Origin of the sequence: Rhodococcus sp. 05-2255-1e, assembly GCF_002259025.1 — a bacterium.
GTDB lineage: Bacteria > Actinomycetota > Actinomycetes > Mycobacteriales > Mycobacteriaceae > Rhodococcoides > Rhodococcoides fascians.
In genome coordinates this window covers 401,129-514,670 of record NZ_NOZE01000009.1, presented here as the reverse complement: position 1 = coordinate 514,670, position 113,542 = coordinate 401,129, and the positions used below count along the sequence as shown (strand labels likewise).

Below are 113,542 nucleotides of genomic sequence, written 5' to 3'. Positions count from 1 at the left end.
CTCACCGGTGTACCCATCTCCACCCTGGGCCGCTGGGCTCCCGACGTGACAATGCTGTTCTGGCTCGTGCTGACGGAACTTGCCGTCATCGCCGTTGCTCTCGCTGTTCGCATTTTCCGTCAATGGACCACTGCACACGTCCGAACGGTGCAATGAGCGCTGCAGGGGTCCATTGACGCGAACGGGGGGCGGGGGCTTTTCGGCAGCCGGGAGCTGGGCTGGGCGGGGCAGGTGAAGATACGACAACGGGCGACCCTCCGAAGAGGATCGCCCGTTGGCGTGAACTGTGAAACTTACTCGCTGTCGCTGTCTCCGGCGGCCTTAGCCAGGTCGACCGGGACCTCGTCGGGGACGATGATGGCTTTCTTCTCACCGCGGAACGTGAACTTCGCGTCCTCGCCTGCGCCTTCGCCGTCCCAGTTCTCGACGTCGACCAGGATGATCTGGCCGGCTTCGATTTCGCCGAAGAGGATCTTCTCCGACAGCTGGTCCTCGATCTCGCGCTGGATGGTGCGACGCAGTGGCCGCGCACCCAGGACGGGGTCGAATCCGCGCTTGGCGAGCAGAGACTTCGCCTTCTCGGTGACCTCGATCGCCATGTCCTTGTTCTTGAGCGCACCTTCGACTCGGTTGAGCATGAGATCGACCATCTGGATGATCTCGTCCTTGGTGAGCTGGTGGAACACGACGATGTCGTCGATACGGTTCAGGAACTCGGGGCGGAAGTGCTTCTTCAGCTCGTCGTTGACCTTGAGCTTCATCCGCTCGTAGTTCGATCCGGTGCCTTCACCCGAGGAGAAGCCGAGGCCGACTGCCTTCGAGATGTCCGAGGTACCGAGGTTCGAGGTGAAGATCAGCACGGTGTTCTTGAAGTCGACCGTGCGTCCCTGGCCGTCGGTGAGACGGCCGTCTTCGAGCACCTGCAGGAGGGTGTTGTAGATCTCCTGGTGTGCCTTCTCGATCTCGTCGAACAGCACGACGGAGAACGGCTTGCGGCGGACCTTCTCGGTGAGCTGGCCACCCTCTTCGTAGCCGACGTATCCGGGAGGAGCACCGAACAGACGCGACGCGGTGAAGCGGTCGTGGAACTCGCCCATGTCGATCTGGATGAGCGCATCGTCCTCGCCGAAGAGGAAGTTCGCGAGTGCCTTCGACAGCTCGGTCTTACCGACACCGGACGGGCCGGCGAAGATGAACGAGCCCGACGGGCGCTTCGGGTCCTTCAGACCTGCACGGGTACGACGGATCGCCTTGGAGACGGCCTTGACTGCCTCGACCTGGCCGATGATCCGCTTGTGCAGCTCGTCTTCCATGCGGAGCAGACGCGTGGTCTCCTCCTCGGTGAGCTTGAAGACGGGGATGCCGGTCCAGTTTCCGAGGACCTCGGCGATCTGCTCGTCGTCGACCTCGGCGATGACGTCGAGGTCACCGGAGCGCCACTGCTTCTCCCGCTCGGCGCGCTGACCGACGAGGGTCTTCTCCTTGTCGCGCAGGTTCGCAGCCTTCTCGAAGTCCTGTGCGTCGATGGCCGATTCCTTCTCCCGACGCGCGTCGGCGATCTTGTCGTCGAACTCACGCAGGTCTGGCGGTGCGGTCATCCGGCGGATGCGCATCCGCGCGCCCGCCTCGTCGATGAGGTCGATTGCCTTGTCGGGCAAGAACCGATCGTTGATGTACCGGTCGGCCAGAGTGGCGGCAGCGACGAGTGCACCGTCGGTGATCGAGACGCGGTGGTGTGCCTCGTAGCGATCGCGCAGACCCTTGAGGATCTCGATGGTGTGCTCGACGGTCGGCTCGCCGACCTGGACGGGCTGGAAACGACGCTCGAGAGCGGCGTCCTTCTCGATGTACTTGCGGTACTCGTCGAGCGTGGTGGCACCGATGGTCTGCAGTTCGCCACGAGCCAGCTTCGGCTTGAGGATCGACGCTGCGTCGATGGCACCTTCGGCGGCACCTGCGCCGACGAGCGTGTGCAGCTCGTCGATGAACAGGATGATGTCGCCGCGGGTGTTGATCTCCTTGAGCACCTTCTTCAGGCGCTCCTCGAAGTCACCGCGGTAACGGCTGCCGGCCACGAGCGAGCCGAGGTCGAGGGTGTAGAGCTGCTTGTCCTTGAGCGTCTCGGGAACCTCGCCGTTGACGATGGCCTGAGCCAGGCCTTCGACGACTGCGGTCTTACCGACACCGGGCTCGCCGATGAGAACAGGGTTGTTCTTGGTACGACGCGACAGCACCTGCATGACGCGCTCGATTTCCTTCGCGCGACCGATGACCGGGTCGAGCTTGCCTTCGAGCGCGGCCTGGGTGAGGTTGCGTCCGAACTGGTCGAGAACCAGTGACGTCGACGGGGTGCCCGCCTCGCCGCGGCCGCTGCCGCTCTCGGACGGCTCCTTGCCCTGGTAGCCCGACAGCAGCTGAATGACCTGCTGACGCACGCGGTTGAGGTCGGCTCCGAGCTTGACCAGAACCTGAGCTGCGACGCCTTCGCCTTCGCGGATCAGGCCGAGCAGGATGTGCTCGGTGCCGATGTAGTTGTGGCCGAGCTGCAGTGCTTCACGCAGGCTGAGCTCGAGTACTTTCTTGGCGCGCGGAGTGAACGGAATGTGACCGGACGGAGCCTGCTGGCCCTGGCCGATGATTTCCTCTACCTGGCTGCGGACTCCTTCGAGGGAGATGCCCAGCGACTCGAGAGACTTTGCTGCAACACCTTCACCCTCGTGGATGAGGCCCAGCAGAATGTGCTCCGTGCCGATGTAGTTGTGGTTGAGCATCCGGGCTTCTTCTTGAGCCAGGACGACAACACGCCGCGCGCGATCGGTGAACCTCTCGAACATCGCTCTCCCTCACTTCTCGGTGGGTGGTAGCTCGCCCACCAGTTCTTCCAGCGCCGCAGTGTCCTGAACACTCGGTCGCTTGTGCATTCGAAGGTAAGACTGTGTCTCACTGTAGTTGGCCGACGCGACGAACGCCGACCCTCCACCCCTGAAATACTGCGTCTCCGGCAACGAGACGGACCGCCTCGTGTGCTTACTGTTCATAACGCAGGCACTTTGCAAAACGTTTCCCGATCGCTGTCCGCTGCTGGCGAACAGCTTTCTGGCCTCCGATCAGGCCTGCGACGGCTTGACGATCGGAAACAGGATCGTTTCTCGGATACCCAGCCCGGTCAACGCCATCAGCAGACGGTCGATTCCCATACCGGTTCCGGTGGTCGGCGGCATGCCCTGCTCCATGGCCGCGAGGAAGTCCTCGTCGAGCACCATCGCCTCGTCGTCGCCTGCGGCAGCCTGACGCGCCTGGTCCTCGAAGCGCTCGCGCTGGATGATCGGGTCGATCAGCTCCGAGTAGCCGGTTGCCAGCTCGAATCCGCGGACGTAGAGATCCCACTTCTCGGTGACGCCCGGCTTGCTGCGGTGCTGACGCGTCAACGGCGACGTCTCGACGGGGAAATCACGGACGAACGTCGGTTCGGTCAACGCGTCGCCCACCTGGTGTTCCCACAGTTCCTCGACGAGCTTGCCGTGGCCGTAGATCGAGACGCCGTCCTTGCGGGGGACGTCCAGCCCGACCTTGTCGGCGATCGCGAGCAGTTCGTCGACGGTGGTGTCAGGAGTGACGTCGAATCCGAGCGACTCCGACAACGACGGGTACATCTCGAGCGTCGTCCATTCGCCGCCGAGATCGTAGGAGGTGCCGTCGGGCAGGGTGACCACGGTGGATCCGAGTGCGGCCACCGCCACTTCCTGGACGAGTTCCCGCGTCATCTTCGCCGAGTCGTCGTACGTGCCGTAGGCCTCGTAGGTCTCGAGCATCGCGAACTCCGGCGAATGCGAGGAGTCGGCACCTTCGTTGCGGAAGTTGCGGTTGATCTCGAAGACCTTCTCGATGCCGCCGACGACGCAGCGCTTGAGGAACAGCTCCGGCGCTATGCGCAGGTACAGGTCCGTGTCCATCGCATTGGAGTGGGTGACGAACGGCCGGGCCGCGGCACCGCCGTGCAGCGTCTGCAGCATCGGGGTCTCGACCTCGAGGAAGCCGCGACGCTCGAGTGCGTTACGCAGTTCACGAACGACGGCGATGCGCTTGCGGGCGGTCTCTCGGGCCTCCGGACGCGTGATCAGATCCAGGTAGCGCTGCCGGATCCGCGTCTCTTCGCTGAGTTCCTTGTGCGCGACGGGCAAGGGCCGCAACGACTTCGATGCGATCTGCCACGCGTCGGCCATCACCGAGAGCTCACCGCGACGGGAGCTGATGACCTCGCCGTGGACGAACACGAAGTCGCCCAGGTCGACGTCGGCCTTCCACGCTGCGAGGTCGTCCTCGCCGACACCTGCCAGGCTGATCATGGCTTGGAGCTGGGTGCCGTCGCCCTCCTGCAGGGTGGCGAAGCACAGCTTGCCGGTGTTACGGACGAAGATCACGCGGCCGACGACCCCGACGATCAGGCCGGTCGTCGTGTCGGCGTCGAGCTCGGGGAACTGGGTGCGGATCTCGAGCAGCGAATGGGTCCGCGGAACCGACACCGGGTACGCCTCGACCCCGCGCTCGAGCAACGAAGCGCGCTTGGCGCGACGAATCCGTAGCTGCTCCGGGGTGTCGTCGGCCGGCTGGGTAGAAGCTGTATCACTCACGCGCACACACTTTACAGTCCGAGACTGTCGAGACGATCAGTGCGCTGCGACGGCCTCGGCCTCGCGAACGCAGTGCTTGGCCTGCGTCAACACCCCGAGCAGCCCGGCCGACTTCAGTGCCTGATAGCCGCCGACCAGATCGGTGGCCTTGTGCAGACCCAGCAGCTTGAGCGACGCGGCCGCGAGCGAGGAGGTGTAGCCCTCGGAGCAGATGACGATCCACTCGACGTCGTGGTCGGTGGCGATCGCCAGCCGCGCGTCACTGGTGGGATCGAGACGCCATTCGAGGACGTTGCGTTCGATGGCCAACGCACCGGGCAGGGTGCCCTCGACTGCGCGCTGCGCCTGCGGGCGAATGTCGACGACGACCGCGCCGCGGTCGACAGCGTCACGGAGCTCGAAGACGGTCATGCGATCGATGGTCTCGCGAGCGGATTCGAGCATTTCGACAATGGTCATCTCGTGGCCTTCTCGGGTTCGGCGGTGAGCTCGCTGCGGGTCCGGCGCAGCGTGGCGCGCTCGGTCACTTCGTAGTACGACATCGCCGTCAGCGGCGGTGAGTAGGCGTGCACGCTGAGGGTGGGCCCGGTCGTATTCGACGCCGGATCGTGCATCACGTCGTGCACCCATCCCAGCGGAAAGGCTGCCTGATCTCCCGCGTCGAGATGACGTTCCTTCAGTTCGGTTCCCGCCCAACGGTATTCGAGCAAGGAACCACTCAGGACGGTCAATGCACCGAGCGATCCCGCGTGATCGTGCAGTTCGGTGGATCGCTCGGGAACCCAGCTGATCAACCAGACGTCGAGATCGTCGTCGGAGTGCAGGCGAGTGGCCCAACGCTCGTCCGTGGGCCACTGTCCACCGCCGGGAAGCAGGTGGTCGAAACGCCCCTCGAGGACGTCCGATGCGCCCTGATCGGTGATGCGCAGCAGGTCGGGTGGACGTAGCCGCGTCGGCAACGTCGAGACCGACCGCGAGGTCGATCGGGGTCGGGAGGGTGCAGAAAATACAGGTGTGGAAAGCATGAAGCTCTACTCCAAGGGTGTGTAACGAACGAGGCAGCGGTCAGCCTCGACAACACTCCTGGGTGGCCATGCACGTCATCACGCCGACGATTCTGACACACGAACGCCCGACGCGCTACCCCGCTTCACCGAAACACTCAGCGTGGCCGCCGCTGAAACATTCAGCGTGGCCGCCGCTTTGCCATGTTGCGTTCGTAGACCAGTCGCAGACCCTCCAGCGTCAGGTCGGGTTCGTGATGCTCGATGGTCGTCGACTCGGGCAGGATCAGCGCAGCGATGTCTCCGGTACCGATGACCGCGACGTCGGTGCCTTTGACCTCCGGCACCTCACGTCTGATGCGTCCGACGAGCCCGTCCACCAGGCCGGCGAAACCGAAGATGGTGCCCGCCTGGATGCACTCGACGGTGTTCTTTCCCAGCACCGATCGCGGCCGCACCATCTCGACCTCACGCAGCGTCGCGGTGCGAGTCGACATGGCCGACGCCGAAATTTCGAGACCGGGCGCGATCGCTCCGCCGAGGAACTCGCCCTTGGCCGAGACGACGTCGACACACGTGGTGGTGCCGAAATCCACCACGATGCACGCCGAGTCGTACAGATCATGTGCGGCAAGGGTATTGACGATGCGATCGGCCCCGACCTCTTTGGGATTGTCGACCAGCAGCGGAACCCCGGTCCGCACACCGGGTTCGACCACCACGTGCACCACGTGATCCCAGTAGCGCACGAGCATCGTCCGCATCTCGCGCAGCACGGACGGCACCGTGGACAGAGCCGTCACCCCGGTGATCTGCTCGGCCTGTTCGCCCAACAACCCCCGCAACATGAACGCCAGCTCGTCGGCCGTCACATGGGGATCGGTGCGAATACGCCAGTCGCGCAGCAGTTTCGAGTGATCCCCGGTGCCGGTGAAGAGCCCGACCACCGTGCTGGTGTTGCGTACATCGATTGCGAGAAGCATCGAGTCAGACCAGCACGGAGTCGGCCCGCAGATCGCGCGGCGTGATCAGACCCGAACCGGCGGGCGCATGAGCCGGGTCGCTGCCGAGCTCGACCGGCCGGTTCTTGTCGTCGACGAACACCACCCGGGGTGCGTAGTCGGCAACCTCCTGCTCGTTCATGACCCCGTAGGCGATCAGGATGACCAGGTCACCCGGGTTCACCAGATGCGCTGCGGCCCCATTGATTCCGATCACACCACTGCCCCGCTCACCGGTGATCACGTAGGTCTCCAGCCGCGCACCGTTGTCGATGTCGACGATGGTGACCTGCTCGCCTTCGAGCAGATCGGCTGCTTCCATCAGCTCCTGATCGACGGTCACCGAGCCCACGTAGTGCAGATCGGCATGCGTGACGGTGGCGCGATGGATCTTGGACTTCATCATGGTACGAAACATCGTGTCACTCTCCACTTTTGGGATCGTCGGGGTATTCAAGAAAGCCCGTGCCGACGGCGACACCGACGTTGTCGATCAATCTCGTGGTACCCACCTTGGCCGCCACGAGCAGTCTGCCGTCCCCACGTTCGGGAGCCGGGCCGAGATGCGGGTCGCGCACTTCGAGGTAGTCGACCTGCACCAACGGCACCTGGTCGAGCACGGCACGCGCGGTGGCGATGATCGCCTCCGGACCACCGGCAGCGGCATGCGCCCCGGCCACGAGTGCAGCGGACAACGCCATTGCAGCGTCACGCTGTTCGGCATCGAGATACCTGTTGCGCGAGGACAGCGCCAGACCGTCCTGCTCGCGAACCGTCGGGACTCCGATGACCGCGACGTCGAAGTTCAGGTCTCGCACCATCTGCCGGATCAACGTCAGCTGCTGGTAGTCCTTCTCCCCGAAGTACGCCCGATGCGGAGCGGCTATCTGCAGCAGCTTGGCCACGACGGTGAGCATTCCCGCGAAATGCGTTGGCCTGCTGGCACCTTCGAGTTCACTACCGAGCGGACCGGGATGGACCGTGGTGCGCGGCCCGGACGGGTACATGTCGGACGCGGACGGCGCGAATACCAATTCCACGCCCTCGCCGCGGAGCAGTTCGACATCGGCGTCGAGGGTCCGCGGATAGGCGTCGAGGTCCTCCCCCACGCCGAACTGCAGTGGATTGACGAAAATCGACACGATCACGACCGCGCCGGTGAGCTTCGCCTGGCGCACCAACTGCAGGTGGCCGGCATGCAATGCGCCCATGGTCGGCACCAGAGCGACCTGCTTGCCGACGCCACGTAGGGCCTTGGACACCGACGTGATCACCGCGGGATCGTGGTGAACCGTCAACTGTCCCTTCGTGTAGCTGCCCGCGAGGGTCATCGCTTCCCTTCCAGAATCTCGATCAGATCGGCTGCGGCACCGATACGTTGGGCGGACCGCAGCGACAGCGCACGGTAACCGGCGGCGATCCGTGGATCGACGGCCTCGAGCACTTCGAGGTGTTTGCCGACAGCCGCGGTATCGCCTCGGGCCACCGGGCCGGTCAGTGCGGATTGTCCGTTGCGCAGCGCATTGTCCAGTGCAGCTTCGAGCAGCGGAGCCAGAACGCGCTCGGGCACACCACGTTCGGCATCGGATCCAGGAAAACCCGGACCGGCCAACGCAACTCGCAGTGCCTCGACCGCGTCGACGACCAACGTCACGAGGTGATTGCTGCCGTGAGCCAGCGCCGCGTGGTAGAGCGCCCGGTTGCTCTCGGGCACGTGCACCGGCTCGCCGCCGATCTCGAGGACGAGGGCTTGGGCTACCGCATAACCGATCTCGTCGCCCGCGGTGATGCCGAAGCACGCGGCCGTCATCCGGTCGGTGTCCTCGGGTCCGCCGCTGAATGTCATGGCCGGATGTATCGCCAACGGAACAGCGCCAAGGGCAGCCAACGGCTCCAGTACCGCGACGCCGTTCGCGCCGGAGGTGTGCGCCACCAACTTGCCCGGCGCGACCGCCCCGGTCGCGGCGAGACCGGCGACGATCGAGGCCAGTTCGTAGTCCGGTACCGCCAGAATCAGCAGTTCGGCCCGACGGGCAACCTCGTCGACAGGCAGAATCTGCGACTCGGGCAATCGATCGCGTACTCGCTCGATGGATGCGTCCGATACCGCGGCGGCACCGACGACAACGTGTCCGACGCGTTCGAGCGCCTCACCGAATGCCGTACCGACACGACCGGCGGAGACGACACCCACGGTCAAGCGAGCCGGAGACAGACCACCAGTGAACCCTGATGAGGTCACCGAAATTTTCCTCTCGTTCGTTCCAGTCCCGCTCGGCGGGTACCAGACGTCCTGCAGGGAACAATAGCGACAGCGGCACCGAAGGTGCCATGGGAAACCGGTGTGATCTGGTTCTCAGTCTGCGCGGCGGCGACGGCGACGAGTGCCTGCGTCGGTGGTCGTCGTGTCGGCCGAATCGCCGCCTGCCAGCCCGGCCATGATCTCGGCCACGGAACGGCCGTTGGAGTGCGCGCCGGACGCCTCCTCGGGGGATTCGGCGCGCCTGCGTCCGCGCCGCGGTGCATCCGCCGTCTCCTCGGCAGGCGTGTCGTCGACGCGGTCGGCTGCGAAGAACGCATCGGCCGAATCGCGCAGCGAGCGGCGAGACTCCGGGTACGTGGCCTCTTCCTGGGCCGATTCGGGCTCGGGGGCCTGCTGGGGCTGGGCCTCCTCGACAGGTTCGGCGTCCTCGACAGGTTCTGATTCGGCCGGTTCGGATTCGGCCGCGGGTCGACGCGTCTGCTCGAAGTTGTATGCGGTGAACGGCGAGGTAGGCGGGCTCACCCGCCCGGCCGGCCTCGGTGCCCCGTAGGGGCTGGACTTCGCGGCCGGCGGCTCGGTGCGGTCGTTCTGCCCGGCGTCGGTGACGTCGTCGGAACCCTCCGGTGCAGAACCCTGCTCGGCAGACGCGTCCTGTGCGTACCCGGAATCGGCTTCAGGTGCCGCGGTCGCGCGGGGCATTTCGTCCGGATTCTCGGGATAGACCACCGACGTCTCGGCGGTGACCGGCTCGTCGTAGGGCGTACCCACGCCGTTGAAGCCGGGGCCTGCGGGTCCGTTGCCGTTGCCGCCACCTCGTACGTACAACCCGGACGGTGCGGGCTGATAGCTGTCGTAGCCACGGCCACCGAGTTCCTGCATCCGCATCGCCTCGGCGCGTAGTGCGACCCGTTCGGTCGGTAGGTTGCCCTCGAACAGCACCTGCAGGTTCTGGCGCAGCGCGGCCAGTTCGTTACGCAGCGCAGCGACCTCGTCCGATTCCAACCGCGTCTCGTTGCGCACCCGGGCTTCGACGCTCATCTCGTACTCGCGTCGGGCCGAGATCTCGCGGGCGAGCTGCAGTTCGTAGACCGTCTGTAAGTCCTTGGCCTTGGTCTGATCCGCGGCCGCTTCCCTGCGGTACTTCGTCATCGCGAACGCACCGATCACCGCGGCCCACAGCGCCGAGAGCACCCCGACGCGCATCCACTGAACGCTTTCGCTGAACAACAACAGCACACTGGCGACGATGCCGAACACGACGAGCGCCGCGAGGAACAGCTGGCTCGCACTACGCCGCTTTCGGCGTCCCTTCTTGGCGCGAGTCTGATCTGTCATGTTCTCAAGGGTAACCGGCCTGTCGGTCGCATCTGGTCATCCCCGACCGATCACGTACACAACAAAGGTAACGATCGAGGGACGGATACGTTATCGGGAGCGCTCGTCGTCCCGATCTTCCGGGGTGCGGCAGCACTGCTCCAGCCACACCGCGGCGGCGACGACAGCAAGGCCCGCGACGAGGGCCACGATCGCTCCGGCTCGGTCCGCCGACGCCGCTCGCACCGTTGCCGCACGTGGCAATACGTACACCAGGAAGCCGACGCACACCCCCACCAGAGCGGTTCCCACCAGCAACGACGCCTTCGCCAACACCAGCGCCCGGAAGACCGTCAACGGATGCAGGTCGTGCAGACCGGTGCCCACTCGATGCTCGGCGATGCGATTGCGGACGATCACCGCGGTCACCACTTCCACCACCGCGACCAGATACAGCGACGCTCCGGCGTACACCGGGATCGGCGGAAACGAACCGTAGAAAACCCGCACCAGCAGCCACGTGCCCACTGCGGCGATCAGAAACAAACCCAAGACATCCCAGATCTTGGTGGGATTGGTCACCACAGTCGATCACCGTCGTCGTCGAGACGGACGACTCCCGCTCGCTCGTCCGTACTCAGACGCTCGAGCAGCTCGGATATCGGCACGTCCGCCCCGTCGACCCGAAGCGTGGCGTCGGGATCGACGTCCAGCCACGGCAGCAGCACGAACGCGCGCTCGTGTGCACGGGGATGGGGAAGAATCAGGCGCGGGTCGTCACTGATGACGTCGTCGCACACGATCACGTCGACGTCGAGGCTGCGGGGTCCCCAACGCTGCACTCGAACGCGGTCCGCTGCCTCCTCGAGTTGCTGCGCCAGACGCAACCAGTCCCACGGGCCGTAGGCATCGTCCTCGGCCACCACGATCGCGTTGAGGAAGTCCTGTTGCTCGACGCCACCCCACGGAGCAGATCGATGCACGGCCGAGCACGCCACCACGCGCGAACCCAATTCCGTTGTGACAGAACGCAAGTGGCTCATCGAGTCGCCGATGTTGCTGCCGATCGACAGCACTGCACGGCTCACTTTCGCTCCCGATAGGCCACCACGGCAACGTCGCCGAACGTCAGGGGAATGGGAGCCGACGGCTTGTGCAGCACCACCTCCACTGCGTCGACTCGGGAGTCGTAACCGAGCACCACCTCGGCGATCTCGGCGGAGACCGTCTCGATCAGGTCCCGGGACGGGCCCGCTACGACCGCCGCGGCATGTTCGGCCAGTTCGCCGTAATGCAGCGTGCGAGTCAGATCGTCGGTCTCGGCCGCGGGCGAGAGATCCATCCAGACGGTGATGTCGACGACGAAGTCCTGGCCGTCTCGCTTCTCGAAGTCGAAGACCCCGTGATTGCCGCGGACGGTCAGCCCGCGCAATTCGATGCGGTCACCGCGACGAGTCCCTGCAGCGGCACTGTTGATCTCGCTCATGCGCGACCACCCTGCCATGCCCGCACGACGGCGACCGCGTCGAGTGACGACCGGACGTCGTGCACCCGCACTCCCCACGCGCCGCCGGCGACGGCGAGGGCCGAGACGACGGCCGTCGCGATCTCCCGGCCGTCCGGTGGACGCGGTGAACCGTCGGGTTCGGCGAGGAGCGAGCCCAGAAAACGTTTGCGGGACGCACCCACCAGAACTGGGAAACCGGATTCCACCAGGGTGGGCAGTCCGCGCAGCAGCTGCCAGTTGTGCTCTGCGTTCTTGGCGAATCCGAGGCCCGGGTCCAGCACGATCCGCGACGCGTCGACCCCGGCGCTCACTGCGTGGTCGACCTGCTCGAGCAGTTCGCGGCGGACGTCGGCGACCACGTCGTCGTAGTGATCGGCCGGGCCGGTGTGCCGGAACGTCGAGTCGGCGGCCCGCCAGTGCATCAGGATCCACGGCAGCCCGCCTTGCGCGACCACGCCGGCCATCGCGGGGTCGGCTCGACCGCCCGAGACGTCGTTGACGATCGACACCCCGGCCTCGATCGCCGCAGCGGCGACGTGTGCGCGCATCGTGTCGACGCTGGTGCTCACGCCTTCGGCGGCCAACGCCGAGATGACCGGTACGACGCGCTGCGCCTCGACCGACGGGTCGACGCGGTCCGCCCCGGGGCGCGTGGACTCCCCGCCGACGTCGACGATGTCGACTCCCAGCCGATGCATTGCCAGACCGTGTTCGACGGCCGCGTCGACGTCGAGGTAGCGACCGCCGTCGGAGAACGAATCGGCCGTCACGTTGAGAACGCCCATGACGATGGGCGCAGCGGGAACGGAGCTCGCGAAAGTCATCGTGATCGGACCGGAACCGTCATTTCCGGAGGATCAGGTCCAAGGCTTCCGAACGCGATGCCGCGCTGGACTGCAGCAGACCCCGGACCGCAGACGTGGTGGTGCTGGCACCGGGCTTGCGGATACCGCGCATCGCCATGCACAGGTGCTCGGCCTCGATCACGACGATTGCGCCGCGTGGGTCGAGCTTGCGCATCAACGCGTCGGCGATTTGGCTGGTCAACCGCTCCTGCACCTGGGGACGCTTGGCGTACATGTCCACCACGCGGGCCAGCTTCGACAGACCGGTCACCTTGCCGCTCTTGCCGGGGATGTATCCCACGTGGGCGACGCCGTGGAACGAGACCAGGTGGTGCTCGCACGTGGAGTACATGGGGATGTCGCGAACCAGAACCAGTTCTTGATGGCCTTCGTCGAAGGTCGTGTTCAGCGCGGTGTCCGGATCGGTGTAGAGGCCGGCGAAGATCTCGCGGTAGGACCGGGCGACACGAGCCGGGGTATCGAGCAGGCCCGGGCGGTCGGGATCCTCACCGACGGCAATGAGCAACTCGCGTACCGCAGCCTCCGCGCGGGGCTGGTCGAACACCGCGCCCGTGGCATAGGCCACCGTCTCCGTGATTCCCTGCTGCGGGACGACGGATTGCACGGCTGCTGGGACTTCTGCCGAGTCGCCTGTCGACTCGTCGGTCCTGTTGACTGACACGAGAACGTACCTCCGGTTGGGCTCCGCGAATGTGGCAGCTGGGCGGGCGTGCTGCTCGGTGTGAACGGCTCGCCGACGAACAACAGCACGGGTTCGAAACGACGCACTGGGTCGACCGTCACGGTCGACCCAGTCAGCCTAATGATGGGACTAGCGGTGTGAGCCGCCCGGTCCTTCCCACCGTTGGGTGCGTGGGCCGGCGTCGCCGTCGTCGTTTCCGTGACGGTCGCCGTGCTCACCCTGCTGCGACTCCTCCGACGAACCATGAGCGGGTCGATCGTCTCCGGGCAGCGGGTAGTTGTGCGAGCTTTCCGGAACCTCCCACGTGGGAGTCGACTCCGGCGCGCCCTCGGAATTCTCGCCGTAGGGAGGCTCGTGCCGGGACGTGCGACCGTGCTCCCCGGCGTCCGGCCGGAACGGATCCGGCTGGTACTGCGGCGGCTGGTACGACTGCTGCGGTTGCTGCGGGTCGTACGACTGCTGCGGCTGGGGCGGCTGGTAGGACTGCGGCTGCTGATACGTCGGATGCTGACGGTAGCCCTGATCCGAGTCCTGTTCACGCGGAGGCTGGTACTGAGCCGGCGGCGTGGACGGGCCTTGGTAGCGCGGCACCTGGGGCTGATCGCGCGGCGGCCAGCCGGGTGCCGACCAGCCGGCGGGAGCGCCGTAATCGGGGCCCGAACCATTGGGACCCGATCGGGGCTCGGGCCGGCGATAGCCCTCGGAGTATCCGCTGCCCGTGGCCGGCCCGCCGTAGCTTCCGTTGGCAGGACCGCCGTTGGTAGCGCCGTTGTAGCCGCCACCGTTGGTAGCCCCGTTGTAGCCGCCGCCGTTGTTGCTACCGCCGTTGTTGCTACCGCCGTTGTAGTCGCCGGGGGCAGGCGCGCTTCGTCGACCGGCACCCGTGTTCGGTCCGAGCTCGCCGTTGCTGGGTGCGCCGTTGGTGGGTGCGCCGTTGTAACCGTTGCTGCCGTTCTGCTGCCCACCCTTGGTCAGCTGCGGCGACCCGGCGTAGCTGGGCTGCGGAAACTGTTGTGGCGGAAGCTGTTTCGGTGCCGGCGGCACCGGAGGCCACGGCTCGCCGCGTTCGGCTGCGAGTTCGCGAGGAGTCTTGACCGGCGGCTTGTCGGACGGCTTGCGGTCACCGAAGTCGTTGAACAGCGTGATGCGCGGACGCTTGGTGACGCTGTGAAAGATCTTCTCGAGGTCCTTGCGGGTCAGCGTCTCACGTTCGAGCAGCTCGGAGGCAAGGGTGTCGAGCAGGTCGCGGTACTCGTTGAGGATGGCCCACGCCTCGGTGTGCGCGGCTTCGATGAGCTTGCGCACCTCCTCGTCGATTTCGCGGGCGACCTCGTGCGAGAAGTCGGACTGCTGTCCCATCGAACGACCGAGGAACGGGTCGCCCTGTTCCTGTCCGTAGCGAACGGCACCGAGCTTGCTGCTCATGCCGTACTCGGTGACCATCGCGCGGGCGATCTTGGTGGCCTGGTCGATGTCCGAGGACGCTCCGGTGGTCGGCTCGTGGAACACGAGCTCTTCCGCGGCGCGTCCACCCATGGCCATCACCAGGCGTGCAATCATCTCCGACCGCGTCATCAGGCCCTTGTCGTCCTCGGGGACCGTCATCGCGTGGCCGCCGGTGCGACCGCGCGCGAGGATGGTCACCTTGTAGACGGGCTCGATGTCGGGCATCGCCCACGCCGCGAGCGTGTGTCCGCCTTCGTGGTACGCGGTGATCTTGCGCTCGTGCTCGCTGATGATGCGGCTCTTGCGGCGCGGACCACCGACGACGCGGTCGACGGATTCTTCGAGCGACGCCTCGGTGATGACGGTGCCGTTCTCACGAGCGGTGAGCAGTGCCGCTTCGTTGATGACGTTGGCCAGGTCTGCACCCGACATTCCGACGGTTCGCTTGGCCAGACCTTCGAGGTCGGCATCCTGCGCGACGGGCTTGCCGGCCGAGTGCACCTTCAGGATTGCTCGACGGCCGGCCAGGTCGGGGGCACCGACCGGGATCTGACGGTCGAAGCGGCCCGGACGCAGCAGGGCCGGGTCGAGGATGTCGGGTCGGTTGGTGGCGGCGATGAGGATGACACCGGTGCGCTCACCGAAGCCGTCCATTTCGACGAGCAGCTGGTTGAGCGTCTGCTCGCGCTCGTCATGTCCGCCGCCCATGCCTGCGCCGCGCTGGCGGCCGACGGCGTCGATCTCGTCGACGAAGATGATGCAGGGGCTGTTCTGCTTGGCCTGCTCGAACAGGTCGCGCACGCGGGATGCACCGACGCCGACGAACATCTCGACGAAGTCGGAGCCGGAGATGGTGAAGAACGGGACGCCCGCCTCGCCTGCGACGGCGCGCGCCAGCAGCGTCTTGCCGGTTCCGGGAGGGCCGTACAGCAGGACGCCGCGCGGAATCTTGGCACCGAGGGCCTGGTAGCGCGCCGGGTTCTGCAGGAAGTCCTTGATTTCGTAGAGCTCTTCGACGGCCTCGTCCGCGCCCGCAACATCGGCGAACGTGGTCTTCGGCATGTCCTTGGTCAGCTGCTTGGCCTTGGATTTGCCGAAGCCCATGACACCACCGCGGCCGCCACCCTGCATACGGCTCATCACGAAGATGATCACGCCGAGGATCAACACCATCGGGAGGATGAGCAGCAGGAACGAGCTGAACCAGCTCTCCTGGGTGACGGTGGTGTTGTAGCTGTTCAAGCCCTGCGAGTCGACCTTGTCGAAGATCTGCTCGGACGCCGAGTCCGGATACTTCGCAATGATCTGCTTCTCGTTCTCCGTGGCGTCGGAGGCCTCTTTGAGGGTCAGCCGAATCTGCTGCTCACGGTCGTCGATCTGCGCGGACTCGACATTGCGGTCGTCGAGCTGGGCGATCGCCACCGAGGTATCGACCGACGTCCAGTTCCGCGTGTCGTTACCGAAGTAGCTGAAGGCATAGATCACCAACAGAATGCCGAAAACGATGGCGAGATTTCGTATTACTGTCTTCCGATTCATACAGCTTCAGCCGACTCGGCCGTGTCCTTTCAGTCCGCTCCCGCGCGCTGGCTGCTCCCTGCCCGCCGGATACTCCAGGCTACCGCGAGACTCGGACATCGGACTCGCTCTTACCTGGCGCTCTGCGTCCACGCGCCTGTCGGCGTCGACGCTTCTTCCCCTCCAACGACTGCACTCCCCCGGCAGTTCCCCGTGTATCGCCGCACACTATCCGGATCGATGGACCATTGCATACGTCTCGGCGCGGCAATGGTCCATTGACGGACGGTCCAGCGCAGCGACACGGGCGGAACCGAAAGAACTCGGATCAGCTGTACACCTTCGGGTCCAGCAGACCGATGTACGGCAGATCGCGGTATCGCTCGTTGTAATCGAGGCCGTAGCCGACGACGAACTCGTTGGGGATGTCGAAGCCCACGTTCGCGACCTCGACGTCGACCTTGATCGCGTCGGGCTTACGCAGCAACGTCACCACCGACAGCGAGGCCGGCGACCGGGTCGCCAGGTTGCGCTTGAGCCAGCTCAGCGTCAGACCGGAGTCGATGATGTCCTCGACGATCAGCACGTGGCGTCCGGTGATGTCGCGGTCGAGGTCCTTCAGAATCCGGACGACGCCGGAGGACGACGTCGACGAGCCGTAGGAGCTCACCGCCATGAACTCGAGCTGCGCCGGGATGGGCAGGGCCCGCGCGAAGTCGGTCATGAACATGATCGCGCCCTTGAGAACGCCGACCAGCAGCAAGTCGCCTTCGGGAGCACCCTCGGGATATCGCTTGGCAATTTCCTCTGCGAGTTCCGCGGTCCGTGTTTTGATCTGTTCCTCGGAAATGAGAACCGATTCGATGTCGCCCTCGTACACGGGGTTTCCCTTCATTCGTTCTCCAGGCCGACGCTCAGCCTGCCATGCCGACGCGAGCACACCAACCTCGCCTCCGGCGTTCCCCCAGGCAGCGCAACTCCGCCCTGCCCGGTCCAGCGCACGACGAGCGCATCGACAGCCCGGATCTGACGGTCCGACAACGACGTCACACCCCGGCCGAGGAGCCAGCGACGCACCACTCGGCGGCGGATCGCAGGGTCGGACGACTGGATCGCCGAGACGTCCAACTCGCGGGTGTTCGTATCGACGACGGCCGCGGCGATGGCGTCGAGCGCACGGCCGTCGTCCTGCAGCTGCTCGGCCGTGCGGGCCAGAGCCGGAGCGACGCCCCCACCCAGCACGTCCTCGAGCAACGGCAGCACCTCGTGGCGTAGCCGCACCCGGGTGAAGTCCGGATCGAAATTGTGCGGATCCTCGAACGGTTCGAGTCCCAGCTCCGCGCACGCGGCCCGCGTCACAGCGCGTCGCACCCCGAGGAGCGGCCGACCCCACGGGTCGTCGAACGCTGCCATTCCGGCGATGGACCGCGGCCCCGAGCCGCGACCGAGGCCCAGCAGCACCGTCTCCGCCTGGTCGTCGAGAGTGTGCGCCACCAGTACCGAGGCAGCGCCGCGCGCGCGGTCCAATGCGTCGTACCGGGCTCGGCGAGCGGCAGCTTCCATCCCGCCCGAACCGGCCACGGTCACCGTCAGCACTCGGGCGTCGTCGACGCCCAGCAACCGGGCACGCTCGGCGGAAACGGCAGCCACCTCCGCGGATCCCGCCTGAAGCCCATGATCGACGATCAGCGCCGTCACGTTCGAAGCCTCGGCTGCCGTCGCCGCAGTGAGCGCCAGTGAATCCGCACCACCGGACAGCGCCACCGCTACCGGGCCGGGATGCGCCGCCAACCAACCCCGCACTGCACGCCGAACCTCCAGCAACGCCGGAGACTCGGGCAGCATGGGTCGTTCCGCAGGCTCAGCCAAGGACTCGCGCGACCCACGCATCCGGGTCCTCGATCTCCGACAGCAACGGCAGAGTGTCCGGCCCGGTCCACACCGTGTTGAAGCGTTCCATTCCCACCGAGCCGACGACGTGATCGACGAATGCCTTGCCGCGTACGTATTGCGCCATCTTCGCGTCCATCCCGAGCAGCGTGCGCACGACGCGTTGGACGGGGTTGACCTTGCGTTGGCGTCGCCGATCGAATGCGCGGCGGATCTGCACCACCGACGGCACGACGGCCGGTCCGACGGCGTCCATGACGTGGTCGGCGTGACCTTCGAGCAGTGTTCCGAGAACGAGGAGACGGTCGATCGCCTGCCGCTGCGGCTCGGGTTGGGTCGCGCGCAGCAGACCGATGATGCCTGCGTCCTCGGCGGATCCGGAGGGGTTCTTCCTGGCCTTCAGAGCGCCGCTCAGCCGAGTGAGGACATCGGACATCGGCTCGTCGGTGCCGTCGGAGAGCAATCCGACGTTGTCCCGCATGTACTGCCCGAGCCACGGCGCGGAGGAGAACTGCACTCGGTGGGTCACCTCGTGCAGGCATACCCAGAGCCGAAAATCGCTGGGTGAGACGCGAAGTGCACGTTCGACGGCGATCACGTTGGGTGCGACCAGCAGCAGGGTGCCGCTCTCACCGGTGAACGGATCGTACTGTCCCAGAATGGCACTGGACAGGAACGCGAGCATGGCACCGGCCTGCAACCCGGCGGGCTTGCCACCGAGCAGACCGGACGGGGGTGCCTCGTTCTCGTCCCCGGTGAGGTGCTTCATCGACGCAGCCGCCGCTGCGATCCATCCTGCTCGATCGACCACCTGGGCGTCGGGCACCGGCAGACCGTCGGCCAGACCGGTCGTCTCCCGCACCGGACCCTCGGCCCGAATCGACGCTGCGGCAAGCTCTTCCACGGCTGCGGCGGCGGTGTATCGCGAGGTGGCCGGTCCCGGGCGGGCCAATCTCGCTCCGGCCTTCGCGGCCACCGCCCAGTCGACTGCGCCGGCGAACCCGGACGTGGCGTCGTTGTCGTCGGCGGTTGCTGTTTCGGTGCTCATCGGCAACCACACATTCTCAGGGTCGATGCGACGGCATCGAGGGCGGGTCGACTGACATCGGGTGGCCGGTCGTTGGACATCAGGGCGAACGTCAGGATCCGACCGTCGACGTCGACGACGTATCCCGCCAGAGCGCTTGCAGCGGAGAGGGTTCCGGTCTTCGCTCGGACCCAGCCGGCACCGGTCCGATCCCCCGAGGCGTACCGATCGGACAGCGTTCCGGTGGCACCGGCGACCGGTAGGTAGTCGAGCATGGGCCGCAGTGCCGGTTGACCGCTCCCGGCTGCCGACGTCAGCACCTGATCGAGCAGGCGCGCGGGGATCCTGCCGTCGACCGACAGTCCGCTCGCGTCCTGCAACGCCAGACCGGCCATGTCGAAGCCGGCCGAGAACAGGGTCTGGCCGATGGACGCCACCGCCCCGGAAAAGCTTGCCGCCGTGTTCATCTCGAGCGAGAGTTCTCGGCCCACCGCTTCGGCGAGCACGTTGTCGGACCGATAGATCATCTGCTGCAGCCGATCTCGTAACGGGGCCGACTGCACCGATGCGATCTGATCGGCACCCTCCGCCGCCTTGCCCGTCGTCACCGCAGCGGGGTCGACGCCGAGTCCCGCGGCGAGGGCGCGGCCGGCATCGAGGGCAGGCATGGTGCTGCGCGGCGATTCGTCGACGAGGGGGTTCGAGCGGCCGCCGTCGAGCATGATCGGTTCGATCGGGGTGATGGATCCGGCGGCGATGTCGGCCGGGAACCAGCCCTGGGCCATCGTGTCGCCGGAGTAGATGGACGTGTCGACGCTGATGCTGCGCACTGCGGTTCCGCTGCGGCGGATCTGCTCCACCAGGTCGTCGATGCGTGCCGCTCCCGGATAGAACCCGGTCGTACCCACCGGCAGGGCGGTGAGCGTGGGGTCACCGCCGGCGATCAGCACGATGTTGCCCTCACCGCTGCCCTGGACCACCCGGGTCGCGACGCGGTGGTCGGACGGAAGCGCGAGCATCGCGGCCGCTGCCGTGAGCACCTTGGTCGTCGATGCGGGAGTCATGGGCGTGTCGGGATTCTGCGACCACAGGATCTGGCCGGTCTGCGCGTCGGCCACGGTTCCGGTGAAGGTGCCGAGCGCGGCGTCGTCCACCACGGGTGCGAGCGCGCCCGCGAGACCGGCTGCGCTCGGCACCGGGGCGGAGTCGGGGAACGCGGTGATCGACGGGTTCGGCAGCACCGTCTCGGGTGGGGGTGCGATCGCGGCGTCGGCACTCTCGGAGACCCTGGGCAGCACCAGAGCGGCGGTCGTGACGGCAAGGACCACGACGAACACCGCGCACAGCGTGAGGATCAACCGCTTCTTCCTGCGTCTGCGCCCCGCCATGGGACCGAGGAATCGCCGTGTCAGCCCCGCCACCGTTCCTCCGTCATTGCCGTGGTCGTACCCATGATCATCGAGTCAACAGTATCCTCGGGTCCGGTAGCCTTGCGCCGCCACCATAGAGACATTCGCAAACCACTCGAGCCCGCTCGGGCTCGAACCAAGACAGTGAGGACTGCACGTGTCGTTCGACGTCACCATCGAGATCCCCAAGGGGCAGCGCAACAAGTACGAGGTCGACCACGTCACCGGACGTGTTCGCCTCGACCGCTACCTCTACACCGCGATGGCGTATCCGGCCGACTACGGCTTCATCGAGAACACCCTGGGCGAGGACGGCGATCCTCTCGACGCGCTGGTGCTGCTGCCCGAGTCGGTGTACCCCGGTGTCATCGTCGAGGCCCGCCCGGTGGCCATGTTCAAGATGGTCGACGAAGCAGGCGGCGACGACAAGGTGCTGTGTGTGCCGGCCGGCGACACCCGCTGGGATCACATCCAGGATCTGAGCGACGTCTCGACCTTCGAGCTCGACGCGATCAAGCATTTCTTCGTCCATTACAAGGATCTCGAACCCAACAAGCACGTCACCGGTGCAGACTGGGTGGGTCGCGCAGAAGCCGAGGCCGAAATCGCTGCGTCCTTCAAGCGTTTGACGGACAATCCGGGTCACTGATCCTTTCGGCATCACAACACCTCGTTTCGGCCGTGAGCCGACGAACCACAGTTTGGGGAGACGTATGACCGACAGCACTTCCAACGGCACCGCCGGTGATCGGCGCAATCTGGAGTCGCGGCCGATATCGGACCCGACCCAGTTCCCCGATCTGCCGGTGACCGTCGTTCTCGACCGGATCCCGGTACCGATTCTGGCTGTCGATCCCACCGGTGCCATCGTGTTCGCGAACGAGGCCTTCGACGATCTGTTCGGACTCGACCGGACAGAACGAGAGGACTTCCACCTGCACGACATCTTCCCGGATCGAGCTCCGGAGGGCGTGAACGTCGCCGAGATGTTCCTGACCACCGTCGCCACCCGTGCGGACTCCCTCTGGCGGATGACCGACAAGACCGGCGACATCGTTCAGGTGCGGGCCAGCAAGTCGATTCTTCGGCGCACCGAGGACACCATCGTGCTCGTCGCGTTGGAGGATTTCACCGACCAGCTGTGGAACGACCCGAAGAGCGCTCTGCGCTGACACTTCGATGAGCGCTCTGCGCTGACGGTTCGAATCGTTCTCCCCAGAACGTTTCCCGGGAACGACCAACGGTGTACATCGGCATGTCAGGTGCCGGTGTACACCGTTGCTTTGTTTCCACCCGCGTGTTTCGACTCGTACATCGCTGCGTCGGCGTCGAGCAGTCCGTTGTGCATCAACTCGGCCGACTCGTAGGACGAATCGGCCGACCGCCACTGGCCGGCATCGAGTATCGCGACCCCGATGCTGACCGTCACCGGCACGTCGTCGCCTGGATCGTGCACCGCCTCGCGAATGTCGTCGGCCAGGTGTTTCGCGGAGTCGGCGTCGACTGGAACGGCAATCGTGAACTCTTCACCTCCGGTCCGCGCCACGCACGGACGTCTACCGGTGACAGCGCTCAGCCGCCGCGCTGTCCGGCGAAGAACCCGGTCACCCATCGCGTGGCCGAAGGTGTCGTTGACCCGCTTGAACTGGTCCAGATCGACCACCATCAACGCCACGGATTCAGTGTCGGCCAATCTGCCCAGCATCCGCTCGAGCCGCAGTTCCAGACCGCGCCGATTGAGCAGGCCCGTCAAGGAGTCGGTGTTGGCGAGGTCGAGCTGGCGTTGGATGACGGCGCGAAAGGCGAGCACCGAGTTGACCACGAGCACCGTGACGAGAGCGCGCGCGACGATCGAGGCCGGGTCGTCCGGGCGTTCGAGGACGGCCAGTACCGCGAGCAGCAGAATGACGGCGTTGACGAACGCCGTGTGAAATTTCAGTACGTTGCGGCGGGAGAAGTACGCGATGTAGGTGCCGATCACCGAGAACAGGGCAGCCCCGTACAGAGCCAGGTCCCGGTCCGCAAAGGTCAGCAGTAGCCCCGACACCCCCACGTCCGCATAGATCACGAACCATCCGGGCATGTGCGAGGCGTCCACCGACCGTAACCACCACCACGCTCCCACCGGCAGGGTGGAGAGCAGCACGATCGTGCAGATCAGCACGGCCGTCGTGCCCACCGGACCGTCGTCCGACAGCATGATGATCGCGCCGATCACGCCGAACGACGGGACGAGCACTGCGATACCCCTGGCCACGCGACGCTCGAGCCGGATCGAGCCCGATCGGGGTCCGATCTCGGACGACGGGGAGGGTAGGTCGTGATCGGTTGGCATCGCGTCCCCTCCGTCCGTTCCGAGCAGTCCGAGCATCCGGGTACGACGGCGTCGCTCCCCGGCCGTCGAGGCAGGGCTCGAGCGTACGAAACGACTCGACCGTCGGCACCGAGTTCTCGGAGTCCGAGGCTCAGACGTTACCCGGGCGTTGAGTGGGCAGGTCCGGTCTGATGGTCTCGTAATCGGTCAAGAATCGGTCCAGCAGTCCGACCAGCGTCGCCCGATCCTCCTCGGCCCATCCTTCGATGACTCGTCCGAGGTTCTCGGTACGGCGTTGCTGGATGGCGGCTGCAGCTTCCTCGCCGGACGGGGTGACGGCCAGAACGAATGCCCGCCCGTCACGTTCGTCGGGTACCCGAGCGACATGTCCTCGCTCGACCAGCTGGCCTACCTGCCTGCTGACCGTGGACGGGTCCGAGTTGACCATCGCGGCGAGCTCGCTGGACCGCATCGGTCCGTCGCGCAGCAGGCGGAACAGGCATACGTAGGCGGCACCGTCGACGCCGCCCGAGGACGAGATCTGCGCGATGTTGCGCTCCCGAATCCGCTGCAGCCGAACCAGCTGTGTACCCAGCTCTTCGGCGTATTCGACCACGTCAGCTACCGGTGAATTGGGCCGGACGCTTCTCGAACACCGAGGTGATGGCCTCGGTGAGATCGTGCGAGGCGAGGAAAGCCGCGTTCCAGGCCGCGACGAATCTCAGCGAGTCGTCGACGCTCGCCGACCGGGAATGGTCGAGGACGGTCTTGATGCCCTGCACCACCAGGGGCGGGTTCGCGGCAATGGCCGCGGCGCACTCACGGGCGGCCGCGAGGACGGCATCGTGGTCCTCGAACACGTCGTTGACCAGGCCGATCTTCTCGGCGCGCGCCGCGTCGATGTCCTTGCCGGTCAACGCGAGCTCACGCATGTGGCCGTCGCCGATGATCGCGGGGAGTCGAGCGAGAGATCCCATGTCGGCGACGATCGCGACACGCACCTCGCGGACGCTGAATTTCGCGTCGGCGCTGGCATATCGCACGTCGGCGGCGGTGATGAGGTCGACGCCGCCACCGATGCACCAACCCTGCACTGCGGCGACGACGGGCTTGCGGCAGTCCGCCACGGCGTTGACGGCCTTCTGCATCGTCTTGATGGTGTCGTGGAACGTGGTCCTGGGTCCGGCGAGTGCTTGGTCGGCCATCAGCGGCCCGAACGTTCCGGCCATGGCCGGCAGGTCGAGACCGTAGGTGAAGTTCCTTCCGGAGCCCGCGAGAACCACGGCCCGTACCTCGGGATCGGCATCGAGTCGGTCGAACAGTTCTGGGCATTCGCTCCAGAAATCAGGGCCCATGGCGTTGCCCTTGTTCGGCCCGAGAAGTGTCACGTGCGCGATGTGGTCTGCGATCTCCACAGAGAATGCGGTCCAGTTCCGTTCGGTCATGCTGCGAGCCTAGCGGCAGACGAAGCAGTACCCACAGGGCGTGTTACGCCGAGTAACGTCTGCGCTAAGAGCCTGCTCAGCTATGGCAATGGCCGACTCCGGTCCCCCATCATTCATGCATGTTGATGCATCAGGGGTTGGGTCTCGAGACATTCAACGATCTGCCGCGTCGCAAGGCGGTACACGCGCTCTACGAGTGCTGTTGCTCGGTTGCCTGGGCCTCACGTCTCGCCGACGGCCGCCCGTACCGGTCGCGGGACGAGTTGTTCACCGCGGCGGCCGCCGAGCTGAACGAGTTGTCCGACAACGTCATCGACGCCTTGGCCGCGACGCTGCCCGAGCCGAACAAGATGTGCACGGCCATGGACGCAGAATCACGTAGCGCCCTGGGCACCGCGGCGCGCGCGTACGAATCGAAATTCGGCTGGCGGTACGTCTCGAACCTGATGATGACTCCCGACGGTTTCGAACCCAGGGACGTGCTGATGGAGCTCGGCCACCGACTCGACAACGACGAACCGACCGAACGGCTGGTCATGCGCAGAGAGTTGATCGCGATCGATCACCGCCGCCTCGGCCGACTGTTGGGTCCCGAAGGCGGCTGGCCGCCGTACTGATATCGCGAGGTCAGCCGAAGAGGCCGACGACTCGGCCGATCAAGCCACCGGCGATCACGATTGCCAACAATGCCACCAGAACGATGACGACGATCGGCATCACTCGGCTGCGCTGCGGCGGTTCGTGGTTGGGCCCACCGACTGCTGTCTCGGCTGGAGGAGTATCGCCCGGCGTCACGCTACCGCCCGCTTCGAGGCCGGCAGTCTCATCGGGTTCTGGATTCTGAGCAGTCATGAACCCGGAGTACCCGGTAGCGCAGCCCTCAATCGAGCTGTGCTCTGGCTATCGCTCCGGCGAACAGTTCCGACACGGCATCGGCAATGACGGACCGGTCGATCTCCTCCGGATCCACCGAATGTTCCACGGCCAATCCGGAGATCAACGCAGCCAAGGACATCGCGAGGCGTCGAGCATCGAACGCCTCCCCCACACCCCACTGCACCGCCCGATCGGCGATGAGTCGTTCGAGCTCGGAGCGGAGGGCACGGCGGTCGGTGCGGTAACGCTCGGCAACCACCGGGTCACGGCCCGCAAGAATCCCGAATTCGACGGTCAGTAGTGGCCACCGCGGCTCGGCGACCACCCAGGACGCGATTTCGCCGCCGCCGGCTCCCGCAGCCGCCTGCGGGTCCAGGTCCGACACGTGAGCGAGTACTCGGGCGGCGAGATCGAGTGAGCGCTGTGCCAGCAGTTCGGCGAACAAACCTTGCTTGGAATCGAAGTTGGAGTACACGGCCCCCTTCGTGAAGCCGGCCCGATCGGCAATGTCGGTGAGCTTGGCCGCCGCGTATCCGCGCTCGGTGAACTCGTCGGCGGCTGCGGCGAGCAGTCTCTCTCGCACATCGGTGCGCTGCGGCCTGCGCTGTGGCTGTGTCGATCGCCACTCTTCTTGCTGCTCGGCATTCACGATACCTAGAGTATTGAATACCTCGGGTATCGACAAGGTCTTCGAGTCTCGACATGTTCAGGAGCACTTTTCATGCGCAAGATGTCACTACTCGCCGCCGCAGTGCTGGTGCTGCAACTCGGCTTCATCCTCAGCTACGTGTCGGCGTTTCATCAGCCGACTCCCCACGCGATTCCGATCGCCGTGGTGACCGAGGCCGGGCTTCCCGCCGGCCTGGACCAGCAGACCGCCGACCGCCTCGACGCCATCGACGGGGCACCGCTCGACGCGCGTACGGCAGCGGATACCGCCGAGGTTCGCACCCTGCTCCGCGATCGGGACATCCTCGGCGCCTACGTCGTCGGCTCGAGCGGCACCGACACACTGATCACCGCGAGCGCTGCCGGCAGCTCGGTGGCGACCGCCCTCGAATCGATCTTCACCGAGGTCGATGCCGCTCAGGGACGCCAATTCGTGGTGCGTGACGAGATCCCGGTCGGTGTGCACGACAACCGTGGGTTGTCCGGCTTCTACCTGTCGGTGGGCTGGGTCGTCGGCGGCTACCTCCTCGCTGCCGCCTTCGGTCTCCTCATCGGGGCACCGAAGACCCGACGCGAAACCTGTGTCCACGTCGGCATTCTCGCCGCGTACTCGATTGCCTCGGGCGCACTGGGAGCACTGCTGACCACCCACGTACTCGGAACCTTTGCCGGACACTGGTTTCCGCTCACCGTGCTGGGCACCGGGGTCGTCTTCGCCACCGGGCTGTTCACGATGGGTCTGCGAGCCCTGATCGGAGTGGCTGCGGTACCGGCGGCGATCGTGCTGTTCGTCATCCTCGGAAACCCCAGCGCTGGAGGCGCTTTCGGGGCCAACGTACTGCCGCATGTGTACGCGTCGATCGGTCGGTGGATCACCCCGGGCATCGGCACCGAAGGAGTGCGCAGCATCGTGTACTTCTCGGGTGCGGGGGTCGGGCAGCCGGCACTCGGACTCGGTCTCTACATCCTGATCGGTGTGCTGCTGATGGCTGCGGCAGCGGTTCTGCGCCGTCGTCGCAGCGCCGGTGAATCGATGCCGAGCCAGTAAAGTGGCATCCCATGACTGCCACCTTCCCTCTGCCGATGCCCGATCTCGCTGTCCGCACACTCGGTGGCGCAGTGGTGTGGGCGAACGACGAGACGTTCGCCGAGAAGGAAAATCTGATCACACCGGGCAAAGCCGACTACTCGACCGCGACGTTCGGGCACAAGGGGCAGATTTACGACGGGTGGGAGACGCGGCGCCGACGCGAGGCCGGCTACGACGAGGCGATCGTGCGACTCGGAGCTGCCGGTGTCGTGTCGGCCGTCATCGTCGACACGTCGTGGTTCACCGGCAACTACCCGCCGGAAATTTCGATCGAGGCCGCCGAGGTGACCGGATTCCCGTCACCGACCGAGCTGTACGACACCGAATGGACGACCATCGTCGCCCGTAGTGCCGTCGACGGCGACAGCGAGAACCGATTCGAGGTCGCGTCCGACGCCCGGTGGACGCACGTCAAGCTGTCCATCTACCCGGACGGCGGCGTCGCTCGGCTGCGAGTACTGGGCCGCGGCGTCCCGGACCCGAAGTTCCTCGCCGTCGGGCCCGTCGACCTGGCCGCGCTCGAGAACGGCGCATACGTCTCGGCCTGCTCCAACATGTTCTACAGCTCCCCCAACAATCTGCTGTTCCCCGGCCCGCCGCGCTCGATGGGCGAAGGCTGGGAGACCTCGCGTCGACGCAACGACGCCAACGACTGGGTGCAGGTGCAGCTCGCCGGCACGGGCCGAATCCGGCTGGCCGAGCTGGACACCAGTTGCTTCCTGGGCAACGCCCCCGGCGCGGCATCCCTGCAAGGGCGACTGGGCGACGGCGACTGGATCGAACTCTTGCCGCGAACGACACTGCAGCCCGACACTCGGCATCGCTTCGTTCTCGACCACGACACTCCGGTGTCGGAGGTGCGAATGGACATCTTCCCCGACGGGGGAATGGCGCGATTGAGACTGTTCGGTGATCTCGCGGGAGTGGAGCCTGCGGAATGACCCACTGAGGCAGAAGTGGAGCCTGCGGAATGACCCAGTTGGGCAAGCTGTCTGCGTAAACGGTCGTGTGGCAATAGGGTTGGGACATGTCCCGGCTACTTCATCCGAATGCAGCCCACGTTGCCGACACCCTGATTTCTCGTGGTCATCACGGGGTGGTGGTGAACAGTCCCGAGGGCACCCACACCGCCGCCGACGCCGCAGCTGCGTTGGGCGTCGAGGTGGGTGCGATCGTGAAGTCGATGGTGTTTCTGCTCGACGACGAGCCGGTGTTGCTCCTGGTGTCCGGGGCTCACAATGTTCATCTCGAGCACACCGGTGAGCGTCTCGGCGGCACGCTCGCCCGGGCCGATCTGCGTACCGCCAAGCACGCCACCGGCCAGCCGATCGGGGGAATCGCTCCGGTGGGCCATCCGACGAATTTGGATACGTTCGTCGATCAGGACCTTGCGGCCCACCCCGAACTGTGGGCCGCGGCCGGGCACATCGACACGATCTTCCGCTCGTCGTACACCGAGTTGCTGCGCATCACCGCAGGTCTGGCGATCGACGTCACCTGAGCTCGAACGACCTAGGAAGCAAGGGTCGGGGCGATTCGGGGTGCGCCGAGGATCGCGTCGACGACGTCGGTGTCGAGGCGGGTGCCGCGCGATTCGAGGAGCGGCAACACTCCCGCGACCAGGAACGTCGCCTGCCGCTCGATCTCGCCGTGCACCTGCAGCGTCACGCCGTCGGCGACGTCGGCCGCGGTGACGTCGGAGATCAAACTCGCCAGTCCCGACGGGGTACCGACGTAGCGGATGGACGACGGGCTTGCCGGCGCGTCGAGTGCGGCGAATTCCCGACGGGCCGTCCTGGCGTCGGCAGCGATGTAGATCTCGAGATCGAGGAAGACCGCGAGATTGTCGGCCGATTCACCGCGGTCGACGGCTTCCGCGTGCAACCGGGCGCGTTGCTGCTGAGCTTCCCGCAGGTCCGAGGCAACGATTCTGACGGTGTTCACCTCGGGCCCGACGGTCAGCTCGGTCCAGACGTCAGCGGATTCGATGGCTATGCGGGTGTGATTGTGCGACATGAGTGGTGGTCCTGATTCGTCGGTCGGGATGCGCATGCGGTCGGAGCGGAGCCGAACTCGAACACGACCCGGACGCAGTGCGGCACAGATCGACATACCTGTTGCACCAGTGGCGATTGCCACGCGACACGACACTCACGGTCATGACGCCATGCTAACTGCCTGTGGGGCTGCACGGGGATCCAACCCCGGCGGCCCCGTCGGCCAGGGCGGGGAAGGGACGAGGGTCCGGTACGGGGTTCCACCACCCGGCTTCTTCGGCGTAAGCCCATGTCGGCCCGGACTCGACGAACGCTGCCAACGCGTCGACGAGTCGGTCCACGTCGGCCGAGGAACTGCCGAGACCGATACTGGCCCGCACGGCACCGTCGGCATGACCGAGCCGGCGCAGCAGCGGGTGGGCGCAGAACTTTCCGTCGCGCACTCCGATGCCGTGTTCGGCCGACAGGTACGCCGCCACTTCACCGGGGTCGTGGCCGGCGACGGTGAAGGTGACGATGCCGACGACGTCGGGCGCGTCGGCCCACACCTGCAGCAGTTCGACACCCTTCAGTGCGGCCAACCCGTCCCGCAATCGGGTGGACAATTCCCGCTCGTGCGCCGTCGCGGCATCCTCGTCGAACGACGCGATGGCCTCGCACGCCGCCGCCAGCGCGGCGACTCCGAGCACGTTGGGCGTTCCCGCCTCGTGACGCTGCGGTGCGGGAGCCCAGTCGGTGTGCTCGATCGTCACACTGCGCACGGCACCGCCGCCGGCCAGGTGGGGCTCGCCCGCGTCGAGCCAATCACGGCTTCCCACAAGCACACCCGCGCCGAACGGAGCGTAGAGCTTGTGACCGGAGAACGCCAGATAGTCCACACCGAGTGCGGCGATGTCCACTCGACGGTGCGGAACGAGTTGTGCGCCGTCGACGACGATCCGGGCACCGTGGCGATGCGCGAGATCGGCCAGTTGCTCGATGGGGAGCACTTCGCCGGTGACGTTCGATGCACCCGTGATGGCCAGTAGCGCAGCAGGTTTCGCAGCCAGTTCGGCGTCGAGCCGGGCGAGCGTTTCGGCCAGCGTCGATGCTGCGACCACCACTCGGCGATTGCGCCACGGCAGGAGGTTGGCGTGGTGTTCGATATCGAGCACCACGGTATCCCCTGGCACGCACGCGGCCAACAGGTTGAGCGAATCGGTGGTGTTGCGTGTGAACACGACCACTGAATTCGGCTGTGCACCAACGAATTCAGCCACGGTCTCGCGCGCCTTCTCGTACGCCGCGGTGCACACCCGAGACGCGTAGCCGGCCCCGCGGTGCACGCTCGAATAGAACGGCAGCAACTCCGCGATCCGATCGGTCACTGCGGACAGCGCAGGCGCGCTGGCCGCGTAATCGAAATTGGCGTAGGTGCACGTGCTGCCGTGAACCAACGGAACCTGCAACTCCGTGCCGGAAACAGGGGCAAAAGGAGTGCAGGGACGGGAAAGTACAGACGTCATGACAGATCAAGCCCTCACGTTCGAGGGACCCGCAACGGAAGATATTCGTGAACGAGTCCGCGCTTGCCGCACCGATTGTTCGGTGTCAGCCTGGTCGTCACCCGGAGCACCCCACCGCGAAGGAGGGTTGCCGACCAGCAAGCCGGGGCTCGATGCTGGTACTCGTGACCGTGGTCAAGACACTGGCAAACCCGCCACGGTTTTGTCAAGCCGGGGATCGCTCCGACACAGCAGTAGGATTTCCGCGGTGGGAAGGCGCGCTCGTTCACCTGCTGGCAAACAGAACGTGAGATAACCAACGGCGCTGCTTTCCCCAGCACCACAAGAGTCATCTGCCAACGAACGAGAAGGACACCCGGTTGTCTGTGCACCAAGAGAACGATCTGCCGGGTTCGAGCACGGATATCGCACCTGCTCCGGCCGCGTTTCTCCGCTCGCCCCTTGCCCCGCCGGCCCGCACACTGATCGACGTACTGCAGGAGACCGCCGATCGCTTCCCGGATGCACCCGCGATCGACGACGGGACGGTGTCGGTCAGCTACGCCGAACTGCTGGACGACATCGCCGAGGGTGCCCAATGGCTCGCCGACGCCGGTGTCCGGCGCGGCGACCGCGTCGGCATCAGGATGCCGTCGGGGTCCTTCTCGCTCTATGTCGCGATTCTGTCGATCCTCGACGTCGGGGCTGCGTACGTACCCGTCGACGCCGACGATCCGGAAGAGCGCGCCGAACTGGTCTTCGGTGAGGCGCAGGTGACGGCCATCGTCACTGCGGGCGGAATCGCTGCCGGCACCGCGCCGAAACAGAATGCGCCCGAACTGGGTGCCGGTACTCCGGTGCCCGAGCTGCCCACACCCGAGGACGACGCGTGGGTGATCTTCACCTCGGGTTCGACCGGAACCCCCAAAGGTGTTGCAGTCAGCCACCGTAACGCCGCGGCATTCGTCGACGCCGAGGCCCGGATGTTCCTGCAGAAGGATCCGCTGGGACCAGGCGACCGAGTGCTCGCCGGCCTGTCGGTCGCGTTCGACGCCTCCTGCGAGGAGATGTGGCTGGCGTGGCGGCACGGCGCCTGCCTGGTACCCGCCCCGCGCTCCCTGGTGCGATCCGGCTTCGACCTCGGTCCGTGGCTCGTCTCCCGAGACATCAGCGTCGTCTCGACGGTCCCCACGCTGGCGTCACTGTGGCCCGCCGTGGCACTGGAAGCGGTGCGGCTGTTGATCTTCGGCGGCGAAGCATGCCCACCCGAGCTGGCCGAGCGGCTCGCCGTCGAAGGCCGGGAAGTCTGGAACACCTACGGCCCCACCGAGGCGACGGTTGTCGCGTGCGCGTCCATCATGGACGGTAAAGGTCCGGTCCGCATCGGATTACCGCTGGACGGTTGGGATCTGGCGGTCGTCGACGCCTCGGGCACTCCGGTGGCGGTCGGCGAAGTGGGCGAGCTCGTCATCGGCGGCGTCGGCCTCGCCCGGTATCTCGATCCGGCCAAGGACGCCGAGAAGTACGCGCCCATGCCCTCTCTCGGGTGGGACCGGGCGTATCGCAGCGGCGATCTGGTGAAGCTCGAGCTCGAAGGACTGCTGTTCCAGGGCCGCGCCGACGACCAGGTCAAGCTCGGCGGCCGACGCATCGAGCTGGGCGAGATAGACAATGCGCTGCAAGCACTTCCGGGCGTCGGCGGTGCGGCCGCGGCAGTCCGCAAGACCGCTGCGGGCAACTCGGTTCTGGTGGGATATCTCGCCAGTACCAATCCCGACTTCGACCTGGAGGCCGCGCGCGCCTTGTTGGCCGAGCAGTTGCCGTCGGCGCTCGTACCGCGGCTCGCGCTGGTCGACGAGATGCCCACACGTACCTCGGGCAAGGTCGACCGCAATGCGCTCCCGTGGCCGCTGCCCGGCATGGCGGGCGCGTCGGCGCTCGGAGGTACCGCGGGGTGGGTGGCCGAGTTGTGGACCAACATCCTCGGCGCTCAGGTCAACGACGAGAACGCCGACTTCTTCGCCAACGGCGGCGGATCACTGTCGGCCGCTCAGCTGGTGACGGCACTGCGCGAACGGTTCCCCGAGATCACCGTCGCGCAGCTCTACGATCACCCGCGGTTGGGTTCTCTGGCACAGTATCTGGACGACCTGAAGCCCGTCGTGGAGGCAATCCCCCGCGACGTGGCACCGACGTCCCGCACCGCGCAGTGGGCGCAGATTCTGGCGACCGTGCCGTTGACGACGCTGACCGGGTTGCAGTGGGTCACCTGGCTCGGCCTGCTGTTCAACGTCATGGCGTGGTTCGACGACGTGCCGTGGGCTCCGACGCTGTCGTGGTGGTGGATTCTTCTCGCGTTCGTCCTGTTCATCACCCCGGTCGGGCGCATGGCCATCTCGGTGATCGGCTCGCGGATACTGCTGGCGGGGTTGAAACCCGGCGCATATCGACGTGGCGGCAGTATGCACATAAGGCTCTGGGCGGCAACGAGATTGACCGATGCCAGTGGCGCGTCCAATCTGTCGGGTGCACCGTGGATGGTCTATTACGCGCGCGCTCTCGGCTCGAAGATCGGCAAGGGCGTCGACCTGCACACCCTGCCGCCCGTCACCGGCATGCTCGAACTCGGCGACGGTTGCTCCATCGAACCCGAGGTCGACCTGTCCGGTCATTGGATCGACGGCGACCTCGTCTACATCGGCGGCATCGAGATCGGTGCGGGTGCCACTGTCGGTGCCCGCTCCACGCTGCTGCCCGGCACCAAGGTCGGCAAGAACGCGGTGGTGACGGCCGGCTCCGCCGTCGTCGGACGAGTCAAGGCCGGCCAGATGTGGTCCGGCTCGCCCGCGCAGAAAGTGGGCAAGGCCGATCATCCGTGGCCGGCGGAGACCCCGCCGCGCGCCACCAAGTGGGTGTTCGCCTACGGCGTCGCGTCGCTGTTCCTCTCCGGCATGGCCCTGTTCTCCATCGGCGTCAGCCTGGTGCTGATGGGCTGGTGGATTCACACCGCGGACTCCGTGCTGGGGGCCTTCGAGCGCGGCTTGGTGATGCTGCCCGTCGCCACTCTGGTGTCGCTGGCGGTGTTCGCGCTGATCACCGTCGTCGCGGTCCGGTTGCTCGGCATCGGTCTCGTCGGCGGCTACCACCCCGTGCGCAGCCGCATCGGCTGGCAGGTGTGGGCCACCGAACGCCTGATGGATTCGGCGCGCACCTTCCTGTTCCCGCTCTACGCGTCGCTGCTGACACCGCATTGGCTCCGGTTGCTGGGCGCGAAGATCGGCAAGGACGTCGAGGCGTCGACAGTGCTGATGATTCCCAAGTTCACCACGGTCGCCGACGGCGCGTTCCTCGCCGACGACACCATGGTCGCGAGCTACGAACTCGGCGGCGGCTGGATGCACCTGGGCGACGCCAAGGTGGGCAAGCGGGCGTTCCTCGGAAACTCCGGCATGACGGGACCGGGGCGGACCGTCCCGAAGAACGGTCTCGTTGCGGTGCTGTCGGCAACTCCGGACAAGGCGAAGTCGGGCTCGTCATGGCTCGGTAGTCCACCGGTCCGGTTGCGCCGCGCGGCCGGCAGTGCCGACTCATCGCGCACGTTCGACCCGCCTCGGAAGTTGAAGATCGCCCGTTCACTCGTAGAGACGTGCCGGCTGATTCCCGTCGTCGTGACGTTCGGTATCGGGCTCGGCGTGTTGTTCGGACTGACCGCGATTGCCGACTCGATCGGCTACTGGCTCGCTGCCGCGCTCAGCGGTGTCGTGTTGCTCGTCGCCGGCTTCGTGGCTGCAGCTGTGTCGGCGGCCGCGAAGTGGCTGTGGGTCGGCCGGATCGGCAAGACCGATCATCCGCTGTGGAGTTCGTTCGTCTGGCGCAACGAGGTGGCCGACACGTTCGTCGAGACCGTCGCCGCACCGTGGTTCGCGCGCGCTGCCGAGGGCACCGCGGTGCTCAACATGTGGCTGCGGTGGCTCGGGGCGGACATCGGTCGAGGTGTGTGGTGCGAGACATACTGGCTCCCCGAGGCAGACCTCGTGACGTTGGCCGACGGTGCGACGGTGAACCGAGGGTGCGTTGTGCAGACGCACCTGTTCCATGATCGGATCATGTCCATGGACACCGTCGATCTCGGCAGAGGCGCAACCCTGGGACCGCACTGTGTCGCTTTGCCTGCATCGGGTATAGGTGATGGTGCGACGGTGGGGCCTGCCTCTCTGGTGATGCGCGGCGATACGGTTCCCGCGCATACTCGTTGGCAGGGCAATCCGATCGCGCCGTGGGCCAAGGGTGATCCCTTTCCGCGGATTCGCGACGACCGAAACGAGGGGTGATCTTCAATGCCGGACAGGCTCGTGGCACCGGTGTTCGACGTCGACTCCAGTGACAATCCGATCGATACGTATCTTCCGCAGAACGGCAATCGCGGCTATCGCGTCTCGCGCTACGAACTCGACCTCGAGTACAAGGTCGAGAGCAACCGATTGACGGGCAAGGCGAAGATCACCGCGGTCACCACGGCGACGGTCTCGAAATTCGCGTTGGATCTCGGCCCGGCGATGAACGTGTCGAAGGTGTCGGTCAACGGGTCACGTTCGGTGAAGTTCAGCCACCAGCGGGGCAAGCTGAAGATCACTCCCGCCAAGCCCATTGCGTCCGGAGCGGCACTGGTGGTCACGGTGGCGTACGGCGGAACACCCAAGCCCATCAACGGTTTCTGGGGTGAGGTCGGCTGGGAGGAGCTCACCGAGGGATCGATCGTCGCGAGTCAGCCGAACGGTGCCGCGTCGTGGTTTCCGTGTGACGACCACCCGGTGTCCAAAGCCAGCTACGGCATCACCATCACCACCGATTCGCCGTACTACGCGGTGGCCAACGGCACGTTGGTACGCAAGCAGACCCGGGCCAGCCGGACCACGTGGGTGTACGAGCAGCCCGAGCCGATGGCCAGCTATCTCGCGACCATCCAGATCGGGCCGTACGAGCATCGCGTCGTGAGCCCGGGACCGGTGCCGATGAACGCGATCACGCCCCCGCGGCTACGAGCACAGTTCGATCACGACTTCGGCCGTCAACCGCAAATGATGGACACCTTCGTACGGCTCTACGGCCCTTACCCTTTCGCGGCGTACACCGTGGTGGTGACCGACGACGATCTCGAAATCCCGGTCGAGGCGCAGGGCCTGTCCATCTTCGGTGCGAACCACTGTTCGGGTTCCCGGTACTACGAGCGCCTGGTTGCACACGAATTGGCGCACCAGTGGTTCGGCAATTCCCTCACCCTCGGCAAGTGGGCAGACATCTGGCTGCACGAAGGATTCGCCTGCTACTCGGAGTGGATCTGGGCCGAGAACTCCGGCGGCGCAACGGCTCACGACAAGGCCAAGCGAGCTCACACCATTCAGCGAGGGCTCGCGATGGATCTGCAGCTCACCGATCCCGGGCCCGCCCGCATCTTCGACGACCGCGTCTACAAGCGGGGCGCGCTGGCCTTGCACGCACTGCGACGCACCATCGGCGACGAACGATTCTTCGGCCTGATCCAGGAATGGACCTTTAAATACCGCTACTCCACCGTGGCGACCGCCGACTTCACCGACCTCGCCTCTCGCTTCGGTTGTCCCCGAACCCTGTGGGACGCATGGCTTGTGGACACGCAATTGCCGTCGTTGCCGTAGGTCCGGCGAGCAATCGGCTCCCCGGTTTCGGAAATGTGCCTCCGATCAGAGGCATATTTCCGAGTCTGGGGAGCCGATTGTCGTCAGCGATACCCGAGCGAGACCGCAAGGCCTGCCACGGCGTAGCCGTACAGCGCGACCGTCGCCGACGCCTGTCGCCAGAAGCCCGTCGGGAACGACGCCGCCCAGCGTCCCTTGCCGTCCAGTTTCAGATCGCAGGGGAAGTCGCTGATGACCATCGCTGAAGCCGGTTGTTTCGAGTGCGCGAGCACCACACCGGTGGTGAACGGCAGTCCCCGAACGAACAGGTGCCCGCGCACATCCCCCGCTCGATAGCGGACCGTGGATTCCGTCAACGGTCCTGTGTACCAACGCCGTTGGACGTTCCACCCGGTGGCGTGTGCGAGTCGGAGGTTGCGATCGCCGCGTAGTGCCGTGTCCACGGTCTCGACGTGTGCGATCACTCCCCAGCGCAGCATCGACACCCACGAGGCGATCCGTCGGTAGCGAAACACCAGAGCCCCGAACAGAACGATCGCGAACATGTACGGCACCAGCGCGGGATACTTCGACCAGCAGGCGGCAGGCATGATCACCGCGACGAGAAACCAGTACGCTTCGCGTCGATTCCAGACCGTGGCAGCAGCTACCAAAGCTGTCGGGGGCACCCGATACGGCGGGACCGTGCGCGAGGACTGCAACATGATGGCGCTGATCCTAGGGCCGAACCGGCCGACTCGCAGCGATCCGCTCGGTTCCGACCGGCGTGCGTCACGGCGCGGGGGTGACCTCAGGAGGTAGCGGCCGTGCCGTGTCGCTCAGCTCTCCTGGCTCGTACACATCGAAGGGGGCGTCCACAGACAGAGAACCGGCGCGCTCGAACTCGAAGGTCACAGGAATCGAAGTTCCCGGCGCGAGTTCTCCGTCGGTCAACTCGAGAGTCACGGTGAACGGCTGGTCGGTTCCGTCGTCTCCACCATCCAGGTTTTCCACCGGTTGGCCGGCCGCGATAGACGTCGCGGGTTCGATAACGAGTTGGTCGGCGGTGGCGTCGATAGTCACCGCAGACGCCGCGGAAGAAGTTATTCCAAGTAAGCGATCCGTCCCTGTCCCGGCAGTGTTCACCGCTGTGAACTCCAGGTTCGCGTTGCCGTACGCCGAGGCGGAACTGTCGGGCGTGGCACCGGTGAGCTCTGCTTGCACGGTGACGCTTTGCAACTCGATACTGCCGGCCTCCTCTGCTGCGCCGGTATCTTGCGCGATGACCGGGTCGTTCGAGCAGCCGGCCAGAGCGCCGACGGTAGCAAGAGCCGCACATGCAGCGATAATCGAATCGGAGCCGACACGACGACGCCGACGGGCGGGAGCACGTCCGTTCGTATTCATGCGCTGGGGGCTACCCCGAGCTGGGTCGGACCAAACGGGATGAGCACCTGCCCTCCCTCGTGCGCGTTGTGCGTCCCTCCAGGTACGCACAACGCGCACGACCCTAGGGCAGGTGAGCGGACGTCTTCGATCGCACCACCAGGCCACACAGTGCCGCCATCACCGCGCCGAATCCGAAGATGATCGGATACGTGACCACCCCTGGCCAGGTCTCGGTCAGCGCCGACAGCACAGCGGGCACCGCGAAGCCGAGATACGTCAGCGAATAGAACACAGCGGTGAGGCCGGCGAGATCGTCGGGGCCCGCAATGCGTTGCACCTCTTGCAGACCCGAAACCAGCGCCATGCCGTATCCGCAACCGAGCACCGCTGCCGCGATCAATGCCGCGGCGATGGTGAGCACCGACGCCGCCCACGCCGCGACAGCCATACCGACCACCAACAGAGACAGCGCAACCAGAGCGCCGCGCGCATTGGAGGGTGTGTCGATCCGACGCCCGACTGCCTGGATCGCGAAACCGGAGCCGAGGGCGATCACCGCCATCGCCGCGGACAGGGCGACGGGGTAACCGCCACCGGGCTCGTCGGCCAACGCGTCGGCCATCAGAGACGGCAGCACCGCATAGGCGACGCTTGCCGCACCGAAAACCCAGGGGGCCAAGGGCAACACGACAAACAGGAAGCGTCGATGCGACGCCGACGGAATTTTGAGATCGTCGACGAGACTCTTCCTCCCCGATGATGTTGCAGCGCTGCGTGTTTCGGGGACCGACAGCATGCCGACGAACGCGGCGATGCAGATCAGTACGTGCACGCTGTACGCGAGGTGCGTCGGCCAGGGTGCCCACTGCGCCAGCACACCGGCGACGCGGGCTCCCAGGGCGAAGCCCGCCGTCAACGACATCGCGGCGCGGCGCGCTCCGGCACCGGGCTTGGCGGTGGCGTCGCGACTGGAGAGTTCTTTGACCCAGCTACCGCCGACGGCCATACCGATTCCGAGCGCGATGCCGCTGAGCACTCGCCCGCCGAAGAGCATGTAGGCGTTGTCGGGTCCGAGGGCGATCAGAATGGACCCGGCCGCGGCAATTGCAGGCGCGGGCAACATGATCGGGCGTCGGCCGAGTCGATCGGACAACGGACCACAGATCAGCATCGCCGGAATGATGCCCAGAACGTACGCGAACAGGAACGTATCGACCACCACGGCAGAGAAGCCGTGGTCGAGTCGATACATCACCAAAAGCGGTGTGAATTCGTTGCCGCCCCAGGCGACGGCGAACATGCCGACGGCAACCAACAGCCAGCGTTTGGCCGTCGTCTGTCGGACGTCGTCGTCGATCATGGCCTCGGTCATCGTGTTCCCCCTCTGTCTGTGCGCAAGCCGTGCACCCTGAGCATGTGTTGTTCGACGGCTCGCTCGAATTCGTCTGCGTCCCCGGCTTCGATCAGGTCGGCGAGTCTGCGGTGGTCGTCGACGATGCGCGAGATCTGACCCGGATCACGGGTCAGGGATGCCGCGGTCATCCGCCGCTGTCGCTCGCGAAGTCCGTCGTAGAACGCGTCGAGCAACGGGTTCTTGCCGGCGCGGACGACGGTGCGATGGAAATCTGCGTCGGCGGCACTGAACTCCGCTGCGGTGCCGTCTGCTGCGAGCTTGTCCTGGATTCGCAGGTTGTCGCGTAGCGCCTCGACCACTCGTGCGCGGGCATCCGCATCGCCGACGAAGGCGCGAACACTGCCGGCCTCCACCAATCGCCTTGCGTCGACGACGCTCTCCGCCTCACCCACCGCGATGGGGACGACCAGCGCCCCCCGCTTGGGATACAGCCGCATCCATCCCTCGACCTGTAGGCGAAGGAACGCCTCGCGGACCGGTGTGCGGCTGATCTCGAGCCGCGTCGCGATCTCCCCTTCACTGACGAGCTCACCACCGGGAAGTTCCCCCGAAATGATGAGCTCCTTGACAGTCAGGTACGCCGTATCGGCTGCGGATCTTGTCTCGGACACAACATAGATACTAGATACGCCTCAGCAGTCCGCCAACTCGACCTGTCCCGACGGTCCACTCAACGTGACATTGACCGTCGAAAAGGCCACCACATGTCACATTGACTCCCCGAGGGGAGTCCAGAGGGGGAGGCAGCGGTCAGGGCACCCAGTGCCTGGCGGCGATGTCGTCGATCACCGGGTCTCCGTCGGGGGCTGCGTCCAGTGCTTCGAGGTCGTCGCGCAGTGCGTTCAGGCGGGGGTCGTCGCCCTCGGCCTGCTCGGCGGCCGTGCCTCCGTCGTCGGCGATCTGGGCGAGCAGCTTCGCCCGCACCCGATCTCGCAGTGAGTCGCTCATTCGTCGTCACCCTTCTTGAAGACGCGTCGGGCCGTGGGGATGAGCGCGATGAGCACGCCCAGCAGCACGATGATCGAGAAGATTTGCAGCAGCACAGCAGCCTCCTAGGGATGTCAGGTCGGGGCGAGGGCGGTGCCCCACGCAGTGTTGCGCACCACGGTGAACAAGACCAATAGGGCAACCCCGACGACGACGGTCGGGCGATTGGGACGAGGCAGCGTCAGTGGCGTCTGCGTCCATCGTGCTCGCAGCCACGCGGCCCAGACACCGATCGCGACGACACCGAGCACCACCGCCACGACGTTGCTCGACGCGGCAGCCACGATGTCTCCGCGAGTGAGGTCGCCGAAAGCCCTGGTCGCACCGCAACCCGGGCACCACAGTCCGGTCAGGGCGTGGAACGGGCACGGCAGGTAAGTCGAGGTTCGGGGATCGCGGACGTGCAGCAGCGCAGCACCGCCGACTGCGGCCAGGCCGACGCCGAGAGGTGCGGCGATGCCGCGCGTCCGGGTTGCCATGACTAGCAGTCCATCACGGTTCGACGATGATCGTCGCGGTCATGTCGGGGTGCGGGGTGCAGTGGTAGGTGTAGGTGCCCGCGGTGTCGAAGGTATGGGTGAACTGCCCCGACTGCATCAGTTCGCTGCGGAACGACTTGTCGTCGGCGACGACATTGTGTGCCATCGCGCGGTCGGCGAACACCCAGGTCACGGTCTCGCCCGCGGTGATCGTCAAGGTCTGCGGTGTGAACATCCGATCGGCGACGGTGACCTGGTTCTCGGCAGCGGGCTCGGCGGGTGCGGCCGGGGTGGTCGAGGTGGAGCAGGCAGTCGCGGCCAATGTGATCGACAGTGCCGCGAGCAATCCGAGTGCCTTCATGACGTCGACGGTACCGAAGCGGCTCGTTCTCTCCGATCCAGGAGGTAGGTCGCCGTCAGTGCGATCGAGCGGTCCTGGTCCTGTGCCAAGTCACGCAAAGCCTGCGTCGCCGCCGGACCCGGAATGCTGGCCAGCGCCTGGGTCACCCGTAGTCGTGCCGCGACCTCTTTCGGGCCGTCCATGAGGTCCGCGACCGTAGAGTCTTCGTAGCCGAGCTCACCGAGCACGTCCGCCGCGTCCACATCGTTCGTACCCTCGTGGACCATCTCGATCAGCACCGCAATCGCGTCGACGATTCCTCGGGCACCCAGTTCCAGCGCCGCGAGTCGTCGCACCTGCCCGTCCTCGTGACCCAGCGCCTCCCGCAGCACCTCGGTGGCGTCGGGATGCGGAATCTCGACGACGGTATCGACGGCGCGGCGACGCACCTCGGGATCCGGTGAGTCGAGGCCCTGCCGCAGCGCCGCGAGAGCGTCGCTCCCGGTCTGCGCGAGTGCCCATCGCAGCGCGCCGGCGACGTTGGTGGCGGGCTCGCGCAGCACCGCCTCGGCCAGAGCCTCGGCCGGGATGGGGCGATCTCCGACGGATGCCAACGCCGCAGACTGCCGTTTCCCCGCGCTCACCGAGTCCAGGTCTCCGAGCATGCCGATGACACCGAGGACGTCCTCCCAGTCCTCCGGTCGGGCGCTTCCGATGCGGCGCAACCGTGTCAGTAGCTCGCTATCTCCCGCGATGCGCTCTTCGGCTCGGGTAGCCAGCTCGTCGACGAGTCCCGTCGCCGCAAAACTCGGATCATCCAGTGCACGCCCGACGTCGTTGAGCGACAACCCGAGCGATCGGAGGGATTCGACGTGAAACAGACGACGAACGTCGGCCGGGGAGTATTCGCGGTAGCCGGTGCCAGTCCGCGAGGTCGGCTGCACGAGCCCGAGTCGGTCGTAGTGCCGAAGCATGCGCGCGCTGACTCCGGACCGCCGCGCCACCTCACCGATCAACATCTGCCTATTTCACCCCGTCGGGTCGGCTGCGCCAAGTACATCGACGCGCTGGGCCTCGAACAACGCAAATCCGCTGTCGGGGTCTCGCAGCAGCGACTCCGTCGCCAGCGCGTGCGCGCGAACAGCAACATCCTTGCTCGACGCGGCCTCGCGCACCATCGGCTCGATCACCGACCCGAGTACTACCAGTGCGCGGCTGAGGCTGCGCTGCAACTCCCGCCCGCCTCGCCCCAGCTGAGTGGACAGCGTCGTCGCCAACCACTGCTCGCTGCCGCCGGGGACCAGGACGACCGCCGCCCGCCACGCGCTTCGGGCCACCTCGTCGTCGGAGTCGGAGATGAGCGGCTCGGTGATCACCGGCCAGGCCGCCCGGTCCTTGACCTTCGACAACGTGTGCAACGCCTGGCTGCGAGCCTGCGCGCCGCCGGCACGCACTTCGTGCATCAGCCTGGGCACCGTCGATGCAGCGGGGAGACGAATCAGCGCCCACGTCAACATCTCTCGAACCTGAAAATCCGGTTCGACGGCACAGCGCTCGAGCAGCGCGTCGAGGGATTCTGGGTCCTTCGATATTCCGATGTCGAGCGCAGCCCGAAGCCGCACGGAAGAGTTCTGGTGCCGGAGTAATTCGATCATGGCCGTCAGCCAAGACCTTGTCACCGTGTGAAGGTCAAGCCCGGGTCAGGACGTCCGCGAGCGTCCGATTCATGATGTTCAGCGCCCGCACCGCGACCCGCACCGGGCCGGGCGAGTTCGCGCTGGTGAGCAACACATCCAACACCGTTGTGTCGGTGACCTTCTCGGGCTGGTCCACCCGCTTGCCTGCGATCGCGGCCTCCACGTGCCGGGCGGTCTCACGCACCAGCGCCGCAGCGTCGCGCAGGGCCTGGGCAGTATCGGCCGAGGGTGCCGTCTCCGGTTCGGCACGCGACGCCAGCACTCCGGCTCGCGCGAGTGCGTGGGCGGATCGGCCGCTGACGGTCAGCACCCGCAGTAATCGCTTCGCCCCTCGCCGGCTGCGGGTCGTCGGCCCGAGCACGAGCGGCTTCCCCGCCGTCACGACCTCCTTCAGCGCATTGTCGAGCGTGCGCGTCGACGCCACCAGGTCGGTGGCATTTCCCGGAGTGATCACCGATTCGACGCTGGTGTCGATCAGGGCGTCCAGTTGATCGAGATACGTATCGACATTGTCCACCAATGTCTTTCGCGTCCCGGTCGAGAAGATGAAATAGGCGGACGCAATACCGACGGCTCCGCCGACTGCAGTCTCGATGATCCGTAGTTCCAGAACCTCGATGCTGAACGTGCCGAGCAGCCCGTAGAGCATCGCGAGCAGAATGGTCACGAAGAACGACAGCAGCGCATACGCGACGGTCACCAGGTAGAACGCGAAGAACACACAGACGACGATGAGCACCAGCTGAACGGATTGGTGATTGCCGACGAGTGCCGCGATCACCACTCCCGCAAGCACTCCCGCCATCGTGCCGAGGATGCGTTGGCCGGCTCTGGTCAGAATCTCGCCGCGCGTCGACGCCCCGGTGAACACCAGGAACGCCGTCAGCACGGCCCAGTACCAGCGGTCCGGTGAGACCAGCTCCCCCAATACCGTTGCCGCGCTGGTCGCGACAGCAACCTGGATTGCCGCCTTGGTGCTGGGGTTCAGGCCGGCAGGCTCGCCCTTGTCCGCCGGCTCGACAGCAGCCTGTCGAGGGCTCGACGTGACAGCCACCGCATTGGTGGTGATGTGATGAATGGCGATGTGTGCCTGCACCGCTCGTTGCGCGGATACGGTCGCGATACCGGCGGGGGTCGACGGGTCGGCGCGCTCGGCCGCCGTGGCGGCCAACCGTCGGGCGGCCTTGAGTTGCTCGGCGGACGGGGCGTTCTGCAGGCACGATCCCAGTGCGGTGGTCGCTTGCCCCAGCGCGGTCGGCCACGGCTTGGCCGGATCGAGAGCCCACAGTGAGCTGACGAGTTGTTCGGTGGCGATCTGGGCGTCGAACACACGAAGCGACAGATCGGTACTCGTCACGCTGAGCAGTTGTCCCGCGTCGTGACGGTCGAGCCAGTCGTCGATCATCAGGGCGGTGTTTCCGAGCCGATCGAGCCTGCGCCGCAACAGTTCCAGATCACGGTCCTCACGCGCCGATGCCGCCGCGAGCACCGATTCCGATACCGCTCGCATGGCGTACAGCAGCCGCCGCACCTCCACGATCGGTCGGTCCGGAAAGACCACCGCCCGTACGAACAGAGCGATGAGCACTCCGCCGACGATCGCCGCGATCAGCATCGGCACTTGCCCCGGGGTCGCCTGAAGGAACAACGCGAAGAAGTACGAGATGAACGCGACCATGCCGAGCGCGGTGCCACGGGGTCCGAATCTGCGCACCCATACGGCCGCGAACAACACCGCGATGAATCCGACGTCGGCCACCGCGCCGAGCCGCGAGAGCAGCGCCGCGACCGTCACTGCCGCCGAGGCGGGCAGCACCATCAGGGCGGTGGTGACGAGCCGGCTGTGCTGGTCTTTGTCCTTGACCGACGCCGACGCCTGCATCGCCACCACGGTGCCGAGCATCGCCACGGTGACCGGCTGGCCGATGGCGCGAGTACCGAGCAGCAGGACCACCATCGCGAGCAACACCGTCAGCGTCGTCGCCGAGGCACCACGCAGCCGTAACTGCCCGGGATCCGACGCGTCGAGGATGCGGGCGAGGCGGTTCATTCCCCGATTCTGCGCTACGGCTCAGCCCCGTGCGGCCCGGATAGCGGGGGCCGACGAATGCGGTAGCAGCCTGTTCATGTCCGCCGGCGTGATCACGTCGACCGTCGCCGACTCGTCCAGCCGATAGGGCTGGGTGGAGATGATGCCGGCGAGGTGCTTGCGCAGGCGCGACATCTCGGCCCGCACGGTGATCGCGCGGCCGTCGTCGCCGAAGAGGTCGGCAGCCATCTGCGACGCGGTGCGTCCCTGCCGGTGGATAGCCAGCAGGTACAGAATCTCGGCGTGCCGGGGCGTCGGCTCGTGGGTCCACTCCCCCACCTCGCTGCGCACCTCCATACGAGGCCTCTGCGAATCGCGCAGGTCGATGCGAATCGTCGTCGTGTTACCGGACTCCGCGACGAACGAGTCCGCCGAGTCGCCAGGAGTGGAGCCGGCGGAACGACCATGAGAAGTGGGTCGCACCAGCCATCCACCGGGCAGGGGTTCGAAGTCGCACACCCCGAGGCTCGGCAGCCAGAAGCGTCCCGTCGCGAGGTCCTCGGGCAGCAGGATGCGATTGCGCAGTGCCACCGATTCGACGGCCGCGACCCACCCGTTCGCGTCGACGGCCAGCGCCGGGGACTGCAGGCGCGCCAGCATCGGTGCGGCCACCGAACGCAGTCGATCCAAGGTGGTTCGGTGAATCTCGCGCAGCTGCGATTCCGCCAACCTCGCCACGGCGTCGACCAGGGCGATGGTGGTGGGGTGCACCGTCTTGGCCGGCCCGCTGACGTCGATGGCGCCGAGCACCTGGCCGGTACGCGGATCGCGAATGGGCGCTCCGGCGCAGGTCCACGAATGATGGCTGCGCACATAGTGTTCGGCCGAGAAGATCTGCACAGCGCGGCGTGAGACCAATGCTGTCCCGATGGCATTGGTGCCCACCGAGTCCTCGGCCCAGTTGGCCCCTTCGACGAACCCGAGACCGTCGGCGCGGTCGAGCACCGACGTCGATCCGCTGCGCCACAGCACTCGACCGTTCCGATCGGCGACGACGAGAATGTTGTCGCCGTCCTGCACCACCGATTCCAGGCCACGGGCGAGGTCGTCCAGAATGTCGAACAACCCCGATTCCCGTCGACTGAACTCGAGATCGGACGCGTCCATCTGTCTCTCGGCAGGATTGCCCAGTTCCGGGTCGATACCGAGGGTCTGCAACCGCCGCCAGGAGTCACCGATGACCTCGCGGGGACGCGCGGGAGACTTCCCGCCGGTCATGGTCGCGTCGTACACGGCAGTGAGAATCTGCGCGTAGCGGCGCGGGTCTTCGCCGGCCGCCAGCGCAGGTTCAGGGCCTGTCGACTGCGTCATCGCTGTCAATTGTGCTCCAGCTCACAAAGCGGATTCATGCGGGGTCACCGGTAGACCAAACCACCATCGATCAACGGTGCCTGTCCGGTCATGTAGTCCGAGTCGGGTCCGGCGAGATACGAGACGAACGCGGCGACGTCCTCGGGAGTCTGCGCCCGACCGAGAGCGATACCGCCGACGAACTTGTCGTAGGTCTCCCCCTCGGCGGCACCGGTCAGCTCGGCGAAGCGCTTGTCGATGGTCACCCACATGTCGGTGCCGACAACGCCGGGGCAGTACGCGTTGACGGTGATGCCGTCCGAGGCGTACTCCTTGGCCGCAGCCTGGGTCAATGCCCGGACCGCGAATTTCGTTGCGCTGTAGACCCCGAGCATCGCGAACCCGTCGTGGCCTGCGATCGAGGAAGCGTTGATGATCTTGCCCTTCTGGCCGAGCGCCTTGAATGTGGCTGCCGCAGCTTGAATTCCCCAGAGCACACCGTCGACGTTGACGGCCCAGATCTTCTTCGTGTCTTCCGGGCGGACGTCGTCGAGCGGCGCGACCTGTGCGATTCCGGCATTGTTGACGATGACGTCGAAGCCGCCGAGCGCTTTATGGGTATGTTCGACGGCCGCGAACACTTGATCGCGATCACTGACGTCGGCGACGAATGTCGTTGCCTTCGAGCCTGTTCGACGCACCTCGTCGGCCACGCCGGCGATCTTGTCCTCGGCCAGGTCGACCAACGCGATGTCGTGCCCGTCGTTGGCCAACCGCAACGCGATCGCCCGTCCGATGCCCTGACCGGCCCCTGTCACCAGCACCGCGCTCATGCGGGTACACCCGTCGAGGGGTCGACCAGAACTTTCATCTTGGTGCCTGCGTGCAGCGCCTCGAATCCGTCGTCGATGACGCCGTCGAGCGTGATCTTGTCCACCCAGCCCGTCGTGTCGTAGTGGCCCTGGCTCATCAGGTCGATGACGGCCTCGTAGTCGGCGGAGGTGTAGCAGAGCGATCCCTGGATGCGGGATTCGTTCATGACGAGCTTCTGCAGCGGTGTGGTGAGCGGCTTTTCGTAGATCGCGACGCTGACGAGCGGTTTGCGAGCACCGATGCAGCCCAGCGCGGTCTCGACGGCCGGTTGCACACCGGCCGCGTCGTAGATGGCGTCGGCCCCGTTGCCGTCGGTCAGATCGGCGATGAACGCGGGCACGTCCACTGCCGTCGGGTCGAGGGTCTTGGCACCGAGCGCTTCGATCGAGGCGCGACGCGTCGGCGACGGTTCGACGACGTAGACGTTGTCGAGTCCCTTGCCGCGCAACGCGAACCACAGGCCGATGCCGATGGGGCCGGCTCCGAACACCATCGCGGTGTCCTCGGGCTTCGGATCCCCCAGTGTCGCAGCGTGATAGGCGACCGACATCGGTTCGACGAGGGCACCGAGTTCGAGGGAGACGTTGTCGGGTAGGGCGTGAATCATGTCCGTGGGGACCACGGTGTATTCGGCCATTCCGCCGTCGGACATCAGTCCGTGGAAACCGATCTGCGCGCAGATGTTGTAGTTACCTGCCCGGCAGGGTCCGCAGTGTCCACAGCGGTAGAGCGGTTCGATGGCCACGCGATCGCCGACCGAGATGCCGGTGACACCCGTGCCGAGCTCGGTGACCGTGCCCGAGAACTCGTGTCCGAGCACCAGGGGCATCTCCTGGCCGGTCAGTGGATGCGGCGAAGTGGGGATGAAGATCGGGCCGGCGTAGTACTCGTGTAGGTCGGTTCCGCAGATTCCGTTGAACCCGACCTTGACCTTGACCTGCCCCGCACCGGGATTCGGTTCGGGTACGTCGGTGATCTCCACCTTGTTCGGGCCGTAATACACAGCTGCACGCATCGGTTCTCACTCCTGACTGAATTGGATGCACACAGGTTTATGTGACGACGACCACTTCCGACAGGGTTGCAGTGCGTTGCATCGAATCGGCCGCACTGCAACCTCCCGCAACCCTGACGGTGGTCTGTGATTCAGCTCATAGTGACGGCGACCCTGTCGCCCCCACCGAGAAGAGACCCCATGACCGCAACCGCAGACCGACCCCTCGACGAGCCGAAAACGGCGTCAGCACAGGGCAACTGGCTCATATTCGGACTGGCCAACCTCGCCGTGGTCACGGCCGTATCGCTGGCTACCTGGTATCTGTTGGCCGATCCCACCACCAGTCCCTGGAACTTCTATCCCCTGCCGTTCAACGCCGCGCTGTTCTGGGCCATTCTCTTCATCGTGTTCATCGGATTCGATTGTGAATTCGCCGGATTCGACTCTCTGAAGCAACCGATGCGCGGGCTCGCGATCCTGACTTCGACGGCGGTGTTCGCCGTTGCCGTCACCTGGATCCTCGGCAGCGGCCTCGGGGCGCTGTATCCGGATTTCGCTGGCACTCGGGAGGGTGGACTGGGCTACTTCGCCGGAGCGCTGTTCGTGCTGTTCGGATTCGGCACCTGGGTCATGGTGGTCCTCAACTGGCAACACTGGCCGTGGACCGTGCTGCGCATGAAGCAACCGCTGATCGGGCTGTGCGAGATCGCATTCGTCGCCGTCCCGACCCTCGCGTTGTACTTCGTGTTCGGACTGCCGTCGGTCTCGCTCTCGGCCACCGATCCCCTGATGTCCGTGGACACCGCACTCGGCTGGTTCTACTCGATCGTCGTCTCGGTGATCCTGACCGGCCAGACCCTCGACAACTGGCCCTGGAAATTGGCCGGCGGCGGCGGACGGACCGCACTGGCGGCCACCGTCGGCAACGCGGTGCTCGGCACCGCGATCTACTTCCTGATGGTTCCGCTCGCGAAGCTACTCGTCGGCTCGGAAGCCACCGCAGAACTCGGTACGGTGATCAACCAGTTCCCGGCACAGATCGGAGTCTGCTGGGCATTCTGGATGATCTTTTGGGCGAACGGCTTCGGTAATCGCTTCCCGGCGGCGGGACGCGCAGTACTGACTTTCGCGCTGGCCATCGGCACGTTCCTGGCCTACTACTACGTTCTTGCCGAGCACATGCTTCACGAGCCCGTCGTCGCTGCCGGGATCTCCGGCAACGCACTGGGCTTCGTCGACTGGCTGGTGCTGTGGACATTGATCTACGTCGTCGGATTCCAGTCGTTGGGGTTGAAGAAACTGTCACCGGCATGAGCCGCTGCAACGCATTGCAACTCTCGACCCGACCGCCTGAAGAGAGTGTGCTGGGTCACAGAACGAGCACCTCTTCATCGCAAGGAGTTTTTATGACCCAGACCATCGAGCCCGACTCGATCACCCGCACGCACACCCCGCAGGAACGGGTCGACGCCTGGTTGTCGAAGTTCGAGGACGCCCTGGTCGCCCGGGACATTTCTCGTGTTGCCGGCATGTTCGCCGTCAGCAGCTTCTGGCGTGATCTCGTCACGTTCACCTGGAACCTCAAGACGGTCGAGGGCCGGGACGGCGTCGCCGACATGCTCGGTGAAAGGCTCGCCGATACCGACCCGACGGGATTTCACACCACCGAGACCCCCGACGAAGCAGACGGCGTCGTCTCGGCGTGGATCGCATTCGAGACGGCGACGAGCCGCGGCAAGGGACATCTGCGTTTGACGACGGACGCCGAGACCGGTGACGACGTGGCGTGGACGCTGCTGACGACGATGCAGGAACTCAAGGGATACGAGGAGCGGCAGGGCAAGTCCCGCATCAAGGGTGCCGTGCACGGCTCGAATGCCGACACCCAGAACTGGGCCGAGAAGAAGGAGATGGAAGAGAAGGAGCTCGGCTACAGCGTGCAGCCGTACGTCCTCGTCGTCGGCGGCGGGCAGGGCGGCATCGCTCTCGGTGCTCGGTTCCGTCAACTCGGCGTCCCGGCGATCGTCGTCGACCGCGCCGAGCGCCCCGGAGATCAGTGGCGTGGCCGATACAAGTCACTGTGCCTGCACGACCCGGTCTGGTACGACCATCTGCCCTACCTGCCGTTCCCGCCGAACTGGCCGGTGTTCGCGCCGAAGGACAAGATCGGCGACTGGCTCGAGATGTACACCAAGGTCATGGAGGTTCCGTACTGGAGCAAGACGACCGCGAAGTCCGCGACCTACGACGAGACCGCGAAGGAGTGGACCGTCGTCGTCGACCGTGACGGCGAGGAAGTGATCCTGCGGCCCAAGCAGTTGGTGATGGCCACCGGGATGTCCGGCAAGAAGAACGTGCCGAACTTCCCCGGCATGGACGAATTCGAGGGCGAGCAGCACCATTCCAGCGAACACCCCGGTCCCGACGCCTATGTCGGCAAGCGCGTGGTGGTCGTCGGTTCCAACAACTCGGCGCACGACATCTGCAAGGCGCTGTACGAGACGGGCGTCGACGTCACGATGCTGCAGCGCTCGTCCACGCACATCGTCAAGTCGGACTCGTTGTGCGAGATCGCCCTCGGTGATCTGTACTCGGAGCGCGCGGTGGAGTCCGGAATGACCACGGCCAAAGCTGATCTCACGTTCGCGTCGCTGCCGTACCGGATCATGCACGAGTTCCAGATCCCGGTGTATCAGCAGATCGCGGAGCAGGACAAGGATTTCTACGATCGCCTCGAGAAGGCGGGCTTCCAGCACGATTTCGGTGACGACGGTTCCGGCCTGTTCATGAAGTACCTGCGCCGCGGCTCGGGCTACTACATCGACGTCGGCGCGTCCGAGCTGGTCGCGGACGGCAAGATCAAACTCGTTGCCGGACAGGTGGAGCGGATCAGCAAGACCGGCGTCGTACTCGAGGACGGGACCGAACTACCGGCGGACCTCATCGTCTACGCCACCGGCTACGGCTCGATGAACGGCTGGGTCGCCGATCTCATCGACCAGGAGACCGCCGACAAGGTGGGCAAGTGCTGGGGCCTGGGCTCGGACACCACCAAGGATCCCGGTCCGTGGGAGGGCGAACAGCGAAACATGTGGAAGCCGACGCAGCAGGAGAACTTCTGGTTCCACGGCGGCAATCTGCATCAGTCACGCCACTATTCGCTGTACTTGGCGCTACAGATCAAGGCGCGTTACGAGGGCATCGACACCCCGGTCTACGGGCTGCAGGAGGTGCATCACCTTCGGTGACGGTCGTGCGCGGAAACTCGTAGTGGGCTACGAGTTTCCGCGCACATGGCTGCCTAGTCGTACACGCCGGTCCCCTGCGCCTTGGCGATCAACGCATCCTCGGAGCGCACCTGATCGAGGTTGACCACGCGGGTGGACAGCACCGTCGAGTACAGCCAATCGGTGGCCACGCGCACCCGGGCGGAGGCGGTGGGCAGGGCATAGAGGTGATAACCACGGGCGACGAACTTCGCGACGGCTCCGGTGAGGGGCACACCCAAAGGCTTTGCCACACCGTCGAATCCGCCCAGGTCGGCGACCAGTCCCAGATCCTTGTGTCGGTACGGTCGAGCAGTGCCGACACCGAGGGACGCGGCGACGTTCTTGGCCACCGCTGTGCCCTGCCGCTGAGCGTGCTGCGCGGTGGGCGGCGTCGGCTTCGACGGGTCGGCGGCGATATCGGGCACCGCGGCCGCGTCACCGATGGCCCAGACGTCGTCCACGCCGGGGACCGTGAGGTCGGGGTTGACCACAAGCCGCCCCTTTTCGGTCGGCAGGTCGAGTTGCGCGATGAGGGGGCTCGCAGCCACGCCCGCTCCCCACACCAGGGTGCGTGTCGGTACGACGTCGCCGTCCGTCAGCGTCACTGCGTTCGCCGTGGCCGATTCCACCGACACCCCGAGACGCACCTCGACGCCGCGAGCGGCGAGGACTTCCATTGCTTCCTTGCCGAGTCGCTCGCCCAGTTCCGGCAGCACCGCCGGCGCGAGGTCGATGAGCAACCACCGGATGTCCGACGGGTCGACCGTCGCCCACCGGGTAGCGATACCGCGAATCCAATTCTGCATCTGCGCAACGAATTCGGTGCCCGTATAGCCGGCTCCCACAGCGACGACGGTGAGCCGTTCCTTGCGTTCGGCGCGGCCCTCCGGCGTGTCGGGCAGTTCGTCGGCTGCATCCAACTGCTTCAACACGTGGTTGCGAATGAACACCGCTTCGCTCAGGGTCTTGAGACCGTGTGCGTGCTCGGCGACACCGGGGATGTCGAACTGCCTCGTCACCGAACCCGGGGCCAGAATCAGCTTGTCCCAGGCCAGTTCCGAATCACCGTCGGGACCGGCGACGCGAACGCGTCGATTCTCGAAGTCGACGGACGTGACGTGCCCCAGCACCAACCTGGTGCGCCGCAACGTCTGCCGCGTCGACACCGCGATGTCTCTGGGGTCCAGCACACCGGTGGCGACTTCGGGCAGCAGCGGACTGTAGAGCAGGTAGTCGTTGGGTGCGACCAGGGTGAACGAGGCGCGGTCCGGGCCCAACAGCTTCTGCATCTTGCGCAGTGCGTAGAAGCCACCGAACCCGCCGCCGACCACCACCACCCGGGCTGGGGATGCGGGAGCCGGGGCGGTGCTGCGATTACGGAGTGGTGAGCGCATGGTCCACATTAACGCCGAGTACCGCAGCTCCGCCCCGTCAAACGTGGACCGGTCGACGAATTTCTAGACCAACCGGGCTTCCGGGGATCCGGTCTTACCCGCATCGCGCTCGACCGAATCGCCGAGGGCTTCGTCGATCTTGGCCAGTACATCCGCGTCCAGGGTGATCTCGGACGCCTTGATGTTCTCGGCGATCTGCTCGGGACGCGATGCCCCGACCAGCGCGGCGGAAATGTTGTCGTTGGCCAGAACCCAAGCAACAGCCAACTGCGCCATGGTGATTCCGAGATCGTCGGCGATCGGTTTGAGTGCCTGCACCCGGGTGAGCGTCTGATCGTCGAGGTAGCGCGCGATCATCTTGTCGCCGCCCTTGTCGTCCTTGGCGCGCGAACCGTCGGGCAGCGGTTGTCCGGGTAGGTACTTGCCGGTGAGAACGCCCTGAGCGATGGGCGACCAGACGATCTGCGAGATGCCGAGTTCCTTGGACGCCGGGATCACCTGATCCTCGATGACGCGCCACAGGGCAGAGTACTGCGGCTGGTTCGAGATGATCGAGAACCCGTTCTGCCGTGCCAGTTCCTGGCCGGCGCGGAGCTGATCTGCCGTCCACTCCGAGACGCCGATGTAGAGGGCCTTGCCCTGACGGACGACGTCGCCGAACGCGGCGATGGTCTCTTCGAGCGGGGTCTCGACGTCGTAGCGGTGGGCCTGGTAGAGATCGACGTAGTCGGTACCGAGCCGACGCAGCGACGCGTCGATGCCTTCGAGGATGTGTTTGCGGGACAGACCGGTGTCGTTGGGGCCCTTGGGTCCGACGGGGAAGTAGACCTTGGTGAAGATCTCCAGCGATTCGCGACGCTCGCCCTTCAACGCGTCACCGAGGACCGTTTCCGCAGCCCCGTTGGCGTAGACATCGGCGGTATCGAATGTGGTGATGCCTGCATCGAGAGCCGCACGCACGCACTGGGTCGCGATGTCGTTCTCCACCTGCGAACCATGGGTCAACCAATTGCCGTACGTGATCTCCGAAATCTTCAGTCCACTGTTTCCAAGGTATCTGTAAGCCATGTAAGAAAACGGTACTCCGGTGATCAATTCACAAGTGGCCGACGGCCGAGGAACCGCGTCCCGACGCCCGCAAGGACCACCGCTACCACTGCCGCGCCCGTGGAGAGCCACAGTTCCATGCTGGGCCACGTGGAGTGGTGGAGGGCGGATGTGAGCGGCGTGTACGCAGTCCAGCCGTAGGTGACGACCATCGGCACCGTGATCGCCACCGGTACCGCGAGGCCGATGGTCAAGGGCGTGGGGGTCGAGGGAGTGGTAGTAGCCGGCGTGCACGCAACGTACAGGTAGGCCGCAGCGGCCGGGAAGATCACCAGACTCGCCGCGTAGTGCACGTTGTCCCATGGGGACCGCTCGAACAGCGCGGTCGTACACACCACTGCCAGGGTCGCGAATCCGACGATCGGTCGACCCCAGCGCAGCCCGAGTGCCGCGCCCACTGTCACCGCAACTGCCGTGATTGCCACGAGCCCGAGCACCCAGATACCGTCCGACACATCGACGCCCACCCCAGCGGTGGTGGTCGAGGTGAGCAACACGGCTGTCCCGGCGAGCACAAGAATGCCTCCGCGACCCGGTAGCAGAGCGGCAGCACCGAACAACACTGGTACGACGACGAGGCCGAAGTACCAGCTTCCACCGAAGCCGTCTTCAGCTCGAAACAGCATCTGCACGAACAACATATTGAGCAGCAAGCCACCGATCGAGATCAGTAGTATCGCCCCGATCGGTCGGATGCTCCGTTCCGGTGGCGCATGGTCGTCGCTGCGGTCGACAAGAGCTGCCGAGGCCACTGCAATTACGACGAGCACGCACAGCACCGGAACGACCACCGGTGGGCCGATATCGGATTCGGTGAGGTAGTCGGCGTAGCGACGCGGGATACTCGGATGCTGCAAGGCCTCGACCGCGCCTGCACTGAGTAGTCCGACGAGGAACGACCCGATCAACAGTGCTTGCCGAGCTCGTACACCGTTCGCCCGTACTGCAGTGCATCCCAACAGAACTCCGCCTGCCACCACCTCGGCGAGGTCGGAGGGCATCATCAGGGCCGTCACCCCGGCGCCAATGGCCGCAGCGATGGACAGGCCTGCCAGAATATTGCGCCGACGGACGAGCATAGCCAGACCCGACGCCAGAATCACTGCTACGGCGACTCCCCCTCCGCCGCTGGAGAACACCACACCCCCGACGCTGGTGTCGCCGAAGATATCGACCCCGTCGGATTGCGAGAGCAAACCGGCCAGGAGTCCGGAAAGAACGATCGCGAGTGCTGACATCCCCGAATTATGCACGGCCACCACGGTAGGCGCGGGATGCCGCAACAATCTTCTCCAAAGTCTGTGCAAAAGCACGCAATTCGTCCTCACCCACCGCGGCGCCCACCGCGTCCGACCACGCGTGTTGAGCATCTCGCAGAGCGGCTACGGTCTCGCGCCCCTTCGGGGTGGGCTCGAGGAGCTTCGCTCGCTTGTGGTTCGGGTTTTCGCTGTAGACGGCCCAGCCCCTGTCCACCAACAGGTTTGCGGTTCGTTGCACACTTTGCCGCGCCAAACCCAGACCGACGCGTCGCGCAATATCGGCCACCGAGAGCGGCTCGTCGAGAGTGGCCCCGAGAACCTGCCACCAGGCCGGCGTCAATCCTGTCGGTTCGGTGATGTCCTGTGCGGCAGCGAGGAATTCGCCGTTGAGCTCGAAGACCGGCAGGACCACCTCGGTGAGCGCATCCCCCTCCGGCGTTCGTCCGCTCATGCGCCCGTGAGCTGGTCGTAGAATCTGCGCTCCCCCGTCGTGTAGAGCCCGTACCAAGCGTCGATGATGGGCTGCGGGAACACGTCCAGGCGCTCGAACACCAGCTTGGCGAACTCGATCGGTGCGGTCGCTCCCGCGGTGATGACGGTGCCGTCGGACACTGCCTTCTCCTCACGGTAATGCTCCGCTCCGCGGTATTTCGCAGCCGGAGTGAGGAATTCGGCGGCATTCGAGGTATGTGGCCGGCCGTCGAGCAGGCCGGTCCGAGCAAGCCCGTAGGTTGCCCCGCAGATTGCCGCGACCGGAGTGCCCGCCGCCACGAGTTCGGCGGCCAGCTCCAACGCTGCCTCGTTGGCGGAGTCCCACGTGCCGGCACCGGGCAGGATCAGCGCGTCGACGGGCGGAAGATCGGCCAACGCAACGTCGGGGGTAATCCTCAGGCCGCCCATCGTCGTCACCGCCTCCCCCGACTCCGATGCGACGAGCAACCGGTTGGCGTCGGGATTCTGCTCGCGGGCCATCGCGAGCCCGGCGATGAGGTAGCCGTACTCCCAATCGGCCATGGTGTCGGTGGCATACAGCGCAACGGTGATCACGGAACGGTCCTCACGTCGATTGACAGGATGCTGTCAATATTGCACGCACGACAGCAGGCTGTCAACCCTTCTGCGATCCTTGTAAACCAATTGGTTGACTACACAGCTCGAGGGGCATATCTTTACTGCATTCGAGGAGGTGGGTGACCATGGACGACCGGATCGAGCAGCTCAATCGAACCTTTGCAGCGTTGGCGGACCCCACCCGGCGCGACATGGTTGCTCGGCTTGCGGGTGCCGACGCCAACGTCAGCGAACTGGCCGAGCCGTACGACATGAGCCTGCAGGCAGTCTCCAAGCACGTGAAGGTGCTCGAGGACGCCGGGCTGGTGACGCGCAGCAAAGACGCCCAGCGCAGACCGGTGCACTTGGATGCGGAGGTGTTCGGCCTGATGGCGAAGTGGATCGAGCGCTATCGCCAGGAGGCCGAACAGCGCTACCGCCGACTCGACGACCTGCTGGATCACGTTGTAACACAAGACGACTCTCAGAAGGACGTGTCATGACCGAGCACGAAACCGAGATAGTAGCGGACGACAAAGTACCCACAATCGAGATCATCCGGCAGTTCGACGCGTCGCCCGAGCAGGTGTTCCGCGCACACGTCGACCCCGATCTGTATCGGCAGTGGGTGGGCCCACGGTCGGTGACGACGCGAATCATCGCGTGGGACGCGCGAACCGGCGGTGCATGGTCGTTCGCGAACGACCGCGACGGCGAAGAGATCGCGTCGTTCTTCGGCAGCTTCCACGAGGTTCGCGCGAACGAGCGGATCGTGTGGACCTTCACCTACGAAGGCGATCCGGATTCGGTCGCCCTCGAGACAATGGCTTTCGAGGCCCGCGACGACGGCGGCACGCGATTGAGGGTGCTGAGCGTGCTGTCCGACTTCGCAACCCGAGACGGGATGCTCTCCAGCGGAATGGATGTCGGAGTCAGGGAGGGCTACGAGAAACTCGATGCACTGTTGACGGGACCGGCTGCACAGCATGCACGGGACGCCGCCGCGTTCACGACGTTGGTCGAATCCGTTTCCGGGGACGCGTGGTCTCGGCCCAGTCCGGTACCGGAGTGGAACGCGCTGGGTGTCGTCGAACACCTCGTCGGTTGGTCACGTGGTTTCCTCGGCGGTGTCGAGGGTGTCGAGCTCACCGAACTCGACGTGGCGCGCGATCCTGCCGCCGCGTGGGCGCGACACGTCGCCGACATCCAAGCCATCCTCGACGCCCCCGCAGGCCGCATCCTGAGCAATCCGCACATCGGCGACATGCCGGTCGAAGACGCGATCGACCGGTTCTATACCGCCGATGTGTGGATGCACACCTGGGACTTGGCCAAAGCCCTGGGACGCGAACCCGATCTCGGCGAAGAGCGTTGCGCCGCAGCGCTGATCGCCATGAAACCGATGGACCGCGTGCTCCGCGAGAGCGGGCAGTTCGGCCCCGCCGTCGACGTCGACGACAACGCATCCGCCCAGGACAGGTTGATGGCCTCATCGGACGCGACCCGTCCTGGTCACCCAAGAGTTAGGTACCCACAGCCTCGAGCTGCGGACGAATCTCGTTCAGCGAGAACTCGACCGACGCTTTCGATGGTGTATTGAATCCCACCACCGTCGCGTAGTCGACGACGGCAACTCCGCCGCCGGTCGCCGCGGGCAGGCTGGTGAACCCCGGAAGTTGTTCGAGGTCTTCGCGCGTGCCGCCGTTGGGGAGAATGACCACGAGGTCTGCGGTGAGAACGTCCAGCCGTTCGGGGCTCAGCACGATCCGGCCGTGAGAGATGTCGGGCGAGTTCACCAAATCCTGCGGGACGTCGAGTCCGATGCTGTCGAAGACCTTCGCGGCACCGTCCTCCGGGTCGGCGACGACCGCAAGCTGCTGACTGTCGAAAACGAACTGCGACAACACAGCCGACTTACCGTCGAGCGCCGGGTACTGCTGACGGATGCCATCGGTTACGGCATGCCCCTCGTCGATGATGCTCTGTGCATCGTCCTCGCGATCGAGCACCCGCCCGAGCGTCTCGATCTGCGATTCCCACGTCTCGACCTTCTCCGCCTTCGGAAATATCGTGGGCGCGACATCGGACAAGCTCTTGTACGGCTCTATCGACGGTATCCCCGACAGCAGGATCAGGTCGGGCTGTAGCGCCGCAATCTGCTCGGTCGGCACCGAAGCCCCCATCTGATCGACGGCGGCCGAGTCGAGCATCTGGGCATCCGTACCCACTGCGGATTGCCAGGGGTAGAGCCCGCGTTCGTCGCCGTTCGATCCGGCGGATACATACCCGACGGGTTGCACGTCGAATTCGAGCAGCGCGTCCACCCACTGCTGCCCGAATGCGACGATGCGCTGTGGCGTTCCCGTGATCTGCGTGGGTCCGGCGAGTGTGTCGACGGTGACGCTGCGCGTGTCGGAGTCGGCGTCGTCAGCGGTGTTGCTGCTGCACGATGCCAGCGTCAGGGCCGTGGCGACGGCAAAGGCGCACCCCAGGAAGGTCCTTGTCATCGGCAGAAATTAGCACAGCCTTGCCTTCCCGAGGTGAGCTACGTTCACAGGTACTTGCGCAGCTCCATCTTCGCGATGGACATCTTGTGCACCTCGTCGGGACCGTCGGCGAGCCGCAGCGTCCGCACGTGTGCGTACATCATGGCGAGCGGGAAGTCGTTGCTGACTCCGCCTCCGCCGTGCACCTGAATGGCGCGGTCGATGATCTTCAGCGCCATCTCGGGCGCAGCAACCTTGATCGCTGCAATCTCGGTGCGCGCTTCCTTGTTTCCGACGGTGTCCATCAGGTACGCGGCCTTGAACGTGAGCAGCCGCGTCTTCTCGATCTCGATGCGCGCCTCGGCGATCCAGTCCTGGATGTTCGCACGCATGGCGACCGGCTTGCCGAAGGTCACCCGTGAAACCGCACGGCGACAGAGCAATTCGAGCGCTCGCTCCGCAACACCGATGGTCCGCATCGCGTGGTGGATGCGGCCGGGCCCCAGCCGAGCCTGACTGATGGCGAATCCCTCACCCGGCCCCTTCAGCACGTCCTTCGCCGGCACCCGCACGTCCTCGAAGAGCACCTCGGCGTGTCCTTCGCGGTCGACGTAGCCGAAGACGGGCAGGTTGCGCAGCACGGTGACGCCGGGCGCATCGATGGGCACGACGAGCATCGACTGCTGCCGGTGCGTTGCTGCCTCGGGATCGGTCTTGCCCATGACGATCAGAACCTTGCAGTTCTTGTGCATCGCGTTCGACGTCCACCATTTGCGCCCGTTCAGGATGAAGTCGTCGCCGTCGCGGTCCATCTTCATCGCGATGTTGGTGGCATCGGAACTGGCGACGTCGGGCTCGGTCATCGCGAAGGCCGAGCGAATCTTGCCGTCCAGCAACGGCTTCAGATACTTCTCTTTGTGCTCGTCGGTACCGAAGAGGGTGAACACCTCCATGTTGCCGGTATCGGGTGCGTTGCAGTTGCATGCCTCGGGGGCGAGCAGGCTGCGGCCCATGATCTCGGCCAGCGGAGCGTATTCGAGGTTGGTCAGGCCGGGGCCCCACTCGGGGTGCGGATGGAACAGATTCCACAGTCCACGCTCGCGCGCTTCCTTCTTCAGGTCCTCGAGAATCGGGGGATGGAAGTGCGGGTCACCGGCTTCGAGCATCTGTTGCTCGTACACCGCCTCCGCCGGATAGACGTGAGAGTCCATGAACTCCAACAGATCCGACTCGTACTTCTTTGCGCGGTCGCTGGTCTCGAAAAATGCCACGTTCAGTTCCCCTGTTGGTTGTCGAGCAAGCTGTCCTGGTAGCGGCGCATGCCGCGCAACCACCGGTCGTAATCGGCACCTTTGTTGCGGTACATGTCCAGTACGTTCCCGTGGGGCAGGATCAGGAACTGCTCCCGGTCCATCGCGTCGAGCACCACGTCGGCGACGTCGAGCGGCTCGAGCACAGCACCCGCGCTCAGCACCGCGGCAGTTGCGGCCGCTCCCAAGGCATCTCCCGATTCACGGCCTTCGTAGAGCAATTTGGTATTGACGCCCATCGGGCACAGGCAGCTGACGCGAATGCCCCGACTGCCGTAGGTAACGTTGAGCCATTCGGCGAATCCCACCGCAGCATGTTTGGTCGTCGCGTATGTCGCGGAACCGATCTGGGTGAGCAAGCCGGCTGCGGAGGCCGTACTGACGAAGTAGCCCTCACCACGTTCGAGCCAACCCGGCACCAACAGCTGCGCAGCGCGGATGTGTGCGCGCACGTTGACGTCGAAGGACAGGTCCCAGTCCGGTTCGCTGGCGTCGAGCCCGGGGGCACCGCTGATGCCGGCGTTTGCGAAATACAGATCGACCGGACCGAACAACTCTTCGGCGACCGCGATCAGCCGCTCGATATCCCCTATGTCCGACGCGTCGGCCGCGGCAGCGACGGCTGTGCCCGGCCGGTCTCGCTCGATGGCGTCGACCACGGATCGGGCCGTGGACTCGTCCACATCGGAGACGACGACGCGGGCGCCGTGTTCGGCGAGTCTGGCGGCGATGGCTCCGCCGATTCCGCCACCACCTCCGGTGACGATGGCGACCTTGCCTGCAACCTTCATTCCCCAGGTATAGTTGAAGTCAGATTCAAGTTCAACCCTGGTTGAGTGAACTTCCAGCTCAGCGCCGGTGTGTCATGCCCTCGGCCGCGTCGGATCGGTGATCCAACCCGACCACGAGCCGGGATACAACGCGGCGTCGATTCCTGCCAACTCCAGTGCGAGAATCTGATGCGCAGCGGTCACGCCCGAGCCGCAGTAGACGGCGACGTCCTTTCCCTTCGGCACGAGTCCACCGAATGCGCCGTCGAGTACCTCCGGGGGCAGGAAGCGCCCGTCGGAATCGACATTGTCGGTCGTCGGCCTGTTGATCGCCCCGGGGATGTGGCCGGCCACGGGATCGATCGGCTCGACCTCGCCGCGGAATCGCTCGGGTGCGCGGGCGTCGAGAAGGACGTTCTCGCGTGCGAAGTCGAGCACGTCCTCGACTTCGAGGACCCGGGCCAGCGGCGGCCGCGCCGTGAACGATCCGGCCGCCACGATCGAGGGCTCGGTACCGACGGAATAGCCCTCGTCGACCCATCGCGCGAACCCGCCGTCGAGGACGCGCACATCCCGGTGACCGAAGTAGCGGAGCAACCACCAGGCCCGCGCAGCCGCAGTTGCCGGGCCCGCGTCGTAGACCACCACCGCGGAATCGTCGCCGACTCCGGCTCCTCGCATCGCCGCGACGAACGTATCCGCGTCGGGCAACGGATGGCGGCCACGATCGTCCGGCGGTGCCGCCAGTTCCGTACCGAGGTCGACGAATTGCGCGGTCGGGATGTGCCCCGCCTCGTAACCTGCTCTGTCGCTACCGTTTTGGAGAGTCCACCGAATGTCCAGGACCACTGGGCCGCGACCCATCTCGAACAGACCGTGCAATTCGGAAGCTGATATCAGCGGCGACTGGCTCATAATGTTTCGACGCTAACAGTCCGGGAGGGGGAATAGCTCGGACTCCGGCCAGGTTGTGCGCAGGCGTGACCGAAACTGCAACGACAACACCGCACCTGTCCACCGCCGGGCTCTTCGAGCCGTTCGAGGTCAAGTCGCTGAAGCTGCGTAACCGCTTCGCGATGGCCCCGATGACCAGGGCGTTCTCGCCCGACGGCATCCCCGGCCCGGACGTGGCGGAGTACTACCGCAAACGTGCAGCAGGCGGCACCGGCCTCATCATCACCGAGGGCACGTACATCCCCGACCCCGCCGCAGGACCGCACACCCGCGTACCGAGGATCTACGGCGACGCCAGCCTCGAAGGATGGAAGGGCGTCGTCGATGCGGTCCACGCCGAGGGCAGCGCGATCATCCCCCAGCTGTGGCACCTGGGGGTCGAGCGCGGCACCGAGCCACGCCTGTTCCCCGACGTCACCACCGTCAGCCCGTCCGGCATCGCTCTCGACGGCTCCTCGGTCGGGCGCGCCTTCACCGACGCCGATCTCGACGAACTGACCTCGCACTGGGTTCAGGCCGCCGTCAACGCGAAGAACACCGGCTTCGACGGCCTGGAATTGCACGGCGCTCACGGTTATCTCCTCGACGAGTTCCTCTGGGCAACAACCAATGTGCGTGACGACGAATTCGGCGGATCTCTCGAGGCCCGCACCCGCTTCCCCGCACAGGTTGTCGCTGCGATCCGCGCCGCGGTGGGTGAGGACTTTGCCATCGTGTACCGCTTCTCGCAGTGGAAGAGCAACCACTTCGACGCTCGACTCGCAGAGAACCCGGCCGAACTCGATCGCGTCCTCACGCCGCTGGTCGACGCAGGCGTGGACGTACTGCATGCTTCGACTCGGCGGCACTGGGATCCGGCATTCCCCGAACTGGACGGAGTGGACGGCAAGCTCGGTCTGGCCGGTTGGACGCGCAAGCTCACCGGCGTTCCGACCATCACCGTCGGCTCCGTGGGCCTCGATTCGGTGTTCACCTCGGCATGGTCGGAGGACGCGGCCTCCGGTGTGACGGGATTGGACGCGCTGGCGGGCCAGTTCCAGGACGGCGAGTTCGATCTGGTGGCTGTCGGACGCGCGCTGCTCTCCGATCCGGAGTGGGTGAACAAGGTCGGCGACGGCCGCGTCGACGAGCGCATCGAATTCACGCGCGACCACATTCGGAACCTGGTCTGACGCCCCCAGCCCTGGTCGCCCTCGGGTCCTAGCGCCCGAGAGCGACTCTCACCTCCTGCACGACGAGCCCACGATCGGTCGGTCGTGGGCTCGCGTGTTGCGCCCGAGCAGGAGACGGCACACCCCGCGCCGGCCAGCAGAATGTTCGCGACGAGGGCGATCGCCCTGCGCCCGCTGCGGCGCGCGACAATCAGTCGCCCGCTGCCCTAGCACGGTGCCGTCGGGCCTTCATCTTGTTGCCACACGTGGCCATCGAACACCACCGCGCGGTGCCCGCACGGGAGCGATCCAGGAGAAACAGGCGGCACTCGTCATTCGCACACGGACGCAGTGCGCCGGGAATAGTCTCACGAATCTCCGCCCAGGCCAGCACTATTCGCGCAGCAAGTCGGCGATCCCCGGCCACCTGCAGATTCCAGTCCAGCGCGTCATCGGTCAGCACCGGCACCCGCGAGAGGCCATCAAAGTACGTTCTCAGCGATGACGGTGACGCCTCACCCCGCACCACCCGCTGAAGGTCGTCACGCACAGCGCGACACACCCGAAGCTCCTCGGCGCTTCCGGTCCCGCCGCGTGCACTCAGCCAGTCTCGGCCGTCGGCGTCGCCCGCCAAGAGATCGATCGGCTGATCATCCACGACCGGGGTGGTGTTGAGCAGGTCGATCAGCAGTGCCTCATCGATCGCCCGTGCTTCCGCGGTGTCCATGTAACCATCATAGACCGCTTGACAGGTTACGGCCAGTGTGGTTCCGTCATGGGAGTAACCACATCAACTACCTATAGGGGTTATTCATGGTCGCCGTTCATCACCACACCACCACCGTCGACGGACTCGAAGTCTTCTACCGCGAGGCCGGCAATCCCGCCGATCCCACCATCGTGCTGCTGCACGGAACACCCTCGAGCTCTTTCATGTTCCGCCACCTCATCCCGTTGTTGGGCAAGCATTTTCACGTGATCGCACCCGACCTCATCGGCTTCGGATACTCGTCAGCTCCATCCGTCGACAACTTCGACTACACCTTCGACACGCTCACCGCGGTGACCGATCACCTCCTCGAGCAGCTGGGTCTCGACCGGTACGCGATCTACACCCAGGACTACGGCGCACCCGTCGGATGGCGTCTCGCCCTCAGCCATCCCGATCGCATCACCGCCATCGTCACTCAGAACGGAAATGCCTACGAGGAAGGGTTCGTCGACTCGTTCTGGGCTCCTCTATGGACCTACGCGAATAACCGCACACCGGAAACCGCGGCTCCGCTGCGCGAAGCACTCGAACTGGACGCGGTCCGATGGCAGTACGTCCACGGTGTCTCCGATTCGACGCTCCTGAGTCCCGACGCTTGGATCCACGACCACACGCTACTCACCCGCCCCGGCATCGACGAGATCCAACTGCGGCTGTTCGCCGACTATCCGACCAACGTCCGCCTGTATCCCGCGGTGCAGCGCTACTTTCGCGATTGTCGTCCCCCGCTCCTTGCTGTCTGGGGCAAGAACGACGAGATCTTCGGACCCGACGGTGCGCGCGCGTTCCTGCGCGATCTCCCCGACGCGGAAATTCATCTACTGGACGGGGGCCACTTCCTCCTCGAAAGCCACCTCGACGACGTCGCCACCCTGATCACCACCTTCCTGCACCGATCTTCCGGGGCGCGACACGCAGCCTGATAGAGAACTTGTTCTCGATTCCGCACCAGCTATTCCCAATAGCCATGTATGCCAACAGCCTCCGAGAAAGGCCAGACGTCATGCGAGCAGATGGCGACCACATGCCGAGCCAGTGGCATCCAGGGGAGGAGACGATGCACCGTCTTCTGCAGGTGCCGTATGAGGACAACCCCACTGTCCCAGGGCTGCCCGCCGCATACGGACCCTGGATGAGCCGGAGCCCACTCGTGGCGCTGGGGACGATCGGCGTCGACGGCCGTGTGTGGACAACGCTGCTCGGAGGCGCTCCGGGAACAGCAACCGTGGCCGCGGACAGTGTTCTCCGAGTGAGGTTTCGGACCCGGCTCGAATCTCGCCCCGCAGATCCGGGCGCTCACTGGACGGGTACCGACCCAGTGCTCGAGGGTCTCGTGGGCGACGAAGCCACGAACGGACGTGGAAGGCTGGTCTCGGGCCTCGTCATCGATCTCGAGCACAGGGGCCGGGTCAAGATCGCAGGACGGCTGCACGACGGGATGGTGATGGAAAGGCGAACGAACACAACGCCTTCGGAGACCAGCGAACCTATCGACGTACAGGTGAATGTCGCAGTCGACGAAACCCTCGGAAACTGCCCCAAATATCTGAACAAACGGGCGATAACACCCTACGCATCATCTCCGCAGTTGATCACCGATTCACTCCCGCTACCAGCCGACGCCCTCGCCCTCATCGGCAGATCCGACACGTTCCTCATCTCCAGCCGACACGGCGCCCACAGCATGGACACCAACATCCGCGGTGGGGCACCAGGATTCGTCCGGGTATTCAGCAACTCCGACACGGAGGGCGTGACCCTGGTGTACCCGGAGTACTCGGGGAACCGCCTCTACCAGACGTTGGGAAACATCACTTCCGACCGGGCAGTGGGACTCACCTTTCCCGATTTCGACACCGGCGACATCCTCTACCTGACGGGACGCGCAGAGGTACTGATCGGAGATGCCGCTGAAAGCGTGCTGCCACATAGCAGTATGGCTGTACGGATCGATATCGAGGCAGTGCGCTTCGTAAGAGAGGGCCTTGCATTCCGAGGCACGCTGCTCGACCCGTCGCCGTACAACCCGCCGGTTCGAAGATTGGCCCGCGAGGTCGGAGGTTCGGGCCTGCGGCCCAGATCAGCGGACAGAATGCTTGCCTCGCTGATCCACAAGCTGCCGATCACACCGACGATATCGCGCTACACATTCCGGCTTTCTCCAGGCGAGTCGTCGACGCCGGTGCGATGGCGTGCAGGGCAACACGTCACCCTCGACTTCTCGGATCGACTCGATCGTGGCTGGTCGCACATGCGCGATCATGACCCGAGCTCCCTCAACGACGACTTCATCAGAACGTTCACGGTGTCCAGCGAACCGAACACTTTGGGCAGCAATGTATTCGAGATAACCGTTCGGGAGCACGGACCGGTCAGCCGCCTGCTGTCGCGGTGGACTCCAGGGTCGGACCTGGCCGTCCCTGTCATGGGCTTCGGCGGCGAGGACGACACCAGATACGCCGATACGCAGCCCGATACCGACGACGTAGTGGTCGTGGCATCGGGGATCGGGATCACGCCCTTCATGGCGCAGGCGCATGCTGCCCACGAATCCGGACTCGCGCTGACCCTGCTGTGGAGCATCCGCGCAGAGGACCTGGCTCTCGCCGTCGACGTCATCGAGCAGGTCGGCCACTTGGGGATGGCGATCACGGTGTTCATCACCGGACAGTTGGACACCGACGGGCATGCCAAGGCATGCACTCTCGAACAGCTCCGAGCCCGGACCTACATACGACGAATGACCGAGTCCGACGTCAAAGCCGTAGGCCACGTCGGGCGAAGGCAGTTCTATGTGTGCGCTGTGCCTCCTCTACACGCAGCAGTTCTGGGGTGGTTGGCTGGTGAGGACGTCAGGTTCGAGGCCTTCGACTACTGAACGTTGCATCCAAGAACGCGGCCTCTAGAAGGGCGGTGCTGCCGTGTCGTCTGTCTTGGGCTGTTCGTCGTCGGGTGGGTCGGGGTAGGCGATGATTCCCGATCGCCTCGGCTTGGTGGGTATGTGGGGTCTGAGATCGTTGTCGGTGATCGGTACGGCTGTTCCGTTGGCGGGCAGAGTGATTCGGGCGGTCTTCGAGGTGGAGGTCCACAGAACCGCGCCACCGGGGAGCATGACCGCTTTCCAGTAGCCGGCAGTCTTGACGCTGTGGTGGTATTCGCAGAGGCATTGGAGGTTGTTGACTGTCGTCCAGCCGCCGCCGAGGGGATTGGCGTGATCGAAGGCGATGATGTGGTCGAGTTGGCAGCGTTCGGCAGGTCGGTGGCAGCCGGGGAAACGGCAATGGCGGTCGCGTAGCCGGACTGCGGCGGTGGTGAGGGCGTCGGGCCGGTAGATCAGGGCTCGGTCGGTGAGTGGGTCGCGTCGGACGGACTTGCCGAGGGTGGGGTCGGCGGCAATGGCGGCTTCGAGGCTGCGGCCAGGGATGCGTTGCCGAGATAGATGCCGGAGGAAGTGCGCTGTGCGTTGCGGCCTGCGGGGCGGATCGCCGGGTTGTCGGGTTGTCGGGGGCGGACCGCCGAGGATAGGTCGAGGGCAGAGCTGTGCCGTGTGCCCCTGCCGACGGGTGTGTGAGTACAGAACAGGGCTGCAGAGGACGCCAAGGCATTCCGACGTCGTTGCCGGTGCTGGGTCTCGTCGTAGTCGGTCGGCTCAGGCGGTATCGGGGCTGGCTTCGAATGCGATTCTGCTGCAACCGAACCCGAACCCGAACCCTGGCCCGGCCCCGCGCCGGGATGCGGTCCTGGGTCCGGTAGCGACGGTGGCGGTACCGAAGGTGGCGGTATCGACGGTACTGGCGCTGCGGTGTTCGTTGCGGTGCCAGTGCCAGTATCCGTCCGCGTTACTCGCGTATCCGGTTCCGCGTCGGTTTGTGTCGCGTCAGGCTCTGTCGCGTCAGGCTCTGTCGCGTCAGGCTCTGTCGCGTCAGGCTCTGTCGCGTCAGGCTCTGTCGCGTCGGGCTCTGTCGCACTCGGCTCGGCTGTGGTTTCTGCCGAGCGTTGTTCCCATTCCCCGGTTTCCGGGTTCTGCACTGCCAATCCGAGTTTCTCTGCCAGCGTCACCGCCTCGGTGAGCAGGACCTGCCACTGACTGTTGCGCGCCAACTCCCGCGCGAGGTCGGGATCGATGGATCCGTGCCCAGCCAGATACGCAGGATTCGCCAACAGTCCCATCAGCGTCGCGATATCGACAGTGACCATCGTCAACGGCACCCGACGATCCGGCAGCTCTGCATCTTTCTTCGGGCAGTCCTCACGTTGACACAGGCATTTTAGCCGGGGTTCTCCGTGCATCCGCGCCATGAAGGCGTCACACAGCCGATCTTGTTTGCCGCGTGGGTCTTTCGGGCAGAGCGTGTCGGCCATTTCCTCCAGGAGCTGCCATGCGGCCGCCGCTTCGGGGGCGGTCAATTCTGCTCGGATCCGCGCCAACTCCCCAGCCGGGGCGTAGGAAACATTGCGGAACTTTTTCGCGAACTCCCGCAACGCTGCTGCTTCCTCCGGTGCGACGCGCAGCAGAATGTCCCAGATCTCCTTCTCCAGCGGCCCCGGTGACGACCGTCGGGCTGCTTCGACGATCTCGTCCTCGACCGACTTCACGATGTCGTCGGAGAGGTTGTCGAGGATCCGGCACACCACCCTCACTCGCGGAAGGTCGATCTCCCCAGCCTCGAATGCCTTCTTCACCAGCGGCAGTCGAGTGTGCAGGGCGACCCCGACCGAGACATACGCCTCGGCGACCGTCGCCGAACACCCCAACGCCACCGCCATCTCCGTGCGCCCATACCGGCTGTAGTGTTTGTGCTTGGTGTCGAGAGTGATCCAGCTCCGATGGACGTCGTAGCACGCGGAAATCTTGCGGGCCGCCAGCCGATTCTCCTCTCGCGCAGCGGCGGTCAACGCATCCAACGAGACCGTCGGTATCGCCATCTCTTCACCCCCCAGTGAATCGAAACAAGAACGCATGTTCGAACTGCAAGAAGAGTATCCCGACCCACCGACAAGAACGCCGGACCCGTCGAACCCCAGGTCGTGGGACCGACGCGGCGATGATCGCGTACCCGAGCCACATGCCACGAATATCGACAACGCCTATCCTCGGTACGTGCCCACCCTCTGCACTTCACCGACGAGTACCACGTGACCGGTTCGGCAGTGGCGTGGCTGGAGAAGTTCCAGATCCCGCTGTACCTATTGGCGTTGGCCGTCGGAGTTGTTGTCGGGTTGGCGGCACCGGCATCGGCTCCCGCATTCGAGATCGCCATCAATCCGGTGCTGATCGTCTTGCTCTACGCGACGTTCCTCGCAGTTCCGTTCTCCGCCATCGGTGTATCGCTGCGCGACACGAATTTCTTGCTCAGCGTCGTGGTGCTCAATTTCGTGCTCGTTCCGATCGTCGTGTTCGCACTGACCCGGTTCGTTGCGAGTAACGAAGCGGTGCTCGTCGGGATACTTCTGGTGCTGTTGGCTCCGTGCATCGACTACGTCATCGTTTTCAGCGGGTTGGCCGGGGCGGCATCGGAACGACTTCTCGCCGCTGCTCCATTACTGATGCTGCTGCAGATCGCGTTCTTGCCGCTCTACCTCTGGTTGTTCGTCGGACCCGACCTGGTGAAGATCATCGACGTCGCACCGTTCGTCGAGGCGTTCGTCCTACTGATCGCGCTGCCACTGACATCGGCTGCGGCAACGCAATGGTTGGCACGACGCACACGCCTCGGCACTCACATCATGGACGCCATGGCAGCGGCGATGGTGCCGATCATGATGGCGACCCTCGCAGTCGTCGTCGCATCTCAGGTCGACGCAGTCCGCAGCGAGGCATCTCAGCTGATCGCAGCAGTGCCGATCTTCGTGGCGTTTCTGGTCGTCATGGCCGTCGTGGGACTCGCGACGGCTCGGGTCACCCGCCAGGACGTACCCGCGACCCGGGCTTTGATCTTCTCCGGTGCGACCCGGAACTCGCTGGTGGTGCTGCCTCTGGCGCTGGCGCTGCCGCCGGCCCTTTCTCTCGCCGCAGTCGTCGTGGTGACGCAGACGTTGGTAGAGCTGATCGGCATGATCGCGTACGTCAGAATTGTTCCTCGCCTCGCACCGGCGACCTAGACTCCGAACATGACCGAATCCACGCCATCCGACCTGACCGCACTACGTGCACGGGCTGCGGGCGGTGACCAGGACGCGATCGACGAATTGGTGGAGCAGGGCACCGTCGACGACCTGCGTTCACTTGCCGCAGCCGGCAACAGCGACGCCGTCGACATGCTCGTCGAAAGCGCCGGAGAGCGCGAGGACCGCGACGAACTGCAGCGGCTGGCCGCCGGCGGAAGTCAGGATGCCGCAGACATTCTCGAAGAACTGGACGGCTAGATCGGATCGGGACGGGTGCCCACCTGCAGGGTGAGCCGGTGCGCGGCGTCGAGCAGCATCTTTCCCAACTCCCGACGTCTATCCTCTCGAAACCTCGTTTCCACACCGGTCAGACTCAACGCCCATGCCGGCCTGCGTCCGCGGTCGAACACCGCCGCGCCCAGTCCCCAGCTGCCTTCCACGAGCAACGCCGGGTTGACGGCGTAGCCCGAGGACCGCGTCAGCTCGATCCGGTGGCGAATCGCCGACTCCGAATGATCGGTTCCCCACTCGGGCACCAGATCGACGCCGTCCAGGTAGTCGTCGACCTCGCGGTCCGGGAGATGGGCGAGAACGGCCAAGCCTGCGGAGGCCACCCCGAGCGGTAATCGGATGCCCTCGTACAGCACATGCGACCGTAGCGGGAAGCTGCCCTCCACCCGAAGCAGACACACCGTCTCGCCACCTCGACGCGCGGACAGGAACGCGCTCTCGCCACTCCGCATTGCCAAGTCCTGCACGATATCTCGGGCCTGATCGGTGACGTCGTAGCGCAACGCGGCCATGGAGCCGAGGAGGTAGATTTCCGGTCCCAGTGCCCACCGTCCGGTCCCCGTATCGCGGTCGACGAATCCCTCGTCGGCCAGTTCCGTCAACAGGCGATGCGCCGTCGGCCGCGCAACGCCAGCAGACCTCGCCAACTCGGTGGTCGAGGTACCGGCCGCCTCCGCCGCACTGGCGGCACGCAGCAGAGCACACACTTTGGCGATGACGCCTGCGTTGGCATCGAGCACAGTCACCGCACCACTGTACGTCCGCTGAGTGAACGCCGACGCACTTCATGTTCGACAATCGAGCAGAATTTCATAATCCGTCCGCAATGTCCGCAGGTCGAGTTCACTGGACCCATCGTTTGCTCAACGAACACATCAGGAGTTCACGTGACAGGAAAGACCTACGACTCCGCAGCCGACGCGGTGGCGGACATCGGTAGAGGAGCGACCATCGCGGTCGGCGGCTTCGGCCTGTGCGGCATCCCCGATGCCCTGATCGAGGCCATCGCCGGCACCGACGCGGACGAATTGGAGGTGTTCTCCAACAACTGCGGCGTCGACGGCTACGGATTGGGAATCCTGTTGGCAGCTGGACGTATTCGCCGCGTCACTGCGTCGTACGTCGGCGAGAACAAGGAGTTCGCCCGGCAGTACCTCGCCGGCGAACTCGAAGTGGAACTGACACCGCAGGGCACGCTCGCCGAACGTCTCCGTGCCGGCGGCACCGGCATTCCCGCCTTCTTCACCCCCGCCGGGGTCGGCAGCCCCATCGCCGACGGCGGAATGCCGTGGCGCTACAACGTCGACGGTTCCGTCTCGATCGAGTCACCGCCCAAGGAAACACGGGTGTTCGGCAACAAACGCTACGTGCTCGAGGAGGCGATCAACGCCGACTTCGCTCTCGTGCACGCCGAAATCGGCGACACCGCAGGAAATCTCGTGTTCGACAAGACAGCGATGAACTTCAATCCGCTGGCAGCGATGGCCGGCAGGATCACCATCGCTCAGGTGGAGAAGCTCGTCGAGCCGGGCGAAATCGACCCGGCCCAGGTGCATCTTCCCGGAGTGTTCGTCCAACGTGTCGTACATACCGGTCCACAGGACAAGCGCATCGAAAAGCGCACCGTCAGTTCAGGAGTTCGAGCATGACCGCAGGATGGACCCGAGACCGGATGGCCGAGCGTGCGGCGGCCGAGATGGTCGACGGCGAATACGTCAACCTCGGCATCGGCTTGCCGACGCTGATCCCGGGCTACCTCACCGACAAGGTGAACGTCACTCTGCATTCGGAGAACGGCATCCTCGGCACCGGCCCCTACCCGACCGAGGACGAGGTCGACGCCAACCTCATCAATGCCGGAAAGGAGACCGTCACCGTCAATCCCGGTGCGTCGTACTTCGATTCGTCGCTGAGCTTCGGCATGATCCGAGGCGGACACATCGACACGGCCGTCCTCGGCGGCATGCAGGTCTCCCGTAACGGCGACCTCGCCAACTGGATGGTCCCCGGCAAGATGGTCAAGGGCATGGGCGGGGCGATGGACCTGGTGCACGGGGCTCGACGCGTCATCGTGGTCATGGAACACACCGACCGCGAAGGCAATCCGAAGATCCTCGACGCGTGCACCCTGCCGCTGACCGGCCAGGGCGTCGTCGACCGCATCATCACCAACCTGGCCGTCATCGACGTCGTCGGCGACGGCACGCTAGAGCTCGTGGAACTGGCACCGGGCGTGACCACCGAACAGGTCATCGCCGCCACCGGATCAACCCTGAATTACTGAAGCACCGAAGCACCGACAGCCGTTCGAACAGCACTGTGGGCCCGAACGTCCGAAGACGTTCGGGCCCACAGTGTTACGTTCTAGTCCGGGATCATGTCGAACGTGTCCGGATTCGGACCGTTCCGGCCTTCCTCGCCCTTGTCGAGTGCAGTGATCGCATCGACGTCGGCCGAGCTCAGCTCGAAGTCGAAGATGTCGAAGTTGGCCTTCACGCGCTCCGGTGTCACCGACTTCGGGAAGATGATGTTGCCACGCTGAATGTGCCAGCGCAGCACCACCTGGGCGACGGATTTGCCTGCGGCGTCGGCGATTCGCTTCAGTTCCGCGTCGTCGAGAACGTTGCCCTGAGCGATCGGCGACCACGCCTCGGTGGGGATGGCATGTTCGCGGCCGTAGGCCCACACGTCGTGGTTGACGAAGTACGGGTGCACCTCGATCTGGTTCACCGCGGGCACCGTGTCGGTCTCCTCGGCGAGGCGATCGAGGTGAGCGGGCTGGAAGTTCGAGACGCCGATGTTGCGGGCCCGGCCGTCGGCGGCGAACTCCTCCAACGTCTTCCATGTGGAGACGAAGTCGCCGTCGTACCGGGTGGGCAGCGGCCAGTGGATGAGGAAGAGATCGACGTAGTCGGTCCCGAGGTCGCTGAGCGTCTTGTCGAACGCCGAGCGCGCGTCGTCGGGCCGGTGGAAACCGTTGTTGAGCTTGCTGGTGACGAACACCGATTCGCGGTCGATGCCGGAGTTACGAATGCCCTCGCCGACCTGCTTCTCGTTGCCGTACATCTGCGCGGTGTCGATGTGTCGGTAGCCGATCTCGAGCGCCGTTTCGACGGCCTTCGCGGTCTCGTCGGCGTCGATCTGAAAGACGCCGAAACCGAGCTGGGGAATCTGCTTGCCGTTTCTGAGCGTGACGTTGGGTACCTGAGTCATATCGCCGGGGTGCCCGCCCACTGTGGCCTTCAAACCGGGTGGAACAATGCCATCGTGATAGTGCAGCGCATCCGGCGCGTCGTAGACGGAGTTGCCGAGAAATTCGGTCGGTCCACCTCTGCTCTGACAGCTCCCGAGCGCAGTTTCGATCCGGGGCACCCATGGTTCCTGACCGCGCCCGAGCGAGGCAACGACGACACCCGAATTTCGGCCTGGACCGAGGGCAATCGCGTCGAGAACCTCGTGCACGGCAAGACGTACTTCGCGGCACTCGCACGGGCCCTCGAGCAGACCGAGCGCGACGATCTGGTGCTCTTCACCGATTGGCGCGGGGACCCGGAGCAGCTGCTCACCGACGACGGCGTGACCGTCGAGGATGCGCTGGCCGCCGTCGCGCACCGCGGTGGCGTCGTCAAGGGCATGGTGTGGCGCTCCCACATGGAGACCCTCGGATTCACCGGTCCGAAGAACCGCAAGCTCGCGCTGCGGCTGGAGGAGGCGGGCGGCGAGGTCATTCTGGACCAGCGCGTGCTGGTGACCGGAAGCCACCATCAGAAGTTCGTGGTCGTGCGGTACGGCAGGAAAGATCTGCCCGACGTCGCTTTCGTGGGCGGTATCGATCTGGCCCGTGCTCGACGCGACGACGCCGATCACTTCGGCGATCCCGTCTCGCGCCCCTTCCCGCCCGAGTACGGCGAGATTCCGGCGTGGCACGACGTGCAGGTGCAGATCGAGGGCCCCGCAGTCCGGGATGTGGAGGACGTCTTCCGCGAACGGTGGGAAGATCCCGCGGCGCTCTCGCGTCTACCGTGGCATGCCATTCCCGATTTCCTGCGCGGAGTCACGCGTGAACCGTCGGAGTTGCCACCCGCTGCCGCCGCCCCGGAGCCGCAGGGCACGTGCTCGGTTCAGCTGCTGCGTACCTACCCGCGTCGACGACCCGCGTACCCGTTCGCGACGAGAGGCGAGCGCAGCGCGGCCCGTGCGTACGCCAAAGCCCTCGACCGCGCCACCGAGCTGATCTACATCGAGGACCAATATCTGTGGTCCGTCGACGTCGCGCGTGTGTTCGCCGCGGCACTGCGCCGCAAGCCGAACCTGCGGCTGGTGGTGGTGGTCCCCAAACACCTCGACGACGACAGCAACCTGACCATTCCCTCTGCGCTGCTGGGACACTCGGCGGCGCTCGGGGTCATCCGCGCAGCCGGCGGTGACCGCGTACTGGTACTCGACATCGAAAACGACCGTGGCATACCGGTATACGTGCACTCGAAGGTCTGCATCATCGACGACGTGTGGGCGGCAGTGGGGTCGGACAACTTCAATCGCCGCTCCTGGACCCATGATTCGGAGCTGACCGCGGCCATTGTCGACGAGCAGCGCGACGATCGGGCACCCTTGGACCCAGCAGGCCTCGGCGACGGCGCCAGAACCCACGCGCGCAACCTGAGACTCGAACTGATCCGCGAACACCTCGGGCGGGCCGACGGCGACGACGCCGACCTCGTCGACCCGCAGCAGTTCTTCGACGTGATCTCGGCGAGCGCGACGGCCCTGGACAACTGGCACCGCAACCCGTCCGCGAAGCCCCGGCCCGTCGGCCGACTGCGAATGCACGAGATCACGGTGCCGCCCGTCTGGCAGCAGCGACTTGCCGCACTCGCCTACCGGTTGTTCGTCGACCCCGACGGACGCCCCATCGGGATGCGCCTGCGTCGTCGATTCTGAGTCCACGTTTTCGAGTTGTAGCTGTTTCGGACCTGACATATCGGGCATTCGCTCACGATGTCCACCTCCTCTCGCGCACCGAGCGCGCTCGTCTTTGCGCCGTCCCCACTACTGACGGTGACCCTCGACGCTGCCCCCAACGGCAGTACCGAACTGCACGTGCACGCGGGCGGTCAGGGTCACTGGATCGCCAGGATGGCGTCGGTGCTGGGTCTCGATGTCACCCTCGCCGGGGTGTTCGGCGGCGAGATCGGTGCCGTATTGCGGGGCATCGTCGAGAGCGAGGGCATCTCCGTCGTCTCCGTCGACATCGGCCAGGAAAGCGGCTCCTACGTGCACGATCGCCGAAGCGGAGAGCGCGAGGTACTGGCCACGGTCGATCCGCCGCCGCTGGCCAGGCACGCGCTCGACGACCTGTTCGGCGCGGCACTGGCCACCGGCGCCCGCAGCGACGTGGCCATTCTCGGCGGTCCGCACGCCGACAACATCGTGCCGCCCGAGGTCTACGAGCGACTGTGCGCCGACCTACGTGCGCTCGACGTCCCGGTGGTCGCCGACCTGTCGGGCCCCACCATGCTGGCCGCCCTCGCCGGCGGCCTCACGGTGCTCAAGGTCAGCCACGAGGACCTCATTGCCGACGGCGGAGCCGAGTCCGAGGACCCGAAGCACCTGATCGACGCGATGAAAAAGATGCACGACGACGGTGCCGAGGTGGTTGTGATCTCCCGAGCGGGAGACCCCGCCTTGGCGTTGGTCGAAGGCGACGTACTCGAAATCGTCACCCCGGGTCTGCAGATGGTCGACCACCACGGCGCAGGCGATTCGATGAGCGCCGGCATCGCCGCCGGAATCGCCCAGGGACTGTCGATGCCGGAGGCGCTCCGCCTGGGCGGCGGCGCGGGCACCGCCAACGTCACCCGCCGCGGCCTCGGTAGCGGCCGAAAAGACCTGGTTCTCGGACTCACCGAATCGGTCGACGTGCGTCCGTACGGCAAGGCTGGCAAGAAATGAGGGCGCTGATCACCAACGACGACGGCGTGGACAGCGCAGGCATCGCACTGCTGGCGCGGGTCGCGCTCGACGCCGGCCTCGACGTCGTGGTGGCCGCACCCCACGAGGAACGCAGCGGTGCCAGTGCATCGCTGACGGGGATGGGCGTCGACGATCACCTGGGTATCGAGCGAACCGAGATCGAGGGGCTGCGCGGCGTCGAGGTCTATGCGGTACAGGCCTCACCGGCCCTCATCGCGTTCGTCGCCACCCGAGGGGCCTTCGGCGATCCACCCGACGTGGTCCTCTCCGGTATCAATCACGGCCCCAATACCGGTGCGGCCGTTCTACATTCGGGCACGGTGGGCGCGGCGCTGACCGCATTGACGCACGGGGTTCCCGCCATGGCGCTGTCCTCGCTCGCCACCCGGCCGTCGCACTGGGACACCGCCGAACACGTCGCGCATCTGGCGGTGACATGGATGATTTCGCACCTGACCGTCGATGCCGTCGTCAACGTCAACATTCCCGACGTTCCACGGTCGGATTTCGCCGGGATCGTTCCGGCCTCGCTGGCCCGGTACGGCGCGGTGCAGGCCGAAATAGGCGATCGCGGAGAAGATTTCGTCACCGTCCGGTTCGACGAGATCCACGCGGAGGACGACGACTCCGACGCCTCCCTGCTGGCCCGGAACTGGGCGACCGTCACCGCGCTGCGTCCCCCGAGCGAGGTGGACAGTATCGATCTGTCGACGCTGCGTGAGTGAGCTCGGTGCGGTGGAGCCGATTGTGTCGGTGCCCTCGGGCACACTGGGAATCATCACCGCACATGCAACGGACCTAGGGGGTCACCGCACATGACGACAGATACCGATTCCGGATCGTTCCGCAGGCTCCACTCGCATGGCGTAGTTCCACCGTTTCTGCTCGAGCGTCTGCAGGGAGCCGGTGCCCGCGCGACTCTGCTGGCCGACCGCGAGATGCGGGCGGGCCGAGAGGTCGTCCAAGCACGTACCGCCATCGCACCGCGGACCGGCGGCACCCTCGAACGCACCATCTCCGATGCGAAAGCGACCCGCGACCTCCCGGGTCAGCAGGTTCGCGCCGAGGGTGAGGATCCCACCGGTGATGCTGCGACCGACGAGGCATACGACGGTCTCGGTGCCACGTATCTGTTCTTCGACGAGGTGTACGGCTACTCGAGTCTCGACGGCAGCGGCCTGCCCCTCGATGCGACGGTGCATTACGGCCGGGACTACGACAACGCGTTCTGGGACGGCTCTCGCATGGTGTTCGGCGACGGCGACGGCGAAGTGTTCGCCCGCTTCACCGTTTCTCTGGGCGTCATCGCGCACGAGCTCGCGCACGGGTTCACGCAGTACACCACCCCGCTCGAATACAAGGACCAGGCCGGCGCACTGAACGAATCCATTTCCGACGTGTTCGGTGCACTCGTGGAGCAGTACACCGCGAAGCAGAACGCCGAGGACGCGTCGTGGTTGATCGGCGAAGGTCTGTTCCTGCCTGCGGTGCAGGGCAAGGCGCTGCGCTCGCTCCTCGAGCCCGGTACCGCGTACGACGACGATGTACTCGGCAAAGACCCACAGCCGGCGAGCATGGACGACTTCGTCGTCACCACCGAGGACGACGGCGGTGTGCACATCAACTCGGGCATTCCCAACCGCGCGTTCGCCGTCGCCGCAACCACCTTGGGTGGCCCGGCGTGGGACCGCGTCGGGCAGGTCTGGTTCGACACCATGACTGTCGGGGGTCTGGCACCGACGGTCGACTTCGCGGGTTTCTCCGCGGCGACGCTGCTCGCAGCGCAGAAGCGATTCGGTGCCGATTCCGACGTCGCACGGGCCGTGGCCACCGGTTGGTCTACCGTGGGAGTTCAGTCAACACGGGAGCCGAGCGACGATCGGGTGTGATCGAGGGGCATGAGCCTGCGCATCGAGGTACTGCGAACCGGCGGGATCGCCGGAATGTCCAAGCGCGGAGTGGTCGAGACCGACGAGCCGGAATGGCAGTCGCTGGTCGAGGCTGCGCGCCCGTACCTGGCTGAGCCGCCCCCACCCGAGCCGGCCGAGTCGCAGGCCCGCGACACCTTCGTGTGGAACGTGTCGGTGGGCGAGCAATCGTGCCGGGTCGGCGATTCGGCCCTGACCGGGCCGCTACGCGACCTCGCGGAGCGCACACTCCGCGAGGGTCGCGTCAGGTAGTTCAGCAGCTCGGCTCAAGCTTTCCATTCCGCGGAGCGTTCCGGGGACGCCTCGGCCAACGCCTTCACGGTGTCGTCGACGCCGAAGTCCTTGCCGTACACCGGGGTTCCCGGCTGCTGACGCCAGGACTCGGCCAGGGAACCGGCATCGACCGGGTCGAAGCCGAGCTCGTCGATCACCGAGAACACCAGCTTCTTCGACTCGGCGTCGTCCCCGGCGATCGGCAGCGCGATGCGCTTGTCGGTTCCGGCAGGAACACCCTTCTCGAGCAGGTGCTTGTACCAAATTCCGTTGAACGCCTTGATCACCGGCTCACCGAGCTGCTGCGACACCCATACGCTCTCGGGTGTGCCGCCTTCGATGTCTTCGATCAGACCGTCGCGCTGCTGCGGGTAGTAGTTGTTCGTTTCGATGATCGGCGCTCCGGGCTTGCGTGAGCCGGCGATACCGGCGGCGAGGTCGGGCACGTTCTTCTGCGGGATGCTGAGGATGACCAGGTCCGCATCCTGCGCCGCGTCCGCTGCCCACACCGCCGTCGCTCCGGTTTCCGACGCCAGCTCCGCCAGAGTCTCCGGGTCGCGTGAGTTCGAGAATCGAACCTCGTGACCGAGCGCCGTCAACCGGCGCACGAGCGTTCCACCGATGAATCCACTTCCGATGATGCCAATTTTCATGTCCGGAACAAACGATCAGGGACTCGATCTATTCCCGTCAGGAAGCGACCGCGACCTTCGATCGAGGCCGCCCGAACTTCATCGCCTTGTCGACGAGCTTGCCGTACCGCAGAACCGGCAGGTCGCGGAAGTAATTCATCCGCAGCTTCCACGGCGTTTCGCTACCCTGCCTCGGGAAGTTGTCCACGGCCCGCAGCACGTAGCCGGCGGCGAAATCGAGGAACGGCTCTTCGTCCACGGACGGGTCACGTTCGAGCTCGACGGTGCTGTACCCGTTCTCGTCCATGTGTGCGAGCAGGCGCATGACGTAGTTCGAGACCATGTCGGCCTTGAGCGTCCACGACGCGTTGGTGTACCCGACGACAAAAGCGAAGTTGGGGATTCCGGTGAGCATCATGCCCTTGTACGCCATGGTGCTGGGCAGATCCACGTCTCTACCGTCGACGCGGAAGGTCGCGCCGCCGAGTGCGGACAGGTTCAATCCCGTTGCGGTGACGACGATATCGGCGTCGAGGTGCTGGCCGGACTTCAACTTCAGGCCGGTCTCGGTGAAGCTGTCGATGTGATCGGTGACGATCGAGACCTCGTCCTTGCGGATCGAGCGGAACAGATCGTTGTCGGGCACCAAGCACAGGCGCTGATCCCACGGGTTGTACGACGGGGTGAAGTGGGTGTCGAGGTCGTATCCCTTCGGCAGCCATCCCTCCTGCATCTTCCGGATTCGCTTCTTCATGAATTCCGGGTACTTCTGGCTCAACGTGAAGATCAACATGGCCATCGACACGTTCTTGAGCCGAGTCACGCTGTACGCCAACTTCTTCGGCAAACGCTTCCGCAGTGTCTGCGCAATCGGATCCTTCGAGGGGAGCGAGAGGATGTAGCTCGGCGAGCGCTGCAGCAACGTCACGTGCTCGGCCTCACGAGCGAGGTTGGGAGCCAACGTGATCGCCGTTGCACCGCTGCCGATCACGACGACCTTCTTGCCCGCGTAATCCAGATCCTCGGGCCAGTGCTGCGGGTGGATCACCTGCCCACCGAAGTTCTCCTGGCCGACGAACTCCGGGCTGAAACCCTTGTCGTAGTTGTAGTAACCACTGCAGGAGAACACGAACGACGCGGTGATCGTGACGGTCTCGTCGGTGTCGCTGCGCTGCGCCGTGACCGTCCAGAACTGCTGCTCGGACGACCATTCGAGGGCGACGACCTTGTGGTGGTATCGAATGTGCTTGTCCACACCCGCTTCTCGCGCGGTTTCGACGATGTAGTTACGGATGTCGGAACCGTCGGCGATGGACTTCTCTCCCGTCCACGGCTTGAAGCTGTACCCGAGGGTGTACATGTCGGAATCGGAGCGAATACCGGGATAGCGGAACAGATCCCAGGTGCCACCGATCGCCCCGCGGCTTTCGAGGATGGTGTACGTCTTCCCGGGCAGATCGTGCCCGAGGTGACGCGCGGCACCGATCCCGGACAGGCCGGCACCGATGATGAGGACATCGACCTCGGGGGTGGTCAGTACGGCAGTCATGAGCAACGATTCCTTCGGTGGGGGGTCAGCTGATTTTGTTGCGTGCGCTCTCGGACCTACCGAGACGCGCTACTTCTTCGTCCATCTTGGGCAGGATCGTCGGCACGTGCGCCAACATGCTGCGATCGCCTACGCGCGAGGTGATGACGGCCTTGAACCAGGACGCCGCACCCACCCACCGCGGTACGTAGACGCGGCGCTTGCGCTTGGCCAGGCCGTCGACGAACGCATCCACGCACTGCTCGACGGTCATCGTCTTCCCGAGGGGGCCGGGCAGTACCGCGAGCAAATCCTGGAATGCCGTGAGATCGGACTTCGCGTCCTGGACCATCGGGGTATCGATCCAGGCCATGTGGGCCGAGCCGACGTCGGCTCCTCGGTAGTTCACTTCCAGCCGAAGCGCATTGGCGAAATGCTCGGCAGCGGCCTTGCTGGCGTTGTACGCGGCCAAGCCGGGGCACGGGGTGAACGCGGCCAGCGAGGAGACGACGAGGATGTAGCCGTTGCGTTCGATCAGCGACGGCAACGCCGCGCGGACGGTGTTGAACACGCCCATCACGTTGATGTCCATGACGCGCTGGAAGGTGGCCGGGTCCACCTGCAGGATCGATCCGTAGCTGGCGATTCCCGCATTGGCGAGCACCAGATCGATGCCTCCGTAGGCCGCGATGCCGCCGTCGACGGCGCGCTGCATGTCGTCCAGATTTCGGACGTCGGCGACGAACGCCTCGGCCTTCAGCTGCGTCGCGACCTCCCGCAGCGGAGCCTCGTCGACGTCGACGAGTACCAACTTGGCTCCACGACCTGCCAACGCACGTGCTGTCTCGGCACCGATTCCTCGTGCCGCGCCTGTGATCAGAACGACCTTGTTCCGGAGCGTCGATGACGCCATGTCTCCCCCTCGATCGAGATGCATTCCTGCGAACACTTTGCATCTGATACCGAGCGGTGTCAAGATCTGTCTGTGACTACCCATCACAGTGAAGTCGGCCGCACCTATCGAGGTGCCGATCCGCAGCAGCGGCAGCAGGAGCGCCGGATCCGCCTGCTCGACGCCGCCGTCGAAGTGTTCGGCACCACCGGGTACCGGACGGCGACCGTGGAGAAAGTCTGCAGCGAAGCGGGGCTGACCAAGCGCTACTTCTACGAGTCCTTCACCAACAGCGAAGAACTCCTGATGGCCACCTACGCCCGCGCCACCGACGCGATGCGCGAGAGCATCCTCGCCGGAGCGGGCTCGGAAACGGAGTCCAGCGAACAGGTGCTCCGTGGAGCCCTGACCGGCTTCTTCACGTTCGTCGCCGAGCAACCGAAGTCCGCTCGTATCGCCTTCGTCGAAATCCTCGGCGTGTCCCCCACCGTCGACGCGTTATACCGCAAGACCACCACCTCGTTCTCGGCGACGGTGCTACAGGTCGCCGACACCGTAGGGTCCAGCCGAGGCCTGGCCGGGCCGAACCGTAAAACGCTGGCGATGGGCCTGGTGGGAGCGGTTCTCACCATCGCTCAGCAATGGTTGCTGTCCCCCGAACGCGAACCTCTCGACTCCGTGATCGCCAGCGCGCACACCATCCTGGCCGCCGTCGTATTCGGACGCGTCGACGGCTGAGCAGCTGTCATGCTCTGCTCTGCAGCGGCTCCACCGGTTCGTCCGAGGTGACGCGTTCACCTGATTTGACGACGACGACACCGAGCAGAATCAGTGCGCCACCGGCCAATTGGATCGACCCCGGAGCCTGGCCGAGTAACAGCCACGCGAACACAAGCGCTGCAACAACTTCCATCAGACCCATGAACGACGCCAGCCGCGAGCCGAGGCGTCGGCCGGCCGCAATTCCGAGCACATACGCCAACGCGGCGGTCACCACACCGAGACCGATGATCGGAACCCACCACGGCACAACGGCATCGACGAAGGTGACGTCGGTCAGCGGAGCCGCGAACGGGACGATACCGACCAGCCCGGCGGCGAGCAGAATGAGTCCACCTGCCAGCAGACCGCCCCCGGCGAGCACGATCGGCGGCAAGCCGTTGCTCTCGTCGGCGGAGAGCACCCAGTAGACGGCGGCTCCCGCCATCGCACCGAGCGCCCACAGCACGCCGACGCTGTCGACGTCCGCGCCGGAGATCAGGTCGAGCACGAGCACCAGCCCCATTGCGGCCAACAGCGCACCGACCAAAGTCAGCCGACCCGGACGCTGCTGGTGCCGAAACCACATCCAGCCGATGACGGCTACGGGCGAGGTGAATTCGATGAGCAGTGCGACACCCACGTCCATTCGGCCGACGGCGTTGAAGAACGCGAGCTGACAACCGGCCACCGCGAAGGCACCGTAGGCCACGAGCAGCTTCCAATTCTTGGCCAACAGGCCCCAGCGTCCACGCAGCGCGAGAATCGACGGAATCAGCAACACCGCTGCCGCGAGCAGGATGCGCGCCGTCACGGCGGCACCGGCAGTCCAGCCGGCATCGAGCAGGCCTTTGGCCAACGAGCCGGAGAGCCCGAACGATGCCGCGGACAGGAGCGCGAACCCGAGTCCCGAGAGTCGACGCGACCGTGCCGCAGCGTCGTGTGCAGCTGCGCGATCCACCTGCGCGTCATGAGTGTAAGCCGTCATGACATGTGACAGTAGGGAGTGAATTGGTAAGGTGTCAACATGCTTTTTGCTCATGACGCAGAACTGTCGCTTCTGTCCGCCGTGGCATTGGTCAATTCCGCCGAAGACCCGGATACGCTGACCACCCGCGAGGAGTTGGCCGAGTTCTTCACCGACCAGGGCTACTCCGGACGGTTCGACGGCGACGACGCCGAGCTCGAGGCGGTGCGGGCACTGCGTCCGACCCTGCGATCACTGCTCACCAGCAGTCGAGACGACGCCGTGCTCGAGGTGAACCGCTTGCTTGCCGAATCCTCGGCCCTGCCTCGACTGGTCCGGCACGACACTCTCGATTGGCACATCCATGCCGTCGCCGACGACAGTCCACTGGCAACCCGCATCGTCGTCGAGACTGCGATGGCCATGATCGACGTCATCCGAGCCGACGAGCTCTCCCGTTTCGACGTCTGCGCCGATCCGGACTGCAACGGGCTGGTTCTCGACCTCTCCCGAAACCGCTCTCGCCGCTTCTGCAGCACCACCTGCGGCAACCGCGCGGCGGTTGCCGCGTACCGCGCACGCAAGGCCCAGTAGCACCGCGGGGCTTAGACGACCGGGTTTCGGGTATTCGGCGACGGAACTTAGCGAGAGGAACATCCCCATGGTCGAGAAAAGGCCTTCGAAAACGAGCTGGGCACGTGCAGTCGAGAACATGCTGGCCGTCATCTTGATCTTCGCCGGAATCGCATCCGCGGGCGGTCTGATCGCGGCTCTGGCGGGCGGCTTCGAGGGATGGGCGATCGTCGCCGGCATCACCGTGGTCGTACTGTTCGCAGCCGCGTTCTTCGCCGTTCGCGACGGTGCCCGACGACGCGCGCGGGAAGTCGACACCGTCGTCTACTCCCCCGACAACACCGATCAACTGTTCGACGTGGACCCGAACACCGGTGAGCGCACTCCGCACCGGGAATAGCACTGCCGCACGGTAGATCTGCTCGGCGTCAACTCGGAACCGATTCGAGACGAACCATCGAATCGGTTCCGAGGAAGAACACGCCCGATCGCGTCTGGGCGATAGTGCCGCTGTCGGTGAACCCATCGGATCCAGCAGGGATGGTCCAATGCCACCGCACGTCACCGGAATCCGTCGTCGCGACATACGCCGGGCCGTCGATCGAATAACGAGTGTTGCCGATGACCTTGTCCGTATCGAACGGATCCGGCAACTCCCACACAGTAGCGCCGGTGGAGTCGACGACGGTGTCATCCGAGGTCATGTCGAGACCCCCGACGGGTGCTCCGGTGGTCGGATCGAAAAATGTCGCCTCCCCGCCCATCGTCACGACGCCTCGCCCGTCGGCCGTGTGAATCACTGTGCCACTCAGGCCCTCCCACCCCATGGATGTGGTGATCGGTAGCGTCCACATTCGGTCGAGTGCATTCACCGACCCGCCGTGCAACACGGATTCGCCGTCCTCAGGGCTGCCTTCCAACAACAGCACCGATGTCCCGTCGCTCTCGATCGCGTAGACGTACCAGTCCTCGGGGACCGGTATCCGCTTCACCACCCCGTCGTTCGTACCGATAGTGACGAGGGACTGCACATCGGAATACGAGTCCAGACAGACGATGTCGCCCTGAACGGGGACACTCGCGCATACGTCGACTGTGCCGGGCGACGCCTTCCATCGCACACTGCCGTCGTCGGCATCGAGGGCCACGAACTCGACTGCATCGAGCGAAGACGACCGTGGATTCGGAAGACCCATTGCGGTGACGAGAACATCGCCGGCGTCGATCACACCCGTGACCCCGAGATCGAACGTCAAACTTGCGTTCGGCGAACGGAATGCAGCGAATTGCCTGCCGTAGACGGTCTCTGCGTCGATCCGCCAGCTGGGCTCGAGCGCCGGCCCAGCCGGTGCCTCAATTGTCTCCGTCTCCTCCGAGAACGTCGGCATCTCGTCGAACGCCGACGTCGTTGCATCGTCCATCGACGGCTTTACGGACACGTCCACATTCACCAGCACGACCGCAGCCGCGGCGACGGATACCACTGCCACCATCACCGCGGCTGCAGCGAGAACAGTGCGTGTCGTCGAATCCTTCACGGCCACTGCGTGATCGGAGCTTGGGCCACTGCATCCAGTAGCTCGAGTGGCAGCGGTTCCGGCCGTGTCGAACGGCCCCCGCCAGGAACAAAATCTGCCGTCGACCGAACCGACACCTGCACGCCGGACGGTCGCGTCAGCGTGACCGACCTCGCCAACCGCATGGTTCCGTCCTCCGCGGTCATGCTGCTCGACAGATCGACGTCGTACGATTCGAGCACCGAACCGTCGGACAGTGTTCGCAACTCGACAACAGGTTCGTATGCATTTTCCGGATCGTAGGGGTCCCTCGCCACCGGGAGTGCCGCGCCGGAGGATACGGAAATCGACAGCGCTACATCGGAGTTCACTACGTCGATCTCCGTACAGGCACCCCTGCCCGTGCGATCGGGTACCAGTGACCCGATCGGCCGGTTCAAGACGGGCGCGTCGGATAGCGCCTGCCACGTTGTCGTCAACGCCTCGTTCGCGGCGTCCAAGGACTCCTCGTCGATGTCCACCGCTGTCGCCTCCCCTGCGAGCGAGACCGAGCAATCCTGGCGCGGCGCAGCGCTTCCCGCCGGTGCAGGCGAACCGACTCGGAGGCCCGGCAGCGCCGCGATTCGGGTCAACTCGGATGTGTCCAAGGGAAATTCGGGACCGACGGTAGTACTGAGATTCGCGGTGACCAGAGTTCCGTCCGGGTGATACGCCGTCGCTCTGCGACTGTTCGTGCGGTCACCGCCGATCTCGTACCAACTGTCGTCGGTATCGACCACCGTTCCGTCGGGCTCGGTGGTGCGGGCGTCGAGAACGCCTGCGACACAGGCCGGAATCCCCGTCGACGATGGTCGAACATCGACGCTGGCAAACGCAGACACCCCCGCGCGAGTCAGGTCGCCGCGGGCACTGGTGCTTGCCTCGAGGCCCTCCGGCACATTACCGCCGAAGTCGTCCACCGGTTGGAAGGTCAGCGACTGGGATGGGGCGGCCAACTTCACGGTGACATCCGCTGGAAGTGCGCCCACGAGAGCGTCGGTCATCGCTCCTGCCTTGCTCGCGGTCAACCACGGGTAGGCAGGATTGTCGTAGGACGGAGCCTGACTCCCGATGACCGAGATGAGGCGCCCATCCTCACTGGGCGGGGGCGGCTCGACCTCGGAGCACCCCGGAATGTCGGCCGGATACTCGACGGGCTCGGAGACGATGGAGTAATCACCGTCGCGTGCGGCCTCTCCGGATGACACAGCATTTCCGGGCGGCAGTTCACTTTCCGGCGAATGCAGCAGTCCGGCCGCAACGACACCGAGTGCGACCACCGTGACGATGACCGATACGTCGATGACGGCGTTGTGTCTTCTACCTTCGCGCACGAGACGACACTACATACCCAACGGACGGTTTTGGTCCGATGCGGCCATTCAGGCCGAGTCCGCCAGCAGCGCTGCCACCAAACTCGAGCTGTTCACCCCTCGGCTGATCCACGTTGCTTGCACAGCGTGGTACAGGTCCGGCTTTCCACTCCACACCGTGGCTGCGGGCCTGTTGTCCGCGTCGAGTTCGTGATGCCAGGAGCCGTCGACGAGGTCGATGAAGGAGTCGGCGGCAATGTCCCACCAAGCGCGATAGTCGTTGTCGTAGCACTCTTCTCCGGTCCGACGACCCAGTGTCGCGGCCGCCGCGATCGCCTCGCACAACACCCAGTGCAGACGCTCTGTCACTACCGGTCGCCCAGTCCAGTCGGTGGTGTAGACGAAGCCGGGCGACGGGCCGGGTTGCCATCCGTCCTGCGCCGCGCGGTGATACAGCGACGCGGCGGCGGCAATGTAATCGTGGCCACGAGGGCTGTCGGCCACGAGACTCGCCTGCACGAGCAGCCGAGCCCACTCGAAACCGTGCCCCACCGTTGCTCCGTACGGCTTGAACTGGTTTGCGGTGTCGCCGCTGTTGTACTCGAGCATCGGCTGCCATTCCGCAGTGAAATGCTCGGGAATGCGATTCTCGTTCGCCTGTGACCAGCCGATCACGTTGTCGCAGATGCGTACTGCCCTGCTCCGCCAGACCTCGGGCGCACCCGCATCGGCCGCCGCCAGCAGTGCCTCGACCATGTGCATGTTGGCGTTGATACCGCGATAACCGTCGAGCGCGGTCCAGCTCGCATTCCAGGTGTCTGCGCACATGCCGTAGTTCTCGTCCCAGAATCGCCGATCCACGACCTGGAGGGCTTCGTCGAGAAGCCCCCGTCCACTGGGGTGTCCCGCCGCTGCGGCTGCGGCTGCCGCCAACACCACGAAGGCATGCGTGTAAGCCGTCTTCGTCGCGTCGGGGGACGAGGCGTCGGCGCTGGACTCGAACCACCCGCCGTTCGTGCTGTCCCGCAACGTCGTCAGTAGACCGTCGAACACTCGATCGGCTTTCCTACGAGACCCCGGATACCCCTGCATCGAGGCCAGGAAATGCACGTGCGCCATCCGAGCAGTGATGTAGGTCAGGGCCGGATGGCTCAGGTCCGGATGTCCGCGGTCGTTCAACCACGCCGCTCCCCCGGCAGGATGCTCGAGCGAGCTACCGAACCGGAGGAGCCGAGCCGATTCTGTGTCGAGCCACCGCTGGTGCGCGGGCAAGGTCCACCACTGACGACGATCACCGGATGTCATGAGCCCATTCTGCGCGATCGGGCCGGACGACAGGTCTGCTTACCGAACCACCCTGTACCGCAGATACATCCAGCCCGAGGTGGGGAAGTGCCTCTGCTCTTCCAGCACCAGGTTCAGTCGGTGCCCCACAGGGAAGTACGGCTTCCCACCACCCAGGATGGTCGGGACGACAATGAGCTCGAACTGGTCGATCGAGTCGAACAACGATGCGGCCAACGACGCGCCGGCGACGGCCAACGTGCCCTCGGTCTCCCGTTTCATTCGCTCCACCTCCGCGACGGCGTCGGCACTACGGACCAGCCGGCAACCGTCGGGCACGGAAGTGAGGGTGTCCGAGAAGACCACCCGGGGAGTTGCCTTGTACAGCTCGGCGAATTCGGCTTCGACGGGGTCGCCGGCCGCCCGTTCCGGGGCGGTCCAGTAGTCCTCCATGGCCTCGTACAGCCGCCGTCCGAACAGAAAGACGCTCGTCTCCACGGTCTGTCGATTCGAGAACCGATGCGATTCCTCGTCGGGCATCGAGTAGTCGAGGCTGCCGTCGGGATCCTCGATGTAGCCGTCGAGGGAAACATGCAGGTTGTAGGTCAGAATCGCCATGTCACTCCAGAGGTCGGGTGGGTTTGCCGGTATCGACCTCTGCACCGCCGAGAAGTCACCGGCCTATCCGCGGATTCAGTCCAGAATCGCGGTTGCTTCCACCTCGACCCGCACGTCCGGTTCGAAGAGGTAATCCACTCCGATCAACGACGCAGGCGGCATGGGAGTCGGCAGTCCGATCTCGTCGGCGACGCGCGTGACGCCGTCCATGAACTCACCGATCAGCTCGGGAGCCCAGTGCGTGACGTAGAACGTCAGCCGCAGTACGTCCTCGAATGTTGCTCCTGCACCGGTCAATCCGATCGCGGTATTGCGCAGCGCCTGCGCAACCTGACCGGCGAGGTCGTCGGTATCGATGGCCGACCCGTCCTCGTTCCGGGCGATCTGGCCGCTGACGTGGATGTGTCGAGAACCCTGACCCACCGCCACGTGGTGATACGGGGTGGGTTGCATCATTCCGGGCGGGGTGAATCGAGTGACGCTCATAATTGGTCCTTCGTCGTAGAAATTCAGGTATAACGTTGATACCTGGTACACAAAGGACACTTCAAGGGAACCTGGTTTCATGACCGATACCGCCGACGGCACCGCAGAACTCACGATCACTGCCCCGCACCGCGAATTGTTGGATCAGGTGCTGGACAAATGGTCGCTGCAAGTACTCAACGAATTGTGCGAGCGCCCCTGCCGATTCAACGATCTCCGCCGCGGGATTCCCGAGGTGACTCAGAAGTCCCTCACCGCAACGCTGCGCAAGCTCGAACGCAACGGAATCATCGAACGCGCGGTGCTGAGCACCCGCCCGGTGGCGGTGGAATATCGAATCACTCCCCTGGGCAAAACACTTCGAACTCCCGTCGACGTCCTGCTGGCGTGGGCAACCACGCACATGGCCGACATCGACCGAGCTCGAGACCGATTCGATGCCCTGTGACGGTTCACGTCCAGTACAGCAGCTGCGCGTCGGGCAGAACGTCGCGAAGTTCGTCGACGAACCAGCTGCGCATCTCGGCCATCGTGTCCTTCGGATAGACGTATTTCACGCCGCCGAACTTGTTTCTCTTCGCTGTGCGCGCGCCCTCGTCCATCTCCAGTTTCGTTCCCGGATACCAGCTCAACAACACCTCCTTGCTCGACGGCGTGAAGCGGTGAGTGATGATTTCGGCGGTCAGATCGAGATCGGGCACATCGCGCAACGCGTCGGAGACATTCGCGAGCAATCGACCGTACTGCTCGCGCCACTGCGGGATCGGCATGATCGGCGCGATCGTCAACCCCACTCGGTAACCGGCCAGTGCCAACTGCCGCAGAGCTTCTATCCGAGCCGGAATACGTGCCGTGCCGCCCTCGAAGCGGTGAGCGATGTCATCGGCGTTGACCGACAGCCGAACTCGCGTTCGGCGGCCGTGGTCGAGCGTCACCAACTCGCGGACGTCGTCGAACTTGGTGGTGAAACGCAGCGATACGTCGTCGCCGTACACGCCCCCGCCCACTCTGCGAACGGCCTCGGCAAGAGAGCCCGTCACGTGTTCGATCCCCAAAGGATCGGTGTAGCAGGATAACTCGAATGTGGTGCCTTCGTGCCCGCGCTCATCGGTGCCGGAGGTGATGGAACCGCGGCCTGCATGAGTGCCGATACCGGCCAGCACGTCGTCGAGGTTGGCGAAGACCCTGGTGATCGGCGGACCGGACAACGAGCCGGCGAGATAGCAGTACTGGCAATGCGCCGGGCATCCCTTGGCCAGGTCGATCCGCCAGTCCGCGCTCGGCGGAATCGGTTGCGGTTTCAGCACACTCGGCGGGGCGACCACCACGGCCATCGTCGACTTGGCTCGTGCGTAGGTCTCGCGCTCGGACTCACCACGCAGTCCGGTGAGGCGGTCACCGGACAGAATGTCGATGTCGGCGACGCCTGCTGCTTCGCACCGACGGAGAATTTCCGCGGTGTGCGGTAGCTCGGACGCAGACTTGGTGACCAGGACACGCGAGGGTGTCCAGAGTCGAGTGGGGGCAACCAGAAGATCATCCATTACTCGTGTTCAACGCGTCGCAGCGTGCAATGCTTCCCGGTTACCGCAGCTCAGGCGAGAAATTCGTCGAGCACGCCCAGCAGGGCACGTACCGCCGCGCTCGGAGCGCGAGTCGACGAGGTCGCAACCGCGAGCGGCCACGTCAGATCCACTTCCGACACCGTGGTGACGACCACACCGCTCCGCTCGGTCAGGACGAACCGGGGTAGCAGCGATATCCCGAGGCCGTTGCGGACGTAGGCAACGCCGGTGGAGATATCGGTGATTTCGATGCTCACGCGTCGCTGCAATCCCGCGTCGGCGAACGCGCGGTCGGCTACCGCGCGATTTCCGAAGCCGATGGGCGAGTCGATGAAGTCGTACGGTGCAATGTCGTGCAGCGTCACGGACTCTCGTTCGGCCAGGGGGTGGTCCGACGGGAGCACCAGATCCAATACCGACGACGCGAGTTCTCGCACGTCGATCCCGGCGGGCCGTCGGCCGGAGTCGGAGACGAACGCGATGTCCAGTCGACCGTCCGCCACCGATTCGAGTAGCCCCTGGGTGCCCGACGGCGCTGCGCCGGTGATGAGCTGGACGTGCGGAAACCGGCGGTGGTATTCGCCCAGCAGACCGGGAAGGTCGATCAGCTTGATGGAGGTCAACGTGCCGATTCTGACGGTGCCGCGCAGGCCGCCTCGAACGTCGTCGACCGCATCACGGGCATCGCGAGCGGCATCGAGTACCACCCGAGCACGGGGAAGCAGAGCCCGACCGGCCTCGGTCAGCAGGACACGCTTGGCGTTGCGATCGAGCAGCGATGCACCCAGTTCTCGTTCGAGGGACTTGATCGCCGCCGAGACCGCAGATTGAACGATATGCAGACGGGCAGCGGCACGGGTGAAGTTCTGTTCTTCACTGACCGCGACGAAGTACTCGAGGTGGCGCAGCTCCATCCGTCGATGATCGCATATCGCGATAGTTGTCAGCGTTTTTCTTCGTTGGACGTGATCGTCGAGTCCGAGGACAGTCGTATCCGAACGAACAACACCGACATCGGAGAACGACATGTCCCACGACACCCTGCCCGCCGCTCCGCCGGCACAGACTCACTCACCGACCTCGACTCGTCGACACGGCGTCGGCTTCTGGGTGGTTGCGGCGGCATTCCTCACCGCGATGGCGTTCTCCACCGTGCCCAGCCCGCTGTACCCGCTCTATCAGGTGCGTGACGGCTTCTCGACGTTCATGGTCACGATCGTGTTCGCGGCCTACGCCGTCGGCGTGATCGTCAGTCTTGTTCTGGCCGGACATGTCTCGGACTGGGTGGGCCGGAAGAAGGTCTTGATCGCCGCGTTGCTGCTCGAATTGGTGGCTGCGGTCATGTTCCTCAGCGGCACTGCACTTCCTCTACTGCTCGTCGCACGGCTCATCACCGGACTCGGCGTCGGAGCACTCACCGCGACGGCCACGGCCTACCTGCACGAGCTGCATTCCACGCACCGGCCGACCGCGTCCGGCCAGCGATTCGAGAAGGTCTCCACCGCAGCGAACATCGGCGGACTCGGCGTCGGGCCGTTGGTAGCCGGGTTCCTGGCGCAGTTCGTCGCGGCTCCCCTGCACACCCCGTATCTGGTGTTCGCGGTACTGATCGTCGTCGCTGTCGTCGGTGTCGCGCTGGTACCCGAGACCGTGGCCGAAATGCCGGAGCGGCCCGCCTATCGCCCGCAGCGAATCAGTGCCGATCACGGTGATCGCGCCGGGTACTTCGCCGCTGCCGCAGCCGGTTTCGCGTCGTTCGCAGTGTTCGGTGTGTTCACCTCGGTGGCACCGGGATTCGTCGCGGGCACACTCGACCATCCGTCCCGCGCCCTCAGCGGTGCCACCGTGTTCGCGGTGTTCGGCACGGCAGCGCTCGCGCAGACGATGACCAGCCGCATGTCGAGTACAGCGAAACTCTCACTCGGCATCTCGGCCGAGGCCCTCGGTCTGATCGCGCTGGTGGTCGGAATGCACACCCTTAGCCTGCCGACATTCCTGGTAGGCGGTGTCGTGGCCGGAATCGGGGCGGGCGTCCTGTTCAAGGCCGCAGTGGGAGCCGTTGCCGCGATGGCGGCACCGGCCGAACGAAGCGAGGCCTTGGCCGGACTGTTCCTGATCGCGTACCTCGGCCTGGGCATTCCGGCCGTGGGAATCGGAATCGCCACCCTCTCGATGTCCGCAACCGCAGCCATGACCGGACTTGCGGCCTTAGTGCTGGTACTTCTACTGGGAGTGGCAACCCTGGCTCGACGGGCCTCGGCAACACCGCGGTGACGCTCAGGAGTTCCACGTATCCGACGCGATCTCGGCAGGTCTGCCCAGCAGATAGCCCTGTCCCTGAACAGAATTGGGCAACGCCTCGAGTTGATCGAGAGTTTCGATGCCCTCGACCACGCAGCCCAGTTTCAGATCGCGGGCCAAGTTTATGATTGCGCCGACAATGCTGCTGCTCGTCGCGTCACTGGTCATGCTGGAGGTGAAGGACCGGTCTATCTTCACTGCGCTCACCGGCAGCGTAGCGAGGTATCGCAGGCTCGCGAAGCCCGTTCCGAAGTCGTCGATGGCGATTCCCACACCCAGCGTGCGTAATTCGCCGAGCTGACGCAGGACCGACGAGCCGGAATCGAGCAACACGGACTCGGTGAGTTCGAGAACGAGGTCCCCCGGAGCCATTCGATGCCGCTCGAGGGCTGTTTCCACTGCCGCACAAATGTCGACGTGTTGCGCCTGTCGGGCACTGAGGTTCACGGCCATCGTGACGGGCTCGTCGGACGCGGAGGTAGGCGGGTTCTCGGATCTCCACCGCGCGAGGGTGCCGAGAGCGTCGTCGAGCACGCGCTCACCCAGATCGGAAATGAGCCCCGTATCCTCGGCCACCGGGATGAATCTGTCGGGTGAAATCGCTGTGCCCGTGCTGTCCCGCAGGCGAGCGAGCGCCTCGAAACTGACGAGTCGCCGACTGCCGAGATCGTAGACCGGTTGGTAGGCCACACCGAACGTCGCGGAACCGCCGCGATCAGGATCGAGCGCGTCCCTCAGGGTCTGTTCGATGTACGCACGCTCGATCGCGTGCACCCGCAGCGCGTCGTCGAACAGTTCGATTCGGTCCTTGCCCAATTGCTTCGCCCGGTACATCGCGGAGTCCGCATCGCGCAGCGCTTCCTGGGCACTGACGCCCCGGCGGACCAACACCATCCCGACGCTTGCCGACACCACGTACTCACGGCCTCCGTACGCGATGGGCGCTGCGAGTACCGTCCGGATTCGTTCGGCGACCTGTGCGGCAAGCGCGCCGCCCGCAGGCTTGCCTGTCCCGTTCTCCGCAGGCAACGCATCGAGGACCAGAACGAACTCGTCGCCGCCGACGCGGGCGATCGAGTCCTCGGCTCGCAGCACCGAGCGCAAGCGGCGAGCGACCTCGACCAGCACGGCGTCTCCGGCCGCATGGCCACCGGTGTCGTTGATTCGTTTGAACCCGTCCAGATCGCAGAACAGCACCGCCGCGGCAGCGCCGGTGCGCGCACCCCGCTCGATCGCCGATCCGATTCGCTCCAGCAGCTTCATACGGTTGGGCAGGCCCGTCAACGGATCTTGCAGGGCTGCACGCTCGAGAGCGCGCTCGGCTTCGACGACATCGGTCACCTCCCGCACCACCGAGAGCACCTCCGCCGCTGAACCCGCCGGTCCATGTCGGAACGGGGTCGTGCGCCGCGAAAGCCACCTCAGCGAGCCGTCCGCCGCACGCACCCGGTACCGGATGCTGACGCTCTCCCCATCCGGCAGGGAGGCAGCGTCCTGGTCCGCTGCCCGGACGACGTCGATGTCCTGGGACACCACCGACTCCAACCCGTCCTCGGGGGCTGCGGTGTCGCCGGGTGAGCCGTCCTGGTTCGGCCCGGTCAACAATGACCTGACGTTGCGCGAGGCCCACTTCACGGTCCCGGTCTCGACATCGGTGACGATGGTGACGTCAGGCGATGCCGTCAGCACCGCATCACGGAACGCGCGCGCCTGCTCGAGCTCGGCGCGCGCCTCACGCTCGGCAGTGACGTCCTCGGACAGCACCATCGCGCCGACGATTCGACCTGTGTCATCGCGCAGAGGTCTGGTCTTCACGGCGAAGATCGCACCCGTCCGGGAACCCACGGAGTCGAAGGACGATTCCTCCCCATCGATGGCCGCTGTGTAGAACGGCTTCAGCCGGGCATAGACCTCCGGCGGCACAGTGTCTTGCAGCAGCTGCCCCTCCATCCGCCGCGGGTCGTATCCTTCGGCCAGCAGTCCGGCACCTTCGACGAGAATGAATCGCAGGTCGCGATCGACGACCAGCACCGACGTGTGCGGGAGGTTCGCCGCCAGCTGCCGATACCGGGCCTCGCTCGCGTCGTCGAACATCGCAGGTGAGCGGAGCAACGGTCCGTAGAAGCGGCGCATCCCCAGGTAGACGACGCCGGCGAGTGCCGTCGAGGCCGTCACCATCACATCGACGGTCCCGCCCATCGACTCCCGCATCGCGTCCAGGGTTCCCATGCCGGAATCGGTACCGAGATGCGATGCGTGAGTGCCGAGCCCGGCCGTCAGATGCCACGCATGGATCAGATGGTGGGCGGCACACGTCGTGAAGATCGCAGCGGTGGCGACCGCGAGCCGGTTGGCGCGAAACTGCCCGGTTCGCAACAGCCCTCGGATGATGAACAGTACGATCCCCGAGTACGCAGCAGCGGTGATCCCGTTGAGGATCACCACCCAGAGCCACCCGCTCACCGCGATCGCTCATCGGCTCGGTACACCGGGCTCACGAGTCGGTTCGAGTCGACGACGAGCACGATGCGACCCCCCAGGTTCGTAGCGCGTTGCACAGAATGATCGGACCGGGACCGGAATTCGGTACTTCATCACCGAAGACCCGCATTGACCAGCGTTTCAGCACATTGTGTTTCGCGAAGGTTATCGCAGTTCTTTTTACACTGCTGCCGTTCGGGCAGCCGAGAATCGGGCGTTTCGCCGGATAATCCGTACCTTCGGTCCGCCGCCGAACGAACGCGATGCGTCGGGTAAGAAGCTCTCATGCCCTTCGCCGATGAACTACTCGGTCCGGACGCAGCCCACACGCTGTTTCGGACCATTCGTACGGCTGCTCCGAACGCGGATCTGTCGTCGCTTCGAGAGTCGTCGGACGGGTTGGGCCCACTCGCACTCCGAGCCCGCGCCGACCTGCTGCGTGACGCGCTACTGACAGGGCTGCCGGGCGACTACGCCCAGTTCGCTCGGACCATCCGACTGGCCGCTGCGGATCCCGACTTTCGAGGCTGGTCGGTCTGGCCCGTGACGAGTGCTGTCGCATCGAAAGCCGTCGACGAGCGAACTGCGACCGCGTTCGACGACGGGATGTCCTTGCTCGCCGAGCTCACCGGCCGACTGACCTCCGAATTCGCCATCCGGACCTTCCTCCGAACCGATCTGGATCGGGCTCTCGCCATCGCGGCCGAGTGGACGCAATCGCCGGACGAACACGTTCGCCGCCTCGCGTCGGAAGGCACTCGACCGTACTTGCCGTGGTCGGTGAGAGTGCCCGAGATACTTGCGCGCCCCGGCGTGACCGTGCCGATTCTGGACAGGCTGTACCGAGACGACAGCGACTACGTTCGGCGGTCGGTTGCCAACCATCTCAACGACTTCAGCCGAGACATCCCGGATGTCGTGGTCGGGACCGCGGCGCGGTGGCTGGGCGAGCCGGACGCCAACACCGACCGGCTTGCGCGCCATGCGCTTCGGACGGTGATCAAGAAGGGGAACACCGACGCGCTCGCGTTATTGGGTTTCGCCCCGGCCGACCTCGAGGTGACGGGCCCTGCCGTGGACGTGACCGAGTTGCAGATCGGCGAGAGCCTGGGATTCACCGCGAAAATTCGCAACGTCGGCGTCGAGCCCGCAAGGATCGCGATCGACTACGTCGTCCACCACACCAAAGCGAACGGCGGAGTGACCGGGAAAACGTTCAAGCTGACGACCAAGACAGTCGCGCCCGGAGAGAGCATCGAGGTTGCGCGCCGACACTCGTTCAGAACGTTGACCACACGCACGTACTACCCCGGCCCGCACTCGATCGAGCTCCAGATCAACGGTGTGAGTTACGGTCTCGCGGAGTTCGTGCTCGTCCGCTAGCCGCCAGTTTTGTACCACGCACATGCGGCACAGCGGCTACGTCCGTACGGTCGATGAGGTGCGTGGACAGTGGCGGTGGTTGGCGGTGGTGCTCGGCATCGCCGTGCTCGTCGCCACGCCCTCGGTGATCGAGCGCCTGCCCGTCGCCGCGTCGGACATCGGTGCGGCGGAACTGCTGTCTCGGGTCCAGTCCTCCACCGCAACACCGTATTCGGGCTACGCCCAGGCCGTTGGCGGCGTCACCCTGCCGGTCACCGACGGACTCGGCGGCCTACCGGATCTGTTGGGCGACACCACGACCCTGCGCGCCTGGTACCGCGCCCCGGACAACTTTCGCGTCGACACCGTCCGCCTCGCCGGTGAACGCGGTCTCTACCAGAGCCCGTCGCGGATGTGGAGATGGGACTACGAACAGAACACGGCCGTGGCAACCCCGGTCCCCGAACCGAGCCTGCGTCTGCCGCGCGAGGCCGACCTGCTGCCGCCGGAGCTCGGGCAGCGGCTGCTCAGTGAGGCGACCACCGACGAGGTCACCCGGTTACCGACCCGCCGAATTGCCGGCCGGGACGCCCCTGGCCTGCGGCTCGTCCCCGCCGAGCCGCAGAGCACCATCACCGAGGTCGACGTGTGGGCCGACCCCGACAGCGGGCTGCCACTGCAGGTCGACATGCTCGCCGGCGGGGCCGCTCGGCCTGTTGTCAGCACTGCATTCCTGGACTTCTCATCCGAGATGCCCGACGCCGACACCGTCCGTTTCGTCCCGCCCCCGGGAACCGATGTGCAGCAGCAGGACGGCCTCGACATCGCCTCGTTCGCCGACGGGATCGACTCTCCCCTTCTTCCGTCGACTCTGTCCGAACTGGATCTGCGGGACCGCGACGAACCGGGATCCGTCGGGATATACGGCCGCGGAGTGACCGAGCTGATCGCCGCTCCGCTGCCGCGTCGCGCCGCGCGCGGGCTCGTCGACCAGTTGCGGGACGCTCCCGGCGCAGTCGTGACCGGCGACAGCGTGGCGCTGTCGATCGGACCGCTGAACGTCCTGATCACCGAGCCCGCCGGAGACCGCCGCCGATATCTGCTCTCCGGCACCGTCACCGCAGAAACCTTGGCCACCGCAGCCCAGCAGCTCGAAGGAGCAGCCACATGATCCGCACGACCGGCCTCACCAAGCGTTACGGATCAGTGCGGGCCGTCGACGGCGTCGACCTCGACGTGCGCGCCGGCGACATCTACGGCTTCGTGGGCGCGAACGGCTCCGGCAAGACGACGACCGTGCGGATGCTGCTCGGGCTGGTCCTGGCCACCTCCGGGCAGATGCAGGTGCTCGGCGAGGAGATGCCCCGACGACGCACGAGCGTGCTGCCGCGGGTGGGGGCACTGATCGAGAACCCCGCCGCCTACCCCAACCTCTCCGGACGCCGGAACCTCACGCTGCTCGACGCGGCCGGCCCTGGTGGTTCTCGGCGCACCCGCACCGCCCGCGTCGGCGAGGCCCTCGAGCAGGTGGGCCTCGCCGGGGTCGGACGCAGGCCGGTCAAGCAGTACTCGCTCGGCATGCGGCAACGCCTCGGCTTGGCCGCGGCGCTCATGCGCACCCCCGAGCTGCTGATACTCGACGAGCCGACCAACGGTCTCGATCCGCAGGGAATCCTCGAGATTCGAGAGTTGTTGCTGGACTTGCATTCCCGGGGCACCACCGTGTTCCTCTCGAGCCACCTGCTGGCCGAAGTGGAGCAACTGTGCGACCGAGTGGGAGTACTTGATCGAGGTCGCCTCGTTCTGCAGGACCAACTCTCCGCATTCCAACAACCCACCGGCCGAATGCTCGTGCGTACCCCCGACCCCGCCGACGCGGTGACGGTCCTGTCCGATGTGGAGGACGCCACCGTGCTCGAGCGCGACGGGCAACAGCTCGTGATCGAACACCCTGATCCGGCCTTGCTCAATCGACTGCTCGTCGAAGGCGGCGTCCGGGTGAGCGAGTTGAGCCCGCAGCAGATGAGCCTCGAGCAGTCGGTGCTGGCGGTCACCGGTGCCAGCGCGGACCGAATCGACGGTCCCGCTGGCCCTCGCGAAGGTTCCGTCCGATCGGAGGTGACCGCATGATCGGCGTCGAACTGCGCGCGATGCTTCGCCGACCCCGCACCTGGGTCGTCATCCTCCTGCTCAATCTGCTGCCCACCATCGTCGCGGGCCTGCTGGCACTCACCGACGTCGGTCCGCGTCCCGGCGACGGCCCTGCGTTCCTGTCCGCGGTGACCACGAACGGCCAGCTCTTCCCACTCGCCGCTCTCGCCATCGTGCTCCCGCTGTTCCTGCCCGTCGCCGTGTCGGTCATCGCCGGCGATTCCGTCGCAGGGGAAGTCCAGGCCGGCACCCTGCGTTACCTGCTGGCCCGCCCGGTGGGGAGAACGAAGCTGTTGGTCGCGAAGCTGATCTCGGTGGCCGCGTTCGTGCTGCTGGCCGTGGTCATCGTGGCAGCCGTCGCATACTTCGTCGGCACGACGCTGTTCGACACCACATCGTTGGCCGGAGTATCCAGCGTGTCCGGCACGGTACTGACCGACGAACAGGTCGCCGTACGCACCGTCATAGCGGTCCTCTACGTGACCCTGTCGATGCTCGGAGTTGCCGCCATGGGGCTGTTCCTGTCGACCCTGACCGACTCGCCACTCGCGGCGACGCTGGGCGCGTTGGCCTTCCTCATCGCCAGCTCGCTACTGCTGACGCTGGACGCCGCCGACGCCATCGCGCCGTACCTTCCGACGCGGTACTGGCTGGCCTTCGTCGATCTCTTCCGCGACCCGGTGCCGACGCGGGACCTGGTGCGCGGCGTCGGTTTGCAGGGCGTCTACGTCGTCGTGCTCCTGGGGGCCGCATGGGCGAACTTCACGACCAAGGACATCACGAGCTGAGACGGCTGCAGTCGGCTGCGCCGAGCTCGACGGTGGAGCTGCCGTCCAACTGGGCCGAGACCATCGCGCCGACGAGAGGATCACGGGGCAGGTTTCCGTGGTCGACGGCCGAGTCCGCGCACACGCTCTGGACGGGGATGTCGAGTGCCCCGTCGAGGCGGGCCGAGTTCGGCGGGGTCACCACCTGATCCAGTTCGGTCCAGATCGACACCCACTGCGGCCCGTCCGGCGTCTCGTCGCCAGAGTTCAGGGCGGCCAGCACAGAGCTGTCCGGGGCCAGCTGTTGGCAGGCGATCGGGCACCGGTCGGGCAGGACCTGGGCAGCCAGCCCCGCCACCTGGGTGCCGTGGTGTGGGGAGCCGAGGGTCACGATGCGTCGGGCCTGCTCGGCACCGCCCAGATCGGCAGCCCAGATCCGGGCCACCACCCCGCCGGCGGAGTACCCGACGACGTCGACCGAGGTCGCTCCCGTCCGAGTCAGTGCCGCGTCGACGGCGTCGCGCAGTGTCTGCGCCTGTGCGGTCAGGTCGCCGACGCCACCATCGGGCAGGGCCACCACGGTGGCGTCGCGGCCGTTCTCCCGTAGTTCCGCCGCAAGCACCTCGAGAGCATCGGTGGACCCGCCGAACCCGGGGACCAGCAGCACCGGGCCGGGAACGGACTGGTCGACGCTTGCGACAGGGTCGTTCGTGGACCGCGATGCGACGAAGACCGCCACGGCCACGACGAGCCCGATCAGGACGAGAGCGAGTACGACGTACGCGAGGCGACGACGGGCCGGGGCGAGGGAGGCGAACACCTCGTCCAGTGTGCCCGTCGACGGTGGTGCGGAAGGTCAGGGTGTCTGCGGTTCAGCTTTCGATGGCGGTGATCGCGTCGACAGCGATGACAACGGTGACGTAGGGAGACCCTGTGGGGACCTCGGTGAGGGCGACGGTGATGAAGCCACCGTCCTCATCGTTGTTGTCCACGGCCCCGATCTTGCCGACATGCTGGTGTCCGTCGATGGTGCTGATTCGGACGGGGGTTTCGGTATCGGAGTAGTTGGTGAAGATGACGGCGTCGATCATGTGGGTGTTCCTGTTCGTTCGGTGATGGATGTCGCGGGGTCCGCGAGGCTGACGAGTCCGACGCTCACCGGAGCGGAATACGAAAAAGCCCCTCACAGATTTGCATCGGTGAGGGGCTGAGTCTGAGCCGCCTAAGAGAATCGAACTCTTGACCTTTTCATTACGAGTGAAATGCTCTACCGACTGAGCTAAGGCGGCGTGCCTTTCGGCGTTGGTGAGTCTAACGGAGCATCGGGTCGAAACGAAAATCGCCCTCCCTGACGGTCAGCCCGCGAGGCCGAGTCCTTCCGCAGGCCCGCTGAGGATCGTCTTGACGTGCCTGGTCAGGTCGTCGGCGAGCACTTCGGTCTCCCCGGCCTCCAGGGCGTCGAGCACCTGGCGCACCACGTCGCGTGGGTCGTTCTTCGGGACGTCGAGTTCGGCGATCATGTCGGTGTCGGTGTACCCGAGATGCACCCCGACAACGAGGGTTCCCTGCGGTGCGAGCTCGAGCCGGAGCGAGTTGGTGGCCGACCAGATCGCCGCCTTCGATGCCCCGTAGGCACCTGCACCGCCGAGCCACGACAGCACCGAGTGAATGTCGACCAACGCCCCGCCGCCGTTTGCCTTCAGTATCGGAGCGAACTCTTGCGCGATTCGCAGCGCGCCGAAGACATTGGTCTCGAACACCGCGCGAATGTCGTCGATCGACGTCGTCAGCAACGGCGTCGTTCCGGGAGCGCCGGCGTTGTTGAAGACGATCGACACATCGGACGCGATATCGGCAAGTGCGGCAACGGAATCCGCGTCGGTGACATCGAGAGCAACGGGCACCACCCGAGGATCCGAGTCCTCTCGCGGGCTCCTCGCAGTCGCGTACACCTTCGTTGCCCCACGCTCGAACAATGCGTCGACCGTCGCCTTGCCCAGACCGCGCTGACCGCCGGTCACCAATACCGTTGCTCCCGAAACAGACACCATCGAACTCACCCTTACGACAGATGTTAAATGCTTTTGACTCTGTCAGTAGTAGTTGACCAGTTCGACATAGTCAAATACTGTTCACTTATGTCACAGTCACCGACGGAGCGCTTTCACCTCGCACCGGCACCCGACGGACTGCAGGTGGTTCAGAATCTGCTCAACACGCGAGCCATCGACGCGTACGGCCTCCCCGACCTCCTAGCGGACGGGAAGGCAGCATCGCTCGTGTGGGAGACCGCGCTGTCGAACGACGATGCGGCCACGCTGCGGGCTCTGCGCTCGGATGTCGAAGCGGCCATTGCCGGCGACCTGCCCACGCGTCCGGCCGTCCGAGCGGAACTTCTACCGGGCGGCGACGGCACCGTACGACTGATGCCGACCGGCACCGGGGCCGACTACATCGCGTCGAGAATGTGGTCCGAAGTGCTTCTCGCCCAACAAGCGGACACGTGGCGTCGACTCAAGCGATGCAAGAACGAGGCATGTGGATCTGCCTTCTACGACCGCTCCCGCAACAACAGCGGCGTCTGGCACGACGTGAAGACGTGCGGCAATGTCGCCAATCTTCGCGCTTCGCGGGCCCGACGGAAAATTCAGAGCTAGCGCAGGACATCCCCGAGCGTCGCGACCATCGCATAGATCGCAAATTTGGGTTTTGCGTTGACAGCCAACGACTCTCGGCATTCGAGGATCGCCTCGATACTTTTCAGCAGAGCCTCGGGCGGTACGGCTTTCGCCATTCGCTCGACCTGCTCGGCCATGTCGGGGTGCGTAGCCGTCGCGGTCGAGCCGTACGAACGCGCGAGCGCGTCGCGGTACAGGCCCACCAAGTCCATCAACGCCCGGTCCAGCGAGTCGCGGCCGGTTCTGGTGGCGCGAGACTTCTGCCGCTTCTCGAGGTCCTTCAGCACTCCGGCCGAGCCACGCAATGCTCCGGCAGCGCCCTTACCTGTGCCTCCGGCTCCCAGGGCCGTGCGCAACTCCTCGGTCTCGGCCTCGTCACGAGTGGCACTCATTTCCTTGGCCTCGTCCTCGGCGGCCTTCACCAATTCCTCGGCCGCGAGGTAGGCCTGATTGGGACGGGCCGCGGCCGACGCCAGGGCAAGTGCCCGCTTGCGTCGCGCCCGCGCGTCCTCGTCGGTCGCGAGTCGGCGTGCTCTGCCCACATGGCCGCCGCTGATCGACGCGGCCCATTCCGCCGTCTCGGCGTCGAGCTTGTCGCGGGTCTGCAGCACCTGCGCGATGGCCGGCACTGTGGGCGTCACCAACGAGACGTGCCGGCAGCGCGAGCGCAGCGTCACCGAGATGTCCTGTGGATCGACCGATGGAGCGCACAACAGGAACACCGTCCGTGCGGGCGGCTCCTCGACGACCTTGAGCAGTACGTTTCCGGCACCCTCGGTGAGTCGATCGGCATCCTCGACGACGACCACCTGCCACAGACCGGTGCTCGGCCGACGCGACGCGACCGAGACGATGTCTCGCATCTCCTTGGTACTGATGCTCAGACCCTCCGGGATGACGCGTCGCACATCGCCGTGAGTGCCTGCCATCGTCGTCGAACACGCCTGACAATGCCCACACCCCGGAGTGCCCTCGGTGGTGCACTGCAACGCCGCAGCGAAGCACAGGGCGGCGATGGAACGCCCGGACCCGGGAGGGCCGGTGAAGAGCCACGAATGCGTCATCGCCGACGAGTCGACGCCCGTACGAGCAGCCACTGCTGCAGCCGTCAGATCGGCCTCGACATCTTCCTGACCGACCAAACGATCGAACACACCCGCCATGCTGGCAACCCTAACGGTTGGGACCGACTACTCCCGGCGCACTGTTCCCGGACACTGCCGAACTCGAAGCTATGGACGTGATCGCTGCCGATTCCATCCACAACTTCGAGTTCGCGAGCTACTCGCCGTCGGTCTTCTTCGCCGGTGCCTTCTTGGCAGCAGCCTTCTTCGTCGTCGTCTTGGCCGCCGTCGTCTTCGTGGCGGTCTTCTTGGCTGCAGCCTTCTTTGCCGGAGCCTTCTTCGCGGCAGCCTTCTTGGCCGGAGCCTTCTTCGCAGCGGCCTTCTTGGCCGGTGCCTTCTTCTTCACGGGGCCACGAGCACGCCTGTCCGCCAACAACTCCGACGCGCGATCGTCGGTGATCGTCTCGACCTCGTCGTCCTTGCGCAGACTTGCGTTGGTCTCACCGTCGGTGACGTACGGCCCGAATCGACCGTCCTTGATCACCATCGGCTTCTCACTGATCGGGTCGACGCCCAGTTCCCGCAGCGGCGGCTTGGCCTCGCCCTGACGGCCCCGACGCTTGGGCTCGGCGTAGATCTTCAGAGCCTCTTCGAGACTGACCGTGAACATCTGATCCTCGTCGGCGAGCGAGCGAGAGTCGGTGCCCTTCTTCAGATACGGGCCGTAGCGGCCGTTCTGCGCGGTGATCTCTTCCTTGGACTCGGGATCGACACCGACGACGCGTGGCAACGACAGCAGCTTGAGCGCATCCTCGAGCGTGATCGTCGCCAGATCCATCGACTTGAGCAACGAACCGGTACGCGGCTTGGGGCCGGTGGCCTTCTTCGCTGCAGCCTTCTTGGCCGGTGCCTTCTTGGCCGCGGCCTTCTTCACCGCAGTCTTGACGCCACCGCCACCGCCGCCGTCACCGCCGTCACCGTCGTTGCCGGACGGCACCGGGACGATGTCGGGCTCGGGGGGCGTGGGTTCGGGTTCCGGCTCGGGCAGGATCTCGGTGACGTAGGGCCCGAAACGGCCTTCCTTCGCCACGATGTCGTGACCGGTCAGCGGATCCACACCGAGCTTGCGGCCCTCTTGTGGTGTGGCGAACAGCTTTTCGGCGAAATCGATCGTCAGCTCGTCCGGCGGCAAGTCGTCGGGCAGGTTGGCGCGCTGGCTGATCGGATCGCCGTCCGGATCGTCGTCGTTCTTGACCATGCGCTCGAGGTACGGACCGTAACGGCCCACGCGCACATGGATTTCGCGCCCCTCTGAATCGTCGAACAGACGAATCGAGTTGATGGTGCGCGCATCGATGTCTTCGAGGTTCTGGCCCACCATCTTCTTCAGGCCACCCGAGCGCGCCACCGAACCTTCGGCACCGGTCTCGCCGCCGAAGTAGAAGCTCTGCAGCCAATCTCCGCGCCGCTCACGGCCTCCCGCGATCGCGTCGAGGTCGTCTTCCATGCCTGCGGTGAAGTCGAAGTCCACCAGACGCCCGAAGTGCGCTTCCAGCAACGCAATCACCGAGAACGCCACCCACGACGGCACGAGAGCGCTGCCACGCTTGTAGACGTAACCGCGGTCGAGGATCGTCTTGATGATCGACGAATACGTCGACGGCCGACCGATTCCCAACTCTTCGAGCGTCTTGATGAGCGACGCCTCGGTGAATCGAGCAGGCGGGTTGGTGGTGTGACCGTCGGGATCGAGCTTGGTGGCCGTCACTGCCTGGCCGGCCTTCAACGCGGGCAGACGCGACTCGGCGTCGTCGGTCTGACCGCCTGCCTCGTCGTCGACGCTCTCGACGTAGGCCTTGAGGAAGCCCGCGAACGTGATGGTGCGACCCGACGCGGAGAACGTGCACTCCTCGCCGGTACCGGCGGTTCCGGTGATGCGCAGGGTCAGCGTGGTGCCGCGCAGATCTGCCATCTGCGACGCCACCGTGCGCTGCCAGATCAGCTCGTAGAGCCGGAACTCGTCGGTCTGTAGCGCCGAATGCAGCTGACCGGGAGTCTGGAACACGTCGCCCGAGGGACGGATGGCCTCGTGCGCCTCCTGCGCGTTCTTGACCTTTCGGGTGTACTGCCGCGGAGTGGGGTGCACGTACTCGGGCCCGTAGAGCTCAGTCGCCTGCGCCCGTGCCGCGGAGACCGCAGACGCGGACAGCGACGTCGAGTCGGTACGCATGTAGGTGATGTAGCCGTTCTCGTACAGACGCTGCGCGACACGCATGGTCCGCTCGGAACTGAACCGCAGCTTGCGGCCGGCCTCCTGCTGCAGCGTCGACGTCATGAACGGCGGGTACGGCTTACGCGTGTACGGCTTGTCCTCGGCAGACGCGACGGTGAGGTCGACGCCTTCGAGAGCGTCGGCGAGGCGTCGGGCATGCGGTTCGTCCAGGACGGTGACCGACTCGGTCTTGAGCTTGCCGTCGGGACCGAAGTCGCGGCCGGCGGCGACGCGATTGCCGTCGACGTTGACCAGCCGAGCTCCGAAACTGCGCGGGCTCGCCTCGGCACCGGCGTCGAGGGTGGCAGAAATATCCCAGTACTCGGCGCTACGGAACGCCATCCGCTCGCGTTCACGCTGGACGATGATGCGGGTGGCCACGGACTGCACACGGCCTGCCGACAGCTTCGGCATGACCTTCTTCCACAGCACCGGGCTGACCTCGTAGCCGTAGAGACGGTCGAGGATGCGGCGGGTTTCCTGTGCGTCGACGAGGTCTTGGTCCAGGTCGCGAGTATCGGCGGCGGCCGCGAGGATCGCCGGCTTGGTGATCTCGTGGAAGACCATGCGTCGAACGGGGACTTTTGGGTTCAGGGTCTCGAGGAGATGCCAGGCGATGGCCTCACCCTCGCGGTCGGGGTCAGTGGCGAGATACAGCTCGTCGGCGTCCTTGAGCAGGCTCTTGAGCTCTGCGACCTTGCCCTTCTTCTCGGGCGAGACGACGTAGAGGGCCTCGAAGTCGTGGTCGACGTCCACGCCCAGACGTGCCCACGGCTCGCCCTTGTACTTGGCGGGCACGTCGGCAGCACCGCGAGGAAGGTCGCGGATATGGCCGACCGAGGCCTCGACGACATAGTTGCTCCCGAGGTAGGGAGCGATCTTTTTGGCCTTGGTCGGAGACTCGACGATGACCAGACGACGCGGCTCGGCGGAGCTGTCCCCCGAGCCGTTGTTACGTGCTGCCACCTTGCTGCCGAACCTTCCCTAGTGCGTTTTCACAAGCAGATTTGCCTGCCCCACTCCTAACAGACTGACATACGTCGAGCAAATACTCGCAGATCAGTCATTCATCTTCCTACTCAGCGTGGGGCCAATTGGTACGTGCGTCCACATTCGCAGGAGCCTCGCCGACGTTCTCGGTGAGGCGCAACAGCCGACGTCGGCCGGTGATTCGAAGGCCAGGATTGGACCCGCGGGTGCCGATCAGAGTCGGCGCGATGCCCGCGCGCATCAACGATTGAGCGAGGACCGCATGAGTCTCCGGCGCGTGCGGATCGAGGCCGAGTACGTAGCGTTCCCCCTCCGCCTCGGGACGCCCCGACGCGAGCACCCATGCCCGCAACTCCCGAGAACCGGGCACCCACCCGGGAGGCACGGCCTTCACCGCGCCCTTGGTCCACAACGACGCCAGCGCGGACAGTTCCGGAACCGACGCGGTGCGGACGAGAGGACGGTCTTCTTCGGACCGTCCCAGCTCTGCCGACAGACCACATTGTTCGATCAACTCGGCGATGGCATCGGCCCGCCACTGCGCGTCGACGACGACAGAGATGCGTGCCGATCCCGAGGACGTGACGACATGGCCGGTGGCAGCCAGCAGTCCGCTGAGATCTGTCACCGCGGGCGGCAACGACTCGGCAGAGAAGAAGGACAGCTGGTTCACAGCATGGACATTAGGACATCGACACCGGCAGACACTGCTTTCGACTCTTCCTGGTGGTTCGCCACGAACGAAACATCCCCCTTTCTCGAACGGCTTTTCACGGCCGATCGAGAAAGGGGGATGAAGGTTCTCGTCTCCGAGGAGAAAAGAATCAGACTGCGCGAACGCCCGTTGCCTGAGGACCCTTGGTGCCCTGGCCGACCTCGAACTCGACGCGCTGGTTCTCCTCGAGGGTGCGGAAGCCGCTGCCCTGGATCTCGGAGTAGTGAACGAAAACGTCAGCGGAGCCGTCTTCTGGTGCGATGAATCCAAAGCCCTTTTCGGCGTTGAACCACTTCACAGTTCCCTGTGCCATGCTTTTCCTTCTCTTTCTAACACCGGATTCGATGGAGCGCACTTTCGATCCATCGGGCCGGTTCCGACCGCTGCACTTGTACGAATCCCCCTCAGGATTCCCCCTGATGGACGAGCTCTCCCAGTACCGCGCCCGCAACATAAGATCCTGCGAAGCGTAGAACGAACACAGAAGCTGCGACCGCGTCAAGTGAACCATGAACTCCGCGTTCGCAACAGTCGAAAACCGACCCTTTTCGAACAAATTGCCCGTCTTGTAACAACACACAACGCCGGACGGGTGGAATGCGGCTCTCACCAGGGCTCGAACCGCTCGTTTCGGGTCCGCGATAGCATGAGGACCCCAGGTCGCACCTAGGCAGGAGTGGAGCCTGCGGAACGACCCAGCAAGCCCGAAGGGCTGGCCAGTAGATCGAACGAATGCATGGAGAGCGGCAGTGAGCGAGAAGCATCCGCACGACGGTGCGGATGTCCGGAGTTACGGGCAGCGGCTGCTGGATCGAGTGTTGGCCGGTACCCCCGCCGACGACGGCCCCGTCACGCACGTCGCCGAGATGCCGGCTCGGTCGTCCAGTTTTGCACCATGGCCGTCGTGGGTCGGCCCGGAAGTGGTGCAGGTGATCACCTCTCGGGGCATCGCACAACCGTGGACGCATCAGGCCCGGGCCGCGACGCTCGCCGCCGAGGGCAGCCATGTGGTGCTCTCGACGAGTACCGCGTCGGGCAAATCGTTGGCCTATCAGCTGCCCATTCTGACGACGCTGGCCGCCGACGCCCGGGCGACGGCTCTGTATCTCGCACCGACCAAGGCCCTCGGAGCCGATCAGCTACGCACCACCATCTCGATCACCGACGAGTTACGTTCGCTGTCAGACGATCTCGCCGAGGTGTTTCCCAGCTCGTACGACGGCGATACCCCGATCGAGATTCGGCAGTGGGCCAGAACCAATGCGCGCTGGATCTTCACCAATCCCGACATGTTGCACCTGGGCATCCTCGGCGCGCACGAGCGATGGTCGCGTTTCCTGCGCAACCTGCGCTACGTGGTGGTCGACGAATGCCATTACTACCGAGGTGTTTTCGGCTCCAACGTCGCCCTGGTACTCCGTCGGTTGCGACGCCTCTGCGCGCGCTACGGAGCGTCTCCGGTGTTCGTTCTCGCCAGTGCCACGACTTCGGAGCCGGGACGCGCTGCCGGTCGACTCATCGGAGCGCCCTGCGAGGAGATCACCGAGGACGGCTCGCCCCACGGAGCGCGTACCGTCGCACTCTGGGAACCGCCGCTGCTCAAGGAGATCACCGGCGAGAACGGTGCGCCGGTACGCAAATCGGCGGGGGCCGAGGCGTCGCGCATCATGGCGGATCTGTTGATCGAGGGTGCGCGGACACTCGCGTTCGTACGGTCCAGGCGCGGAGCCGAGGTCACTGCGTTGGGGACCCAGAGAATTCTCGCCGACGTGGATCCGCAATTGGTCCGACGCGTCGCCGCTTATCGCGCAGGCTATTTGGCTGAGGATCGACGAAAACTCGAACGGGACCTCTCCGACGGCACCCTGCTGGGAGTGGCCACCACCAACGCCCTCGAACTCGGCGTCGACATCGCCGGTTTGGACGCGGTGATCGTCGCCGGTTTCCCGGGCACCGTCGCCTCGTTCTGGCAGCAGGGTGGGCGTGCCGGACGTCGCGGGGAGGGCTCACTGCTGGTACTCGTCGCGCGCGACGATCCGTTGGATACCTACTTGGTGCATCACCCGGCGGCCCTACTGGACAAGCCGGTCGAGGCAACCGTCACCGACCCGACCAATCCGTACATCCTCGCTCCCCAATTGCTCTGCGCTGCAGTCGAACTACCGATCACCCTGGCCGAGGCCGAGGCGTTGAGCGCGGAATCCGTACTCGAAGAGCTCGAGCTGAAGGGCTACGTGCGCAAACGTCCTCACGGGTGGTTCATCACCCCCGAGGGGCAGCAGCTGTCTCCGCACGGTGCGGTCAACATTCGCGGCGGCACGGGCGTGCAGGTCGCCATCGTCGACGGCGAGTCCGGCCGCATGCTCGGCACAGTCGACGGCGGACGTGCCCCTGCCACAGCACATCCCGGTGCGGTGCACATTCATCAAGGCGAATCCTTCGTGGTCGACGAGCTCGATCTCGAGGCCGGCCTCGCGCTGGTGCACGCCGAACAACCCGAGTGGAACACCTCGGCCCGCGAGATCACCGACATCGCCATCACGGCGGTGCACGAATCCGTCGACTACGGCGAGGTCCGCGTCGCGCTGGTGCAGGTGAACGTCACCCATCAGGTGGTGGGATATCTTCGACGCCTCCCCTCGGGCGAGGTCCTCGATTCCATCGAACTCGACATGCCGGCCCAGACCCTCGACACCCGCGCCGTCATGTACACCATCACCCCGGAGTTGTTGGAGCACAGCGGTGTTCCGTTCGAGCGATTCCCCGGATCGCTGCACGCGGCCGAGCACGCCGCCATCGGCTTGCTGCCGTTGGTCGCGACCTGCGATCGATGGGACATCGGTGGAGTGTCGACGGCATTACACCCCGACACCGGGCTCCCGACGGTCTTCGTCTACGACGGTTACGACGGCGGAGCAGGCTTCGCAGACCGCGGACACGTGGCCATCGCCGACTGGCTCGCCGCCACCAAGGACGCGATCGTCTCCTGCGAGTGTCAGACCGGTTGCCCGTCATGCGTGCAATCCCCGAAATGCGGAAACGGTAACGACCCCCTGGACAAAGAGGGTGCCGTTCGAGTGCTGACCGCAGTGTTGGCGGCCGTCACTCGCGAGGGATGAGCGACGTCAATGCACAACCGCGCGTTCACGTTTGACGATGACCACAGCCGCGGCGACTGTCGCAATGACGACGATCAGAATCGCGGGCAGGCTCAGATCGTGCAACACCCCTCGACCGAAGTCTTCGTCGAGGAACACCGAGAAGTCCCACAGTCCGTGGAAGAACATCGCGATGACGATCACCCCGAAGCCACGTCTGAACAGGTAGAGAACGAAGCCACTGAACGTCGCCAGCACAACCTGACCGATACCGAACGCTCCCTGTCCCATGAAGATGTTCGGAATGTGGAACAGACCGAATGCGACGGCTGTCCACAGCGCGCACCAGGCCTCCGGCCTGCCGCCGCTTCGCATACTGCGTAGAAAGATTCCTCTGAACAGCACCTCCTCGGCGAATCCGACGAGCACCGCGGTCAGCGCCACGGCCACGATCAGGTCTGCGCCGATCACCGCCCAGTCGACGGCGATCAGCCGGGGGACTATGGCGAGACCGAACAGAATGGGCGGCACCCAGAGAACGATCGACATGGGCAGCCGCACCGAGTCCCGCCAGATCGAGTCCCATCGCGCCCAGAAGAGAAACGCGACGAGAAGCACCGATCCCACCGCCAATGGAATGACCGCGGTTCGGTAGACATTGTCGGTAGTGGCGAACCAGTCGCCGTAGTCGATCCCCGAGGCGAATTGCATGCCCGCAACGACGACGATGTAGGCGATCACCACGGCGATTCCGACGGGTGGAGTCGGCGCAATGCGGTGCGCACGGACCCCCTGCGTCGCTTTCCCATGCACTGCATTCATGGCGCTCTCACACCTTTCGAGAAACCTGTCGGGTCAGGCGCCCACGACGACGCGGACGTCTCTTCTGTCCACGATTGCGCTGCCCGGGCCGCCGACGCTAGTTACTTTGGTCCCCTTTTCGGATGTCGTCAATGCACCCTGCTCGTTGCTGCCGACACCTCGGGTGGTGTGGTGGGGAGAGGATCAGCCCACAGAATCGAGACAACGCATGACCATTGCCCGGCAGATACCGAAAGCCACCGACCTGCGCGAGGTGCTCTCGTTCAAGAAGCCCGATCTGAACCTGCGTCGACGACGCCTCAGCGCGGCACTGACCATCGACGATCTCCGCACCATCGCCCGTCGCCGCACCCCGCGCGCGGCATTCGACTACACCGACGGCGCGGCCGACGCCGAGATCTCGCTCTCCCGGGCCCGGCAGGCCTTCCGCGACGTCGAATTCCACCCCTCGATCCTGCGAGACGTCTCCCACGTCGACACCTCGACGACGGTGTTCGGCGGACCGTCCGCGCTTCCGTTCGGTATCGCGCCGACGGGTTTCACCCGCTTGATGCAGACCGAGGGCGAATACGCCGGTTCTGCCGCCGCCGGCGCTGCGGGGATTCCGTTCTCCCTCTCGACTCTGGGCACCACGTCGATCGAGGACGTCAAGGCCACCAACCCGAACGGCCGAAACTGGTTCCAGCTCTACGTCATGCGTAACCGCGACATCTCGTTCGGTCTGGTCGAACGCGCCGCGAAAGCTGGCTTCGACACCCTCCTGTTCACGGTCGACACACCGGTCGCCGGAGCTCGCCTGCGAGACAAACGCAACGGGTTCTCCATTCCGCCGCAGTTGACCGCGTCGACCATCGCCAACGCCATTCCGCGTCCGCGGTGGTGGTGGGACTTCCTCACCACGCCCAAGTTGGAGTTCGCGTCGCTGACCTCGACCGGCGGCACGGTCGGAGAGCTGGTCGATTCAGCGATGGATCCGTCCATCTCGTTCGAGGATCTCGACATCATTCGGGAGATCTGGCCCGGCAAGCTGGTCGTCAAAGGTGTTCAGTCGGTGGCGGATTCGGCACGTCTGGCCGAACTGGGTGTGGACGGCATCGTTCTGTCCAATCACGGAGGCCGACAACTCGATCGGGCTCCCGTTCCCTTCCACCTGCTGCCGCAGGTCGTCCGTGAAGTCGGCCCCGACTTCGAAGTAGCCGTCGACACCGGCATCATGCACGGTTCCGACATCGTGGCCTCCATCGCAATGGGAGCATCGTTCACGCTCGTCGGCCGCGCGTATCTGTACGGCCTGATGGCCGGTGGTCGCGCCGGCGTCGACCGCATGATCGACATCCTGCGCGAAGAAATCGTGCGCACCATGCAACTGCTGCAGGTCAATTCACTCGCGGAACTGACCCCGGAACACGTCACGCAACTCACTCGGTTGGCCCCTCTGCAGTCCGGTGCCGCCGCATTCACGCCGCGCTGACCGATGCGGACGGACCGTCGCTGCCGGGGTTCGAGGCCGGGGTTCGAGGCCGGGGTTCGGGTCCTCGGGCGGGGGTCGAGGCCGGGTTTCACCGCAAACGCGCGCGCGTTTGTCAGGTGCGAGCGGAATCGTCCCGTTCGAGCCGGCGAATTCGCGCGCGTTCAGCGAATGCGCGCGCGTTTGCGGATTCGGGCGGGCGGCGGGCGGGCGTCCGGTCACCCCGGACCCGCCCGCGCCGTCGCGGTGGCGTCGGACATTCCGAAGCGTCCGAGGAACACCGGCTGCCCCACCGTGACGATCACATCCCACTCGTCGATCGTGCACTCCCGCAACTCCGTTCCCATTCGCATCGCCAACCCCCTCGCCGTCTCACACGCATCGGCCACCCCACGATCGAGGGCCCCCGCACCGGCCAATGCAGCGAGATCAGCAGCCGACTGCGCCTGATGACGAGCGCCCACCGCCGACCCGACGTGCATCACCATCACCACGACGGCGATCAACGCCGACATCGCCAGCGCCGCCAACACCGTCGCCCCGCCCTCGTCATCACTCAGCGCCTTCCGGAATGCGAGCCTCATTCCGCTGCAACCGGTTCCGCAGCAGCAACCGCCTCCGCCGACAACGTCAACCCCGGCATCGGACTCTCCACCTCCACCCGCGCGACGAAGAATTCACCGTCTTCGCGCACCGTGATCCGCGCACCCTCCGGCGCAACCCGCTCCCCCACCGAGACAGCTCGGGTCGCATCACCTCTCGCCGCCAATCGGGCCGCCTCCCGCGCAGCGTCGACGCACCCGATGTGCATCGTTACCGACACGATCGCACCGATACACACCACGATCACTGCGACGATGGACGCGACGGCGATCGCCGCCTCCACCGTCACAGCCCCGTCCTCACCGCCCGGAATCAGACGGCTGTGTTGAGCGCTCGATCGATGATCCCCGTCAGCGCGGTCACGATACTGTCCCCCGTCACCACCGTGTAGAGCACCGCGCCGAACGCCGCGGCGGCGATGGTGCCGATCGCGTACTCCGCGGTCGACATACCGTCGTCCTCCACACCGAACAATGCGATTCGAGTCTTGATCTCCTGCAGTGCATTCCCCATCATGACGCTTCCCCTCCCAGTATTCCGGCGCGGCGTATCCGCACCGGACGATTCGTTGTTCGGCGGTCACATCAGACCGCCGCCCAGCACATTGCCCGCAAGTCCGATCACCACGGGCACGATGCCCAGGCAGATGAAGGCCGGCAGAAAGCACAAGCCCAGCGGTCCGCTGATCAGCACACCGGCCCGTTCGGCCGCTGCCGCCGACGCGTCCTCGGCCCGAGTTCGTTGGGTGGCAGCCAGTTCCGTCATCGCCGACGCCATGGACGACCCGGCCCGGGCGGATCGTCGCGCCATCCGTGCCAGCGCCTCGGTCTCCAGATCCTTTGCCACTGCATCCCACGCCG

The 113,542-nt window shown here is 65.5% G+C and carries 114 protein-coding genes, 1 tRNA gene and 1 riboswitch (2 of these 116 cut by a window edge); of the genes, 37 read left to right on the top strand and 78 right to left on the bottom strand.

Annotated elements, in window-relative coordinates:
• On the top strand, positions 1-156 hold the 3' end of the coding sequence (locus tag CH262_RS05775; protein ID WP_094717205.1) for a serine hydrolase domain-containing protein. The gene continues 1,182 nt to the left of window position 1, outside the view; the window shows 156 of its 1,338 coding nt (coding positions 1,183-1,338); its start codon lies off the left edge, out of view; it ends in the stop codon at positions 154-156.
• A 137-nt stretch (positions 157-293) separates the two neighbouring features.
• On the opposite strand, the gene CH262_RS05770 is transcribed toward CH262_RS05775, so the two are convergent.
• The 19 genes from CH262_RS05770 to dacB form a co-directional block, all read right to left on the bottom strand.
• Complete coding sequence (locus CH262_RS05770) at positions 294-2,834, bottom strand: ATP-dependent Clp protease ATP-binding subunit (protein WP_027494358.1); 2,541 nt, start codon at positions 2,832-2,834, stop codon at positions 294-296.
• A gap of 273 nt (positions 2,835-3,107) precedes the next feature.
• Positions 3,108-4,631 carry a lysine--tRNA ligase gene (lysS, locus tag CH262_RS05760; RefSeq protein ID WP_057472627.1) on the bottom strand — a complete coding sequence of 508 codons (1,524 nt, stop codon included), beginning with the start codon at positions 4,629-4,631 and terminating at the stop codon, positions 3,108-3,110.
• 36 nt (positions 4,632-4,667) lie between these two features.
• Positions 4,668-5,090 (bottom strand): rhodanese-like domain-containing protein, encoded by a 423-nt coding sequence (locus CH262_RS05755; protein ID WP_032364474.1) that lies wholly within the window; start codon positions 5,088-5,090, stop codon positions 4,668-4,670.
• On the bottom strand, positions 5,087-5,656 hold the full coding sequence (locus tag CH262_RS05750; RefSeq protein WP_094717204.1) for a cysteine dioxygenase: 570 nt from the start codon (positions 5,654-5,656) through the stop codon (positions 5,087-5,089). The genes CH262_RS05755 and CH262_RS05750 overlap by 4 nt, the downstream gene beginning before the upstream one ends.
• A gap of 161 nt (positions 5,657-5,817) precedes the next feature.
• Entirely contained in the window at positions 5,818-6,618 is an 801-nt protein-coding gene (locus CH262_RS05745) for a type III pantothenate kinase (protein WP_032373865.1), read from the bottom strand.
• Positions 6,619-6,622: 4 nt separating this feature from the next.
• Positions 6,623-7,054: an aspartate 1-decarboxylase gene (gene panD, locus CH262_RS05740; protein WP_027494364.1), complete on the bottom strand. Its 432-nt coding sequence runs from the start codon at positions 7,052-7,054 to the stop codon at positions 6,623-6,625.
• A 4-nt stretch (positions 7,055-7,058) separates the two neighbouring features.
• Positions 7,059-7,967 (bottom strand): pantoate--beta-alanine ligase, encoded by a 909-nt coding sequence (gene panC, locus CH262_RS05735; protein WP_027494365.1) that lies wholly within the window; start codon positions 7,965-7,967, stop codon positions 7,059-7,061.
• Positions 7,964-8,878, bottom strand: a complete 915-nt coding sequence (locus tag CH262_RS05730; protein WP_094717203.1) for a Rossmann-like and DUF2520 domain-containing protein — start codon at positions 8,876-8,878, stop codon at positions 7,964-7,966. The genes panC and CH262_RS05730 overlap by 4 nt, the downstream gene beginning before the upstream one ends.
• A gap of 114 nt (positions 8,879-8,992) precedes the next feature.
• Entirely contained in the window at positions 8,993-10,234 is a 1,242-nt protein-coding gene (locus CH262_RS05725; protein WP_179274918.1) for a DUF6779 domain-containing protein, read from the bottom strand.
• Between the two features lie 90 nt (positions 10,235-10,324).
• Complete coding sequence (locus CH262_RS05720) at positions 10,325-10,795, bottom strand: DUF3180 domain-containing protein (protein WP_032369421.1); 471 nt, start codon at positions 10,793-10,795, stop codon at positions 10,325-10,327.
• On the bottom strand, positions 10,792-11,301 hold the full coding sequence (gene folK / locus CH262_RS05715) for a 2-amino-4-hydroxy-6-hydroxymethyldihydropteridine diphosphokinase (RefSeq protein WP_094717202.1): 510 nt from the start codon (positions 11,299-11,301) through the stop codon (positions 10,792-10,794). Before folK ends, CH262_RS05720 begins: the two co-directional genes overlap by 4 nt.
• On the bottom strand, positions 11,298-11,699 hold the full coding sequence (gene folB / locus CH262_RS05710; RefSeq protein WP_045841635.1) for a dihydroneopterin aldolase: 402 nt from the start codon (positions 11,697-11,699) through the stop codon (positions 11,298-11,300). The genes folK and folB overlap by 4 nt, the downstream gene beginning before the upstream one ends.
• On the bottom strand, positions 11,696-12,544 hold the full coding sequence (folP, locus tag CH262_RS05705; RefSeq protein ID WP_032382181.1) for a dihydropteroate synthase: 849 nt from the start codon (positions 12,542-12,544) through the stop codon (positions 11,696-11,698). Before folP ends, folB begins: the two co-directional genes overlap by 4 nt.
• Positions 12,545-12,563: 19 nt before the next feature.
• Positions 12,564-13,190: a GTP cyclohydrolase I FolE gene (gene folE, locus CH262_RS05700; RefSeq protein ID WP_063268189.1), complete on the bottom strand. Its 627-nt coding sequence runs from the start codon at positions 13,188-13,190 to the stop codon at positions 12,564-12,566.
• Positions 13,191-13,397: 207 nt separating this feature from the next.
• Positions 13,398-16,253 (bottom strand): ATP-dependent zinc metalloprotease FtsH, encoded by a 2,856-nt coding sequence (gene ftsH, locus CH262_RS05695; RefSeq protein WP_094717201.1) that lies wholly within the window; start codon positions 16,251-16,253, stop codon positions 13,398-13,400.
• Positions 16,254-16,560: 307 nt separating this feature from the next.
• On the bottom strand, positions 16,561-17,112 hold the full coding sequence (gene hpt / locus CH262_RS05690) for a hypoxanthine phosphoribosyltransferase (protein ID WP_027494374.1): 552 nt from the start codon (positions 17,110-17,112) through the stop codon (positions 16,561-16,563).
• Positions 17,113-17,123: 11 nt separating this feature from the next.
• Entirely contained in the window at positions 17,124-18,077 is a 954-nt protein-coding gene (gene tilS, locus CH262_RS05685) for a tRNA lysidine(34) synthetase TilS (RefSeq protein ID WP_179273891.1), read from the bottom strand.
• Between the two features lie 16 nt (positions 18,078-18,093).
• Positions 18,094-19,170, bottom strand: a complete 1,077-nt coding sequence (locus CH262_RS05680) for a zinc-dependent metalloprotease (RefSeq protein WP_094717199.1) — start codon at positions 19,168-19,170, stop codon at positions 18,094-18,096.
• On the bottom strand, positions 19,167-20,537 hold the full coding sequence (gene dacB, locus CH262_RS05675) for a D-alanyl-D-alanine carboxypeptidase/D-alanyl-D-alanine endopeptidase (RefSeq protein WP_094717371.1): 1,371 nt from the start codon (positions 20,535-20,537) through the stop codon (positions 19,167-19,169). Before dacB ends, CH262_RS05680 begins: the two co-directional genes overlap by 4 nt.
• A 178-nt stretch (positions 20,538-20,715) precedes the next feature.
• Here dacB and CH262_RS05670 point away from each other — a divergent pair, with 178 nt between their 5' ends.
• Entirely contained in the window at positions 20,716-21,207 is a 492-nt protein-coding gene (locus CH262_RS05670) for an inorganic diphosphatase (protein ID WP_027494378.1), read from the top strand.
• Positions 21,208-21,271: 64 nt separating this feature from the next.
• Complete coding sequence (locus tag CH262_RS05665; RefSeq protein WP_027494379.1) at positions 21,272-21,730, top strand: PAS domain-containing protein; 459 nt, start codon at positions 21,272-21,274, stop codon at positions 21,728-21,730.
• An 86-nt stretch (positions 21,731-21,816) separates the two neighbouring features.
• Here CH262_RS05665 and CH262_RS05660 read toward each other — a convergent pair whose 3' ends face one another.
• From CH262_RS05660 to CH262_RS05650, 3 genes are all read right to left on the bottom strand, one after another.
• Complete coding sequence (locus CH262_RS05660) at positions 21,817-22,893, bottom strand: GGDEF domain-containing protein (RefSeq protein WP_032388321.1); 1,077 nt, start codon at positions 22,891-22,893, stop codon at positions 21,817-21,819.
• A gap of 130 nt (positions 22,894-23,023) precedes the next feature.
• Positions 23,024-23,488, bottom strand: coding sequence for a MarR family winged helix-turn-helix transcriptional regulator (locus tag CH262_RS05655; protein ID WP_032369382.1), 465 nt, complete (start codon positions 23,486-23,488; stop codon positions 23,024-23,026).
• A 1-nt stretch (position 23,489) separates the two neighbouring features.
• Positions 23,490-24,317 carry a crotonase/enoyl-CoA hydratase family protein gene (locus CH262_RS05650; protein ID WP_032373857.1) on the bottom strand — a complete coding sequence of 276 codons (828 nt, stop codon included), beginning with the start codon at positions 24,315-24,317 and terminating at the stop codon, positions 23,490-23,492.
• A 119-nt stretch (positions 24,318-24,436) separates the two neighbouring features.
• On the opposite strand from CH262_RS05650, the gene CH262_RS05645 reads away from it, so the two are divergent.
• Positions 24,437-24,934, top strand: a complete 498-nt coding sequence (locus CH262_RS05645) for a 2-oxo-4-hydroxy-4-carboxy-5-ureidoimidazoline decarboxylase (RefSeq protein WP_048316593.1) — start codon at positions 24,437-24,439, stop codon at positions 24,932-24,934.
• A 10-nt stretch (positions 24,935-24,944) separates the two neighbouring features.
• Here CH262_RS05645 and CH262_RS05640 read toward each other — a convergent pair whose 3' ends face one another.
• Positions 24,945-25,169 carry a DUF6480 family protein gene (locus tag CH262_RS05640; protein WP_027494384.1) on the bottom strand — a complete coding sequence of 75 codons (225 nt, stop codon included), beginning with the start codon at positions 25,167-25,169 and terminating at the stop codon, positions 24,945-24,947.
• Between the two features lie 28 nt (positions 25,170-25,197).
• A complete protein-coding gene (locus CH262_RS05635) occupies positions 25,198-25,842 on the bottom strand; it encodes a TetR/AcrR family transcriptional regulator (protein ID WP_179273890.1) in 645 nt (214 codons plus the stop codon).
• Positions 25,843-25,914: 72 nt separating this feature from the next.
• Between CH262_RS05635 and CH262_RS05630 the strand changes: the two genes are divergently transcribed.
• The 3 genes from CH262_RS05630 to CH262_RS05620 all read left to right on the top strand — a co-directional run bounded on the left by CH262_RS05630 (position 25,915) and on the right by CH262_RS05620 (position 28,453).
• Positions 25,915-26,910, top strand: a complete 996-nt coding sequence (locus CH262_RS05630) for a hypothetical protein (RefSeq protein WP_032386064.1) — start codon at positions 25,915-25,917, stop codon at positions 26,908-26,910.
• An 11-nt stretch (positions 26,911-26,921) separates the two neighbouring features.
• Positions 26,922-27,893, top strand: a complete 972-nt coding sequence (alc, locus tag CH262_RS05625; RefSeq protein WP_094717198.1) for an allantoicase — start codon at positions 26,922-26,924, stop codon at positions 27,891-27,893.
• An 86-nt stretch (positions 27,894-27,979) separates the two neighbouring features.
• Positions 27,980-28,453 (top strand): YbaK/EbsC family protein, encoded by a 474-nt coding sequence (locus CH262_RS05620; RefSeq protein ID WP_032369378.1) that lies wholly within the window; start codon positions 27,980-27,982, stop codon positions 28,451-28,453.
• A gap of 11 nt (positions 28,454-28,464) precedes the next feature.
• Here CH262_RS05620 and CH262_RS05615 read toward each other — a convergent pair whose 3' ends face one another.
• Positions 28,465-28,968, bottom strand: a complete 504-nt coding sequence (locus tag CH262_RS05615; protein WP_094717370.1) for a hypothetical protein — start codon at positions 28,966-28,968, stop codon at positions 28,465-28,467.
• 154 nt (positions 28,969-29,122) lie between these two features.
• The gene (locus CH262_RS05610; RefSeq protein ID WP_094717197.1) at positions 29,123-30,454 is read right to left on the bottom strand and encodes an aminotransferase class V-fold PLP-dependent enzyme; all 1,332 of its coding nucleotides are present in this window, start codon (positions 30,452-30,454) and stop codon (positions 29,123-29,125) included.
• A gap of 54 nt (positions 30,455-30,508) precedes the next feature.
• Positions 30,509-30,624, bottom strand: a riboswitch (SAM riboswitch).
• A gap of 195 nt (positions 30,625-30,819) precedes the next feature.
• Between CH262_RS05610 and CH262_RS05605 the strand changes: the two genes are divergently transcribed.
• Positions 30,820-34,764: a Pls/PosA family non-ribosomal peptide synthetase gene (locus tag CH262_RS05605; RefSeq protein ID WP_230593391.1), complete on the top strand. Its 3,945-nt coding sequence runs from the start codon at positions 30,820-30,822 to the stop codon at positions 34,762-34,764.
• A 6-nt stretch (positions 34,765-34,770) separates the two neighbouring features.
• Positions 34,771-36,108, top strand: a complete 1,338-nt coding sequence (locus tag CH262_RS05600; RefSeq protein WP_094717196.1) for a M1 family metallopeptidase — start codon at positions 34,771-34,773, stop codon at positions 36,106-36,108.
• An 83-nt stretch (positions 36,109-36,191) separates the two neighbouring features.
• On the opposite strand, the gene CH262_RS05595 is transcribed toward CH262_RS05600, so the two are convergent.
• The 13 genes from CH262_RS05595 to CH262_RS05535 form a co-directional block, all read right to left on the bottom strand.
• Positions 36,192-36,812 (bottom strand): hypothetical protein, encoded by a 621-nt coding sequence (locus tag CH262_RS05595; protein WP_094717195.1) that lies wholly within the window; start codon positions 36,810-36,812, stop codon positions 36,192-36,194.
• Between the two features lie 67 nt (positions 36,813-36,879).
• Positions 36,880-37,494: a hypothetical protein gene (locus CH262_RS05590; RefSeq protein WP_032382177.1), complete on the bottom strand. Its 615-nt coding sequence runs from the start codon at positions 37,492-37,494 to the stop codon at positions 36,880-36,882.
• 103 nt (positions 37,495-37,597) lie between these two features.
• Positions 37,598-38,848: an MFS transporter gene (locus CH262_RS05585; RefSeq protein ID WP_094717194.1), complete on the bottom strand. Its 1,251-nt coding sequence runs from the start codon at positions 38,846-38,848 to the stop codon at positions 37,598-37,600.
• The gene (locus CH262_RS05580) at positions 38,845-39,501 is read right to left on the bottom strand and encodes a GntR family transcriptional regulator (protein WP_032386059.1); all 657 of its coding nucleotides are present in this window, start codon (positions 39,499-39,501) and stop codon (positions 38,845-38,847) included. Before CH262_RS05580 ends, CH262_RS05585 begins: the two co-directional genes overlap by 4 nt.
• 139 nt (positions 39,502-39,640) lie before the next feature.
• Positions 39,641-39,838, bottom strand: a complete 198-nt coding sequence (locus CH262_RS05575) for a hypothetical protein (protein ID WP_027494394.1) — start codon at positions 39,836-39,838, stop codon at positions 39,641-39,643.
• A gap of 113 nt (positions 39,839-39,951) precedes the next feature.
• Positions 39,952-40,356, bottom strand: a complete 405-nt coding sequence (locus CH262_RS05570) for a DUF2752 domain-containing protein (protein ID WP_094717193.1) — start codon at positions 40,354-40,356, stop codon at positions 39,952-39,954.
• A 13-nt stretch (positions 40,357-40,369) separates the two neighbouring features.
• Complete coding sequence (locus CH262_RS05565) at positions 40,370-40,717, bottom strand: cupredoxin domain-containing protein (RefSeq protein WP_032364492.1); 348 nt, start codon at positions 40,715-40,717, stop codon at positions 40,370-40,372.
• Positions 40,714-41,715, bottom strand: coding sequence for a HEAT repeat domain-containing protein (locus CH262_RS05560; protein ID WP_094717192.1), 1,002 nt, complete (start codon positions 41,713-41,715; stop codon positions 40,714-40,716). Before CH262_RS05560 ends, CH262_RS05565 begins: the two co-directional genes overlap by 4 nt.
• Before the next feature lie 9 nt (positions 41,716-41,724).
• The gene (locus tag CH262_RS05555) at positions 41,725-42,375 is read right to left on the bottom strand and encodes a HEAT repeat domain-containing protein (protein WP_256988716.1); all 651 of its coding nucleotides are present in this window, start codon (positions 42,373-42,375) and stop codon (positions 41,725-41,727) included.
• Positions 42,376-42,385: 10 nt separating this feature from the next.
• Positions 42,386-44,443 (bottom strand): FUSC family protein, encoded by a 2,058-nt coding sequence (locus CH262_RS05550; protein ID WP_094717190.1) that lies wholly within the window; start codon positions 44,441-44,443, stop codon positions 42,386-42,388.
• A 21-nt stretch (positions 44,444-44,464) separates the two neighbouring features.
• Positions 44,465-45,793, bottom strand: coding sequence for a GAF domain-containing protein (locus CH262_RS05545; protein ID WP_032369368.1), 1,329 nt, complete (start codon positions 45,791-45,793; stop codon positions 44,465-44,467).
• Positions 45,794-45,837: 44 nt separating this feature from the next.
• The gene (locus tag CH262_RS05540; RefSeq protein ID WP_027494400.1) at positions 45,838-46,605 is read right to left on the bottom strand and encodes an acetoin reductase; all 768 of its coding nucleotides are present in this window, start codon (positions 46,603-46,605) and stop codon (positions 45,838-45,840) included.
• Positions 46,602-47,660: a 2,3-butanediol dehydrogenase gene (locus CH262_RS05535; protein ID WP_027494401.1), complete on the bottom strand. Its 1,059-nt coding sequence runs from the start codon at positions 47,658-47,660 to the stop codon at positions 46,602-46,604. Before CH262_RS05535 ends, CH262_RS05540 begins: the two co-directional genes overlap by 4 nt.
• Before the next feature lie 180 nt (positions 47,661-47,840).
• Here CH262_RS05535 and CH262_RS05530 point away from each other — a divergent pair, with 180 nt between their 5' ends.
• Together CH262_RS05530 and CH262_RS05525 are read left to right on the top strand one after the other, a co-directional pair.
• Positions 47,841-48,956, top strand: a complete 1,116-nt coding sequence (locus CH262_RS05530; protein WP_094717189.1) for a hypothetical protein — start codon at positions 47,841-47,843, stop codon at positions 48,954-48,956.
• A 92-nt stretch (positions 48,957-49,048) separates the two neighbouring features.
• A complete protein-coding gene (locus CH262_RS05525) occupies positions 49,049-50,890 on the top strand; it encodes a flavin-containing monooxygenase (RefSeq protein WP_094717188.1) in 1,842 nt (613 codons plus the stop codon).
• A 53-nt stretch (positions 50,891-50,943) separates the two neighbouring features.
• On the opposite strand, the gene CH262_RS05520 is transcribed toward CH262_RS05525, so the two are convergent.
• The 5 genes from CH262_RS05520 to CH262_RS05500 all read right to left on the bottom strand — a co-directional run bounded on the left by CH262_RS05520 (position 50,944) and on the right by CH262_RS05500 (position 55,718).
• Positions 50,944-52,305: an NAD(P)/FAD-dependent oxidoreductase gene (locus tag CH262_RS05520; protein ID WP_045841641.1), complete on the bottom strand. Its 1,362-nt coding sequence runs from the start codon at positions 52,303-52,305 to the stop codon at positions 50,944-50,946.
• A 63-nt stretch (positions 52,306-52,368) separates the two neighbouring features.
• On the bottom strand, positions 52,369-53,373 hold the full coding sequence (locus tag CH262_RS05515) for an aldo/keto reductase family protein (protein WP_094717187.1): 1,005 nt from the start codon (positions 53,371-53,373) through the stop codon (positions 52,369-52,371).
• Between the two features lie 23 nt (positions 53,374-53,396).
• Positions 53,397-54,650 carry a hypothetical protein gene (locus CH262_RS05510; RefSeq protein ID WP_094717186.1) on the bottom strand — a complete coding sequence of 418 codons (1,254 nt, stop codon included), beginning with the start codon at positions 54,648-54,650 and terminating at the stop codon, positions 53,397-53,399.
• A gap of 7 nt (positions 54,651-54,657) precedes the next feature.
• Positions 54,658-55,122 (bottom strand): MarR family winged helix-turn-helix transcriptional regulator, encoded by a 465-nt coding sequence (locus tag CH262_RS05505; protein WP_094717185.1) that lies wholly within the window; start codon positions 55,120-55,122, stop codon positions 54,658-54,660.
• Positions 55,119-55,718, bottom strand: a complete 600-nt coding sequence (locus CH262_RS05500; RefSeq protein ID WP_094717184.1) for a DJ-1/PfpI family protein — start codon at positions 55,716-55,718, stop codon at positions 55,119-55,121. Before CH262_RS05500 ends, CH262_RS05505 begins: the two co-directional genes overlap by 4 nt.
• 149 nt (positions 55,719-55,867) lie before the next feature.
• On the opposite strand from CH262_RS05500, the gene CH262_RS05495 reads away from it, so the two are divergent.
• Together CH262_RS05495 and CH262_RS28340 are read left to right on the top strand one after the other, a co-directional pair.
• A complete protein-coding gene (locus tag CH262_RS05495) occupies positions 55,868-56,224 on the top strand; it encodes an ArsR/SmtB family transcription factor (RefSeq protein ID WP_032364507.1) in 357 nt (118 codons plus the stop codon).
• On the top strand, positions 56,221-57,321 hold the full coding sequence (locus CH262_RS28340) for a TIGR03086 family metal-binding protein (protein ID WP_094717183.1): 1,101 nt from the start codon (positions 56,221-56,223) through the stop codon (positions 57,319-57,321). Before CH262_RS05495 ends, CH262_RS28340 begins: the two co-directional genes overlap by 4 nt.
• Here CH262_RS28340 and CH262_RS05485 read toward each other — a convergent pair.
• The 4 genes from CH262_RS05485 to CH262_RS05470 all read right to left on the bottom strand — a co-directional run bounded on the left by CH262_RS05485 (position 57,245) and on the right by CH262_RS05470 (position 61,202).
• Complete coding sequence (locus CH262_RS05485) at positions 57,245-58,228, bottom strand: ABC transporter substrate-binding protein (protein ID WP_094717182.1); 984 nt, start codon at positions 58,226-58,228, stop codon at positions 57,245-57,247. The two genes, CH262_RS28340 and CH262_RS05485, sit on opposite strands and share 77 nt — an antisense overlap.
• A 44-nt stretch (positions 58,229-58,272) precedes the next feature.
• The gene (locus CH262_RS05480) at positions 58,273-59,418 is read right to left on the bottom strand and encodes an acyl-CoA dehydrogenase family protein (protein WP_373453770.1); all 1,146 of its coding nucleotides are present in this window, start codon (positions 59,416-59,418) and stop codon (positions 58,273-58,275) included.
• A 62-nt stretch (positions 59,419-59,480) separates the two neighbouring features.
• A complete protein-coding gene (locus CH262_RS05475; protein WP_094717180.1) occupies positions 59,481-60,308 on the bottom strand; it encodes an SDR family oxidoreductase in 828 nt (275 codons plus the stop codon).
• Between the two features lie 72 nt (positions 60,309-60,380).
• Positions 60,381-61,202 carry a sulfurtransferase gene (locus tag CH262_RS05470; RefSeq protein WP_094717179.1) on the bottom strand — a complete coding sequence of 274 codons (822 nt, stop codon included), beginning with the start codon at positions 61,200-61,202 and terminating at the stop codon, positions 60,381-60,383.
• A gap of 65 nt (positions 61,203-61,267) precedes the next feature.
• Here CH262_RS05470 and CH262_RS05465 point away from each other — a divergent pair, with 65 nt between their 5' ends.
• Positions 61,268-62,413: an NADH:flavin oxidoreductase gene (locus CH262_RS05465; RefSeq protein WP_027494415.1), complete on the top strand. Its 1,146-nt coding sequence runs from the start codon at positions 61,268-61,270 to the stop codon at positions 62,411-62,413.
• Between the two features lie 190 nt (positions 62,414-62,603).
• On the opposite strand, the gene CH262_RS05460 is transcribed toward CH262_RS05465, so the two are convergent.
• Positions 62,604-63,119: a CGNR zinc finger domain-containing protein gene (locus CH262_RS05460; RefSeq protein ID WP_094717178.1), complete on the bottom strand. Its 516-nt coding sequence runs from the start codon at positions 63,117-63,119 to the stop codon at positions 62,604-62,606.
• Between the two features lie 86 nt (positions 63,120-63,205).
• On the opposite strand from CH262_RS05460, the gene CH262_RS05455 reads away from it, so the two are divergent.
• Entirely contained in the window at positions 63,206-64,087 is an 882-nt protein-coding gene (locus CH262_RS05455) for an alpha/beta fold hydrolase (protein ID WP_094664850.1), read from the top strand.
• Positions 64,088-64,221: 134 nt separating this feature from the next.
• A complete protein-coding gene (locus tag CH262_RS05450) occupies positions 64,222-66,042 on the top strand; it encodes a pyridoxamine 5'-phosphate oxidase family protein (RefSeq protein ID WP_179274917.1) in 1,821 nt (606 codons plus the stop codon).
• A gap of 24 nt (positions 66,043-66,066) precedes the next feature.
• Here CH262_RS05450 and CH262_RS05445 read toward each other — a convergent pair whose 3' ends face one another.
• Together CH262_RS05445 and CH262_RS05440 are read right to left on the bottom strand one after the other, a co-directional pair.
• A complete protein-coding gene (locus CH262_RS05445; RefSeq protein ID WP_094717176.1) occupies positions 66,067-66,276 on the bottom strand; it encodes a hypothetical protein in 210 nt (69 codons plus the stop codon).
• Positions 66,277-66,497: 221 nt separating this feature from the next.
• On the bottom strand, positions 66,498-68,090 hold the full coding sequence (locus CH262_RS05440; protein ID WP_179274916.1) for a DUF222 domain-containing protein: 1,593 nt from the start codon (positions 68,088-68,090) through the stop codon (positions 66,498-66,500).
• A 210-nt stretch (positions 68,091-68,300) separates the two neighbouring features.
• Here CH262_RS05440 and CH262_RS05435 point away from each other — a divergent pair, with 210 nt between their 5' ends.
• Positions 68,301-69,266: an arsenic resistance protein gene (locus CH262_RS05435; RefSeq protein ID WP_179274915.1), complete on the top strand. Its 966-nt coding sequence runs from the start codon at positions 68,301-68,303 to the stop codon at positions 69,264-69,266.
• Between the two features lie 9 nt (positions 69,267-69,275).
• On the top strand, positions 69,276-69,530 hold the full coding sequence (locus tag CH262_RS05430) for a hypothetical protein (RefSeq protein WP_094717174.1): 255 nt from the start codon (positions 69,276-69,278) through the stop codon (positions 69,528-69,530).
• Here CH262_RS05430 and CH262_RS05425 read toward each other — a convergent pair.
• Positions 69,527-70,309 (bottom strand): IclR family transcriptional regulator, encoded by a 783-nt coding sequence (locus CH262_RS05425; RefSeq protein ID WP_256987503.1) that lies wholly within the window; start codon positions 70,307-70,309, stop codon positions 69,527-69,529. The genes CH262_RS05430 and CH262_RS05425 overlap by 4 nt on opposite strands.
• Positions 70,310-70,450: 141 nt before the next feature.
• Here CH262_RS05425 and CH262_RS05420 point away from each other — a divergent pair, with 141 nt between their 5' ends.
• Positions 70,451-71,212: a CoA transferase subunit A gene (locus CH262_RS05420; RefSeq protein WP_032369350.1), complete on the top strand. Its 762-nt coding sequence runs from the start codon at positions 70,451-70,453 to the stop codon at positions 71,210-71,212.
• Positions 71,209-71,847 carry a 3-oxoacid CoA-transferase subunit B gene (locus tag CH262_RS05415; RefSeq protein WP_094717173.1) on the top strand — a complete coding sequence of 213 codons (639 nt, stop codon included), beginning with the start codon at positions 71,209-71,211 and terminating at the stop codon, positions 71,845-71,847. The genes CH262_RS05420 and CH262_RS05415 overlap by 4 nt, the downstream gene beginning before the upstream one ends.
• 80 nt (positions 71,848-71,927) lie before the next feature.
• Here the strand turns inward: CH262_RS05415 and CH262_RS05410 are convergent, their stop codons facing one another.
• Positions 71,928-72,776 carry an aldo/keto reductase gene (locus CH262_RS05410; RefSeq protein ID WP_094717172.1) on the bottom strand — a complete coding sequence of 283 codons (849 nt, stop codon included), beginning with the start codon at positions 72,774-72,776 and terminating at the stop codon, positions 71,928-71,930.
• Between the two features lie 54 nt (positions 72,777-72,830).
• Between CH262_RS05410 and CH262_RS05405 the strand changes: the two genes are divergently transcribed.
• The 5 genes from CH262_RS05405 to CH262_RS05385 all read left to right on the top strand — a co-directional run bounded on the left by CH262_RS05405 (position 72,831) and on the right by CH262_RS05385 (position 77,716).
• The gene (locus CH262_RS05405; protein ID WP_027494426.1) at positions 72,831-74,504 is read left to right on the top strand and encodes a phospholipase D family protein; all 1,674 of its coding nucleotides are present in this window, start codon (positions 72,831-72,833) and stop codon (positions 74,502-74,504) included.
• A 57-nt stretch (positions 74,505-74,561) separates the two neighbouring features.
• Positions 74,562-75,515, top strand: coding sequence for a 1-phosphofructokinase family hexose kinase (locus CH262_RS05400; protein ID WP_094642882.1), 954 nt, complete (start codon positions 74,562-74,564; stop codon positions 75,513-75,515).
• A complete protein-coding gene (gene surE / locus CH262_RS05395; protein WP_094622858.1) occupies positions 75,512-76,261 on the top strand; it encodes a 5'/3'-nucleotidase SurE in 750 nt (249 codons plus the stop codon). Before CH262_RS05400 ends, surE begins: the two co-directional genes overlap by 4 nt.
• 90 nt (positions 76,262-76,351) lie before the next feature.
• Positions 76,352-77,425: a M4 family metallopeptidase gene (locus CH262_RS05390; RefSeq protein ID WP_094717171.1), complete on the top strand. Its 1,074-nt coding sequence runs from the start codon at positions 76,352-76,354 to the stop codon at positions 77,423-77,425.
• Positions 77,426-77,434: 9 nt separating this feature from the next.
• Positions 77,435-77,716: a protealysin inhibitor emfourin gene (locus CH262_RS05385; RefSeq protein ID WP_027494430.1), complete on the top strand. Its 282-nt coding sequence runs from the start codon at positions 77,435-77,437 to the stop codon at positions 77,714-77,716.
• A 14-nt stretch (positions 77,717-77,730) separates the two neighbouring features.
• Here CH262_RS05385 and CH262_RS05380 read toward each other — a convergent pair whose 3' ends face one another.
• The 3 genes from CH262_RS05380 to CH262_RS05370 are packed head-to-tail and all read right to left on the bottom strand — an operon-like array spanning position 77,731 to position 80,810.
• Positions 77,731-78,390: an NADPH-dependent F420 reductase gene (locus tag CH262_RS05380; RefSeq protein ID WP_094715197.1), complete on the bottom strand. Its 660-nt coding sequence runs from the start codon at positions 78,388-78,390 to the stop codon at positions 77,731-77,733.
• Positions 78,391-78,427: 37 nt separating this feature from the next.
• Complete coding sequence (locus CH262_RS05375; RefSeq protein WP_037218819.1) at positions 78,428-79,918, bottom strand: flavin-containing monooxygenase; 1,491 nt, start codon at positions 79,916-79,918, stop codon at positions 78,428-78,430.
• Between the two features lie 25 nt (positions 79,919-79,943).
• Complete coding sequence (locus CH262_RS05370; RefSeq protein WP_094717368.1) at positions 79,944-80,810, bottom strand: SDR family oxidoreductase; 867 nt, start codon at positions 80,808-80,810, stop codon at positions 79,944-79,946.
• Between the two features lie 72 nt (positions 80,811-80,882).
• Here CH262_RS05370 and CH262_RS05365 point away from each other — a divergent pair, with 72 nt between their 5' ends.
• A complete protein-coding gene (locus CH262_RS05365) occupies positions 80,883-81,527 on the top strand; it encodes a TetR/AcrR family transcriptional regulator (protein WP_094717170.1) in 645 nt (214 codons plus the stop codon).
• Positions 81,528-81,534: 7 nt separating this feature from the next.
• On the opposite strand, the gene CH262_RS05360 is transcribed toward CH262_RS05365, so the two are convergent.
• Positions 81,535-82,536, bottom strand: a complete 1,002-nt coding sequence (locus tag CH262_RS05360; protein ID WP_094717169.1) for an EamA family transporter — start codon at positions 82,534-82,536, stop codon at positions 81,535-81,537.
• A 39-nt stretch (positions 82,537-82,575) separates the two neighbouring features.
• Between CH262_RS05360 and CH262_RS05355 the strand changes: the two genes are divergently transcribed.
• Positions 82,576-83,109 (top strand): CGNR zinc finger domain-containing protein, encoded by a 534-nt coding sequence (locus CH262_RS05355; protein WP_032384032.1) that lies wholly within the window; start codon positions 82,576-82,578, stop codon positions 83,107-83,109.
• Between the two features lie 118 nt (positions 83,110-83,227).
• Positions 83,228-83,488, top strand: coding sequence for a hypothetical protein (locus tag CH262_RS05350; protein ID WP_052053276.1), 261 nt, complete (start codon positions 83,228-83,230; stop codon positions 83,486-83,488).
• Positions 83,489-83,516: 28 nt separating this feature from the next.
• Here the strand turns inward: CH262_RS05350 and CH262_RS05345 are convergent, their stop codons facing one another.
• From CH262_RS05345 to CH262_RS05325, 5 genes are all read right to left on the bottom strand, one after another.
• Positions 83,517-84,632, bottom strand: coding sequence for a hypothetical protein (locus CH262_RS05345; protein WP_256988715.1), 1,116 nt, complete (start codon positions 84,630-84,632; stop codon positions 83,517-83,519).
• Entirely contained in the window at positions 84,623-85,978 is a 1,356-nt protein-coding gene (locus CH262_RS05340; RefSeq protein ID WP_094717168.1) for a hypothetical protein, read from the bottom strand. The genes CH262_RS05345 and CH262_RS05340 overlap by 10 nt, the downstream gene beginning before the upstream one ends.
• Positions 85,979-86,026: 48 nt before the next feature.
• Positions 86,027-87,262, bottom strand: coding sequence for an AGE family epimerase/isomerase (locus CH262_RS05335; RefSeq protein WP_094717167.1), 1,236 nt, complete (start codon positions 87,260-87,262; stop codon positions 86,027-86,029).
• A 39-nt stretch (positions 87,263-87,301) separates the two neighbouring features.
• A complete protein-coding gene (locus CH262_RS05330; protein ID WP_094717166.1) occupies positions 87,302-87,859 on the bottom strand; it encodes a dihydrofolate reductase family protein in 558 nt (185 codons plus the stop codon).
• 75 nt (positions 87,860-87,934) lie between these two features.
• On the bottom strand, positions 87,935-88,345 hold the full coding sequence (locus CH262_RS05325; RefSeq protein ID WP_027494441.1) for a RidA family protein: 411 nt from the start codon (positions 88,343-88,345) through the stop codon (positions 87,935-87,937).
• 79 nt (positions 88,346-88,424) lie between these two features.
• Between CH262_RS05325 and CH262_RS05320 the strand changes: the two genes are divergently transcribed.
• Positions 88,425-88,793, top strand: a complete 369-nt coding sequence (locus CH262_RS05320) for a winged helix-turn-helix transcriptional regulator (RefSeq protein WP_094717165.1) — start codon at positions 88,425-88,427, stop codon at positions 88,791-88,793.
• Between the two features lie 4 nt (positions 88,794-88,797).
• On the opposite strand, the gene CH262_RS05315 is transcribed toward CH262_RS05320, so the two are convergent.
• Positions 88,798-89,889, bottom strand: coding sequence for a spore photoproduct lyase family protein (locus CH262_RS05315; protein WP_094717164.1), 1,092 nt, complete (start codon positions 89,887-89,889; stop codon positions 88,798-88,800).
• Positions 89,890-89,939: 50 nt separating this feature from the next.
• The gene (locus tag CH262_RS05310; RefSeq protein ID WP_094717163.1) at positions 89,940-90,824 is read right to left on the bottom strand and encodes a LysR family transcriptional regulator; all 885 of its coding nucleotides are present in this window, start codon (positions 90,822-90,824) and stop codon (positions 89,940-89,942) included.
• 112 nt (positions 90,825-90,936) lie between these two features.
• On the opposite strand from CH262_RS05310, the gene CH262_RS05305 reads away from it, so the two are divergent.
• Positions 90,937-92,184: an MFS transporter gene (locus CH262_RS05305; RefSeq protein ID WP_094717162.1), complete on the top strand. Its 1,248-nt coding sequence runs from the start codon at positions 90,937-90,939 to the stop codon at positions 92,182-92,184.
• A gap of 3 nt (positions 92,185-92,187) precedes the next feature.
• On the opposite strand, the gene CH262_RS05300 is transcribed toward CH262_RS05305, so the two are convergent.
• Positions 92,188-94,674 (bottom strand): putative bifunctional diguanylate cyclase/phosphodiesterase, encoded by a 2,487-nt coding sequence (locus CH262_RS05300; protein ID WP_094717161.1) that lies wholly within the window; start codon positions 94,672-94,674, stop codon positions 92,188-92,190.
• 303 nt (positions 94,675-94,977) lie between these two features.
• Between CH262_RS05300 and CH262_RS05295 the strand changes: the two genes are divergently transcribed.
• Genes CH262_RS05295 through CH262_RS05280 form a run of 4 tightly spaced genes read left to right on the top strand, consistent with a single transcriptional unit; the run spans position 94,978 to position 98,993 of the window.
• A complete protein-coding gene (locus CH262_RS05295; RefSeq protein WP_094717160.1) occupies positions 94,978-96,075 on the top strand; it encodes a DNA alkylation repair protein in 1,098 nt (365 codons plus the stop codon).
• 58 nt (positions 96,076-96,133) lie between these two features.
• Positions 96,134-97,225 carry a LolA family protein gene (locus tag CH262_RS05290; protein ID WP_143547069.1) on the top strand — a complete coding sequence of 364 codons (1,092 nt, stop codon included), beginning with the start codon at positions 96,134-96,136 and terminating at the stop codon, positions 97,223-97,225.
• Positions 97,222-98,184, top strand: a complete 963-nt coding sequence (locus tag CH262_RS05285) for an ABC transporter ATP-binding protein (RefSeq protein ID WP_094717158.1) — start codon at positions 97,222-97,224, stop codon at positions 98,182-98,184. Before CH262_RS05290 ends, CH262_RS05285 begins: the two co-directional genes overlap by 4 nt.
• Complete coding sequence (locus CH262_RS05280; RefSeq protein ID WP_094717156.1) at positions 98,181-98,993, top strand: ABC transporter permease; 813 nt, start codon at positions 98,181-98,183, stop codon at positions 98,991-98,993. The genes CH262_RS05285 and CH262_RS05280 overlap by 4 nt, the downstream gene beginning before the upstream one ends.
• Here CH262_RS05280 and CH262_RS05275 read toward each other — a convergent pair.
• The 4 genes from CH262_RS05275 to CH262_RS05260 all read right to left on the bottom strand — a co-directional run bounded on the left by CH262_RS05275 (position 98,983) and on the right by CH262_RS05260 (position 101,023).
• Positions 98,983-99,792, bottom strand: a complete 810-nt coding sequence (locus CH262_RS05275; RefSeq protein WP_094717154.1) for a lipase family alpha/beta hydrolase — start codon at positions 99,790-99,792, stop codon at positions 98,983-98,985. The genes CH262_RS05280 and CH262_RS05275 overlap by 11 nt on opposite strands.
• Before the next feature lie 52 nt (positions 99,793-99,844).
• The gene (locus tag CH262_RS05270) at positions 99,845-100,063 is read right to left on the bottom strand and encodes a hypothetical protein (RefSeq protein ID WP_032364533.1); all 219 of its coding nucleotides are present in this window, start codon (positions 100,061-100,063) and stop codon (positions 99,845-99,847) included.
• A 125-nt stretch (positions 100,064-100,188) separates the two neighbouring features.
• Positions 100,189-100,261: transfer RNA gene (locus tag CH262_RS05265), tRNA-Thr, on the bottom strand.
• Between the two features lie 66 nt (positions 100,262-100,327).
• Positions 100,328-101,023: an SDR family oxidoreductase gene (locus CH262_RS05260; protein ID WP_094717145.1), complete on the bottom strand. Its 696-nt coding sequence runs from the start codon at positions 101,021-101,023 to the stop codon at positions 100,328-100,330.
• 87 nt (positions 101,024-101,110) lie between these two features.
• On the opposite strand from CH262_RS05260, the gene CH262_RS05255 reads away from it, so the two are divergent.
• The gene (locus tag CH262_RS05255) at positions 101,111-101,629 is read left to right on the top strand and encodes a CGNR zinc finger domain-containing protein (protein WP_094717144.1); all 519 of its coding nucleotides are present in this window, start codon (positions 101,111-101,113) and stop codon (positions 101,627-101,629) included.
• Here the strand turns inward: CH262_RS05255 and CH262_RS05250 are convergent.
• The 4 genes from CH262_RS05250 to CH262_RS05235 all read right to left on the bottom strand — a co-directional run bounded on the left by CH262_RS05250 (position 101,626) and on the right by CH262_RS05235 (position 107,004).
• The gene (locus CH262_RS05250; RefSeq protein ID WP_027494468.1) at positions 101,626-102,813 is read right to left on the bottom strand and encodes a DNA polymerase III subunit delta'; all 1,188 of its coding nucleotides are present in this window, start codon (positions 102,811-102,813) and stop codon (positions 101,626-101,628) included. The genes CH262_RS05255 and CH262_RS05250 overlap by 4 nt on opposite strands.
• 118 nt (positions 102,814-102,931) lie before the next feature.
• Positions 102,932-105,952: a type I DNA topoisomerase gene (gene topA, locus CH262_RS05245; protein WP_032386019.1), complete on the bottom strand. Its 3,021-nt coding sequence runs from the start codon at positions 105,950-105,952 to the stop codon at positions 102,932-102,934.
• Positions 105,953-106,061: 109 nt separating this feature from the next.
• Positions 106,062-106,649 carry a hypothetical protein gene (locus CH262_RS05240; protein WP_032364537.1) on the bottom strand — a complete coding sequence of 196 codons (588 nt, stop codon included), beginning with the start codon at positions 106,647-106,649 and terminating at the stop codon, positions 106,062-106,064.
• A gap of 151 nt (positions 106,650-106,800) precedes the next feature.
• Positions 106,801-107,004 carry a cold-shock protein gene (locus tag CH262_RS05235; protein WP_005248460.1) on the bottom strand — a complete coding sequence of 68 codons (204 nt, stop codon included), beginning with the start codon at positions 107,002-107,004 and terminating at the stop codon, positions 106,801-106,803.
• Positions 107,005-107,440: 436 nt separating this feature from the next.
• Between CH262_RS05235 and CH262_RS05230 the strand changes: the two genes are divergently transcribed.
• Positions 107,441-109,810 (top strand): DEAD/DEAH box helicase, encoded by a 2,370-nt coding sequence (locus CH262_RS05230; protein ID WP_094717142.1) that lies wholly within the window; start codon positions 107,441-107,443, stop codon positions 109,808-109,810.
• A gap of 6 nt (positions 109,811-109,816) precedes the next feature.
• On the opposite strand, the gene CH262_RS05225 is transcribed toward CH262_RS05230, so the two are convergent.
• Entirely contained in the window at positions 109,817-110,611 is a 795-nt protein-coding gene (locus CH262_RS05225) for a CPBP family intramembrane glutamic endopeptidase (protein WP_032386018.1), read from the bottom strand.
• A 208-nt stretch (positions 110,612-110,819) separates the two neighbouring features.
• On the opposite strand from CH262_RS05225, the gene CH262_RS05220 reads away from it, so the two are divergent.
• On the top strand, positions 110,820-112,082 hold the full coding sequence (locus CH262_RS05220; protein ID WP_032386017.1) for an alpha-hydroxy acid oxidase: 1,263 nt from the start codon (positions 110,820-110,822) through the stop codon (positions 112,080-112,082).
• A gap of 215 nt (positions 112,083-112,297) precedes the next feature.
• Here CH262_RS05220 and CH262_RS05215 read toward each other — a convergent pair whose 3' ends face one another.
• From CH262_RS05215 to CH262_RS05200, 4 genes are all read right to left on the bottom strand, one after another.
• Positions 112,298-112,663 carry an Rv3654c family TadE-like protein gene (locus tag CH262_RS05215; RefSeq protein WP_032386016.1) on the bottom strand — a complete coding sequence of 122 codons (366 nt, stop codon included), beginning with the start codon at positions 112,661-112,663 and terminating at the stop codon, positions 112,298-112,300.
• Positions 112,660-112,971 carry a TadE family type IV pilus minor pilin gene (locus CH262_RS05210; protein ID WP_032386015.1) on the bottom strand — a complete coding sequence of 104 codons (312 nt, stop codon included), beginning with the start codon at positions 112,969-112,971 and terminating at the stop codon, positions 112,660-112,662. Before CH262_RS05210 ends, CH262_RS05215 begins: the two co-directional genes overlap by 4 nt.
• A 23-nt stretch (positions 112,972-112,994) precedes the next feature.
• Positions 112,995-113,198, bottom strand: coding sequence for a DUF4244 domain-containing protein (locus CH262_RS05205; RefSeq protein WP_176456762.1), 204 nt, complete (start codon positions 113,196-113,198; stop codon positions 112,995-112,997).
• A gap of 63 nt (positions 113,199-113,261) precedes the next feature.
• Positions 113,262-113,542: the 3' portion of a type II secretion system F family protein gene (locus CH262_RS05200; RefSeq protein ID WP_032369312.1), read on the bottom strand. It continues 292 nt past the right edge of the window; 281 of the gene's 573 nt are visible here — the last part of the coding sequence; the start codon falls outside the window, past its right edge; the stop codon is at positions 113,262-113,264.

Bases quoted from the DNA above. Each gene is read 5' to 3' on its own strand.
- CH262_RS05455 (WP_094664850.1), top strand. From the start codon at position 63,206: ATGGTCGCCGTTCATCACCACACCACCACCGTCGACGGACTCGAAGTC.
- CH262_RS05250 (WP_027494468.1), bottom strand. From the start codon at position 102,813: ATGGCGGGTGTGTTCGATCGTTTGGTCGGTCAGGAAGATGTCGAGGCC.
- CH262_RS05600 (WP_094717196.1), top strand. From the start codon at position 34,771: ATGCCGGACAGGCTCGTGGCACCGGTGTTCGACGTCGACTCCAGTGAC.
- CH262_RS05640 (WP_027494384.1), bottom strand. From the start codon at position 25,169: ATGACTGCTCAGAATCCAGAACCCGATGAGACTGCCGGCCTCGAAGCG.
- CH262_RS05520 (WP_045841641.1), bottom strand. From the start codon at position 52,305: ATGCGCTCACCACTCCGTAATCGCAGCACCGCCCCGGCTCCCGCATCC.
- CH262_RS05390 (WP_094717171.1), top strand. From the start codon at position 76,352: ATGACGACAGATACCGATTCCGGATCGTTCCGCAGGCTCCACTCGCAT.
- panC (WP_027494365.1), bottom strand. From the start codon at position 7,967: ATGACCCTCGCGGGCAGCTACACGAAGGGACAGTTGACGGTTCACCAC.
- ftsH (WP_094717201.1), bottom strand. From the start codon at position 16,253: ATGAATCGGAAGACAGTAATACGAAATCTCGCCATCGTTTTCGGCATT.
- CH262_RS05525 (WP_094717188.1), top strand. From the start codon at position 49,049: ATGACCCAGACCATCGAGCCCGACTCGATCACCCGCACGCACACCCCG.
- CH262_RS05205 (WP_176456762.1), bottom strand. From the start codon at position 113,198: ATGATGGGGAATGCACTGCAGGAGATCAAGACTCGAATCGCATTGTTC.
- panD (WP_027494364.1), bottom strand. From the start codon at position 7,054: ATGTTTCGTACCATGATGAAGTCCAAGATCCATCGCGCCACCGTCACG.
- CH262_RS05285 (WP_094717158.1), top strand. From the start codon at position 97,222: ATGATCCGCACGACCGGCCTCACCAAGCGTTACGGATCAGTGCGGGCC.
- CH262_RS05440 (WP_179274916.1), bottom strand. From the start codon at position 68,090: ATGGCGATACCGACGGTCTCGTTGGATGCGTTGACCGCCGCTGCGCGA.
- CH262_RS05415 (WP_094717173.1), top strand. From the start codon at position 71,209: ATGACCGCAGGATGGACCCGAGACCGGATGGCCGAGCGTGCGGCGGCC.
- CH262_RS05665 (WP_027494379.1), top strand. From the start codon at position 21,272: ATGACCGACAGCACTTCCAACGGCACCGCCGGTGATCGGCGCAATCTG.
- CH262_RS05260 (WP_094717145.1), bottom strand. From the start codon at position 101,023: ATGGTGTCTGTTTCGGGAGCAACGGTATTGGTGACCGGCGGTCAGCGC.
- CH262_RS05570 (WP_094717193.1), bottom strand. From the start codon at position 40,356: ATGGCAACCCGGACGCGCGGCATCGCCGCACCTCTCGGCGTCGGCCTG.
- CH262_RS05320 (WP_094717165.1), top strand. From the start codon at position 88,425: ATGACCGATACCGCCGACGGCACCGCAGAACTCACGATCACTGCCCCG.
- CH262_RS05650 (WP_032373857.1), bottom strand. From the start codon at position 24,317: ATGACCGAACGGAACTGGACCGCATTCTCTGTGGAGATCGCAGACCAC.
- CH262_RS05615 (WP_094717370.1), bottom strand. From the start codon at position 28,968: ATGTCGCACAATCACACCCGCATAGCCATCGAATCCGCTGACGTCTGG.
- CH262_RS05450 (WP_179274917.1), top strand. From the start codon at position 64,222: ATGCACCGTCTTCTGCAGGTGCCGTATGAGGACAACCCCACTGTCCCA.
- CH262_RS05750 (WP_094717204.1), bottom strand. From the start codon at position 5,656: ATGCTTTCCACACCTGTATTTTCTGCACCCTCCCGACCCCGATCGACC.
- CH262_RS05755 (WP_032364474.1), bottom strand. From the start codon at position 5,090: ATGACCATTGTCGAAATGCTCGAATCCGCTCGCGAGACCATCGATCGC.
- CH262_RS05295 (WP_094717160.1), top strand. From the start codon at position 94,978: ATGCCCTTCGCCGATGAACTACTCGGTCCGGACGCAGCCCACACGCTG.
- CH262_RS05565 (WP_032364492.1), bottom strand. From the start codon at position 40,717: ATGAAGGCACTCGGATTGCTCGCGGCACTGTCGATCACATTGGCCGCG.
- folB (WP_045841635.1), bottom strand. From the start codon at position 11,699: ATGAGCGAGATCAACAGTGCCGCTGCAGGGACTCGTCGCGGTGACCGC.
- CH262_RS05515 (WP_094717187.1), bottom strand. From the start codon at position 53,373: ATGGCTTACAGATACCTTGGAAACAGTGGACTGAAGATTTCGGAGATC.
- CH262_RS05470 (WP_094717179.1), bottom strand. From the start codon at position 61,202: ATGAGCCAGTCGCCGCTGATATCAGCTTCCGAATTGCACGGTCTGTTC.
- CH262_RS05445 (WP_094717176.1), bottom strand. From the start codon at position 66,276: ATGCTCCCCGGTGGCGCGGTTCTGTGGACCTCCACCTCGAAGACCGCC.
- CH262_RS05575 (WP_027494394.1), bottom strand. From the start codon at position 39,838: ATGAGCGACTCACTGCGAGATCGGGTGCGGGCGAAGCTGCTCGCCCAG.
- CH262_RS05620 (WP_032369378.1), top strand. From the start codon at position 27,980: ATGTCCCGGCTACTTCATCCGAATGCAGCCCACGTTGCCGACACCCTG.
- CH262_RS05585 (WP_094717194.1), bottom strand. From the start codon at position 38,848: ATGACCGAGGCCATGATCGACGACGACGTCCGACAGACGACGGCCAAA.
- CH262_RS05485 (WP_094717182.1), bottom strand. From the start codon at position 58,228: ATGACAAGGACCTTCCTGGGGTGCGCCTTTGCCGTCGCCACGGCCCTG.
- CH262_RS05225 (WP_032386018.1), bottom strand. From the start codon at position 110,611: ATGAATGCAGTGCATGGGAAAGCGACGCAGGGGGTCCGTGCGCACCGC.
- CH262_RS05460 (WP_094717178.1), bottom strand. From the start codon at position 63,119: ATGGACACCGCGGAAGCACGGGCGATCGATGAGGCACTGCTGATCGAC.
- CH262_RS05610 (WP_094717197.1), bottom strand. From the start codon at position 30,454: ATGACGTCTGTACTTTCCCGTCCCTGCACTCCTTTTGCCCCTGTTTCC.
- CH262_RS05725 (WP_179274918.1), bottom strand. From the start codon at position 10,234: ATGACAGATCAGACTCGCGCCAAGAAGGGACGCCGAAAGCGGCGTAGT.
- CH262_RS05510 (WP_094717186.1), bottom strand. From the start codon at position 54,650: ATGTCAGCACTCGCGATCGTTCTTTCCGGACTCCTGGCCGGTTTGCTC.
- CH262_RS05535 (WP_027494401.1), bottom strand. From the start codon at position 47,660: ATGCGTGCAGCTGTGTATTACGGCCCGAACAAGGTGGAGATCACCGAC.
- CH262_RS05355 (WP_032384032.1), top strand. From the start codon at position 82,576: ATGCTTTTTGCTCATGACGCAGAACTGTCGCTTCTGTCCGCCGTGGCA.
- CH262_RS05335 (WP_094717167.1), bottom strand. From the start codon at position 87,262: ATGACATCCGGTGATCGTCGTCAGTGGTGGACCTTGCCCGCGCACCAG.
- CH262_RS05630 (WP_032386064.1), top strand. From the start codon at position 25,915: ATGCGCAAGATGTCACTACTCGCCGCCGCAGTGCTGGTGCTGCAACTC.
- CH262_RS05645 (WP_048316593.1), top strand. From the start codon at position 24,437: ATGTTGATGCATCAGGGGTTGGGTCTCGAGACATTCAACGATCTGCCG.
- CH262_RS05545 (WP_032369368.1), bottom strand. From the start codon at position 45,793: ATGACGCAGTCGACAGGCCCTGAACCTGCGCTGGCGGCCGGCGAAGAC.
- CH262_RS05410 (WP_094717172.1), bottom strand. From the start codon at position 72,776: ATGACTCAGGTACCCAACGTCACGCTCAGAAACGGCAAGCAGATTCCC.
- CH262_RS05380 (WP_094715197.1), bottom strand. From the start codon at position 78,390: ATGAAAATTGGCATCATCGGAAGTGGATTCATCGGTGGAACGCTCGTG.
- CH262_RS05770 (WP_027494358.1), bottom strand. From the start codon at position 2,834: ATGTTCGAGAGGTTCACCGATCGCGCGCGGCGTGTTGTCGTCCTGGCT.
- CH262_RS05235 (WP_005248460.1), bottom strand. From the start codon at position 107,004: ATGGCACAGGGAACTGTGAAGTGGTTCAACGCCGAAAAGGGCTTTGGA.
- CH262_RS05325 (WP_027494441.1), bottom strand. From the start codon at position 88,345: ATGAGCGTCACTCGATTCACCCCGCCCGGAATGATGCAACCCACCCCG.
- CH262_RS05595 (WP_094717195.1), bottom strand. From the start codon at position 36,812: ATGTTGCAGTCCTCGCGCACGGTCCCGCCGTATCGGGTGCCCCCGACA.
- CH262_RS05590 (WP_032382177.1), bottom strand. From the start codon at position 37,494: ATGAATACGAACGGACGTGCTCCCGCCCGTCGGCGTCGTCGTGTCGGC.
- CH262_RS05220 (WP_032386017.1), top strand. From the start codon at position 110,820: ATGACCATTGCCCGGCAGATACCGAAAGCCACCGACCTGCGCGAGGTG.
- CH262_RS05350 (WP_052053276.1), top strand. From the start codon at position 83,228: ATGCTGGCCGTCATCTTGATCTTCGCCGGAATCGCATCCGCGGGCGGT.
- dacB (WP_094717371.1), bottom strand. From the start codon at position 20,537: ATGGCGGGGCGCAGACGCAGGAAGAAGCGGTTGATCCTCACGCTGTGC.
- CH262_RS05280 (WP_094717156.1), top strand. From the start codon at position 98,181: ATGATCGGCGTCGAACTGCGCGCGATGCTTCGCCGACCCCGCACCTGG.
- CH262_RS05660 (WP_032388321.1), bottom strand. From the start codon at position 22,893: ATGCCAACCGATCACGACCTACCCTCCCCGTCGTCCGAGATCGGACCC.
- CH262_RS05540 (WP_027494400.1), bottom strand. From the start codon at position 46,605: ATGAGCGCGGTGCTGGTGACAGGGGCCGGTCAGGGCATCGGACGGGCG.
- CH262_RS05360 (WP_094717169.1), bottom strand. From the start codon at position 82,536: ATGACGGCTTACACTCATGACGCGCAGGTGGATCGCGCAGCTGCACAC.
- CH262_RS05370 (WP_094717368.1), bottom strand. From the start codon at position 80,810: ATGGCGTCATCGACGCTCCGGAACAAGGTCGTTCTGATCACAGGCGCG.
- CH262_RS05495 (WP_032364507.1), top strand. From the start codon at position 55,868: ATGGACGACCGGATCGAGCAGCTCAATCGAACCTTTGCAGCGTTGGCG.
- CH262_RS05330 (WP_094717166.1), bottom strand. From the start codon at position 87,859: ATGGCGATTCTGACCTACAACCTGCATGTTTCCCTCGACGGCTACATC.
- CH262_RS05310 (WP_094717163.1), bottom strand. From the start codon at position 90,824: ATGGAGCTGCGCCACCTCGAGTACTTCGTCGCGGTCAGTGAAGAACAG.
- CH262_RS05480 (WP_373453770.1), bottom strand. From the start codon at position 59,418: ATGGACTCTCACGTCTATCCGGCGGAGGCGGTGTACGAGCAACAGATG.
- surE (WP_094622858.1), top strand. From the start codon at position 75,512: ATGAGGGCGCTGATCACCAACGACGACGGCGTGGACAGCGCAGGCATC.
- tilS (WP_179273891.1), bottom strand. From the start codon at position 18,077: ATGCTGCCCGAGTCTCCGGCGTTGCTGGAGGTTCGGCGTGCAGTGCGG.
- alc (WP_094717198.1), top strand. From the start codon at position 26,922: ATGACTGCCACCTTCCCTCTGCCGATGCCCGATCTCGCTGTCCGCACA.
- CH262_RS05475 (WP_094717180.1), bottom strand. From the start codon at position 60,308: ATGAAGGTTGCAGGCAAGGTCGCCATCGTCACCGGAGGTGGTGGCGGA.
- folP (WP_032382181.1), bottom strand. From the start codon at position 12,544: ATGACTTTCGCGAGCTCCGTTCCCGCTGCGCCCATCGTCATGGGCGTT.
- CH262_RS05305 (WP_094717162.1), top strand. From the start codon at position 90,937: ATGTCCCACGACACCCTGCCCGCCGCTCCGCCGGCACAGACTCACTCA.
- CH262_RS05255 (WP_094717144.1), top strand. From the start codon at position 101,111: ATGTCACAGTCACCGACGGAGCGCTTTCACCTCGCACCGGCACCCGAC.
- CH262_RS05385 (WP_027494430.1), top strand. From the start codon at position 77,435: ATGAGCCTGCGCATCGAGGTACTGCGAACCGGCGGGATCGCCGGAATG.
- CH262_RS05505 (WP_094717185.1), bottom strand. From the start codon at position 55,122: ATGAGCGGACGAACGCCGGAGGGGGATGCGCTCACCGAGGTGGTCCTG.
- CH262_RS05315 (WP_094717164.1), bottom strand. From the start codon at position 89,889: ATGGATGATCTTCTGGTTGCCCCCACTCGACTCTGGACACCCTCGCGT.
- CH262_RS05550 (WP_094717190.1), bottom strand. From the start codon at position 44,443: ATGAACCGCCTCGCCCGCATCCTCGACGCGTCGGATCCCGGGCAGTTA.
- CH262_RS05270 (WP_032364533.1), bottom strand. From the start codon at position 100,063: ATGATCGACGCCGTCATCTTCACCAACTACTCCGATACCGAAACCCCC.
- CH262_RS05215 (WP_032386016.1), bottom strand. From the start codon at position 112,663: ATGAGGCTCGCATTCCGGAAGGCGCTGAGTGATGACGAGGGCGGGGCG.
- CH262_RS28340 (WP_094717183.1), top strand. From the start codon at position 56,221: ATGACCGAGCACGAAACCGAGATAGTAGCGGACGACAAAGTACCCACA.
- CH262_RS05745 (WP_032373865.1), bottom strand. From the start codon at position 6,618: ATGCTTCTCGCAATCGATGTACGCAACACCAGCACGGTGGTCGGGCTC.
- CH262_RS05400 (WP_094642882.1), top strand. From the start codon at position 74,562: ATGTCCACCTCCTCTCGCGCACCGAGCGCGCTCGTCTTTGCGCCGTCC.
- CH262_RS05530 (WP_094717189.1), top strand. From the start codon at position 47,841: ATGACCGCAACCGCAGACCGACCCCTCGACGAGCCGAAAACGGCGTCA.
- CH262_RS05375 (WP_037218819.1), bottom strand. From the start codon at position 79,918: ATGACTGCCGTACTGACCACCCCCGAGGTCGATGTCCTCATCATCGGT.
- CH262_RS05430 (WP_094717174.1), top strand. From the start codon at position 69,276: ATGACCGAATCCACGCCATCCGACCTGACCGCACTACGTGCACGGGCT.
- CH262_RS05560 (WP_094717192.1), bottom strand. From the start codon at position 41,715: ATGTTGATCGGTGAGGTGGCGCGGCGGTCCGGAGTCAGCGCGCGCATG.
- CH262_RS05680 (WP_094717199.1), bottom strand. From the start codon at position 19,170: ATGAGCACCGAAACAGCAACCGCCGACGACAACGACGCCACGTCCGGG.